We start from the raw sequence: 106,975 nt of genomic DNA on the forward strand, positions 1-106,975 counted from the left end.
ATCACGGTCACCAGCACCAGCCGCAGCGGCACGTTCCTGAGCGGCAGCCCGAAGACCTCCCGCACCGAGACGGCGTTCGCCGACGGCAGCGACGGGATCAGGGTGACGACCGCGACGAGCACCAGCGCGCTCAGCCCCGCCCAGATGAGGAACGTGGTCCGCCAGTCCGTGAGGCTCTCCAGCACCGTCCCCAGCGGGATGCCGACGACCGCGGCGATCGAGATGCCGGACATGACGATCGCCGCCGCCCGGCTCGCCTGCCGCTCCGGGACCAGCCGCATCGCCATGCTCACCCCGATGGCCCAGAACACGCCGCTGGCGAAGCCCATGACCAGCCGCGTCACCAGCACCAGCGGGTAGTTCGGCGAGATCGACGTGACCAGGTTGCCCGCCACCAGGATCACCAGCAGCACCGACAGCAGCACCCGCCGGTTGACCCGCCTGGTCCACGCCACGATGAACGGCACGCCCAGCCCGGCCGAGACGCCGTACAACGTGACCATCAGCCCCGCGACGCCCACGGAGATGGCCAGGCTCGCGCTCACCGGGGTGAGCAGCCCGACGGGCATCAGCTCCGTGGTGAGGAAGACGAACAGGCTCGCGGTGATCGCGGCCACCCCCAGCCAGCCTCGCAGGGCCGAAGGGGACGGCGTTTGCGCAAAAGTCATGATTCTTCCTTGTCATCGATCCAACGTCGTGCGGAAAGGCGTTCCAGCGCCCACACCGCGAAGGTCGCGGCCGACAGGGCGCCGCCCAGCAGGCTCACGCCGGTCCAGCCGGCCGCGGTCCAGGCCGCGGAGCCGAGCGCCGACCCGGCCGCGCCGCCGAGGAAGAACGCGGTCATGAAGGCGGAGTTGAGCCGGTTGCGGCTCTCGGGGCGGAGCGCGTAGACGACGTGCTGGCCGGCGTTCAGCACCGCCTGCTGGGCCATCGTCAGCAGGAGCACCCCGGCGACCAGCCACCCCGCCGACACCGGGCCGCGGCCGATCAGCGCCCACGACAGCGCCAGCACCGCCGCGCCGATCCCGCTGACCCGCTGCACCCACCCCCGGTCGGCCAGCCGGCCCGCGATCGGCGTGACGATCACCCCGGCGACCCCGGCCAGCCCGAACAGGCCGATCCCCGCCTCGCTCCAGCCGTACGGCGGGCCGGACAGCAGGAACGTGACCGCCGTCCACAGCGCGCTGAACGCGGCGAACGACAGCGCGCCCATCGCCGCCCGCAGGCGCAGCGCCGGCTCGTCGCGGAACAGCGCGACCGTCGAGCGCAGCAGCGCCGGGTACGACAGCCCGATCGGGGTGTGCAGACGCGGCAGGAAACGCCACAGCAGCACGGCCACGACCGCCACCAGCACGGCGTTCACCCAGTAGATCGTCCGCCAGCCGCCCAGCTCGGACAGCGTGCCGGAGACCGTACGGGCCAGCAGGCCGCCGAGCAGCAGCCCCGCCATCACCGTGCCCACGACCCGGCCCCGCTCGGCCGGCGCCGCCAGCGTGGCCGCGTACGGGACCACGACCTGCGCGGCCACGGACGCGAGCGCCGTCAACGCGGTGCCCGCCAGCAGCACCGGGGCGCTCGTCGCGAGCGCCGACACCACCAGGAACACCGCCGTGGCCGCGAACAGCACCACCGCCAGCCGGCGGCGCTCCACCAGGTCGCCCAGCGGCACCAGCAGGATCAGCCCCAGCGCGTAGCCGCCCTGCGCGGCCGTCACGACCAGCGCCGCCGTCGTGGCGTCCAGCCCCAGCTCCCGCCCGATCACGTCGAGCAGCGGCTGGGCGAAGTAGTTGCCGGCGACCGACAGCCCGGTGGCGACCGACATCAGCAGCAGCAGCCCGCGGCCCAGCCGGGCGGGAGCCTCCCCCGGGGGCGCGTGCCGCGCGGTTTCCGTCATGCCTCAAGGGTGGGGGAGCACCGATCAATGAGTCCAACACATAGTTTTCATGGAGATCGATCGTGATGCATCATGGATCGGTGGAACTGCAGCAGCTGAGATACGTCGTCGCCGTCGCCGAGACGAACAACTTCACCCGCGCCGCCGAGCGCTGCCGCGTCGTGCAGTCGGCGCTCAGCCACCAGATCGCCGCCCTCGAACGCGAGCTCGGCGCCCGGCTGTTCGAGCGGACCAGCCGCCGCGTCCGGCTGACGGCCGCCGGGGAGGCGTTCCTGCCCGAGGCCCGCCAGTGCCTGGAGGCCGCCGACCGCGCGCGGGCCGAGGTCGCCGCCGCCGGCGGCGAGATCCGCGGGCGGCTCGCCGTCGGCGCCATCCCCACCGTCGCCGCCGTCGACCTGCCCGTCGCCCTGCGCGACTACCGCCGCCGCCACCCCCGCGTGCACATCACGCTCATCTCCGCCGGCAGCGAGGACCTCATCGAACGCGTCCGCCGCGGCGGCGTCGACGTCGCCTTCCTCGGCCTGCCGCCCACCACCGAACCCAAGGGCGTGCGCAGCCGCCCGCTCGGCGGCGGCGAGCTCGTCGCCGTCGTCGCCCCCGGCCACCCCCTGGCCGGCGGCGAGGCCGACCTGCGCGCCCTGGCGGGCGAGCCGTTCATCGACTTCCGCGCCGGCCACGCCGGCCGCCAGCAGTCCGACGACGCCTTCGCCGCCGCCGGCGTACGGCGTGAGGTGCCGTTCGAGGTCTCGTCCGGCGACTTCATGGCCGACCTCGTACGGCAGGGCCTCGGCGTCGGCATGCTGCCCGCCGCCTACGCGCCCCGGTTCGCCGATCTGGGCGTCATCCGGCTGCGTGACGCGCCCACGCGGGTCGAGCACCTGATCTGGGACACCCGGCCGTCACCCGCCGCCGCGGCCTTCCTCGACCTCGTCCGCGAGACCCGGCCCGAGCGGGAGGAGACCGGGGCGGGCTGAGATCATCGACCGCATGACCCGGATCCTCACCCGCCGCGACCTGACCGCCCTGCTCGACCCCGCGGCCTGCCTCGAAGCCCTGCGCGACGGCTTCACCCGCGGCGACGCGGCCGTTCCCGGGCAGCGGATCCGCACCGACCTGCCGTTCCCCGGCACCGCCACCGCGCTCGTTCCCGGGCTGCTGCCGGGGATCGACGCCTACACGGTGAAGGTCAACGCCAAGTTCCCCATGCTGGGACTTCGCGACCTGCACATACGTTCGATAGCGTCCGTCTGACCTGCGGAAACGAGGCGTGGTTTAGTGGGGTGTTGAGGGTTGGTGAGTGATGCCGGACGGCCCGCAAACGGCCCAGGACCGGAACCCGCCTCAAGGCAGACCGTATCCAACGCCAACGCGTGAACCCGCCGGCGGCGGGACGCGTCCAACATGCCGGGCAACGAAAGGGCCGGCATGCGCGTGACCGTGATCCTCGCCGTGGCGCTGGCGCTCGCGTCCGGATGCGGCGGCCAGCCGCCCGCGCCGCCGCCCTCCGCCACGCCCGCCCCGATCGACACTGGCCCGCGCACTGTCGTCTACCGGATCGGCGGCACGGCACACGTGGGCGACATCACCGTGCAGACGGCGAGCGGCGTCGAGCAGACCGCCGACGCGCTGCTGCCGGCCGAGGTGAGCTACGAGATGCCGCCCGGCAGTTTCGCGTCGGTGTTCGTGCAGAACGCGGCGGCCGAGGGCAGCGTGTCGTGCGAGATCGTGGTGGACGGGACGACGGTCAGCCGCAACAGCTCAGAGGGCGAGTACGTGATCGCGTCCTGCGACGGCACCGTCCCGTGACTTGCGCCGCCGCGCGGCTACGCGAGGTGGGTGTCGAGGTACTCCTGCACCGGCCCGTAGAACGGCCACGGCACCAGCTCGGCGACCCGGGCGCGCGAGCACCATTCGACGTCGGCGAGCTCGTCGGCGTCGGCCACGTGGGCGGTACCGGACAGCACCTCGCACACGACGTAGATCATGCGGCGGCCGGTCGCGGGGTGGATCCTCTCTCCCAGGTCCTTGACGGCGGCCACTTCGAGGCCGGTCTCTTCGCGCGTCTCCCGCACGGCCGCCTGCTCCCCCGACTCCCCGGGCTCGACCTTGCCTGCTGGGAACTGCCAGGAGAGCCCGCCCTCGCTGACGCGCCGGCGCACGAGCAGGACGCGCTCACGGTCGACGATGATGGCGGCGGCGATCGGTGCCTGCATGCCCTCTCCTCAGGGTGTCGGCCTCGCGCTGCGGGTGATGCCGAGTTCTTCGAGCGGGCCGAACGTCTTGCTGACCCATCCGAGCGATCCTCTGGCGTCGCCGTTCAGCAGCTCCACGACCGGCTCTTTGGACTCCTGGTGGACGTGGCCGGTGTCGAGCCACACCCTGCCCTCTCGGTCTACCCATGCGGAAATCGTGGCGCCCATGCGCTGACCATACGTACTGCACGTCTAACTCGTACAGCCTGTGCTATACGGCCCGCCCGCATTGCCCGTGACGGTCGTCCGTAACGTGTTGGTGTGACTGTTGACCAGTTGGATCCGACGCCGCTGTGGGAGCAGCTCGCCGCCATCCTGCGGGGCCGCATCCAGGCGGGCGACTACGCGCCCCGCCAGGTGCTGCCGTCGGAGGCGCACCTGCAGCAGGAGCACGGCGTGAGCCGGGGCACGGTGCGACGGGCGATGGCAGCGCTCGGCGAGCAGGGCTGGACGGTGACCGTGCAGGGGCGCGGCACTTTCGTCGCGCCGCAGGAGTCGTGGCCGGAGACCACATAGAGCAGGGCCGGCGTTTCCGCCGGCCCTGCTTGACGTCGCCCGGTGCCGCTTCAGTCGGGGATCGGGAACGTGTACGACCAGGCGAAGCGCGACGCCGCGTGGACGCCGCGGGCGTACTCCACCGGCCGCCCGTCGGCTGTGCGAGTGACACGGTGCAGCTCGACGACCGGCTCCCCCGCGGGCATCTCCAGGAGCTCGACCTCGTCGGCGGTGGGCATGCGCGCGTGCAGGTTCTCTGTAATCTCCGCCGGCTCCAGGCCGCGTGAGGCCAGAACAGCGAATCCACCGCCTTGCCCGGCGATGCCTGGCCGCGGGTCCGTGATCGGCGTGCCCTCGACATCCTCTCGCCGGTAGTACGAGGTCATGGTGTGGGTGGGCTGCCCGTCGCGCGTCATCACGCGGGCCCGCTCGTACACGGGAGTGCCAGGCTCAACCCCCAGCGCCGCGGCGGTCCGCTCGTCCGCTTCGACGAGCTCAACCTCTTGCGTCTGGTGTCCCTGCTGCGAAACGGGAGTCCCGTCGGGACGCTCGTCTGGGTACGTCTTCACGGTGACGTTTGCCCAGCGTGAACGGGCGTAGCGGTCCGGGCCGAGACGGCGCACCGGATACTCCTCGCGCACGTATGCACCGGACCCGTAGCGGGTGGTGATCAGGCCCTCGTTGCGGAGCTGGGCGACAGCTTTGCTGGCCGTGTTGCGGCTGACGTTGTAGGTCTCGGCGAGGTCGCGCACCGGGGGGAGCTTCTGCCCCTGCTTGAGCTCGCCCTCTGCAATGGCTCGGCGCAGGTCATCGGCTATGCGAGTGGCCGGCCCGGAGTGTGCTTCAGGAGACATAGCTCAAACGATACCGGAAGTGTCGTAGGCCAATTCGTTGAGCGTCGTACGACGATTCCCTTGACATCCTGCAAGCGTCGTACGATGCTTTGTCGTACGACGCTTTCCGTGGTCTTCCCGGGGGTCGTCGTGTCCTTGCTAGCCCTATGCCCGATTTGGAGGTGTCGTGATTACCGAGCCGGCCGAGCGTCAGCCGAAGCCGCTGATGAAGGTCCCCGAGGTGGCCGCCCTGTTCGAGGTCGACCCCGAGACCGTCAGGGTTTGGGCTCGGACCGGCAAGCTGCGGTCGCGCCGCAACCCTGGCGGGCGCGTCCTGGTCTTCCTCCGCGCCGACGTCGAGGCGCTGCTGGCCGAGGTCGTGGACCCCGAGCCGGTCAGCCTCACGGTCAACGAGGTGGACGTCTGATGGCCGCCACCCGCTGGAGCGCCGACAGCCGCCGCGCGTCTTCCGCACAGAAGATCGGGCTCGCCGGGGTGAGCCAACACCCCGCGCGAGCCCTCGATCAGCCCGTCTACAGCCAGGAGGAGCGATCTGTGTCCCAGGTTACGCCCGTCCTCATCCCCCTGCCTCGCGCCGCGTGCAAGCCGTGGTGTGCCCGCCACGACCACAGCGGCGGCTACTGCTACAGCCGCGACATCCCGACCCCCGGCGGCCAGTGGAACGCACCCGGCCGCATCGCCATGAGCTCCGGGCCGGGCGGCACCCTCATCGAGATCCACCACGACCCCGACGCGGAGCTGACGCCGGCCGAGGCCGAGCAGTTCGCTCACGCCATCCTCGCCCAGGTCCGCCTGGCCTGACCCTCCTACTCACCGTTCGCGAAAGGACCCGATCATGCACGGCTGGAGGAAGCGGCTCGTCTACGTCGCCGCCGCGTTCGCTCTCTTCTACCTGTTCACCCGTCCGGCCAACGCCGCCGACGCCGTCAACGGTGCTCTCGACGGCATCATGCACGGCGCCGACCAGCTCTCGGTGTTCTTCAGCAAGGTCCTCACCTGATGAGGCCCACGCTGTTCAACCTGATCATGTTCGCGCTGGTCTTCCTGCTCGCGAACGTCGGCCTCATCGCCATCGGCTACGCCCTCTTCGCGTAGCCCCCGGAAAGCGGTCAGGCCAGGCGACTCCACCGCCTGGCCCGACCTGAACCTCATCCGCCTGCCTCACAGGAAAGAGAGATCTTCATGGAGTCTACGACCCTGCTCCGTCCGGTCGAGCGGCCCTGCCCGCGCGGCTGCCGCGCCGACCACCACGGCGAGCTGCCCGGCGAGCGGGACCACTGCGTCGAGGTGGCCACGATCCGGCTGGACGACGGCAGCGCGATGCGCATCGACATGCTGGTGCGGGACGGCGAGGCGCCGGTGCTGGTGGTGCGCGACCCGGACGACAACGAGGTGCGGATCCCCGACTACGTGGCGGCGGCGTTCAGCGGCGCGATCGCGGAGGCCGCCATGCTGTCGTGGGCGGTGGCGTCGTGACCACTCAGCAGATCGCATGGCCTGAGGGCGTCATCGCCCGCTACCTCACCGTCGGCGGCGCGACCGTCGATGTGATCGACGACACGACGGAGCACGGCAGGTACTCGAAGTCGGTCACGCACCGGCTGCACGGTGCGTGCACCGGCGAGCGGTGCGGCGAGACGTACTACGGCTACAGCTTCTCGTTCTGGAAGACCGATGACCTGGACAGCAACGAGGACTTCCAGTCGCGCATCGCACAGATCCAGGCGTGGGCTCAGCGGCACGCCGAGAAGTGCCGGGCGATGCCCAGGCCGGAGGTGGCCCGGTGAGCCCCTCCGAGATGAAGGACACGCTCAAGCAGCTCGACAAGACGCTGAAGGCCAACGCCAAGCGCCCCGCCGGAACCCGCCCGCTGATGGACGCCAGCCGGTGCACGCACCCCGGCTGCACCAAGTGCGGCAAGGGCAAGCGGTGAAGCGGGACAAGCTCGCCGAGGACTTGGCCAGGCTCAACCGCTGGCAGTCCGCCCGCCCCACCGCCGCCACCAAGCCCGGCAAGAAGGACACGCCGGAGACGCGAGGCGAGAAGTGACTCGCCCGGAGGTCCGCCGCCGCCTGGCCGACGCGAGAGCCAAGCGCATCCGCATCGACCTCGCCTACCGCAAGAACCACGACGAGCCCGGCGTGTACGAGAACAGCGTCGAGCGCTACCGGGCCGACGGCTACGGCGTGGACGGCTACCCGCTCGACTACCCCGACGACCTGAAGACCCTCGACTGACCAGCACGACAGCCCGACCGGAGCCGTCAGGCAGCCGGCATCCCCCAGGAGCAAGCCGGGGGCGGGCGCCAAGCCTCACCTACTCCACAAACCAGGAGCACAGACCATGACCACCATCCAGCCCGAGCGGGTCAACGGCCGCCACCCGGCCGCCACCCACCCGCCGCCCACGAGAGCCATCGACAGGCAGCCCAACCCGCCCGCCCCTCCGGTCGACGGCGAGACGAAGCGGGTCCGCGCCCTCCGCGCCGAGGTCGCCGAAGCGCACCTCCTCGCCGGGCTCCAAGACGACGGCACCCCGCTCAAGGTCGACACCGGCAAGGTGCGCAAGCACCGCAAGAAGGCCGCCGAAGCCGCCCGGCTGCACGAGCTCGCCCAAGACCCGATGATGCGCGCCTACCGCGCGCTGCGGACCCGCCGCCGCGTCGTCGCTGTCGCGATGGTGTCGCTCGCCCTCGCGCTCGGCTGGTCGACCGCCGGCGTGCAGGCGTTCGCCGCCGAGGGCGCCGACCCGTGGTCGCCGCGGTGGGTGTTCGCGTGGCTGGTCGAGCCGTTCATGTCGCTCGCCCTGATCGTCGTCGTGTACGCCCGCACCTACTTGGCCACGCTCGGCCAGCCGATCGAGTCCAAGACGTTGACCCGGGTGGAGCGTATCTTTCTCGGGTTGACGGTCGGGATGAACGCCTGGCCGTACCTGCCGTGGTCGCTGCCGGACGGGCGGGAGTTCTCGCTGTCGTCGCTGGTGCTGCACCTGCTGGGGCCGATCGTGGCGGTGGCCATCGTGGTCGCGCTGCCGATCATTTTGGCGGCGTTCACGAACCTCGACCTCGGGCTGTCCAGCCGGACGGTGGAGGGCGAAGTCGTCGTCGACCGTACGGAGCCGCGTACGGAAAGGGCGCTCCCGCCGGGCCGGGTCGAGCGTCAGATCGCGTTCGTCCGGAAGCCAGCGGTTCAGGTGGTGCGGCGCGCGTTCGCCTACCGGCCGGCTGCCGCCCGTACGCGGCCGGTTCGTACGGCCTACGTGTTCCGTACGCGGTCCGTAACTCCTGCTCCCGAGGCGATCGACCGGGACGTATTCGTACGGGAAATCACGGCCGAGATTCTGGCTGCGGCGGCCCGTGGCGAGAAGTGGGCGCCGGATTATGACGCCCTGATTGGGCGGTCGCACCGGTCGCGGTCGTGGTGCGAGAAGGCTGTACGGGACGCCCGCACCGCGGTGTTCGGTACGGACTCGCGTACGGGAGAGGCGGCGTCGTGACGCGCCGCATCCTGCTCGCTCTCGCATGGATCGTCCTCGACCTGATCGAGGCTGCCGCGTACTTCCTCGCGGTCGCTCTGCTCACCGCCCTGATCGGGTTGGTGCTGCCACTCGCCGCCGCGTTCGCGGTTGCCCTGCTGGGCGTCAGCGTCTGCTTCGGCTACCGCCAGGCACTGCGCATCGAGCGCGCCCGCGAAAGGGGTGAACACCGATGACCATGCCACTCATAGCCCTGCTCCTCCTGGCCGCGTTCACGATGTGCACCCCGAGCGGCGCGTCGGCGCGGGCCGAGATCCGGGCCACCGCCAGCGCCGCCGGATGGGTCGCGGTGTTCACCGCCAGCCGTCACCTGCTGCGCCACACCCTGCTGCTGCTGGTCGAGGCGCTGCACATGGTGGTGAGCGCGGTCGCGTTCATCGGCGGCGTCCTCGCCATCGCCGCCGGGCGCCTGGAGTCCGTTGGAGCCCCGAAGGAGGCGTCATGACCAGGCCATTCCGCATCGTCCCCAACCCGCCCGACGAGGAGCTTGAGGAGCCTATGCAGGTCATCGAGCACGACGCCGCGCCTGGTCGAGAAGTCGAGCTTCCCCAGGAGAAGGACGCGGAGGTCGCCGGCGAGGAAACCCTCACCGGCCCGCCCGTCGACCAGCCCGCCGAGCCCGAGCCGCCCAAGGTGTTCGCCACCATCACCGGGAACGCCGTCGCTGAACGGCACCCCATCGTCCCCGCGTGGGCGCGCTCCAAGCAGGACCTCAAGACGGCCGCCCGCTACGTTGCAGGCCAGGCCGGGTATCGGGTCGCCTTCCAGGCCAGTCGCACCCCCGTGTATGCGGGGCGTGCGCTGCGCTGGGCGCCCGTCGGCGGCGGGCGGCTGCTGGGCCGCCTGTGGCGGTGGGCGTGGGATCTGGAGGCGTCGCCGGCGCGTCAGAAGGCGCTCCAAGCGGGGGATCTGGCCGCGTACGAGCGGCTGGTGGACCGGCGGAACGCGCACGTGAAGAAGCGGCTGCCGCTCGCCGGATGCTGCCTGCTGGCCGCCCTCGGCGGGAGCGCGCTGGCGTGGCTGACCTTGCCTTGGTACGTGCAGGTGCCGCTGTGGGGCGGCGTCCTCGGCGGGCTGGCCAGGGCCGGTAGGCCCGTCGACAAGCCCATCACCAGCCCCGCCGTGACGGTGACCAGGTATGAGCGGCTGACGGCGGAGAAGGTGCGCGAGGCGTTGTGCTCGATCGGCGTGGCCGGGCTGAAGGACCCGAAGAAGATCACGTTCCCTGCGCAGATCCACCGCGACGGGCCAGGACAGCTCGCCCGCTGCAACCTGCCTATCGGTGTCGAGGCGGTGGACGTGTGCGAGAAGCGCGGCAAGCTGTCCTCCGCGCTGCGACTACCGATCGACCAGGTGTGGCCCACCGCAGGCCCCGACCACGCCGGGCAGCTCGACCTGTGGGTCGGCTACCAGCCGGCCTCGAAGATGAAGCCGCCGCGGTGGAGCATCGCGGAGGACGGCGCCCGCGTCAGCGTGTTCGACCCGGTCGAGTTCGGCGCTGACCAGCGGCAACGCGCCGTCAGTGCGCCACTGTTCGCCCGCAATTGGCTGATCGGAGGCATGCCAGGGTCGGGCAAGTCGTATGCGGCCCGCGCGCTGGCGCTGGCCGCCGCGCTGGACCCGAACACCGAGTTCAAGATTGCCGAGTACAAGGGGACGGGCGACTTCACCGACTTCTACGACGCCGGCCTGTGCTCCACGTACGTGTGTGGCGTCGACGACGAGGCGATCGAGGACGGCGAGCGCATCATCGACTGGGCTCTGAGGGAGGCGGAGAAACGCGGAAAGCTGATCAAAAAGTTCCGCGCCGAGGGCCGCGCTCCGGAGGGAAAGGTGACGCCCGAGCTGGCCGCGGCCGGGGTCGGCCTGCACCCGGTGGTTGTGCTGCTGGACGAGGTTCACGAGTTGTTCGGCGCTTCGCCTGAGGCTTCGGAGAAGGCGGAGCGGGTCATCAAGCGGGGGCGTGCTCTGGGGATCATCGTCATCCTGGCGACACAGATCCCAGACAAGGACAGCTTGCCGCCCGGCATCACGCGGAACGTCAACATGCGCTGGTGTCTGGCGGTGCAGGACCACATCGCGAACGACATGATCCTCGGCACCGGTTCGTACAAGCGCGGCATCACCGGCACCAGCTTCCGCCCGGAGATCGACGCCGGGTGGGGGATGGTGACCGGCCTCGCCTCGCCGACCGCCGTCCGCTCGCAGTACCCGGACGAGAAGACGACGAAGAAGATTCTCGGGCGGGCAATCCAGCTTCGCGGCGGTCGGCCGGCGTGGGCCGATGATAAAGAACTGCCGCGGGTGGACGTCCTGGTTGACGTTCAAAGGGTGTGGCCATCTGGCCCTTATGCACATTGGGGGCCGTTGGCCGAGGCTCTGGCTACGTTCCGGCCTGAGGCGTACAGCGATCTGACGGGCGAGTCCTTGAGCGCGCTGTTGCGCGGGTTGGATGTGCCGAGTGAGAACGTCCGCGTGAATGGCCAGGTTCTGAAGGGCTGCAAGAGAACCTTCGTAGAGGCCGCATTGGAGCGGCGGGAGATCGGTCGCGCGTAGCGGCGAGTTCGCCCCTCAGAGCGCCCCTGAGGGGCGGGAACAGCAGGTTCCGAGAGGTGGCGTAACGCCGCTACAAAAGCCGGAGCCGCAGGTAAACGGCGTTACGGCGGGTGTAGCGGAGCCGTAACAGATGTCGGGGACCGCTACACGCTGAGCGGGTGGTTGCGGCCGGCTCTCCAGACCTTCTGGAGGGCCGCCCGGAGCAGCCGCTCCCACATTCCCCACACACCCCACCGGGACAGGAGACAACCATGTTCGATCGGATGCCGCCCGCGAAGCTGGCCAAGGCCAAGGGGCAGGGCCAGACCACCAACCAGCGCAACCGGAAGGCGGACGTCGCGAACGGGTTCGGCGTCACCCGCGCCGCGAAGCTGGCCGCCGAGCGGGAGCTCATCGCCGAGGTCGGCCCCCGCCAGGCGAAGCGGCTCATGCGCGAGTCCGCGAACCGCGCCGCGAAGCGGGTGTGGTGATGGGCGTCTTCGCGAAGGTCGCCGTCATCGGCGTCGTGGTCTTCGTCGGCTCGCTGGCCACGCTCGGCCTCGCGTTCTCCGGCCGGGTGCCGCTTGCTGTGGCGGCGCTGGTCGCGACCGGCGTGCTGGCGGTCGGCGCGATCGTGATGTTGGCCCGCGGCCCGCAGGAGGCCGACCAGTGAGCGCGCTTGACCGGTATCGCGTGATCGTGCGTGGACACTCCGCCGCCAGCACCGCCACCCGGCGCCGCGCGGAATCGCTCGCCGAGCTCGCGCGCGGAGAGGGCTCGCCGGCGCATGTCGAGCCGACGCAGATCTGCAAGAGGTGCGAACTGCACCGATGCGGCGGCGAACAGGTTTGCCGGGACGCGGGAGAGCGCTGAGGTTGCGGATCCCCGCCCGCACGCCGGGCGGGGTGTCCGGAGCAGAGCGCTCCAGACCGAACCCGAACGAAGGAGAACGAGCATGTGCGACAACCAGCAGCCGCAGGGCCACCTCGTCGACTGCAAGGTCTGCTACGGCAAGGGGACGAAGGGGATTCTCGGCCTCGCGTGCACCAAGTGCAACGGCACCGGCAAGCAGGTCATCAAGTGACAGCCGCCCGCTGCCCGCGCTGCACTGCGGCGCTCGACGGAGGTCCGGTCGTCTACCGGTGCACGCCCTGCCGCCGCACCGTCTACGCGGCCGACCTCGACACCGAGTACCACGCCCCCGTACGCGTGCCCGCCCGGTCGCGCCTCTGACCGGCCGTTCGGGGTGCTCCGCCCGCCGCACCGGGCGGGCGGGGTGCCCGGGGCGACCGGCCCCGACCACGAAGGAGATCACCATGTGCGAGAAGTCAAAGTGCGAAGGCCACGTCGTCAAGTGCGCCACCTGTGGGGGCGATGGGCGGACACAAATCTATCCCGTGACCAAGAGGTGCGAAGTGTGCGGAGGCGTCGGCAGCGTGCTCTTGAAATAGGCGCGGCTGTTGCGGGTGCGCCCATCCGCTGCACGGCGGGTGGGCGGCCCGGAGCGTCCGCTCCACCATCACGAGGGAGACACCATGAACAAGTCCCAGCTCATCGACGCCGTCGCCGCCAGCACCGGCCGCAGCAAGACCGACGTGGCCGCCATCATCTCCGCGACGCTCGACACCGTACAGGAGGCGGTCGCGTCCGGCGACACCGTCCAGATCATCGGGTTCGGGTCGTTCGAGCGCCGGTTCCGCGAGGCGCGCACCGCGCCGAACCCGCGCGGCGGCGCCCCCGTGCCCGTCGCGGCCAAGCACGTGCCGGCGTTCAAGGCGGGCGCGGGCTTCAAGCAGGCCGTCTCCGCCTAACCCCTCTCGTTGGTGGTCCGGTGCTGGCGCGGCCGGGCCACCAACCCTCTCACCACGATCACGACAGCCAGGAGAACCGATGCGCACTACCGAGCCTCACGTCCAGCGGGCCACATGCAAGAAATGCAGGAACGAGGCGACGTACACATGGCCCGCCGGGCTCACGGAGGGTCAGCACACGGAAATCACCGTGTGCCCGTGCGACCAGATCCACCGCTGGACCTGCAACATCCGCTTCCGGTAACCCCGGCCCACGGAGAGGAGCCCCACGATGGGCCTGTTCAGCAGCAAGAAGACCGCGCAGCCCGCGCAGTCCGAAGGCCCGCCGCTGCGGCGGGGCCTGGTGCGCGACGCACTCAACCTCGGCATGAAGTGGTACGGCGGCGACCCCGACGGCGACGACTTCGTGGCGAACCGGAACCGGTACCACCGGGCGCTCGCGAAGTGCACCCCGGCGGAGGCCGACTACGTGGAGGCTGCGCTCTCGCGGAACGACTACAAGCCGTAGGCCACACAGGGCGGCCGAGAACATCACCCAGCACACCGCCACAGGGAGACCCCAACATGCGACCCATGACCGCCTATCCGACCGTCATTCAGCAAGCCGTCGACTACGGCCGCCGGCTGCCCGCCGTCCAGGTGTTGGTCGATGACCTGCGCGGAGTCCCCAACTCCGACACGATCGACCTCGACTTCCTTTTCAACGTCCCCGGCGACTCGATCGAGCTGGGCACCACCTGGGCCCCCTGCCCGGACGACTGGCGGCTCGTCTACGCCGGGTACCGCACCTTCTCCCGGCAGGACGACAGGCACCGGCTAGCGACCTGGGACGACGTACGAGCCTTCCTGGACAGCCACACCACCGCCCTCGATTCCTGAACGGAGACAACGATGTTCGACGACAACCCCCGGTTCCGTGAGTTGCAACGGATCCGCGAGGAGGGCTACGACGGTCCCCTCGACCAGGACCTGCGGAAGGTGGACCCGACCGACCCGCGCACCCAGGTGCTCGACGTGCTGCACAGGACGGGAGCGTGATGACCGACACCTCCGCCGGCGCCGACGAGCCGGCCTACGTTGAGGAATGCTCCCCCGAGTTGATCGACGGCCAGTACTACGGGTGCGGGGCCTGCGAACCGTGCAGAGACCAGGCCGACGGCGAGGAGGAGGACTAAGGCCGTAGGTTAGCTCCAGCCAGCGCGAGAGCCCCGGGATGCTTCCCCATACCCGGGGCTCTCGCACGCCCACTGTAAGACCTAATGTCCGAATTCGCTTATCCTGCGGTCGTGGCAGTGTGGCGCGGCCCCGACGGCATCCTCATCGAGCCGATCGTGCTCGAACAGCGGCCGTGCCTGCGCGTCACCCAGGACGTGAACGGCCGCCGCTACCTGCTCGGCTACTGCACCAGCGTCAAGCAGGTCGCCCGGCACGTGGATCTGGCCGACCTCGTCGAGGTCATCCCGCTACGCGCCCACCGCAGCGCTCTGTAGCGCCATCCACGCGGAGTGCCGGTTGTCCACCGTCGCCCACCAGGAGTGCCGGTGGATCTCCTCCGCCAGTCGGCGCGACTCGTCGAGTGCGGCGGCCCACTCCACCCGCTGCTCGTCGGTCAGCTCCGCCTCGCCGGCGGCGATCGCGGTGGGAGAGGGGTGCGCCTGTCGGAGGTTGGCGAGCTGGGCTTCGGTGGCGACGAACGCCTTGCGGAGGTCGAGCAGGTCGGCGGGCGGCTCGTAGGCGGTCACATTTCCCCCAGGTGGTGCGCGGTCGGCTGATTCTACGCCGGACGGCGGGGGTGACCTGCTGCGACATGCTGCGCGCGGCCGGGCGATCGGGCGACGATGAGTGCATGGACGATCACATGCTGCCGAGCGAAGATCCTGACCTCGCCGACGTCTGGCCGGAGATGACGCCCACAGAGCGTCTGCGCTACCAGATATGCGAGGGCGAGCCGACACCTAACCAGGTGAACGAACATGTGCGGCGCATGTACCGTGAGCGCCATGAATCAGGCTGATGACGATCACGAGGGCGATGACCTTCCTGACTCGACGCGTCCCGAGCAGCCCGACCTCCGCGCACTGGTGCAGAGCGAGGCGTTCCAGAGGCTGGCTCAGCCCCTCAACGACCAGATGAGGAAGAGCGTCCAGCCACACCTCGAAGGCATCAGTCGATCGCTCACGGCGGCATGGGCGGACGTTGCGCGCCAGCTCGCCCCGAGAGCTCAACTGTCGTCCATGTGGTCTCGCAGCATCTCGGAGGCCCTACAGCCGGCTCTCACCAGATGGGTTGGATCACTCCAGCCTGCGCTGGCCAGCTTGCGCGAGTGGGCCAAGGAGCGGCTGCCGCCGAACTGGGACGGGGCGGATGTGAAGTACGACAAGATCGAGGAGATCTTGTTCACCGACGGCATCCCTCTTGTGTGGGTGCCCCGTGCCGACATCTTGTCCAAGCTCATGGCGGGCGCGACTCGCGACGATCGGATCGCGGTTCTGTTCGAGCGTAGGGACGATGTACGCGCGGACTGCCTTGCCTGCTTGTCCCCCATCGACAGCCCCGATCTGGACGAGTGGGTGGCGCTTGCGCGCAAGGCGATCGCGGCATGGGAGGACGGCCACGACGAGGCCGCTCAGACCCTCGCCACCTGCGTGACGGAGGCCGTCATCACCAGCCGGATCGCCCCCTACAAGGCTGCCGTGAAGCAGGCGAAACTCGACTGGGAGCACCTGACGTTCAACCGGCTGAAGTTCGCCGCAGCACAAGCCCCGATCGTCGGCTTCTACACGGAGTGGTATCCCAACAGGGGCGTCGATCCGCTGGCGACGCTGAGCCGACACACGACGGTCCACCATCCGTCTCAGGTGCAGTGCAACCCCGAGAACTGCACGGTTGCGGTGATGCTGCTCTGCTCTCTCCTGCGGGCTGTTCACGAGGCGGAAGCTGAGCAGAATGGCATGGCCTCGTAGGTAGGGCCGAAGGCGCTTCTGCTGTTCAACATGCCGATAGCCCCGCCTGCCCCGTAAGGGCAAGCGGGGCTATCGGTGCCCACGGTTCGCCGGAAGGTTGGCGAGAGCACCCGGCTCCGTGGGGGTCTACAGGCCGGACACGTCCCGGTCGCGGTGCACGCCACGCTCCGGCTTCGGCTTCGACGTCTGCCGGATGAACGCGCCCGTCGCCATCGTCAGGAACATCATCAGCGCGGCCGTCTGCTTGCCGCTGGCGTTCCAGCCGAACACCATCGCCAGCGTGATCAGCGCCTGACCTGCGCCCAGAATCGCGCCCTTGATGCTGCCGCCGTTGTCGTTGGCCCGGGTGCTGAACGCCACCCAGACGCCGAACAGGGCGGCCAGGGCGGCGTTGACGACCGCGACCGTCTCGTCCGGCCAGGGCAGCCAGAACGCCGCGGCGAGCTGCACAGCGCCGGACGCGAGGCCCAGCCAGAGCGCCGGCTCGCCGGTCAGCTCGCTGGTGTCGGGCGCGGATACGTGGTTGGACATGGGGCGCTCCTAGCGGACGTAGTAGCCGTTGTCGAAGTCGAAGGAGAAGCGGGCCACCTGGTTGCCGTCCTCGTCGTCGAGGGCGAGCGTGTCGCCGCCGTTGTTGATGAAGTGGCCGCGATACCCGCGCTTGAAGTCCATGTAGTAGAGCTGCGTCGCGTTCGGGTCGGTCTTGTTCACCCCGGCCGCCGGCGACACCACGATCAGCCCGTTCGGCTTCACCACGGTGCCGGCCGGGAACGTGTAGGCGTTCGTGTGCTCGCCGCTCGCGCTGGTGTAGGAGTCGTGGACGGTCCAGCCGCCGACGTCGAGCGGCTCCGCCAGGTCGGCGCGGGCGCGCAGGTAGATGGCCTCCTGCCAGCGGTTGCCGGTGGTGTCGGCGCCGACGGCGTTGTAGTTGACGCGGGTGATGGCCACGTCTGGGTCGGCGGCGGCCGCCGCGTACACGACGCCGCCCGCGAGGACGACCGCCGCGGCGGCCAGCAGGACGAGGATCTTGCGCATGAGGGTGCTCCTCTTGGATGGGGACATGCGAAGGGCGGCCCGCATCTGGCAGGCCGCCCGGGCGCGGACAGGGGCTCCGCGCAGGGGTTCCGGTCGTCAGGACCGGTGCAGCAGCGCCTTGAAGGCGCTGGCCGTCTCCAGCGTCACCACGCCGGTCGAGGCGTGCCGGATGAACACGCGGGCGCGAGAGTCGCCGGACAGGCCGAACTGGGCGGCCAGGTTCGCCTCCACCCGTCCGTCGGCGTCGGCGCGCAGCAGGGCGGGCCGGTTGATCGGCCAGGCCACGTCCTGCATGGTGCCGTCGTCGTTGTGGCGGGTGAGCGCCACCTGTACCGGCTCGCCCGGCGCGAGGCCGCGCAGCGCCACGAACGCCACGGCGTCGGCCCACACCTTGACGTTGGGGGCGATCGACTGGCCGTCCGTGGGGTGCCAGCCCGCCGAGTCCTTCCACTCGGCGGTCCACCACGGCTGGTAGTCGGTGGACGGCGGGACGACGACCTCGTCCTCCAGGCCCAGGCTCACGATCTCGGGCATGCTCTCCTCCTCCGGTTCAGGCAGGGGCTCAGGGTCGGCGGAAGGCGCCGACGGGGTGGTGCTCGGCAGCGGGGCGCCCGCGCGCACCCACCGGTAGACGGGCTCGCCGGGGCAGCTCGTGGCGTAGCCGTCGCGGTGGCCAGCGATCTGGGCGCCCGCGGCGCCGCGCTCGCGCAGATACCTGCGGGCTCCGTGGAACGCCCGCTTCATGCCGTCGGTCGGCTCCGTCACGCCGGACGTTCCGACCAGCAGCAGGATCGCGTAGTGGCCGCTGTTCAGCCCGGGGCCGTTCGCGGCCGGGAGGACGCGCGGGCCGCGCCCGATCATCGCCCGGTCGTGGGCGCAGGCCACCATGCTGTAGCCGATGTCCGACCAGCCGTTGCCCAGCATGTGGCCGCGCTGGATGCCGCGCACCGCCGCCCGGCACGCCTCATGATCCGTGAGCGTCGCCGGATCCACCCGGCCGCCCGTGTAGTGCGCCTTCACGCCGCGCGCCGACCCCAGATACGAGGTGGATCGCGGACGCACGGCGCCCCACGACGCCCGGGACTCGATGATCGTCATTACGGTGTCTCCTGCTCGCATCGGTAGGTCGCCGCGCCGGGCGGGTCTTGGCGGCACGTCCACGTCGCCCCCAGCCACGTCCACGTCCACGACGTCGGTGGCGGTCCCTGCTCGCCGCGCGGTCCCTGCTCTCCTTGAGGCCCTCGCTCTCCTGCCGGGCCCGGTTCTCCTTGCTTGCCGGGCTCGCCCTGCTTGCCCGGCGGCGGCGGCTGCTCGGCCAGGTAGGCGGCCACGGCCGCCGCGATCTCCGCGTCGGTGGGCGGGCGCCCGCCGGGCGGCGGATTCTTCGCCAGGTGGGCCGACACCGCGGCGGCGACCTGCTGCTCCGACGGGCCCGCGCCGGCCTTCGGCGGGTGCTTCTCCAAGTAGTCGGCGACCGCGCGGCTGATCTCCTCCCACGTGGGCGGGCGCCCCGGCGGGCCAGGCTCGCCCTGCTCGCCGCGCGGACCCGGCGACGGCGACACCAGCGGCACGCCGCCCAGCCGCTCCACCTGGTCGCTGAGCACCTGCCGGTCGTCCTCCGACCTGCGCAACTGCTCGCCGAACGCGTGGATCTGCACCGACACCAGCGCGGCAAGAACCGCCAGTACCACGCCAGCGCCCAGCGACCACCACGGCACCCGCACCTTGCGGGTATGCCAGCCCATCAGGTGCCCCTCGCGGCAAGCCAGATCTGCACGGCGATCCCCAGCAGGATGAACACCGCCGGCAGGATGCCCGCGTACAGCGCCTGCCTCGCGTTCGTCTGCCGCTTCTCGACCGTCTTCTCCATCGCCTTCCGAATCTCGGCGACGTCCTGCTCCAGCTCCGTGAAACGCCGCTCCGACTCGGAGAACCGCCGCTCCGACAGGCGTTGATCGGAGGCGTACTCGCCGCGCTGCACGAGCTGGGCCAGCATCGCCATCACCCCGTCCAGGCGCCGGGACAACTCGCCGATCGTCGGCTCATCAGCCACATCGCCCCCTCGCCGAAGTGAGTGCCGCCCGCGCTCCCAGGGCGGAGCAGACCCGCGCGGACGGCACGATCATGTGCGGGGCACCTCCCCGCCGAGCAGCAGCACCTTCACTAGGAACTCGCCCGCCGCCTCATGCTCCGGCGTCTGCACGATCTCCGCACTGAGCGGCCGACCGTGGGCGCGGGCCGCCGCCAGCGCCTCATCCATCGCCTGCTCGTGCGGGGTGGCCGCCGGGAAGCCGTGCTTGTAGATGTGGCCGATCGTCGCGCCGGCGTCCTTGAGCGCCTCCGCCTCCGCCTCCACGTCCCGGCCCGCGAGAGGCCGGCCTGCGCGGTTCAGCATGCGCGCCCCGCTGCCGGCCCGACCACGCAGCCGGTGCAGGTTGGCGACGACCTCCTCCGGCGTGCCCGGCCGGTAGGTGAACTTCACAGCCCCTCCTAGGTGGTGAGCCGGCGGATGGTCAGCAGCGAGCCGGTCTTGACGATGGTGGGCGTGCCCGACGACGCCAGCTGGGCCCAGCGCAGCTTCAGGAACCCCGAGCTGGAGCCGACCCGCAGCACGCCCTTCGGGACGGCCACCACCAGGACGCCGGCCCCGACGGTGCCCGGCGAGCTGCTGCCCGACCCGACCTGCCGAGTGCGGGAGATGATGCCGGTCGATGCCGTCTCGCCCGTGCCGAGCGCGTCGCTGACCCACGTCCACGCCGCGCCGCTGGGATAGCTCCAGCCGAGCTGCAGGTCGCCGGACGGGTTGGCCGCGCCCTCGTAGATGAGATGGCCCTGCACCCAGTAGTCCGTGTTCGCCGCGACGCTGAGGAACAGGTGGTTGTCGTCCTGCAGTGTGATGCTCGACGTGACCGACTCGTCGGCCGTCTTCAGCCGGAACGCCTGCTGCAGCGGATACCGGTTCAGGTCAGCGGCGGAAGGACGCTCACCCGACGACCACGTCTTGATCGGCATGCCTACTCCGTCAGCCTGCGCAGGATCAGAATCGACTCCGGATACACCGTCGTCGCCGTCGCAGAGGAGGCGAACTGCGCCCACCGGAAACGGAACGTGCCCGCGATGCTGCCGGTGATCAGGATGCCGCGCGGGATGCACGCCAGTAGCACGCCGGTGCCGTTCCCGCCCGGCGACGGGGTCGAGCCGAGCTGCTGGTAGGAGCGGGACACCGCGTCCACACCGCCCGCCGTGCTGCTCGACGCGAAGGCGTCGCTGACCCACTCGAACGTCGTGCCGCCGCCCGGCGCGCTCCAGCCCATCAGCAGGTCACCCGCCGTCGCCGCCGAATAGTGGATGACCGCGGTCACCCAGTAGGTGGTCCCGGCGTCCACCGGCACCGCGAGATGGTCGTCATCCTGCAGCGTGGTGGACGACACCACCGACTCGCTCGCCGTCTTCAACGCGTGCACCTGCTGCATGAAGTGCAGGTTGAAGTCGGTGGCGGTCGGCCGGTCGCCGTCGGCGAAAACCTTGATCGGCATGCCTACTCCGTCAGCCTCTGCGCGATCAGCAACGAGTTCGTCTTGAGGGTTGTCCCCGTGGCCGACGAGGTGACCTGCGCCCACTGCAGCTGCAGGTTCCCCGGCGTGCCGCCCACATCCAGCCAACCCTCGCCCGGCACCACCGCGAGCGTGCCGCCGCCGGCGGCCGGGCCGCCGATCGTGCCGATGTCGCTCTGGCTGCGGAAGAAGCGGGACACCTCGCCCACCGTGCTGGTGGTGCTGGTGCCGAGCCCGCCGTGCGTCCACCGCAGGGTCGCCCCAGCTGGGACCGACCACTGAATCTTGAAATCACCGGCCTGCGCCGCGTCGTAGATGAGGAAGAACTCGATCCAATACTTCGTGCTGGCCAGCAACGGCACGAGCAGGTGGTCGTCGTTCTGCGCCGTGGTGCTCGACGTGACGGTCTCGTCAGCCAGCTTGCGGGCGTGCACCTGCTGCACGAAGTACTGCATGAGGTCGGCCGCGTACAGCACCTCGCCGTCGACGAACTGGCGGAACATCAGTAGGCCAGCCCGTTCTCACCGATCACGCCGAGCATCGGATGCCCCAGCGTCAGGAAGCTGCCCACCTTGGCCGCCGACTGGAGAACCCATCGGGTCTCCCATCGCGGATCGTTCTTCGCCAGCCCGCGGATGGTGTGCTCGATGCCGCGGATGAACACCTCGCGCACCACGTCCTCATCCGCGCCGACCGGCCGCCGCTCCACGATGATCCGGTCGCCGATGTCGCGGCCCAGCACCTGCGGGAACAGCGCCGCCGGATCCTTCTCCGGGCGGATGGTGAGCTCGTCGAAGCGCAACTCAGGCTCCCGCGACAGGTAGAGCAGCCACGACGCCCACGACAGCGCCTCCGCGTCCGTCTGCATCAGCAGCTCGGCGGGCGCCGGGAACGTCCTCCTCCGATATTCGAGGATGCTGGCCGCGTCGCTGGCCGTCTGCTCGATGCCGCCGACCCGGGTGGCGCGCACGATGTTCGCCATCTGCGTCCGGTCATAGGTGATCCCGACGTCGTGGTACGGCAGCCGCCCCTTCGCCGCGCCGCCCTCCCCGAACCGGGCCTGCGGCGTCGTCGACCGGTCGTCGGTGAGCAGCGCCTGCCGGTTGCGGAACACCACCTTGCCCGCCCCGTCCTGATACAGCTCGCCGATCTCCGTGTCGGCCACGAGCTGCAACTCCGCCAAGCCGTTACCTTCCAGCGTGGTCGCCTGCAGCGTGCTGTTGCCGACCGCGATGTCCCGGTCGGCGGCAGGCCAGCCGATAGAGTCCAGGATGCGGTCCACGCGCGCCCCCGAATCCTCGCCCGCCCCCACCGCGGCCACGGCGGAACGGTCGACGTCGGCGAGGCTGGCCAGCCCGTCCGTGCACGGCACCGTCACCTCGGAGTCGTAATCGCCCGTCCAGCTCACCAGCCAGTCGTCGGCGAACCCGTGGAACAGGTCGAATGTGACGCTGGCCGGCCGGGAGCTGGTCGAGTCGTGCGCGGCCCCCGCCCACGAGCAGGCCGGCTGCGAGCCGTCACAGAACGGCGACGCCGTCGCGGCGGCCTCCACCTGGACGGCGTCGACATAGCCGACCACCTGCCCGGTCGCGTGCGAGCCGTCCGTCCAGAACTGGAGCTGGAAGCGGGTCAACGTCTTGCCCGGCGCCACCGTCTGCGTGGTCGAAACGCGATGCCACACGTCCGGCGCCGCATCCGCGGGCAGCACGAACACGTTGGAGATCGCGCCGTCGAACGTCGCGTCCGCGATCGCCACCCCCGTCAACTGCCCGATCACCGCGGCCGGGATGAGCACGTACGCCGAGATGGTCACCTGCGTGCCCGCCGGCACCGACAACGCGTGCGGGGCGACCAGCTCGATGTTGCAGATCGTGGAGCCGGCCGTCTTCGACACCGACCCGGTGTAGCCGCCGAACCGGGACACCGTCGACTCGCGGCCGATCACGGACGTGCCGTTGCTCGACCACCCCGTCGTGCCGGTCTCGAACGACGGGTTCTTGACCAGGTTCGTCGTCGCGGTGAACGGCATCGACGCGCGCACCCGGATCGGTCGCATCGGCTTCACCCGCGTGCCGGTGCCGCCGCCCACGCCCGTGAGCTGCTTGGCCGCCAGGGTCGCCGTCGTGAACGCCTGCGACTGGATGTCGGCCCGCTCCACCCAGCCCTCCACCTGCGGGGGAGCCCACGTCGCGCCGAACGCGCCGCCCCACGAACCGGCCGCGACCCGCAACTCCAAGTCGTTGGAGGCGTGCGGCGTCGTCGCCGGCGTGCCCATGACGGGTGCGCCGCCGTTCGACTGCGACGCCACCACCTCGCTGGAGGAGGTGTCCCAGTTGCGCACCGCGACGAGGATGACCACGCCGTCGCTGCCGCTCGCCTGTGTGAAGCCATAGCTGGCGGGCTCGCTGCCGCCCGCCGTCTTCGCCCACACCTTCGCCTGCAGCGTGTCGTCGCCCTCGCTGCGGGTCGACAGCGGCGTCCCCCACGAGCCGCCGCCGGTCGGCGTGCCCATCGCGCCGAGCGTGCCCACGTCGCAGAAATGGAAGGCGATCAGCCGGTGGCCCGACAGGGTGCCGACCGGCTTGGCCACGGTAAACGAGCCGGTCGTGCCCGACGCCTTCGACGAGACGTTGACGATCTCCGCCTGCTGGCCGGGCGCCGACTTGACGTCGACCGTCCAGCCCTGCCCGAAGTCCTGCGAGATCTCGCACGTGAACTGCAGCACCCCGGACTCGCTGCTGGAGTTCTCCACGTACGGGCCGGAGAGGTTCGTCGGGTCGAAGCGCCGGTCCCGGTTGTCGAGCACGACCGTCGCCTCGCCCGGGTCGTAGCGGGTCAGCGGAGAGTCCGCGCGGCGGCTACCCCGCTGGATGCTGGCCGAGCGCAGCCACGGCGAGATGTCCGTCCACGTCGGATCGGTGAACATGCACTCGACCACGATCGACGGGTAGAGCGGCTCAGCCACGGCTGTCCTTCAGTCTCGCGCCGGACCGGGACTGGTACTCGTACAGCAGCTCGTGGATCTCCCGGGCGACCGCGCCCTTGTGGTAGGCCGTCGGAACCGCGATGTGGAAGTGGTTGTGCACCTCTGTCGGCCGACCGCCGGACTGCATCTGCTTGTGCGTGAAGACGTACTCCGGCTTGCCGGTGCCGTTGTATGCCGGTGTGAAGCCCGGCGGCAGAATGCCGCCCTGGTCGAACTTGGCCAAGCCATACCGCCTGCTGAACAGCCCGTTGTTGGTGCCCCGGGCCGCGCTGCCGACCACGACGCCCCTCGACCCCCGGGACTCGACGTTGACGCCGCCCAGCGTGCCCGCCATGTGGCCCACACCGGCGTCCGTGACACCCACCGTGAAGCCGGACTTGCGACCGCGGACGAATCCGCCCGGCCCGCTACGGGAACCGAAGCTGTGCGTCGTGAACAGGCGGCTGTAGGGACGCCGACCCTTGATGACGTTCGTGATCGCGGACATGAAACCGCTGCAGTCGTAGCCGCGCGGCCCAACGCCGCCCCAGATGTACGGCTTGCCGTGCTGCGACCGCGCCCACTTCAGCGCCTTCTGCACGCCCGGCCCGCCCATCAGCATCTTCGACAGCGCCTTGCTGATGCCGGTGCCGATGTTCTTCGCCCAGATGCCGTACAGCGCGTTGGCGCGGGTCGCCATCTTCTGCACCGACGACAGGCCCGACACCGAGCCCTGCGCGATGATGCCGCCGTCGGCGTAGAACGCGCCCTCGCCGCCCAGCCGCTGCGGGCCGACGCCCGTGGCCAGCATCCGCTTCACCGCGGGCACACCGCCCGCCCGCGCCGCGGCGTTCATCCGGTCGATCGCGGACGCGCCGACCGCCTTCGTCCACTCCGGCCGCATGACCGCCTCGCCGCCGGACAGGCCCAGGGTGCCGCCGGTCGGCGAGTGGAAGAAATGCACGTCCTTGCCCGGCGTGTAGCCGGGCAGGATGCCGCCGGAGGCCCTGAGCAGGGTGCCGCCCTGCACCTTGTAGCCGACCAGCTCGCCGCCCGCGCGCACCTCAATGCGGACCTTACGGTCCTTGATCTTGCCGGTGGCGGCGTTGATCTGGGCCGGCATCGTCACGTACCGGCGCACCAGCGCGTCGATCGCCTGCTTCGACAGGCCCGCCTTCGACAGCACGCCCGACAGCCGGTCGATGTGGCGTTTGAACGCGGCGTTTGCCACGTCGGTGCTCTTGCCCTGCTTGACCAGCTTGTCGGAGTGGTCGGTGGCGGCCCGGATCGCGTCGATCACCAGTCGCGTGTTCTCCCGGCCAGCCTTGCTGTTGATGCTGATCTTCCCGGTGCGCTCGTTCACCCGCAGCGAGTTCTTCTTCACCGCCTCCGACAGTGCGTCGAGCGCGTTGCGGGCGCCGATCGCCGCCATGTCGGCGTCGCCGGTCAACGACTTGAAGCGCACCAGCGAGTTGTTGAGGGCGCCCACCTTGGTGGACGTCTTGTCCGCCGCCGACCCCACCCCGGCGATACCCGAGGCCGCCGCCTTCGATGGGCCGACCGTGCCGGTCCCGGCCGCCGCCAGCAGCCGCGCGTTCCGGGTCGCCTCCGTCATCTCCGAGTTGGAGGTGTTCAGCGCGTCCGACACGAGCTTGGCGCCGCCGGTGAGCTGCTTCTGCGCGATCGCGCCGTGACCGGCACGGCCGCCGTACACCTGCACGTTCGTCGCGGCAGCCTGCAGCTCCGTGTTGACCAGCGCCATAGCGGTCCGGTTGCCGAGAGCCGCGTCCGTCACCAGAGACAGGTTGATGCCGAGCTTCTCGGCGGCGTCGTACACGCCGCGCGTCAGCAGCTCGTTCTTCACGTTCGCGATCGCGGTCTCGTCGAGCGCGCCCTTGTTCCGCACGAGCGCGTCCGTCAGGTCCTTGACCCGCTGCTCCGCCTGATTGTTGCGGGTGGCGAACAGGCCGAGGGCGGCCACGCCGCCCGCCAGCGCGAGCCCCCACGGGCCGGCCAGCACGCCCGCCGCCGCCCCCAGCATCGAGCGTGTCTTCGTGGCGGCGTTGCCGAGCGCCCCCATCGGGCCGCCCGCCGCCGCCACCGAATCCCGCATCCGCCGCACCCCGTCAGCCGCGTGCAGGCCCGCCGACGCGACGGCCCCGATCTTCCCTGCGAGCGGGCCGACGATCAGCGCCAGCGCCAGCCCCTGCGTCACCACGTCCCGGATCGGGCCCGGCAGCGACGTCAAGATGTTGGCGACCAGCCCGAGCGGGCCCGCCACCAGCGGCAGCACATTCCCCAGATCGGCGGCCACGTCGCGCAGCAGCGAGAACATCTCCGCCGTGTCGCGCTGGCCTTCCGCCGACTTCGCCCACGCCTCGAACCGGGCGGTCAGCCGTTCGATCGTGTCGAGCACGCCGTCGCCGGAGTTCTCAATCTTCCCGAACATGCTGATCAGCCCGCCGCCGACGTTCCCGCCGATCCGGCCGAGCTGCGCCAGCGTGTCGCCCGCGTTGTCGACCGCCTTGTCGAGCATGGCCGCGCCGCGCTCGCTGGTCAGGAAGGCGCTCGCCGCCTTCACGCCGTTGACCGCCCACGACGACATGCGCTCAGCCAGCGGCAGGCCCGCCACCGTCAGTGCGGTCACGCCGGCCAACGCAGGTTTCGTGGCGCCGCCGAGCTGATGCATGATGCGGGAACTGCTGGCGAACACCTTGTTGACGGCGCCCTTCGCCATCGGCGTCGAGGCGAACTTCAGCGCCTCCTTCGCGCCCACGTTGAAGCCCGCTGCCACGCCCAGCATGCCCGTCCGGATACCCGGCAGCAGATTGTCCGCGACCGGGCGCATCTCCCTGCCCAGCCCGGCAAACATCTTCTGCTGGACCGCCTGCTGCACCGGATCGAACTGGCCCTTCAGCCCGGAGATCTCGCGGACGAACTTGCGGGCGTTCGGCGACAGCTTCGTCAGCGCCTCATCCAGGGCGGCAGCGTCCCCAGAGGCGACCGCCGACATGGCGTCACCCATGCCGATCAAGCCGACCTTCAGTGTGGCCGTGGCCGTCTTCGCCACCGCCATCGCCGCCGGCAGCGCCAGGATCGCCGGCGCGGCAGGCAGCAGCGCGGCAGTCATCGCCTGCGCGCTCCCGGCGACGGCGGCCAGGCCGGCGCTCATCGCGGCGCGGCGGCCGATCGCGCCGAGCCGCTTGTCGATCTGATGCAGCGCCCTGTCCGCCTTCTTCAAGCCGGACTCGTTGAAATCCACGCCGAGGACAATCCGCAGGTTACGCAGCACGCCCGCCACCTACGCCTCCCCTCCGTCGCCTACCGGCCGCCGATCCCAGCGCGGCATGAAGTCGTCCAACTCGGACGGCTTCGTCTTCGGCCCCCGCAGCGAATCGGCCACCTGCTTCGCGATCACCGCGGCCGTACGGTCCAGCCGCCCCTCAACCCCGATCGGGCCGTACACCCGCTCATACGCCTGCCACTCGGCCAGCTCACGGCCGGACATACGCTGCAGCATCTCCGCGACCGGCATGCCCAAGGCGAGCGCTAGCCGGAAATACCGTCCTCGCTCGGGCCGTCGTCGAAACCCTCGACCAGCTCCTCGACGTCCTCCTCCGAGAGGCCGGACAGGCGCAGCGCCGGCTCGACGAGCTGGGTGAGGATGAAGCCCGGCATCTGGGAGACACGCAGCACCTCGCGTGGCTCGAAGTACGGCGTGCCATCCGGGTTTATCGCCGAGGCGACGATGAGCATCGCCATCGTGTGCTTGGACTGCTTGCGCTTCTTGCCGACCGTCTCCACGACGGCGTCCTGCCACTCGTTCACCTCGGCGCCCGTCAGGCCGCGCACCCGCATCCTGCCGAGCGGTCGCCCGTCCGGGTGGTGCAGCTCCACGTCCTCGACGGGACACTGCACCTGCAGCAGCTCGTCCTTGGAGATCAGGTCCACGGCGTGCTCCTTACGCGGGGATGACGACGTCGGTGGCCGGCTCGTCAGTGATGGCGAACTGGATGACCACCATCGGGGAGCCGTCCATCTCGAAGGTCTTGCTGTGCGATGCGACCGTGGAAGGGAACACGTCCATCAGCCGCCCGGCGACGTCCTGCGCGTCCATGCGCAGCATGAAGCCCTCCTCCAGCTCAGGCAGAAGCTGCCGAGCATCAATGCCCGCCTTGTTCAGGTAGGTGGTGAGGGAGGAGTCGGCCGCCTCGATACCGCCCGGGATCTTGGGGGTGAAGCGCCGGTTCGGGTTGGGGACGTCTACGAAACCGGTCGACACCGTCCAGCCGTCCCACTCGTTGACGATCTCCGTGATGTCGGTCCCCGCGTTGATCTCCGCGCGGGTGACAGCCGCCTTGTTCGCGATGGCCGTGACCCACACCCACTTGATGTTCTCTTTGGTGTAGTACGGGGTGAACGTCGTGATCGGCGTGGCAGCCATTACTCAGCACCCTCTTCCCTGCTGGCACGCCGACGCGGAGTCGGCTTCTCTCCGGACTGGTCTCCCAACGCAGAAGCGCCGGCGGTTGCCGGGGCTTCGCTGGCCTTCTCTCCGCCGGTCGGCGGCGGTTCCTCTCGCGGGTAGGCCGCCTCGGCGACCCGCTCCGCCTCCGCCGGGTCGACGCCCGCCTTGACGAGGATCAGCCGGGTGCGCTCCCTCTCGTCAGGGGTCGCCGCCAGCTCCCAGCCGGCGCGGATGTGATGGTGCTCGAACGCCGCCTTCGGCACGCTGCGCCGGACCCCAGGCAGGTCCGGGTGCGTGATCTCCACTGTCTCCATCTCGACTCCTTACGTCGCCGCGCCGACGATGACGACCTCGTACGTGACCGAACTCCCGGCGCCGCTGTTGACGAGGTCGAGCAGGTCGCCGGTGCCCGCCGTCACCGCCACCCCAGCCGCCGTCGGGTCGTACCACCAGAAGACGCCGCCCGGCTTGACCGGGAACCCGTCGCCCGCCGCCAGCGCCAACGGCAGGCCGTTGCTGGCCGGGCGGACCACGTTCACGTTGTTGGTGTTGGCCGCCGCGGCGCGCACCAGCAGCATCTTGATCCGGGCGAACGTCAGGTTGCCGCCGAACGGCCCGGCCAGCCCGCCCGCCAGGTCGAGCGTCGTGGTCAACGATGCGGCGATCGTGCCGCGGTCGTGCCAGATCATGTCGGCCTGGCCCGCGCCCGCGCCCTGCGCGAAATTCATCTGCTGCCGCACGGCCAGCGACGACGTGGGCGTCGACAGGTCCAGCGGCGACGTGAGCTCTGCGGCGAGCTCGAAGAACGATCTCAAACTGAACGCCATCACGATCCCTTCACTTGAAGCCGTGCTTGCGGGCCGCCGCCTCGACGGCCGCGCCGATGTCCGCGTCGATCTGCTGCATCGCCTGCTCGGCCGCCGGGAACAGGAACGGGCGCGCACGCTGCGACACCCACCGCCGCCGTTCGCCGCTCGCGGCAGCGCGCAGGCCCCGCCGCCGGGTGTTCGGCACCGGGTGCCGGAAGAAGCCCTGCCGGCCCAAATTCTCGAAGGCGCGAATCGGCGGCGCCTTACGCCGGTCACCTATCAGCGTCACGCCCGGCCGGCGTGCGGCGAACGACACCGACAGCCGGATCGCCGGCGGGATCTGCCGCGACCAGGAGGCGTTGGCTCGCGCCTGCACGAGCGCATGCTGGCCGGCCTTCCGCAGCGCGGGCCGCAGCTCGCGCCGCACGTCAGCGGGCAGGCCGCTCAGGTCACGGATCAGGCGGCGCAGCTCGTCGGTGTTCGTCGAAGTCCTGGCCACGTCACACCGCCGACCGGAAGGTGAGCACGTAGTCGAGCACGCTCACCGCGGCGTCGTCCTCGAACCCGCCGTCGAGCTCGCCGGACTCGACGGAGGCGAACATGACGCCGTCCACGCCCGGCATGCTCGGCGCCGCCGACAGCATGGCCTCCAGCACGCCGCCGATCTCGACCGCGCGCTCATCGGTCTCCTCCACCGCCGCGCCCGGATGCCGCACGTACACGTGCAGGTTGACCGACAGCGTCTCCTCGTCGGCGCCGAGCCCCATCCGGCGGCGGCTGAACCGGGACGACCCGAGATACACGCACTCCCGCTCGACATCGCCCGGGAACGCGTAGCTGACCTGCACTTCGGCCGTCTCCGGGATGGCGGCCAGGTCGGCGGCCACCCGGGCGTACACCGCCTGCTTGACGACGGCCGCGCGGGTCGGGCGAGACAGCATCAGCGCACCCCTCCGTGGAACAGCGAGTTCCGCTGCGGGTCGAAGTTGAGCGGCCGGGATGCCGGGGCCGGGCCGGGGCCGGCGCCGCCAGCACCGCCGCCACCTCCGCCCCCGCCGCGCCCGTAGCGGGCGTACGCGGCATCCACGTCCGGGATGCCGGTGGCGGACGCGCCCGCGGTGGCCAGCTCGTACACGCCGCCCTCCGTGGGCGTGAACGACGTGGCCCGGTCAGGCACGCCCGAGCGCGGCTTCGTGGCCAGCCAGCGGAAGCGCAGCAGCGCCGCGCTCCGCAGATCCGCGGGCGGCGCGTCGGAGCCGTACTCGTACTCCAGCACGACGTTGCCGAGCCCCTCCGTCCACGAGCGGCCGTCAGTACGGCGCAGCGTGCCGTCCCGCATCACCGCCAGCGCAGCCAGCTCACCCGCCGACAGGGCGACCGCCGTCTCGCCGGTGCGCGGCGCCACCGACGCCGACCGGATGGCGCGCACCCCGCGCAACCGGATCCCGGCCCGCCACTCGTCGCCGCCGTCCGGCAGCACCAGATCCGCCAGACCCGTCCCGTCCAGCACCACCCGGCGGTAGCGCGGCACCCACGCCCGCTGCGTGATGCTCTCGCACTCCACCTCAACCTCGTAGCGGACGGCGGCCAGCCGCTCCGTCGGATACTTGGCGGTGTCGGCCAGCGAGGCGTCGGAGGCTCGGGCGTCGGCCAGCGTGAAGTAGAAGCCGCCCACCACCTCGACCACGTCGTCTGCCTGCACGTCCGCGCCCGCGATCGTCGCCGACCATCTGGCGGTCAGCACGCCGAGCTGCGGCTGGCCGGGCAGCACGAACGTGTAGCGGCCCGTCCCGGCCCCGGCCGAGGTGGCGGCGCCGGACGCCACCACCGTGCCGGACGAGTCGGTCACCGACACGGTGACCGTGGTGGAGGAGTCGACCGGCTCCTCGTCCAGGTAGAAGGTCCGCTCCAGCGTGGCCGCGGCCGTCCGCAACACTCTGCTCACTGCGCCCCTCTCACCAGTCGCTTCCGGCGCGTACGCCGCCCGATCCGCCGCTCGTGTCCGTCACCCGCATCACGCCGTCTGTCCCGGCGCGGGTGCGCGCCGACGCGCCGAACAGGCCCGGCGGGCGCTCTCCTTCCGGCCCGGCCGCCTGCGCGGTGGCTGTCGCGGCGATCGGCAGCGTCGCCGCCAGCGGCTTCACCACCACCGCCGCACCCGACAGGGCGGCCGACACGGTCAGCCCGGCCGCGCCGTGGCGAGCCACCTGCGCGGCGCCCTCCAGAGCCGCCGTAGCGGCCAGCGCGACAGCAGCCGGGCGGGCGGGCGCGGCAGAGGCGGTCAGTGCCGCCTCGACCGCCACAGACCCCGCCAGGACCTGAACCGTCGCCGCCGACGCGGCCAGCGTGGCGGTGACGCTGGAGACCGCCAGCGCCTCCTGGACGCCGGACACCTCCACCGCCGCCGACAGGGCGGCCGCCACGTGCACGGCGCCGTCGAGCGGCCTCACTGCGGAGGTTGCGGCGGCGAGCAGCGCGGCCACGGTTGAGGTTCCCGCGGTCGGCTTGGCCGCCGCGGCGGTGGCCGACAGTACGGCCGACGTGGTGGACGCCCCGGCCGCCGGCTTGACCGCCGAGACGGTCGCCGAGCGGGAGGCTGTGACCGTCGACTCCGCCCCGGCCGGGCGAATCGCCTGCGCGGCGGCTGCCAGCGCGGCAGTCGCTGTCGTGCTGGCCGACACCGGCTTGGTCACCGTCGCGGCGCTCGTGCGCGCCGCGGTGATCGTGCGGGAGGCGGTGGCCGGCTTGGTCGCCGACGCCTGGCCGGTGAGCGTCGCGGTCGCAGACGCGGACGCCTGCGCCTCGTGCGTGGTGGCGCCCGACGTGGTGGTGCCGATCAGGGCGCCCAGCCAGGCGGTTCGCTTGTCGGAACCGGTGCACGTGCCGACCACCGGGCCGGTGCTGCCCGCCGCCGCGAACGTGGCGTCGGCGGTGGCCAGCACACCGGCGCCGCCGGACGCCCGCAGGGTGAAGCCTGACGGGCTCGCGGGGGCCGTCCACGAGCCGCCGCCCCAGTTCGTGCCCGACCACACCAGCAGCCGGTCAGGGCCCGCCGTCGTCACGTCGACCGGCGGCGTGGTCGTGCTGTTGCCGGTGTCCTGCGCGGTGTCCGTCGGGGTGTCCCACGGCGAGCCGGTGGCGACGACGTCCTGGTAGAGCTCGGCGACAGCCTCGCGGTAGCGGGAGGTCCCCCACGTGAACGTCCACGTCCCGGCCTCGGGGCCGCTGAGACGCTTCCAGAACTTGTGCAGGCTGTGCCCGCCCGGCCCGGACGGAATCGACGACGGCGAGCCCTCCGCCTCAGCGAACCCGGTCGGCGGGGTGACGGTGAGCTGGTCGCCGTCCATGAAGATGGTGACGACAGCCACACGCCCGGCGGCGGTGCCCGCCGGGATCGCGACCGCCGCCGACGTGCCCGAACCGTCCAGGTAGGTGCCGATGGAGACGGGCGACGGCGCGGCCACGGCGGTCTAACCCTCCTGTGGCATGGCCGGAGGTCAGCCCTGCTGGGCTTCGGCGGCGTCGTAGGCGGCGACGATCTGGACCGACTGGTCGCTGTGGATGCCGATCGCCCGCTCAACGACCGGATCCCAGCCGGTGACCAGGACCGGCCCGTAGTAGTCGCCCGCGGGGGCGCCGAGATTGACGAGCGTCTGGCCGCCGAGCGGGTTCACCGAGTGGGTGGGGCTGCCCGCGCTGTTCACCCAGCCGGTGATCGGGCCCAGGCCGCCGTCGAGCGGGGCGAGCGGCACTCGGGTGGGGTTGGTGTCGCCGACGTCTTCCAGCCAGGCATCGGCGCCGCCGCCGGTCACGTGGAGGTCGCCGCCCGCGTCGATGAGGACGAACCGCATTCTGTGCTCCGCTCTGCAGATGGGATGGGCGGGGTGCCCGTCACGCAGCGATCGGCGTGAGCGCGATCGAAAGAGCCGTGAGGTTGAGCGTGTCCCCGGTGTTGACCGTCTTCGACGCCGTGAGCTGCACCGACGTGAGGAAGTTCCCGGCGGTGGCGTTGTCCCAGACCGAGATGTGGGTGATCACCTCGCCGTTCGTGCCCGCCCAGTTCGTCCACGACGGCGTATTGCTGGCCGTCATCGAACCGTTAGCCGGCGCGGCGAACGTCACCTCCGGCCGGGTCGTCACCGAGCTGGCCGCGCTGGTGCCGGCCGCGCCCGGATCTCCGGTGTGCAGCTTGACGTAGACGTTCGTCTTCGCCGTGTAGGCGACGTTGCGCAGCAGGTTGAGCCAGCCGTTGGCGAGGTTGACGGCGTGCAGGCCGACCGCCATTACTCCTCACCCCCGGCCTGCTCGTCGTCTTCCAGCACTTCCGCGTCCGTTTCCGGGCCTGCCGGTGGGACCGCTTTGATGACCTCGGCCTCGGCCGTGATGACCAGGCCCAGCCGTACATCCGTCATGATCTGTCCTTCATCCGATCCGGACGCTGCCCTCGACCGTGCCGGACACGACGTCCACGAACACGCCGTGCAGCGCCCGCAACGAGCTCGGGTACATCACGTCGACCGACCCGTCGGCGGGCAGGGAGACAGCGGCCAGGATGACGCCCGACGCGGCCGACGCGTTGTCGTAGATGCGGACGGCGGCAGCCGCCCCCGCGGTCTCCCTGATCGTGTAGCCGGCCAGGTATGCAGACCCGGTGCGGATCACCTGGTCGGCGCCCGTCAGCGCCACCTGGTCGGACACTAGTTGCCCCGGGCGAAAATCTGGACGGTGCCGTCGGGCATGGCCAGGCCGGTGCCCGTCACCAGCTTCTCGACGGTGAGGACGTCGCCGGCGGCCACGTTGAGGGCCGCTTCCGTGCCGGACAGCGTCATGTCCTCGGCCGCGAAAGCGACGGAGTTGGTGGCGGCGTAGGAGCGCTGCGCGGGCAGCGCCGTCCCCGCGCCGGTCGTCCTGTTGCGCAGTGTGAGCGTGAAGTAGTTGGTGCCGTTCGCGGTCACCGCCGTGGTGGGCACCCATTTCACGCGGGTGATGGTCATGTCGAACGGCGCCACCATCGCCACGAACTCGTCCGCGGTGCTCGCCGTCGCCTGGCCGGCGACCGGGATGGCGAACACGTGGTCGCCGCGCAGGTCCTTGACTTGCATGGATCTTCCCTCTCGTTGTTCCAGGTCGGATGCGTGGAGACGGTCCCGGCCCGCCCGGGGGTCATCGCCAGGCCGGGACCGAGCTGGGCTACGCGACCAGGCCGCCGTACACGGCGCGGTGGTCGAGCACGGTGCCGCTGTAGATGTGCCGGATCTTGTAGACGACCTTGTCGGCGTTGAAGGTCGCGCCCTGGTTCGGGTCCGCCTGCGTGAACAGCTCCGGGTCCTGACGGCCCTGGTAGAAGCCCACCTCCAGAGTGGGCGCCTGGTTCGGGTCGGCGATCACATACCAGTTGTTGTCGTCGGCGGTGAAGTACGGCACCACCACGAGCGACAGGCTGGAGTGCATGTTCGGCGCGGTGCGCGACTGCTCGGCGTCCGTGCCCGCCGCGCCCACCGACACAGCGCTGGTGGTGAGCTTCCACGCCGGGAGCTCCAGCGCCGGAGGCACCACCAGCGTGCGCGGCGTCAGGTCCAGCAGCTCGGTCGAGTTGCCGTACGGGGTCTGCTCGCGCATCGCCTGCCGGGCGGCGGCCAGCGCCGACTCCGACAGCGCCGACGTGGTCGTGTTGCCGTGCGAGGCGTGGAACAGCGGCGTGCCGTCATAGGTGGTGGTCGGGTTGGTGCGGATCATGTCCCACACGAACCGGTACAGCGTCTGCGCCGCCGCGCGGCCCAGCTTGGCCGGGATGCTGGAGATCGCCCGCACGTCGTCATTGGCGATCATCTCCAGGGTGAGGTCCTCCGTGCCGCCCCGCTTGCTCAGCGCGTAGGTGGCCTCCTCGTCGTCCGGCGACGTCAGCGCCGGGTACGGCGAACCCTCTGGCACGACGGGCAGCGTGCCGTAGCCGCCGACCCTGCCGACCCTTTGCGTCCGGAAGTCGTTCACCGGCACCACGCTGGACACGATCTGCCGCCACGTCTGCAGGTTCGGCAGCGCGTACATCGCCATCATCCGGCGGGTGATGCTGTCGCCCAGCACCTGCGCCCACGACGTCGTGTCGAGCGACTCCTCCGAGCGCACAGCCGAGTCGTACAGCCCGCCGATGCTCTCCCGCAGGATGTAGCGGTTCACGTCCGCGTCGAAGCTGCGCGGCGCGTAGCCAGTGAAGTCGACGAACGCCTGCTTGAAGCTGTGGTAGCCCTCCGAGAACTTGCCGTCGAAGAACGCGTCCAGCGCCTGCAGCTTCTTCTCCCGCGACTCCTTCGTCACCGTCACGGTGGCCTTCGGCGCCAGGTCGGCCCGCTCGATCACCGCCATCGCGCTCTTCAGCGAGGCGACCGCACCGTCCACGTCGGACTCGCGGATCCGCTCCGGCAGCGACTCGGCGATCGACTCGACCACGCTGACCGGGAGACCGGCGTCCTCCACCTTGCCGCGGATCATCAGGCGGCCCATGTAGCTGGCCTTCGGCAGCGTGTCCGCCTCCACCGACCGGGCCGGCTCCGTCTTCTCCGGCTCCTTGACCGGCTCCGGCTCCTTGGCCTCCTTGGCGGGTTCGGCCTTGGCCAGGCCCAGCGCGGCCAGCTCTTCCGCTGACGCCTCGCGCAGCGCGCTGAGGATGTCTTCCTTCTTGGGCACGTCGTCCTCCTCCTGCGTTGCGGGCTCCGTGCCCGACGTTGATGAATCCGGGTCGCCGCCCTCATCGCCGGCGGCAACCATGCGCGTGGCCCGGCCGCCCGCCGCCGGGTCGGCGACCAGGTCGGCGCTATTGACGCGGGTGATGGCGGTCGCCTCATGCATGCGCTTCCCGCCGACCGTGATCTGCTTGTACATGGCGTACACGTCGTGGCTCACGCCGATCAGCGGCTCCAGCCCCTGCTCCTGTAGCGACAGCGTGGCGTCAAGCGCCTCGGCCGACCGCGCCGCCGACGGCAGCAGATGCAGGTCCGCGTACAGGCCGTCGCTCTCGGCGGTGACGTCCCGGTAGTAGCCGACCAGGCCGCGCGTGGTGGAGGTCTTCAGCTCCTTCTCGTCGCGGTGACCGTCGTAGCACTTGGCGCCCTCGTACATGGGGGCGGCGACGCGTAGCACGCTCTCCGGGTAGCGGCGGCGGTTCTTGGAGTCGCCGTAGGCGATGACCCGCACCCTGAACTTGCGGACGCCGCCCGAGTCCGTGCCCAGGTTCTCGATGACCCGGCCCACGATCTGGTCCTGCTGCTCGACCTCACCGGCCGACTCCACCGCCGGGGCGGGGTCGACACCGGCGGGCTCGCCGGCAGTCCCCGAGGGCGCCGGGGCGTAGGTGCGCACTACCTTGGCCGGGTCGCCCAGCGTCACCTCGCCGTCCTCGGCCACCGAGTAGGAGCACTGGAACAGCTCGTCGTCGCCGGACGCGTACACCACCTGCGAGCTGGTCAGGTCGGAGATGTACACCCACGCGTACGACATGCCGGAGGCGGCCCTGGCGCGGGCCTGCAGCGCTTTGCGCACCAGCTCTCGGGTGTCGTCGTAGGAGCGCTCGCCGTCGATCATCGCCTCGGAGCTGGGCCCCTCGGCGCCCTCGACGGACTCGGTGGTGCGCACGCCCGGCCCAGACGGGTCGAAGGCGTGCCCGCATGCCGGGCAGGTCACTTCCGGGCGGTTCGCTGGCGCGTCCGGGCCGCCCGCCGCCGCGCGGAACGTGCCCGCGGCGACCTCCTGGTTGCACTCCGGGCACGGGCCGGGCCCGCCGCACTGCATGACGACCGCCGGGCGCGGCTCCCCGTGCTCGGCGGGCCCGTACTGGTGCCCGTGGGACGTGTACGGCATCAGCCCTCCCGCAGTTCGGTGAGGCGGGCGACCAGCGTCGACCTGGGCTTCTCGCGCGCATGCTCGGCGTCGAGCGCCCGCACGGCCCTGGCCTGGTCGTCGCCCACCCAGGCGAGCACCTGCTCGACGGTGCCGTCCGGCACCTCGTCGCCCTGATGCTCGCCCTCGCCCTCGGGCTGGCCCTGGCCTTCGCCTTTGCCCTCGGGCTCGCCCTGCTGCTCGCCCTCGCCCTCGCCGTCGTCTTGACCCTCGCCTTCGCCCTCGCCCAGGCGGGGCTCGTCCGCATCCTCGACCGACTCCGGCTCCGACTCCTCCCAGCGGCGCAGATGCGCGCTCGCCGGATGCTCGTCGCAGGCGAACACGCCGTCGCCCGTGATAAGCCGGACAGCGCCGTTCGTCATCCGCACCCGCGCACCGTCGCCCGTCTCCTCCACGTCGCGCACCTCGGACGGCGCCACGCCGAGCGCCCGCGCAGCCTCAAACCGCGTCATGATCCATCTCCGTTCACCACGGCCAGCCGCGGGTTCGGCCGGGCCTTCGAGTCGTCGATCGCCGTCGCGATGTCGTCAGGGTTCGCGTCCGGCGCGTCCAAGTCGGCGTTGTAGGGGATGCCGACGAAGTCCTCCCACGCCTTCCGCGCAGCCACCGCGGTCGCCTCCGCCGACAAAGCGCCGATCTGTCGCAGCTTCTCCAGGCCGGTCGACAGGTTGAGCAGGGTCTGCGCGGTGATCTGCGCGTCCGCAGCCGCCACCTCCGGGCCCGTCACCAGCACGCTCTGCGCGGCCGGGATCTCATACGCCTGGCCAGTGCGCGGATCTGTCGCCTCCACCGTGCGCGGCAGTCGCGCCGCCGCCACCGCCCGGTCGACCGCGAAGCGCGTGAACTCGGTCTGCAGGGCCAGCCACATCTTCTGCACGCCCTGCACGCGGCGGCGCACCGGCTCCGCCATCGTCAGCGAGGTGGCCCGGTTGGCGTCCTCCGGGTCAGCCAGCCACGTGCGCGCCAGACCCGAACCGCCCGCGATCAAAGTCAGCACCGACTTGGCGGCGTTGGAGTCCTCGTACGCTCCCGTATCCGCCGTCTGCGGCTTCCACGTCACCGACTGGTTGTGCACCTCGATCGTGCCCGAGCGGGGCACGTGCGTGCCGCCCCGGCTGGCGACAAACGCGTCCACATCGTCCTGCTCGCCCTCCACCGTCACGTCCCACACCAGGTAGCGGGCCAGCGCCGTCCGGTCGATCAGGTTGGACAGGATCGTGTCGTAGGAGTCGAGCCAGTCCAGCACCGGCGTCAGAAACGGCATGCTGCGCACGTCCGTCTCCACCGTCTTGAACGGCGTCCAGAACAGCGCCTCGCCGTCCCTCAGGCCGGTCGCGTCGTCGACGCCCGCCACGGACAGCTTCCGCTCGTCCGAGCCCGACCCGAGCACCACGCGCTCCGGCCACAGCACGTTGCCGCGGGCCATCGTCACGTCGGTGATGCTGGCCGGGTCCAGCGGCGCGTACCGCACCACGCCGCTGCCCGAGCCGACCATCAGCTCGCGCAGCGTCTCCCCCATCAGCAGATTCGAGCGCAGGCCCAACTCCTGCCCGGCACCGATCTGGTTGCGCGGGTCGTCCCAGAACTCCTCGACCACCCGCCGCACCGCGGCGTTGGTGGCTTGGAAGGTGACGCCCGAGTCGCCCACGCAGAAGCTGACGTACGTGTCGATGATGGCGCGGGCCATAGGGTTCGATCGGTACCCGGCGATCGAGAACTGACGGGCCCGCTCCTGCGTCCAGTACGGCACCTCGCGGCCACCGCTGCCGGCCCGCCGCCACCCGGCCTCACCGTCGATCGGGTCGTAGCCCGCGCCGGTCGCCGCGAGCTGCTGCGGGGACGCCTCCACCGCCCGGCGGCCACGGCGCGGCGGAGCGAACCAGGACCGCACCGGCTACGCCGCCTTCACCGGTCGCGCAGGTCGCGGCCTGTCCAGGTCGATCCGCTGCTCGGCGCTCTCCGCCCCGATCGCCGCCACGTACGCGAGGCCGACCGCGAACACGCCGCCCACCAGCACCGACCACCACCAGCTCCCGGACAGGCCGCCCACCGCGAGCGCGACAGCGACCAGGCCCAGCACGCCCACCAGGTTGGACAGCGCGCCCGCCGAAAACCGGGGCAGCCTGATACGGATCACCATCGCGTCTCCTTCACAGGTTGAGCCGTTGCGTGGGCCGCCACATCTGCCGGTCATCGCCCACCGCCTGCGCCGGCGCGGTGGCCGGCGGCGGCTTGGCCGCCTCCTGGACGGCCATCGCTTCCTTCAAGGCGTTGAGCAGCGCGCTCACGCCGTCGACCTTGTCGCCCGAGTTGGCCTTGTCCGGCTTGATGTTGCCGCCGCTGTCCGACGTCGTCGCCAGGTTGTCGATCATCCAGCGCATGACCGGGTTACCGCCGTGCCGGATCTGTCTCGACTTCGTCAGCCTGAGCAGCGTCTTCAGCGGATGGTTCAGGCTGGCCGTGCCCTGGTTGATCGGCACGCACGTGAGGCCGCCGTCGCCGAGCACCCTCACCACGTCCGTGGCGCCCCACCGGTCGTAGCCGAGCGTCTGCACCCGGAACTTGGCGGCGTCCTGGCCGATCCGGTTCGTGATCGCCTCGTTGTCGATGACGTTGCCGGGCGTCAGAGTCAGCCAGCCCTCCCGCACCCAGACGTCGGCCGCGCCCGCCGTACGCTTCGCCATGTCCTTCAGCCGATCCTCCGGCAACCAGAAGCGCCACAACGCGTCGTACGAGCCGTCCGGCGCCGGGAACAGCCAGCACACCGCCGTGACGTCCTCGACGTTCGACAGGTCCACACCACCGAAGCAGGCACGGCCGGTCAGCGCGCTCTCGTCGACCAGGCCGGCGGAGGCGTCCCAGTCGGCCAGCGTGATGTACTTCGTGACCTGCTTGGTGCGGATGCCGAGGTGCAACCTCAAGAATGAGGCGAGCGCCGCCGGATCCTGTCGTGCCTCGGTCGCCGCGCCGCGCAGGTATGACGCGGACGGGCTCACCCCGTACCCCGGATTGGCCTTTCGCCATGTCGCCTCGGTGAACGGATCGTCGGCCTCATCCGCGCCCCACACGATCCCGTACGTCTGCGGATCTTTGATGGCCCGCACCGCGAGCTGCTCCACGTACCGCCGCTTCCGGGCGTAGATGGTGTTGGGGCGACCGTCGTCTGCCGTCGTGATGGTGACCACCATCGGTTGCCGTCTCGACCCGGTGCCGGTCTCGACCGTCTCGACGAGCTCGGCGCTCTTGTGCACGTGAAGCTCGTCGATGACCGCCGCCTGCACCGACGCGCCGTGCATCGCCTCTGCGACCGACGACACCACCGTAAAGTACGAGCCAGAGGCGTGATGCACGATCTTGTTGGTGTACGCCTTCACGTGCCCCTTTAGTGCCGGGGCTCGCTCGGCCAACTTCCGGATCGGATCAAACGTGAACCGGGCCTGACGCTCATTCGTCGCCAGGGCATACACCTGGGCTCCCGGCTCGCCATCCGCTGCGGTCATATAGATCGCGATCCCACCAGCGAGCGTCGTCTTGCCGTTACGGCGAGGAACGTCCACGTACAGCTTCCGCACCACGCGCACATAGCCGTCGGCCTCCTTGTCCCAGATCACCCAGCCGAATGCGGGTGCCAGGATGTAGGCCACCTGCCACGGATCCGGACGAAGCGGCATCCCGGCCCATTTCCCCTGCGTATGCCGCAGCAGAGCGAATGCGGCAAGAACGCGATCGACACGCGCGGGATCAAACTTCGCGCCGCGCACCTCGCCGGGCGACGGAGTAAGCACCTTCGGTGGGCAATCCGGGAGGGGAATACCTCGCTGCTCCAGATACCACGCGACCTCGTCCGAAATACCCAGATCAGACGGAGCGACCCTCCGGCGGCGCGACATCGACAACGGCCTCCCCGGACAACAAAAGGTCCTCCTCGGCCGCATAGGTGCTCAACAACTCACGCGCCCAAGCGATCAGATCGACGACACGCTGGCCATAGGGGTGAGTGGACGCCCAGAGTTCGAGGTTCTCGATGCGGTTGTCGTGCCGTATCCCGTTCTTGTGATGCACTGTCTCGCCTGCCCTGAGGGGGCGGGACAGAAATAGCTCCATCACAAGGCGGTGTTCGGGTACGCGCTGCCCCTTCGTCCGGAACGGGTGACCCTCCTGAACGTGAGTCTGGACATATCCGTCCGTGTCGACGTATCGGCCCTCGTTTTTCCGAACCGGAAGGCTCACCTGCGGGTGGCCGACCCGTGCTACACGGGATAGATGCGCAGCGCAGTAGCCGCGCCCCTGGTGCTCTCGATCACAGCCCTCTACCGAACACATCCGTTTGGGCGCGTTCCGGTCCCTGATAGGGACATTGGACTGGAGGTCCGCACCTCGGCGAAGCCTCTCCAGGTGGGCACCACAGAGCCCTCTGGCCCGGATCTTGCGGTCGCACCCCTCGACCTCGCATGGCGTGGTCCCGTACCGCCAGACGCGCAACGGCTTGTCCGCTTGCACGTCTCCCTTGTCGCGCAGGCGCTTCTCGTGGCCAGCACACAGGCCCTTGGCGTAGATCGGGCGATCACATTTGGCCACTGAGCAAGTCACATGTGCAGCTTATCGAACAAGTGAACGCATTTCCTGGCATGCGCTGTATTGGTGTCATCCAGCAAAGGGGTTGTCCTCGCCCGGATCCGGTTCAGGGTTGTTGACCCGATTCTCGGCACTCGGCGTGAACCCGAACTCGGCACACCATGCCCGCAGTTCCTTGGATGCCGCCTCAACGACCGCCACGGCGGGGTGCCGCACCCGGCCCTGCGAGTTTCTGCCCAGCACACTCCCGCCGTCATCCTCGATCTCCTGCTGCGCGCGGACCATGCGATCCCACGTCAGGCAGTACGCCGTCAACGCCGCTCGATCTACCGGCTTGGTCAATTGCAGCCTCGCCAGTTCCGGCACCACGCGTTCCCACTCCGCGCGCGCCTCCCGAGGTAGCCACTCCGGCGGATCCGGCGGCAGACGGACAAAACCGGGTGGCTGCTTGACGGGCCGGCCGCCGGAATCCCGGCCCACGCCACGACCCTCGACCAGCTTCAGGCCGGGCGGCTTCGGCTTGGGTGCAGCCATCTCGCACCTCCAGCACCAGCAAGGGGGGTTAGGAAGTTGAGACGCGAAATGCGCGCCTGTGCGCGGGTCGTGGCCATGTCTTTGACCAGGGAAAACGCGCCGGGGGGTGGATCATGCGCTGACCTGCGGAAACGTGGAGCTGTCTTACTGCTGGTCGGCTTTGGCTCCGTTGCATGCCCTGCACAGCACGCCGAGCGATCCGTCCTCGCGTCCTCCGGCTGCGACTGCGTGGACGTGGTCGGCGGTCAGGTCGCTGCTCGCGTGTGCTGGCCTGCCCCAGCCTGGGCACCAGTCGCCGTGCTGCTCGCGCCACGCCTGCACTGCTGCGGCCCGGCGCTGCTTCTCGGCGTTGGTGTACGGCCTGCGCTGCCGCTTGCCTCGGGTGGTGCAGCGTGCGCACCGCCCGATCCCGTCGTGCAGGGTCGAGCAGCCGGGGCAGCGAGCCTGCGGTTTGACGGGCATGCGCGGGTCAGAGGCTGACCAGCGCCGGGATCAGTGCGGTCAGGATCCACAGGGCGAGGCCGAGGCCCACGAGGTTGATGCGTGCGCTCACGTTGAACGCGGCGAGCGCGAAGCTGACGAACGCGAGGATGAGCAGGATGAGGATTACGGCGTCCAGCATGTCGATCCTCCGGTGGTCCGGATACGACGAAGCCCGGCGCTTGGCCGGGCTGGTGCTCTGGGGGTTTGACGGTCTAGGGCCGTGACCGGCTGAGGTGACACGTCAGGTAGTTATCACGATAATGCTTCGCCGCTGGTCAGCGTGTCAAGCCGTTCGGTCCTCCGTGGCGACGCCAGTAGGAGTCGTCTGCGTCGTCGGGGTGGTAGCGGACGGGGCGCTTGCTGCCTGCTGTTCGCCGCCAGTGGTCTTGGCTCGCCCATCGGTAGATGGTTCCGATGGGGACGTGGTAGATGCGGGCGTAGTATCCGGCTGTTCCGTATGGGGCGCGCGTGCTCACATTGTTCAGGATGCCTGATATGCCCCCCTCTGACAGTTCAGGCTGTTCAGCTCGTATGGCCAGCCAATAGACAGGCGGACTTTCCCGGGAGATTCTCCAGTCTGTGTGGGGTTCCCGGGAGTTCTTTGCGACCACGGCTCAGGTTCTGCCGACGCTGCTGATCGCCCTTGCCGTCGAGGGCGGGCTGATCGTTCAGCAGCAGCCTTCCCGATTGCTGAAGCAGGCTCGCTGGGCGAGGCGGGTTGAGGAGCGCCAGCTCGCACGCACGGGGGCCAGGGGGTTTATCCGACCGCTCTGGCTCGGCATGTTCGTTTGGGAATTGCGATGGCGCGTCATCAATCTGATCGTCACTGCGAGCGAAGTCCCTGCCGTGAGCGCTGTCGTGATCGTCAGCGGCTCGTTCGTCCTGGGCGAGATAGCCGCCCTCGCCATGCTCTTCCTGGACATGCCTGCCCTGCTCTCCTACCTCGCGGCCCCTGTCGTCTGGATCGCTGTGCTCATCCTGACGCTCGCGGTCATCGTCGTCCCTATCAGTCGCTGGCTCGGTACTCTGACACCCGAGATGACGGGCGAGGCAGCCAGCACCTCGGGCGATGATGATGACGACGTGGAGTCGTTCACCCCGTAGCGGCGTGCCGGATCATCCCGCCATCCTCTCTCGCGCGGCCAGGTAGCGCTTCCCGAAGCGGTGCCACTGCGTCGTGTCCAGTACGAGCGGGCACACGTCGCAGAAGATCTCGGACGGTCGAGGGTCGCCATCCCTCCTCACGGTCGCGAACAGCACGCCGTCGCAAGGCGCACCGTCCACCAGCTCGATACACGGGCCGACATGCACGGGCAGCCGGGCCGGGTCGATCACGCTGTACGCGCGGCCGACCAGCTCGGCGAACACGTCCTTGAGCGCGCCCGCCTCCGGGTGGGCGGCCAGCCATTCGGCGTGGTGGGCGAGCCACCTGCACTGCGCGCCCGGATTGGGCGGCGGGCCGGTGAGCCCCCGCTCGATGGCGACGATCTCGGTGATGCGGCGCAGGTCGTGGCGGGCTTGGGACAGCCAGTCGCCGGCGCGCGGGTTGAACGGGAGCGGCGGGGTGCGGCTGCCGGACACGGCTGGGCCGGCGCTGTCGCCGACGGTGGGGAGTTGGGCGAGCACGTCGGCGTGGAGGCCGGGCATGTCGTGGATGTGCCGGTGCAGGCCGGTGCAGCAGCCGTGGCAGAGGTTGAGCCCGTCGGCGGCGTTGCGTGGCCGGTCGGGGTCGTGCCGGTGGGTGGCTTGGCAGAGGGCGGGTTCGGTGCGGCGTCGGGGCATGTGGCCCTCCTGGTGGCGCTGCTCGGGGTGGTGCTATCTGTCGGGTGGGTCGCAGGTCAGGAAGACGTCTTCCTGGCGAAGTATGTGCGGGACGCTTTGCCGCGTGGCAGCCGAGCTTCCGCCTGTCGCGCGGCTTCCTCGGCGGCTTCCACGTGGGCCTCCGCCTGCGGCACGTTGATGCCCGAACGGTAGGCGGCTGCCAGGTCGTAGCGGGTGCGCGCCAAGTCGTACTGCGCTTTGGTCACCGCCGCGAATCGCCACGTCACATAGACGCTGCGTACGGACATGGCTGCACAGAGGACAGCCACGATGACGGCGGCGGGTATCACGATGTCGAGGTAGTTCACGGGCACCTCATCCGTGGTAGTCGGGGCTCTGCTGGTCGATGACCCACGCCTCGTACTCGGGCGGGGTCATCTCGTCCGGGTCAGTCGTCATCGCAGCACTCAGCGATCCAACCGCCCGCGCCGTCCGAGCGGATCAAGTCACCCTCGTCGAAGGTGTCCAGACACTCCGCGCAGCAGCCGGGGAACGCCGCAGGGAACCACGGCCGCCGTCTGGGCCGTTCAGGTGCGGGCTCGTCGGGGATTCGACGGCAGTGCGCACACTGGTCGGTGAACAGCTCGGTGATCTCGCAACGCTGGGTCATGACCTCCTCCTGCGCTGGCCGCGCGGGACAGTCGCCAACTCACGCATGCGGGCCAGGCTCTCCTCCGTCCACCCGAACCCCCGGTACTTGCCGCATCGCGCACACGAGCCGTACCCCTCGCCGTCGGTGATCGGGTCCGCGCACACGCAGGCGCTGTGCGCTCTGGCGATGCCTGAACAGTTCCCGTGGTAGAGGCCGCACTCGCCCTGCCACCAGCGGCTTCGCGGCCCGTCCCACGAATGCGATGTGTCCACCGCGTCGCCCTTTCGGGAGCGCCCGCCGCACCATGTGCAGCGTGTCAGGAGGCGGCGGCGCAGCTCCTGCATCGCGTGGACTTGGATCTTCCAGTGGTTGACGTGCCAACGCCACGTGCGCGGGTACTTCCAGCCGCCGTCGGGCATCTGGACTCGCTTTTGGCAGATGGTGAGGGCGTCGTGGCCGCCGGGTTCGCGGTGCCAGACGGTGACGAGCGACGGCCAGTGGCGCCAGCCTGTGCTGTCGCGCTTGGTAGGCCAGGGGCGGCGGATCTCGAACGCGACAACGAGCGGATCATGCATGGTCAGTCCTCCACTTCGTCGAGGTCGAATGCGTGGCTGTTGGTGCCGGCCAGCTCGTGCGGGATGCCGTGCCTGTTGAGCGCGACCAGCACGTTCTCCAGGACGGCCAGGGTGGGGGCGGGCGTCCGGAACGTGAGCGTGATCGACACGTGCGGGTCAGGCATCGCCGACCGCCCTCGCGAGGTGGGCGGGCTGGATGCAGGACCCGTACGGCGCGTGGGCCTTCATGTGCGACCAACGGGGACCGCTCCAGATCTCATCGCGCGGCGTGGCCGTGAACAGCTCGTACGTCTGGCCGGGCTCGATCGGCCGCTGGCAGCAGGTGCAGGCCATGTGTCGTTTGCGGGCGACGCGGATCTCGGTGAATGTGGCCATGATCGGTCTCCTTCCGGGACGGAGAAGGGCTCTCCGGTTCTCTCCGATACGTTCCTGACGGTGGTGGACGCGAACACGGATGGCCCTAGACGGCCCTGTGCGCGTCGCTGACGGGCGTTGCGGGGGTCTCGGGGGACGGTGTGCCACCCCACCCCCGAAAGGCGGCTCAGAATCGCTCTCAGCGCTTCGCCCCCTCGCGGGCCCGATCACGAGATGCCTCGCGTCGGCGACCACGCCATGTCCACGAACCGGCTGTAGTGGAGCTGATGCGCCACCGTGATCGTCCCTGTGGGACCGTTCCGGTTCTTCGCCACGATCAGGTCCGCCTCGCCCGCGCGGGCCGACTCCCGGTCGTAGGCGTCCTCCCGATGCAGCAGGATGATCACGTCCGCGTCCTGCTCCACCGCGCCCGACTCGCGCAGATCCGACGGCTGCGGGCGCCGGTCCTGGCGCTTCTCCGCCTCACGGTTCAACTGGCTGAGCAGCACGATTGGGACCTCGAACTCGCCCGCCAGCAGCTTCAAGCCGCGCGACAGCGCCGCCACCTCCTGCTCCCGGTTCGGGACCTTCGGCGGGCTCATCAACTGCAGGTAGTCGATCACCACGAGGCCGATCGGACCCCGCCGCGACAGGCTGCGCAGCGTCGACCGCACATGCTCCAAGCCGCAGCCCGAACGGTCGTCGATGATCAGCGGCGCTCCGGAGATGCGGGCCGCCGCATCCACCAGCCGCTCAAGATCCTGCTCGACCACCGCGTTCGCGCGGATCGCGTGCAGCGACACACCCGCCTCCGCCGACGCCATCCGCTGCAACACCTCGCGGCGGCGCATCTCCAGCGTGAACATGACCGCGAGCTGGCCGTCCCGGATCGCCGCCTTGCGCATGAAGTCCACCGCCAGCGTCGACTTGCCGACCGACGGCCGCGCCCCCACCACGATCACCTGACCGGCCTGCATCGACGTCAGCAGGTGCGCCAGGTCCTGGAACGGCGGCACCACGCCGGCGGGCGCGGGCGGCGGGTTCTCCATGTCGTCGAGCAGCGCCGCCATCTCGCCGGACACGTCGAACTCGACCCGGTCGCCGGACCGCACCGCCGCCTCGTCGATCAGCTTCCTGATCTGGTCCGGGTCGGCGTCGTCGTCCCACGCCTCGTTCTCGCTGATCTGCAGGCTGCGGTGCAGCGCCAGGTGGATGCGGCGGCGGCGCGCGTCCTCGGCCACCCGGCGGGCGTGGTAGCCGACCGACCCGTCGGGGGCGGCGTGCTGCATCAGCGTGTGCAAGTACGGGCCGCCGCCCACCCGGGCCAGATCCCCGGAGGCGGCCAGCCGGTCGAGGACGGCGGCCGGGTCGACGGGCAGGCCGTTGTCGGCCAGCGAGCACGCCGCCGCGTACACGGTCCTGGTGGCGCCGAAGAAGTCGTCGGCGGTGACGTGCTCGGCGGCCTCCTCCAGCGCTGCCTTCGACTGGATGGCCGCCCCGGCGACCGCCATCTCGGCGGCGACGACGCCGGGGGTGGGCAGCCATCCGTCGGCCGGCTTCTCGATCTGGTCGGCGCTCATGCGGCCCTCCGGCGGTCGGCGCCGGCCATCTGCACGATGGTGACGCGGTGGGACATGCGGGACGCGGTGCGCTCCCCGATCAGGGCGAGCAGGTCGAGCTGGTTGCTGGTCAGCACGGTGGGCCGGTGCTCCTCCCAGCGCGGGTCGAGCAGTGCCGCCATCCGGTCGGAGTCCCAGTCGCCGATCCGCACCGAGCCGATGTCGTCGATGGCGAGGAACCCGGCGGCGGCGAGCCGGTCGAGCGCGGGCTGGTCGACGGGCGGGGTGACGTAGCGCTGAAGCTGGCGGGCGGGCACCACCTCGATCCGCCCCCGATATCCGGCGGCGACCAGCTTCTCGGCGACCGCCCAGATCGACCAGGATTTGCCGACCCCGGTGTTGCCGACCATGACGAGGGTGCCGTACTCGCCGGCCGTGATCCGGTCGGCCCACGCCGCGACGTCGGGGTGAAGCTCGCCGGCCACGCGGTAGGCGGCCGGGCGCTTGGCGCGCAGTTTGGCGAGACGGTCCTGGACCTGCTCGGCGAGCCACTGCTCGTAGGGGGTGCTCATAGGATGACCTGCCCGTTCGCGATTTCTTCGGCGGTGGGAAGCGGCGCCCGGGAGCCGGAGCCGGGCGCGAACCGCCCGCCGCCGGTGTCCGGGCTGGTGTTCATGCGGAGGAGCTCGCGCCCCAGGTCGGCGAAGCCTTTGCGCCCGGCCGCGGCGGCGGCGTCGATCAGGCGTTGCGGGTCTTTGCCTTCTTCGATGAGTTCGCGGGCCTGCCTGCCGACCTGAGCGATGAGGCGTTTGGCGGGCCGTTCGCCGCTGCCGGCTTTGGCGCCTTCGATCCAGGCGCCAACGATGTCGCCGGCGTTGGCTGGCGTGACGGGCGCCGTCGCGCTGTCCGGCGCGGCTGCGCCCGCCGAAGGCGGTACTTCCCTGTTCCCTGTTCCTTTCCTTTCCTCCCGTGAGTCCTCAGTGAGTGCTCCGTGAGGATTCACTGAGGACTCTCTGGCTCCGTTCAGGCTGGTCACAGGGGGTGCGGAAGGTTCGTCCTGCCCGGAGGGGACGCTGACGAGTCGAGTACGACCCTCGCCTCGAAATTCGGACATTTCGCCCTCGTTTGAGGGCTCACGCACTACCTCCGCAAGTGGCGTTTGAGTCCTCCATGAGTCCTCACTGAGTCCTCCGTGAGGCTCGATGGGGGCGTCGGGCGGCCGCGGGAACTTGCTCCGCGTCGGCCGGTTGACTCGCTGATGCTCCTTCCAAGCCCGAACGGCGAGGTATCGGCGGCCCTCGACCGTGTAGCGGATGATGAGCGCGGCGCGGTGGAGCGCAACCAGATCCGCCTCGATGTCGGCGGCAGTGCGGTCGTCCAGCGGCCACAGCGCCGCCTTGATCAGGCGAGCCTCGTCAACGCACCGCCCTTCGTCGTCGCAGTGGGTCCACAGGCCGATGAAGGTGAGCCGGGCCGCCAGGTCCAAGCTGGTGATAGCCAGCGAGGTGAAGAACTCGGGCTTGATTGTGCGGATGCGGGCCATCCCCGTGCTCCTGGTGATCTAGTGGCTGTTGCTGGCGCGGAGCGGGGCAGGTATTCGGAGGCTCATCGCCGCTTCCTCCTGCCGCTGCGCCGGCCGGGCCGGTGGCCGACGTGGAACCCGCCGCCGCAGTGGTTGCACTCGTAGGCCCGGATGCCGCCGCGGAATGTCCCGGCCTCGACCATCCGTTCGAGCGCCGCCAGCGCCTGCTGGAGGGTGGCGTGGCGGCGCTTCCCGACGCATTTCCGCCCCTTCGTCTCGGTGCCTTTCACGGCGCCTCCGACAGCAGGTCGGTGTCGATCGCGAGCACGATGCCGGGGGCGAGCCGGACGAGCGCCCGCCCCTCCTGGTGGGCGCGGGCCGCCTGCGCCGCCTTCTCGGGCGCGATGCCGGCCCGGGTGAGGCGCCGCATCAGGTCGGCGACGCGGAGCTCATCCTGCGACCAGACGCGGGCGTTGCCGGTGCCGCCGCTGTGGGTGGGCTGGAGCCAGCCGCGCCGCGTCCAGTGGTCGAGCTGGCGGTAGGTGAGGCCCTTCTTCAGGACCTCGTCGAGGGTGATGGGCCGGGCGCTCATGACGCGAACTCGTCCGCGTCGAAGAGGGCGGGGATCGCCATCTCGTGCTCGGCGGTCCTCAGGTTGTCGACGGCCGTCTTCCAGTACGAGCCCTTCAGCTCCACGCCAGCGAACCGGCGGCGCTGCTTGAGGGCGACGTAGCCCTCCGACCCGATCCCGGCGAACGGGCTGAGCACGAGCTCGCCCGGGTTGGACCACAGCCGCACGCAGCGCTCGATCAGGTCGAGTTGGAGCGGGCAGATGTGCCGCTCGTCGGCGTCCTCCTTCGCCACCCTCGTGTTGAGGGTGTTGGTCTCGCGGATGTCGTACCAGCACGGCCGCGGCATGGCGAGCCCCAGCTCCCGCATGGCCTCGATGGCCGCGGCGTCGCCGACGCTGGGCCAGATGGGGCGGGCCCATGCGATCCATTCCTCGTTGGTGACGTCGGTCTTGACCGGCACCTGGTTGTCGCCGGGCGCCCGGAACAGCAGCACGTAGTCGGCGAGCGCCGGACGGAGCGCGGAGGAGTCGCGCTCCTTGGTGACGAACAGCAGGCTCTGGCTCTTGGTGCGGATGGCCTGCGCCTGCGGGTCCTTGTCCACGGTGATCTCTCCGTGGAAGATCCAGCCCGCGTCCTGGAAGGCGGCGATGACCTGGCCGCGGAAGTCGGTCAGCCCGATGACGCCGTGCATCACCTTCTGCAGGGTGATCTGCTGGACGTGGACGCAGGCCAGCCGGCCGGGCGCGGTCACCCGCAACTGCTCGCGCACCACGTAGCTGTAGTGCTCGAAGAACTCGTCGCGGGATCCGGAGTTGGACAGGTCGCGCGGGCTGGGCGAGTAGTTGTAGAGCTGGGCGAACGGCGGGCTGCAGACGGACAGGCCGACGCTGCCGGTCTCGATCTCGGCGAGGCGCTCGCAGGCGTCGCCGAGCATGAGGTGCCAGCCGTCGCCGCGCGCGTCGTCGGTGACGTATCCGAGGTCGATGTCTGCGGTCACGAGGCGCTCCAGGTGGCTGAGGCGCGCATCTCGGCGACGAGGCCGCCGGTGATGGCGGCGGCCTCGCGCTCCTTGCGCGCGACGTTGGTGGCGATCTGGCCTTCGAGCTGGGACAGCACGATGTGGGCGTGGACGGGCCGGGTCTGGCCGTAGCGGTGGCAGCGGCGGATCGACTGGTAGTACTGCTCGTAGGAGTCGGACAGGCCGACGAACGCCATGCGGGCGCAGTGCTGCCAGTTGAGCCCGTAGGCGGCGATGCCGGGCTTGGTGATGAGGTGGCGGATCTGACCGTCGGCGAACGCCAGCAGGCGCTCGGCCTTCTCTTCGGGCTTCATCGACCCGTGCACGTTGACGGCGCCGGGGATGAGCTTGGCCAGGAGGGCGGCCTCGTCGTTGAGGCCGCACCACAGGATCCACGGCTCGTCCGGCTCGGCGGCCACCAGCTCTGCGGCCCGCTCGCAGCGGGCGTTCATGGTGGCTTTGCGGACCTTGGCCCGGCCGCCGACGCCGCCGAGGTCGACGGCGAACAACTGACCTTCGGGGACGACGTCGACGGGCAGCAGGTGCGGCCGGATGTCGAGGCCCGGCAGCACGTACCCGGTGTCGTCGCCGCCGATGTCGGACGGCCGGCGGACGGCGATCGCCCACGACGACATCCACCGGTACATCGGGCCGCGGGCGTGGCCTTTGACCCGCCACCCGTTCTGGTCGTGCACGAAGTAGCTGGAGAGCATCTCGCGGCGGGTGGCGGCGCCCAGGAATTCGGCGTGGTTGGCGAGTTCGGCGACGTCGTTGGGGGCGGGGGTCGCCGAGCATGCGAGCCGGTGGGGCACCCCCGCGAATTCGGCGATCATCCGGTCGCGGGTCTTGGAGGTGACGTCCTTGAGGATGGACGACTCGTCGAGGACGACTGCGCCGAACCCGGACGGGTCGAAGTGCGGGGTCATCTCGTAGTTGGTGACCCACACGCCGGGCCCGGCCGCCTCGCTCTCGGAGCGGACGTAGCGGGCGGTGACGCCGAGTTTGGCGGCCTCGCGGACGGTCTGCTGGCAGACGGCGAGCGGGGCGACGATGAGGGCCCGCTCGGCGGACAGCCGGGCCCACTCGATCTGCATGAACGTTTTGCCGAGTCCGGTGTCGGCCCACACGGCGGCCCGGCCGGTCTGGACGGCCCATGCGACGATGCGGCGCTGCCATTCGTGCAGGGTGGGGTGGACGTCGGCGACGTCGACGGCGGGGCCGACCGGCCTGGCCCGCTGCTGCTTGCGAGCCAGGAAGTCGGCGTAGCTGGCGGTGCTCATGCCTGCCTTAGCGACATGGCGACGTAGCGGTAGGTGGGGTCGTCGTCGCCGGTGACGAGGACCGGCTTGTGCGGCTCCAGCATCGAGATGGTGGCCACGTCGCCGGGAACGCCGGCCAGCCCGTCGAGGATGAACTGCGGCATGAATGAGACGGCGACCTCGTCGGTGCCGTCGAGGGTGCACGGCACCGCCTCGTTGCCGCGTCCGAGGTCGCCGCCGCCTGCCGACACCTCCACCTGCTCACCGGTGAACGCCAGCCGGACGGGGGTGTTCTTGTCGGCGACCAGCGTCACCCGCTTGATCGCCTCGATTAGCGGCGCGGCATCCACCCGGGCGAGGTGGGGCGCGTTGAGGAGGGCGAACGAGTTGCGGTATTTCACGAACTCGGTGTCGAGCAGGCGGGTCACCATCCGGCGCCCGCCGGAGGTGAGCGAGAACAAAGCGTCGTCGGCGCCGACGGCGACGGGGCCGTCGTGCAGGTGTTTGCCGACGTCGCGCAGCGTCTTGGCGGGCACCACCACGCCGACGGCCGGGCTGTCGGTGGTGGGCTGCCAGTCGATGCGGCGGGCGGCGATCCGGTACCGGTCGGTGGCGGCCATCTCCAGGCCGTGCTCGTCGATGTCGATGCGGACGCCGGTCAGCATGATGAGGGTTTCGTCGGGGCTGGCGGCGGGTGTGACTTGGGCGAGCGCGGTGCGCAGCGCGGCGGCGTCGACTTGGCCGAGCGGGGCGGGCGGCTGGGGAAGGGTGGGGTAGTCCTCGACGGGGAGCGTGTTGAGCGCGAACTCGGCGCCGCCGCATCGCAGCTCCAGCTCGGTGCCGGTGAGCGCGACTTCGACGGGCTTGGCGGGCAGGGCGGCGACGACGTGGGCGAGCAACCGCCCGGAGACGAGGGCGCGGCCGGGTTCGGCGACGTCGGCGGACGTGGTGGCGTCGGCGGAGGTGTCGTAGTCGAAGCCGGAGACGGTGACCTTGTCGTTGTCGGCGGTGATGAGGACGCCGGCGAGGATGGGTGTGGTGGGCCGCTGCGGTACGGCGCGGGCCGCCCAGGTGACGGCGGCGGCGAGGTCGTCGCGGTGGATGGTGAGTTTCATGCTGCGGCTCCGTTCTGGCCGTAGAGGGCGGCGTAGAGCTCGGGGTCGTGGGCGTGGAGGCAGGACTCGCAGACGTCGCCGGTGCGCGGGTCGAGCCAGCCGGCGCCCTCGCGCGGGTACGGCTCGACGCGGAGCAGGTCCTCGCATTCGGGGTCGAGGTGGCCGACGATCTGCCCGGTGTGGACGTTGACGCCGGCCGGGTACCAGGGCCGGATCCAGTAGGTGATGTCGCCGTCGACCTGGATCTTCGTGGTGGTGCTCACGCTGTGCTCCGTTCGGTCGGGAGTGCGCGTCCGCGCGCCAGGCGCTTGCGCTGGTGGGGTGTCGTGCCGGCCCAGATGCCGTCGACGCCGGGCATGTCGAGGGCGGCGGTGAGGCAGGCGTCGGCGAGGGGGCACCCCGCGCACACGGCACGCGCCTGCCGGACCTCTCTGTCGTAGGTGCGGCCGTAGGACCGCGGGAAGAACACCTCCGGGTCGGCGTCGCGGCAGGCGGCCCGCTCGTCTTGCGGGACGTTGAGGCCGCCCCGCGCCGGGTGCTGGCCGCTCCGTGAGGGCTGGCGCGTGGTGATGGGCACGACGGGCGCGAGTTCGCGCGGCTTGACGGGCTGTCCGGCGGGTTGGCCGCTGCCGGGGCACCGCGTGTCGTCGTTGATCGGCTGCCTGCTCTCGCGCGGGTGGGAGATGAACGTGCCGTCGGTGCGGAGCTGGATGTACGGCCGCTCGCAGTCGGGGCAGGGGGCGACTTGCCGCCGCCGCTCCCCCTTGTCGGTGTAGGCGGTGACGTATTCGGGCCCGCGCAGCCCGAGCGCGTCGAGCACGTCGGCGAGGTCCTGCACGGTGGCGCCGGCTTCGACGGCCCATCCGGCGAGCACCTGGCGGGCATCGTGCGGCGCGGTCGGCGCGGGGATGCGGGTGATCAGGATCGGGGAGGTGGTCGCTTTGCCGCGCCGGGCCGGAAGTTGGGCTGCTCTGGCTGCTCTGGCCCGCTGCTTGCGGACGGTGATGTCGTTGTTGACCTTCTCGTTCTGCAGCAGCCATTCGGCGTCGTGCCGGACGGCAGCTTTCGCGTAGCGGTTCATGCGGAACGCTCCAGTTCTGCCCGACGGCGGGCGGCTTGCCGCCGCAGCGTCTGCACGTATCCGGCCTGGACTCCGAGCCGCTGAGCTGCAGCCTCGGGGGTGCACCCGAATCGCGTGATCAGCTCTTCGGCGTTCTCGGCCAGCGCCTGCATGCGGGGGGTTTGGGCGCCTAGGTCGGGGCTCGCAGCGGGGTCGTCGATTTCGTCGTCGTCCCAGGCCAGGGGCGGGGCCCAGCCGCGCCGGGCCGCGTAGTGGCGGGCCCGACTGGCGGCGATCTTGTCCCGATGGTGGTCCTCGGGTGGCGCCTGGTTCCAGAGCCGGTCGTACAGGTCACGAACCAGCCGCGCGGAGGCCGCCGTCACCGGGCTGTCCCCGATGAGGCTGCCGAAGTTCCCGGGCGTCCAGCCGATCCTCTCGGCCAGCTTCGCCTGCGACCAGCCGATGGTGACGAGCGCCTGGAGGCGCCGCCGGGTGCCGGTCCCGTCGATGACGGTCTTGCCGGGCAGCAGGTCGAGGCCGGGCTCAATGGCCAGGATGGCGGCCGCGATCCGGGGACGGACCTTTGCCTGCGGTGCAGTGCCGCGTTCGGTGCGACCGTTGACGATCGCCTGGAGCCTCTTGCGATCCACACCTGCCACGGCCGCGATCGTTCGGAGACCGAGCGAACAGGACTGCAGGGCTCGGATGTGTTCGCGTACCGGGGCGGCGTCTACGAAGGGCTGCCAGGTGCCGTAGGCGATGGCACGGTTTCGGCGGGCGTTGTAGATGCTGGCGGCCCCAGCGCAGGGATAGCAGCGGCAGCCGTTGAGTCGGTAGGAGGCGTATGTGCCGTGGGCGCGGTCGGTCATCCGAGATTCACCGCCTTGGCGGACGCTGATTCACCGGTGACGAGGTCGGCGCCTTCGACGGCGACGTGGTGGACGGCCCAGCAGCCGAACGCGGCGATCGCGGCGGCGGACAAGCGCCGGTTGCGCCGGAGCTGGGCGGTGAGGGTGCCGTGGCCGGGGGCGTGTCGGAGGGCGGCCAGTTCGATGACGGCGAAGCTGCCGATGACGCCGAGGGCCCACCACGCCCATGCGCGCGGGTAGAGGGTGTTGGGGGTGGTGCCCGCCGCCGTGCGCGAGGGAAGCGCGGGCGCGGCGGCGGGAGTCTGGTGGTGGTTCATGCCGCGCCTGCCGTGGCGGCGGCGGGGTATTCGTCCCAGGTGCGGCCGTCGAGCTCACGACCGGCCTTGCCCTTCGGGTAGCGACGCATCACGATCGCCTCGGGCAGGTCCAGTCCCCACCCGCCCCACGGCCGCCCGCGCAGCTTGCCGTCGACGTTGACGACCTGGCAGGCGTCGTCGTTGGTGACGTGGCCGAAGATGGACTGGCCGTGGCTGGGGTGTGGCGGGCACCACGCCCCCCACTGCTTGAACAGGAACGGCACGCCCGCATCGACGCACTGGTCGCGGAGGCCGCGCGCCCAGTCGGGGTGCATCGGCCGCGCGCCCGGCCCGGACTCGCCGCCGGCGATGACCCAGTCGATGACGCCGGGCGCGGTCCCGCAGATCGTGCCGTCGGCGGCGGCTGTGATGTCGCCGGTGAGGCAGTCCAGGTGCGAGCCGAACCGCTTGGTCATGCGGCGCAGGTCGATGGGGCCGAGCAGCGGTTCGCAGGACAGGAAGCGGACGGCGGCCGGGGTGGCGAGGAGGCGGGGGATGCGCATGTCGGCGCGCTGCTGGTCCTCGACGGAGACGCCGAGCCAGACGTTGGGCAGGACGCGCGGGGCGCCGAGATGCTCGTTGAGCTGCTCGTCCTGCTGGATGTAGGCGACGGAGCCGCGTACGCCGCGCTGGCGTTCCTCGGTGGTGGGGGTGCGCCAGGCGATGCGGCGGACGATGGACAGCATGCGGTGGTGCCGCTTCGTCAGGATCTGGTAGGTGTGCTGGGGCGTGTTGGCCATGACGGTCCACACCCGGGCGATGAACTCTTCGGGCACGTGCTTGTGGAAGAGGTCGCTCATGGAGTTGACGAAGATGCGGCGGGGCTTTCGCCACTTCAGCGGCTGGTCGAGCCGCTCGGGCCGGAGCTGGACATCGAAGCCGTTCTCGAAGTGGTGACCGGGCGTGCCGCGCCACCGCTCGGCGAACGTCTTGGCGTAGCACTGGCCGGGCTTGTCGCCCTCCCATCGGGGTAGCCCACAGCCAGGTGAGACCTCGGTGCAGCCGGTGACGGGATTCCAGGTGGCGTCGGTCCATTCGATGCTGCTGTGGTCGCTCATGCTGTGCCGCCTCTCTGGCCCTGCGCGGGCTGCAGCTCGGGGTGGATGGCGAGGAAGTGCGCCCACAAGGCGTCGCTGCCGAGCGCCGCGAACTGGCCGTCCACGATCAGGCGGACGTGCTCGAACTCGGCGGCCCACACCTGCCGGGTGAGGGCGTCCTTGACGGCGTGGAGGCGGGCGCGTTCGCGGGCCCGCCGTCGGTCCCGGATCTCGTAGGCGGCGTTGACGGCGAGCAGCGCGGCGGCGGCGGTGACGGCGATGGCCAGGTCGGCGTTCACGAGCTGGCCGCCTCGCGCGCGCGGCGTTCCCGGATGGCGGTGCGGGTGGCCTGCCGGATGCTGTCCTGGATCTGGCTGGGGATGGCGCACAGCTCGGCGATGGTGAACGCGGCCCGCTCGCTGTCGGGGGCGAGCACCATCACCTCGGGCGGGAGGGTGCGCGGCTCCCAGGTGCGGCGGCTGCACCGTTCGGCCGCCTGCTCTTGGGTGAAGCGTCCGGCGGTCAGCCAGTTGGTGGTGTAGCCGCCGCTGGGGCCCCAGTAGGCGTGGTGGTGGTTCGACCAGACGAGGTAGGTGCTCACGACTCGGCCACCGCCTCCCGGGTGGCGGGCGTCCACAGTCGGCCGAGCTTCCCGTGCTTGACCACCAGCCCCTCGTCGGCCAGCTTGTTGAGCATCACGCGGGCGCGGCTCGAGGTGATGGTGCCGTTCAGCAGTTCCACGGCCCGGCGCGTGGTCCAGTCGCCCCCCTCACAGAGGACCGCCTCGCGCAGGATGTCCAGCCGAGTCTGTGCGACGTTTCCGCTCGCAGGCTTCGGCGTGGAGGTTCGTGCGGCGATCGACTGGCGGAGCGCATCACGCTCCCGTTCGGCCCTTTCGGCGCGATCCCGCCACCGGTCCCTGTCCGCTCGGGCATCGTCCCGTTCGATCCGCACGAGCTTCGTGAGGCTGTCCACGATCCGCTTGCCAGCCGCGATCTTGGACGGATTGGCCCCGATGAGGAGTGCTGCGTTCTCCTCGCGGAGCCGCTCCAGTTCCTCGTCTCGTACGGCGATGACCAGGTCGAGCGTGTGCGCAAGGTCAATGTCGTCGAGGGTGTTAGTTGCGGCGAGCGCTTCGGCGTAGCGCTGGCGGAGGTTCTCGCTCATGCTGCGAGCACCTCCAGCGCGGCGTCCGTCAGCCCGGCGATGACAGCGGCGGCGTCCCGCTCGTCCGACCACCGGCCCATCGACTCCGCGTACGCCTCGTCGTGGCACAGGCCCAGCGCGTCGATCAGCAGGTCGGCCGTGTCCAGCACCAGCCGCCACTGGCCGGTCGCGTCCCGGTCGTCCTCCCAGGTGTGCGGGTCGAACCCGCCGGCGATGGCGAGCGCGCCGAGCACGTCGACCGGGGCCTCGCGCGGGTCCTTGCCGCTGGCCTTGTCGTAGTAGTTGCCGTACGCCTTGCCCTGCCGTTCGATGACGTCGGCGGCGGCCAGCGCGACGGCGGCCGGGGTCAGGTTCAGGGTGATGGTCATGATGTCTCCGCAGGAGTGGGTGAGGTGGCGGGCTGGTCGGCTTCGCGCTGCAGCCGGTCGATGACCTGGCTGGCTTCGGCGCGGGTCAGCTCGGCGCGGGAGGTGACCTGGTTGTCGTCGGGACGCTGCAGCACCTCGTTGACGAGGGCGAGCGCGCTGGCTCGATCGGTGATGCCGTGCTCGCGCATGAGCGCCCCCAGCTTCTGCTGCTGCGCTTCGGTGATCGCGGATCCGGTGGGCGGCACCGACTGCTGACGGGCGCGCTGAGCGGTCGGCGCGGGGACGCTGTGGCCGTGGGTCGTCGGCGTCTGCCGGTGGGCACGCTGGGCGGTCCGGCCGTGGGCTGCCTGCCCGTCGTCGTCCTCGTCCTCGGCGGCGATGCCCGTGATGGCCAGCAGCACGTAGCGGCGCGCGTACGTGATCGCGCTGCCCATTTGCATGGGGTTCTCGGACAGCTTGAGCGGGTACTCGCCGGAGTTCTCGGTGCCGGAGGCGACGTGCTTGAGGCTGTACTGGAGCACGAACTTGGGGTCGTCGGCCCGGAGCGTCGGCTTGGTGGTGTACACGCAGCCGAGCTCGTTGAGCCGCGACAGGACGACGGCGTTGACCTGGACGAGGTCGGCGTAGCGGGTCTTCTGGTTGCCGACCTGCCCCTGCTTGTTCTTCTCCAGCACGGGCGGGTCGGCCTGGAGGATGAGCAGGGCCTCGTCCAGCGTCTTCGGTGCGGGAGTATCGGCGGCCATCAGAACAGCGCCTCCGAGTCGTCCTCGGTGGCCCGGGTCAGCACGTACCGCGACGCCGTCGGCGGGAAGATCGGCTCGCCGACCAGGTCGCGCAGGCCGCCCATGATCCGGGCGACCTCCTTGACGTACAGGAAGTCCCGGTAGACGTCCTCGCCGCACTCCAGCGGCACGAAGGAGTAGCTGCCGTCGGGCCGCAGGTGGATGCCGGCGCAGAAGTCCACCGGCGGCATGTCGATGACCTCCCCGTCGGGAAGGATCAGGTACTCGGAATGCCGGTAGGGCGCGAGCTGCAGCGCGTCCTCGCCGAAGATTCCGCTGCGGCTGGTCTTCCAGTCGAGCAGTCCTCGGCAGAACCCGTCGCTGTCGCGCGGGACGTGGTCGTACTCGGGCATGTCGGGCAGGAGCACGTCGGCGATGAGGTCGGTGGTGCCGACGTGCCGGTGCGTCTCGGAGTAGACGACGGCCTCGACGTGGACGGCGCGCACCTGGAAGTCGTCGAGGAAGGCGACGCACGCCTGCACGTATCCGTCGAGTCCGTCGGGGATGGTGACCGTCTCGCCGGCGATGAGGCGTTCGGCGAGCTTGTGGACTTGGGTGCCCCGGTTGGCGGCGGCGTCGCGCTTCTCGTACCGGCCGCCCTTGATCTTCTTGAAGCGCTCGGAGAGCGGCAGTTTGGCGAGGTTGTCCCAGTTGTCGAGGACGTATTCGGCGGTGGCGTCTCCGGCCCAGTTGAGCAGGCCGGGCTTGGGGAGGCCGTCGCCTTTGATGGTGGTGACGCCGGGGACTCGTTCGTTGCCTGCGTCTTCGTCGATGTACCAGTGGTTGCGGCCGTTCCGCTTCTTCACGATCTTCACGACGGGTCGTCCTGTTCCGCCCGATAGCCGTCTTCGGCTTCGGCTCCGATGTCGGGACCACCTCGCACGCTGGGCCGGGAGCCGATGCTCGCGGGAAGGTCCTTCTTGAGGAAGGCGGCCCAGACGGTGACTCTCACGCCGTCGACGTAGCTGGTCACGCTGACGCTTCCGCCGGTCTGGTTCTCGTATCGCTTGCTCACGATCTCGGCGTCGAGGTGGTCGGCCCACATCTGCAGCCTGTCGAGCTTGATGGCTGCCGGGGTGCTCAGCAGGCCCAACTGGCCTTCGAGTCGGGGGGCGCTGTAGTGCTCGCTGATCGTCCACGTGGCTTGCGGCAGGTCCTCGCCGAGCAGGGCGACGAGCACCCGGGCGGCGCGCTGCTGCATTCGGGCGTTCACGACGCGACCGCCTCTCCCGCGAGGGTGGCCAGCCAGTCGGCGACGCGCACGCACTGCACCGTCTCGCCGACGCGCGCCCGCACCGTGCCGACGCTCGGAGCGCTTGGGGTGCGGCAGACCGTCGAGCCGAAGAACAGCAGCTCGCCGGGGCCGGGGCTGTACGTGCGGGTGACCTTGACGATCAGGTCGTCGGAGGCAACCAGGTGGCCGAAGCCGACCTTGTCGGCGTCCACCGGCACGGTGGGCAGCGGGCACGTCGCAGCGATCGGAGCGGCGGGGGCGCTCACGCGGAAACCGCCTGCACGGTCGCGGAGTCGGAGGCCTGAAGGTCGCGGCGGGCCCGCACGATCAGCCGGGCCGCCAGGCGGGGAGCCTCATGCAGCGGCAGGTGCGGCCACGCCGCGCGGACCGCCGACACCAGCGCGAACCGCAGCGCGTCAGCGGTCGCGCCCGCGTCGATCTGCTCGGCGACGTGCGCGGCGATCACGGCCAGCGCCCGCCCGACCGGGCTGTCGTCCCGGGCCTGCGTCTTCTTCCACTCCACCAGCTCGGCCACGGAAGGGCTGGGCAGCAGCGACAGCAGGAGCTGCAGCAGCTCGGCGGCGGCGTCGTCCAGCGGCAGCGGCTGCTGACCGGAGGTGATGAGCGCGATCAGGTCGATGTGGTCCTGGCCGAGGCCCGGCCATGTGGCCAGCCTGACGAGGGCGGTCCTGTCGTGGGCGGTGAGGGTGGTGTAGTCGCGGAGCTGCACGTCCCAGACGGCCCGCCTCATGTCGGCGAGGTCGCCTAGCGTGAAGTCGGCGGGGAGTTCTGCGATGCTGGTCATGGCTTTGCGTCCCTTGCTCGTGAGGGATTGCGGGTCGGGCGGGCCCATCCGGTTGCAGCGGGTGGGTCCGCGGCCGTTCAGGCGGCGTCTGCGTCGGTGGTGCAGCAGGCGTCCATGTAGGGGCGGAGGATTGCGGCGATCCGGTCGCACTGTGCGGGCGTGGGGCGGTCGCCGCGCTGCCTGCACGCGGCCCGGCCCGCCTCGTAGACGTCTTCCGGGGTGCGGATGCGACGGGCAGGCGCGATGTCGGCGGCGCTCACGAGGCACGCTCGCACGCGTCGTCGTAGGCGAGCTGGTCGAGTTCGCTGGCCGACGGGGGGTCGCGGAGCACCGACCGGAGGTTGACGGTGAGGGCGTTGGCGAGGCGGTTGAGCACCTCGACGGAGACGTCCCGGTGCTCGTTCTCGATGTTGGCCAGGGCCGAGTAGCTGATGCCCACCTGCTTGGCGAGGGCGGAGCGCTTCACGCCGGCCTTGCATCGGAAGTCGCGAAGGGCGGAGCCGTTCTGCCGGAGCTTTCGTTCCGGAACGTTCCGATTCTCTCCTGTTCCCATGCGGCGAGAGTAGGAATAGATCTGCATAGGTGTCAAGAGCGAATAGGCGAGAACCGGCGAGCCGTAACCTGCTTGTTACTGATCGCTCTACCAGTGCAGGCCCAGGTGGGGTTACTGGGGGCAAACCCGGGTGTCAGGGTCGCTTGATTGTTCCTACCTATTCCGAGACGATGACAGTCATGGTTGGCGAGGACAGGCAACGGCTGGCGGACTACGTCATCCGGCGCCGAGTAGCTATGGGCTACAAGACCCGCGAGGATTTCGCCGCGGCCGTCAGGCTGAGCGTGCGCACCCTCGGCGACATCGAGCGCGCACGGCGGCCGGTCGCGGCGTCGACCGTCGCCGCCGTCGAGGAGTTCCTGCGCTGGCAGCCCGGATCGTTCACGGCGATCCTGGCCGGCGGCGAGCCGGAGCTGGTCGACGAAGAGAGCGAGCCGTCGTCGGCGGCCACGCCTCCAGCCTCAGCCCCGGAGCGCCCTGCCGCGCCGGAGGAGCTCATCGAGGGCAACCCGGACCTGCGCGCCATCTGGAATGGGCTGGCCGACATCGCGCAGCTCACCCCGGACGAACGCATCCACATGTTCACGCTGGTGAGGGTCCTGCGTCAGGCATCCCTGTCGGGGGGTTCGGCCTCCGCGCCGACTGACCCTCTGCGCCGGAGGCCCGCAGTCTGAGGTCGGACACTAAAGCCCGATAGATCTCAGTCCTATAACGGGGGTTCAAAAGAGCTCTCCGGGTACAGAATGGGACGACGCTGTAAAAAGGGGCGTGTGTGGGGGCTGCCCTTGGAAGATTTATGGCTTCGTCCCGAGGTGCCTCATGTCCGTGCCCGTCCCCCATCCGCAGTCCGGCGACGACATTGCAACGCTCCAGCGGCTCCAAGGCCGCATCAAGGCGATCAACTCGCTGCTGGCGTGGCAGACCCGCATAGCGGCTGAGCATGAGCGGCTCGCCTGCGAGAACGCGTCGCTACGCGTGCAGCTCGACGCCGCCCACCACCTGATCCAGTCGTACCAGTACGCGCTGGCGCTCGACCCGGACGAGGCCCCGCCGGAGCAGCTCGTCATCGCCTGGCACACCGGCAGCGAGGACTGCATCCCGGTGGCGGTCCAGGTGGACGACACGGAGTGGGTGGTCGTGGTGGACGGTAGGCCGCGCGTCCCGAACCCGGTCGCCGAGTGGCACGACTGGCAGCGCATGAAGGCGATCTTCCGGAGGATCAACGCACAGGTAGCACAGCTCAGCACGGAGGGGGAGCAGTGACGTCGGACGCTTTGGTGGTGTACGAGGACCTGCCCGAGGGGGTCGAGGTCATGCTGGGGCAGCGGAATGGCCGCGACGTCATCGTCATCGACGAGAAGCTGTCGCGGGTGGAGCGCCATCGCGCCCACGCGGCGGGGAAGGCGAAGCTGAAGGCGCTGCGCGGCCAGAAGATTCTGATGCCGCTGGCGCTGCTCACGGAGTGGGGGACGAAGGTGAAGGAGTTAGCCCCGTCCGTCCGCGGCCCGGCTACGACGCTCGCAGGCGGTGCGATGGCGATGTCTCTGGCGGTCGCGAGTCCCTCGTGGCCGGGCGAGGATCCGCGTCGGCCGGATCTGCGTCTGGCGCTGCCGACGCCGACCAGCGAGACGCGCACGCCCACCGCGGAGGTGACGGTGTCGCCGGTCCGCCACGATCCGGCGCCGTCGGCCAAGTCGTCCACCCGCCCGCCCCGGATCGTGGCGCCGGTGGTGGACGACGCGGAGCCGGTGCAGCCGTCCCCCGCCCCGACGCCGACGAGCGACGAGCGGCCGGAGCCACAGGAGCCTGAGACGGAGTCGGAGCCGTCGGCGGTCGAGGCGGAGACGCCGACCAGGAAGGCTCGCCCCCGCCCGCGGAAGGACACCTCCGCGGCGCCGGCCGGAGAGCAGGACGCCCCGGCCAAGTCAGCGTCCGACCTGCCGAAGGCGACCGTCCCGCCGGTCGTGGACGTCGACACGCCAGCCCCCGCGCCGGAGGCGCCGAAGGTGAAGAAGCCGCGCCTGGATGTGCCGCTCGTCGACACCGGCAACTGCGACGGGGTTGTGAACGTCGACGTGAAGCTGCTGCCGAAGGTGTGTGTGGGCTAGCTCTGCTGGGCGGCCTGGTCGGCGAGGCGCTGCTCTTCGAGGTAGGCGATCACGTCGGACTTCCAGGCGAACAGCCTCTTGCCTGATCTCCAGAGGTAGCTGGTCCGGCGGTGCTGGCGCATCCATCGCTCGGTCTTCTCGGTGCGCCGGGTGAGGGCGCACACCTCTTCGGGGAAGGTGAGCAGCACGTCGTTCATGCGGTCGGGGCCGGCGGAGCTTTTCCGGCTGGCCGGTCGGGCGCTGGTACGGTTCGCCATAGCGTGCCTTGCCTTTCGTCTGGGCGACGGTCGAGGTCTCGCGCTGCTGGGCCTGGCGGGAAGGTGAGAGCTTCCGCCGGGCCCGCCCCTTTCCTGGCCTCCCGTGCAAGCCAGGAGAGAACAGGAAAGATCTGGCGAGCAACACTCTAGAACACGCACTCGACCGTGCGCTACACGCGCGAAGCGGTTACACGGATCTCCCCCCGAGGCCACGTAGGACTTTTGCCACAAATCCATGTACGGCCCGGCATGGAAGTTGAATAGGGAGCGTCGGCCCAGATCAGGCGATGCGGAGGTAGCCACATGGCGCACGTTGAGGATCGCTGGATGCGGAAGAAGCGCGGCCCAGACGGCAAGGTCGAGTACGACGCCAAGGGCAAGCCTGTCCTCGAACGCCACCCCGAGCGGTACGGCCGGGGCAAGCGCTGGCGCCTGCGCTACTACGTGGACGGCAGCGAGCGGAACGAGTCGTTCGTCAGGAAGGCCGACGCGGACAACCGGAAGGACGAGGTGGCGGCGGATCTGCTGCGCGGCACCTACATCGACCCGAACGCGGGCAAGGTGACCTTCTTCAAGCAGGCCGAGGAGGTCGTCGAGAACCGGACCCTTGACCCGGCATCCCGGGTCAAGATGCGGGAGCGGCTGGCCACGCACGTCTATCCGGTCATCGGTTCGGCCGAGCTCGGCATGCTGTCCCGGCGCCCCTCCCTGATTCAGAAGGTCGTCAAGAGTATGGAGTCGGGGGGCCTGGCTCCGAAAACCATCGAGGTCATCATGGCGCACGTCCGCCTGGTCTTCTCGGTGGCGATCGATGACGAGCTCATCGTGAAGAACCCGGTGAAGTCGAGCACGGTCAAGCTGCCGAAGGTGGTGAGCAAGAAGCTCACGCCGTGGACGGAGGATCAGCTCTTCGGTGTGGCCGACGTGCTGCCGGAGCGCTACCAGGCCACGGTCGACGCTGGCTCGGGGCTCGGGCTGCGCCAGGGCGAGATTTTCGGCTTCGGCCCTGACGACGTGGACTGGCTGCGCGGCGTGGCCCATGTGCGGCGCCAGCTCAAGCTTCTGAAAGGCGGCCCGCTCGTGTTCGCGCCGCCGAAGGGCGGTAAGCCGCGCGACGTCCCGCTGGCGGAGAGCGTCAAGGTGGCGCTGTCGGAGCACATGCGACGGTTCGAGCCGGTCGAGGCGACGTTGCCGTGGGTCAAGGAGGACGGGAAGCCGACGAAGGTTCGGCTGTTCTTCTCCAACACCCTAGGCCGGCAGGTGCACCCGGGGACGTTCCTGAAGGTGTGGCACCGGGCGCTCGTTGATGCGGGGGTCGTGCCGAAGCTGGCTGCCGGTGAGAAGCGCGACCTGGTGCATCGGGAGCACGGCATGCACATGCTGCGCCACTACTTCGCGAGCGTGCTGCTGACGGAGGGCGAGAGCCCGAAGGCGGTCGCCGACTGGTTGGGGCATTCGGATGGCGGCGTGCTGCTGTTGCGGACATACGCGCACCTGATGCCGAAGTCGGAGGAGCGGATGCGGATGGTCATCGACGGCGCCCTGCGCCGTCGCGGATCTCTCTCAGACGGCCCGGATACGGCCCACGGCCTGATTGGATGAACGTTTTCCCTGCTCTAGGCCCGACTGCATGGGGAACGCCAAGTTCCCCGCCGCCACGCCCGCGCTGCGCGGGGTCATCTGCCTGCACAGCGGCCACGACGGCGAGCTGCTGGCGCTGCTGGACTCGGCGACGGTCACCGCCTGGCGCACCGGGCTGGCCGCCGCGCTCGGCACCCACACCCTGGCCGCCGATCCCGGGGGAGAGGCGGTCGTCGGCGTCATCGGCGCGGGCGCCCAGGCCGACCTCATGGTCACCGGCCTGCGCCGGCTCCGCCGCGTGACCAAGCTCCTCGTCCACGACACCGACGAGCCCCGCGCCCACGCCTTCGCCGCCCGCCACGCCGGCGCCCCCGCCCACTCCGCCCCCGACTCCGCCGCCACCCCCAACGCCGGCGGCCCCGCCCGCCCCGGGGCCGGAGCCGCTCACCCCGGCGGGTTGGCGGTCGAGGTGGCCGGGTCGGCGGGGGAGGTGGCCGAGCGGGCGGGGATCGTGCTGCTCGCGACCTGGTCGCGGGCCCCGCTGCTCCGCCTGGCCGACACGCGGCCGGGTCAGCACCTCACCAGCCTGGGCGCCGACGAGCCCGGCAAGTGCGAGCTGGCCGCCGACGTGCTGGAGGCCGCGCTGGTGGCCGTGGACGACCGGGAGCTGGCCGCCGCCATGGGCGCCCTGGCCGCGGCCGGTCTCCCGGCGGAGGCCGCCGACGCCACCCTCGGCGAGATCCTGCGCGGCGAGCACCCCGGCCGCACCGACCCGGAAGCGCGCACCGTCTACGCCCCGGTGGGCCTGCCGTGGCAGGACCTGGCCCTGTCCTGGCTCGCCTACCAGGAGGCCGGACGCCGCGGGATCGGCCTGGAGGTGGACCTTTTGGACACCCCCACCGGCTGACCTTGTGGGATGCTGGTGGGGTGACGCTGGAGGACCTGGTCCGGCTGCGCCGGGCCCGCGACGCGATGGACCGCGACTACGCCGAGCCGCTCGACGTGCAGGCGCTGGCCCGCGTCGCCCTCATGTCGCCCGGCCACTTCTCGCGCAGCTTCCGCGCGGCCTTCGGCGAGACGCCCTACAGCTACCTGATGACGCGCCGGATCGAGCGGGCCAAGGCGCTGCTGCGGCGGGGCGACCTGACGGTGACGGAGGTCTGCTTCGCCGTCGGCTGTACGTCGCTGGGCTCGTTCAGCTCGCGGTTCACCGAGCTGGTCGGCGAGACGCCGAGCGCCTACCGCGCCCGCGCCCACGACGAGGGCGCCGCCATCCCGGCCTGCGTGGCGAAGATCTACACCCGCCCGATCCGAAACGCCGATTCGAAGCGCACCTCCCGCCCGTAGTGTGGCAGGCATGGACATCAGGCTTTCGCAGTGCTTCATCGCCGTCGACGACCACGACAAGGCGCTGGCGTTCTACCGCGACGCCCTCGGCCTGGAGGTCCGCGCCGACGTGGAGTTCGAGGGGATGCGCTGGGTGACCGTGGGCGCGGCGTCGCAGCCGGGCGTCGACATCGTGCTCGAACCGGCCGTCACCGACCCCGGCGCCTCGCCCGCCGACCGGGAGGCCATCGCCGCCCTGCTGGCCAAGGGCCTGCTGCGTGCCGCGATCTTCGAGACCGACGACTGCGACGCCATGTTCGAGCGGGTCCGCGCGGCGGGCGGCGAGGTGCTGCAGGAGCCGGTCGACCAGCCGTACGGGGTCCGCGACTGCGCCTTCCGCGACCCGGCGGGCAACCTGGTGCGCGTCAACCAGCCGCTCGCCCGCTGACCCCGGGCGCCCCGCCGTAGTGCCTGCCGTATTGCCGGTATTTGCGCAGGTCATGGCAATGGTTCCGCCTGCGCCGCGTGGCCCGTCCGAGCGTGGGTAACGTGCCTGCGCAGGAGCGGAGGGGGCACGAGGGTGAACGCGTGGACCTTTGAGGGGCAGCCGGGGGCGCTGGGCGACACGGTGACGCTGGTCGAGGGGCCGTCGTTCTGCGTGTGCTCCCGGGGCGGCGACATCCTGCCGGGCCAGGCGCAGGGCGTCTACCACGCCGACACGCGGCTGCTGTCGTGGCTGGAGCTGCGGGTGGACGACGTGCCCGTCGAGGCGCTCCAGGTGATCCCGTCGGAGCCGTACCACGCCACGTTCCTCGGCAAGGCCGGGCCGCGCCCGGGGCGGGTGGAGAGCACGCTGCTGGTGGTGCGCGACCGCTACGTCGGCGGCGGCCTGCGCGAAGACCTGACGCTGCGCAACCTGTCGGACGAGCCGATCGGCTGCGCAGTCTCCGTCAACCTGGGCTCCGACGTGGCCGACCTGTTCGAGGTGAAGGCCGAACGGGTGCGCCACGCCACCGACGTGGAGATGACGCCGCAGGGGGCGGGGCTGCACATCTTCTCGGCGAGCCGGGCGCGCGGCGCCAGGGTCGTGGTGGAGCCCGCGGATGTGGGGGTGACGGCGGCGCCGGGGCTGCTGGCCTTCCGCGTGGTCGTCCCGGCGCGCGGGGAGTGGCGGGCCACGATCCTCGTCAACCCGATCATCGAAGGGGTGGAGACGTCGGCCTGGTTCCCCGCCAGCCACGCGATCGAGCACGCCGGCCCGGCCAGGCGGCTGGCCGACTGGACCCGCCGAGGCCCGGCCCTGCGCACCGCGAACAAGGGACTCAACGAGGTGCTGCGCCGCTCCCGCCAGGATCTCGGCAGCCTGCGGCTGTTCGACCCGGACCATCCCGAGGACCCGCCGGCGATCGCCGCGGGAGCGCCCTGGTACATGACGCTGTTCGGCCGCGACTCGCTGCTGACCTCGTGGATGTCGCTGCCGCTCGACCAGTCCCTCGCGCTCGGCACGCTGCGCAGGCTCGCCCGCCTCCAGGGCGCCAAGGTCGACCCGCTGACCGAGGAGGAGCCCGGCAAGATCATGCACGAGCTGCGCTTCGGCGTGGGCGGCGGCGTCCCCGCGGACGGCGGCCAGGCGTACTACGGCTCCGTCGACGCCACCCCGCTGTTCGTCATGCTGCTGGGCGAGCTGCGCCGCTGGGGCCTGCACCCCGACGCCGTCGAGGAGCTGCTGCCGCACGCCGACGCCGCGCTCGGCTGGATCGAGCGCTACGGCGGCCCCGACGGCCTGCTCTGGTACCAGCGCAAGACCGACCACGGGCTGATCAACCAGGGCTGGAAGGACTCCTTCGACGGCATCACCTTCGCCGACGGGACCGTCGCCCGCCCGCCGATCGCGCTGGCCGAGGTGCAGGGGTACGTGTACGCCGCGCACGTCGCCCGCGCCCACTTCGCCAACGCCTTCGGTGACGCCGAGACCGAGCGGCGCTGCCTGGAGCGGGCCGACGAGATCCGCGCCCGGTTCAACGAGCGCTTCTGGCTGCCCGGCCGCGGCTACTACGCGATGGGGCTCGACGGCGCCGGGCAGCCCATCGACGGGCTCGGCTCCAACATGGGCCACTGCCTGTGGACCGGCATCGTCGACGAGGACCGGGCCGCGTCGGTGGCCGCGCACCTGATGTCGCCGGAGATGTTCACCGGCTACGGCGTGCGCACGCTGGCCTCCTCGATGGGCGCCTACAACCCGATGAGCTACCACAACGGCTCGGTGTGGCCGCACGACAGCGCGATCGTCGCCGCCGGGCTGATGAGCTACGGCTTCACCGAGGAGGCCCAGCGGCTGGCCGCCGGGCTGCTCGACGCCGCGCAGGAGCTCGGCGGCCGGCTGCCGGAGCTGTTCTGCGGCTTCGACCGGTCGGAGTTCGCCCAGCCGGTGCCGTTCCCCACCTCCTGCTCGCCGCAGGCGTGGGCGGCGGCGGCCCCGATCCACCTGGTGCGCTGCCTGCTGCGGCTGGACCCGTGGATCCCGGCCGGCAAGATCTGGATCGCCCCGGCCTTCCCCGAGGGCCTGGGCGACGTGCGCATCTCCGGGCTGCCCATCGCGGGGGCGCGCCTGGACATCGAGACCGCGGACGGCGGCCGGTCCGCCACCGTCACCGGCCTGCCGGACGGCATCGAGCTGATCGGCGAGCCGCGTCCACCCATCAGCACCGTGTGCAGGCGCTGACCTGGGGTAGCACTCAGCGCAGCCTTGCGGGGAGGGGGCTCGGCATGGGCTCATTGATCGATCTCGCGCCACAGCGGGTGCGGTGGCGCGCGGGTACGGCGGCGGGTCTGCGCATCGTGATGGTCGCGCCGCCGTGGCAGGAGGTGCCCCCGAAGGCGTACGGCGGCATCGAGGCGATGCTGGCCGACCTGATCACCGGCCTGGCCGGGCGCGGCCACGACGTGACGCTGATCGCCGCCGGCCGCGGCGGCGTGCCCGCGCGCTTCCTGCGCACCTACCGGGAGCCGCCGTCGGCGCGGATCGGCACCGTGCTGCCGGAGGTGCTGCACGCGGCCTGCGCCCAGCGGATGCTGTCGGCGCTCGAGGCCGACGTGGTGCACGACCACTCGCTCACCGGGCCGCTGACGGCCGCCGCCCGCGCGATTCCCACCGTGGTCACCTGCCACACCCGCTCCGACGGCGAGTACGGCGAGTACTACCAGGCGCTCGGCAGCCCGCTCGTGGCGATCTCCCACGCCCAGCGGGCGCTCGCGCCCGACCTGAACTGGGCCGGGACCGTGCACAACGCCCTGGACACGGGCTCGTTCCCGTACCGCGAGAGGAAGCAGGAGTGGGTGCTGTGGCTCGGCCGCTTCGGCGACGACAAGGGCGCGCACCTGGCGATCGACGCCGCCCGCGCGGCCGGGCGGCGCATCGTGCTGGCCGGCAAGCTCACCGAGGAGGTCGAGCGGGCCTACTTCGACGAGCACGTGCGCCCCAGGCTCGGCCCGGACGCCGTCTACGTCGGCGAGGCGGACGCCGCGCACAAGCGTGAGCTGCTGGCCGCCGCCCGCTGCCTGGTCTTCCCCATCCAGTGGGAGGAGCCGTTCGGCATGGTGGTGATCGAGGCGATGGCGTGCGGCACGCCGGTGGTGGCGCTGGCCCGGGGCTCGGTACCGGAGCTGGTCGTCGACCGCGTCACCGGTTTCGTGCTCGGCTCGCCGGAGGAGCTGCCCGCCGCCATCGAGGCGGCCGGGTCGCTCGACCCGGGCGACTGCCGCCGGCACGTGGAGCGGGCGTTCGGCGTCGGCGTGATGGTCGACGGGTACGAGCGCGTCTACCGGCGGATCCTGCGCTCGGCCACCGGCGGGCGGCCCGACCCGTACAAGAACCTGACCTCGGGCTAGCGTCACGCCCGATTTGTAGTGGTTTGTCGTTTTCGGTCGACGGGTAGCCGACCCAGGAGGGTGAGGAGGAGCCATGAGACACGACGAGTTCATCGGACAGGTACAGGCCCGCGCCCACCTCGGCGGGCGCGACAAGGCCGAACGCGCCAGCCGGGCGACGCTGGAGACCCTGGGCGAACGCGTCCCGGAGGGCCTGGCGGACAAGCTCGCCGCCCAGCTGCCCCACGAGATCGGCGAGAACCTGCGGCGCACCGAGGTCTACGGCGGCCTCGGCACCGGCGAGCACTTCGGCCGCCACGAATTCGTCCAGCGCGTCGCCGCCAGGGCGGGCGTCGACGAGCCCCGCGCCCTCTACCTCGCGCGGGTGGTGCTGGAGGTGACCGGCCAGGCGACGCAGGGCGGCATCATGAACAAGGTGCGCGACAGCCTCCCCGAGGACCTGCGCGACCTCGTCACCTCGGGCAGCCGGGGCGCCATCCACCACGGCGCCACCCATCACGGCGGCTGACGCGGCGCGGCTCTCAGGCCGTCGCCACCCACGGCAGGTCACCGGCCGGGATGTGCAACCGCGCGGCCTCAGGCCGTGCGGTTTCGGGTGCGGTCTCAGGTGCGGTCCCAGGCGTGGTCCCGGGTTGGGCGCCTTCGGTCTGTACGGGGCCGGTCCGTACGGGGTCCGTCCTCACGGCGCCGGGCCGCAGCGGGTCCGGCTGTTCGGGTGAGGCGACGCAGCGCCAGCACAGGGCCGGGCCGTCGGGCGGCACCGGGTGCCCGCAACTGCGGCACGCGCCGCCGCCGCACCCGCCACAGGCTCCCACCTCGGCGCCCGTCGCGTCCCGGGGCGGGGTGCAGCCGTCGAGGCAGCGGACCAGGCCCATCTCCCGGTCGCTGAGGATGCGCCGCAGGTCCTCGTGATGGATCGGCTGCAGCGCGGCCAGCAGATCGGCGAGCGCGGCGTGGATGTAGGCCACGGCCTGCTGCAGCTCCTCGCGGTCGGTGGCGGGCGCGGGCGCGAACCCGAGCTGCCCGGTCAGCGTGCGCAGCCGGGCGCCGAAGCGCGCGCACTCGCCGATGACGCACGCCGCCATGTCGACCGGCTCCTGCGGCGGGTGATCAGTCATGTACCCACAGTAAGACGGGCGTCCCGGTTTCGCCGCGTATGACGCGCTGGCCCGGGACGCCCGGCTGACACCAGACGTCGGCGTCGTCAGAAGGTGACGTCGCTGCAGATGTAGTACGTCTGGTCCATGTGCGAGGCCTTCCACACCGTGTAGATCACGTGGCGGCCGGTGCGGCCGGAGGCGCTCAGGTTGCTGATCACGTAGTTCTGGCTGGGCGCGTAGCGGGGCGTCTCACGGATGAGCTCCAGGTGGTTCCAGCCGAGGGGCGTGGTCGTGGCGTCGTAGCCCTGGCGGGTGAGGTAGACGCGGATGTAGTCGGCGCCGTGGCTGGCCTGGTCGTACAGGTTGATGGTGAAGGTGCCGCCGAGGCTCGTCGTCTTCCACGGGCCGGGCGTGTCGAGGGAGCGGTAGCGGGCGCCCTCGGTGAGGCCGCCGCTGCACAGCTGGCCGTTGGGGACGGCGGCCTGGTGGTTGCCGCCGACGTTGTTGCGGTAGAGCCCGTTCCAGTTCCACATGGCGTTGGGGTTGTCCTGCCAGGCCTGCCAGCACATCGGGTCCTGCTGCTGCATGGCCGGGTTCTGGAAGTCGGAGCCCCAGCGCTGCCAGCAGCCGTAGTTGCGCGAGGCGGGATCGACGACCGATCCGTGCGCCGAGGCGCCGCCGGCGAGGGGGACGACGTTGAGCAGGGCTACGGACAGCAGCACGACTGCGGCGCGCAGGGCCCAGTGAGTCTTGCCGTGGGGCATGGTGGCGGTCTCCGTGTTCCGGTCAGGGGGTTCCGGGGGAGCGCTCCCGCGTGGGTTGAGGGGGACGCTATCTGACCGCAGTGCTGTCAACAACTGACTGACCCTGTAAGCAACCTGCCGGCCGGCCGTGATCAGCGGGGCGAGCAGCGGAAAGGCGTACGGCGATCCGGTTGAAAGTTTCACCGTCCGCCGGCCCGGAGACGGCGGAGCCCCCGCCCGGGCGGGCGGGGGCTCCGGAGAGGGTCGGATCAGGACTCGGGCGGGACGTAGCAGGACGGGCCGTTCGGGCCGCCGAAGCGGACGCCGTCGAAGAAGTCGCGGTAGTCGATGTAGAAGTTGCCCTTGCCGCCGGCGCTGGTGGTGGCGGTGCAGCCGCCCCAGTTCGCCTCGGAGTAGAGGTGGACCCTGGTGCTCGTCCGGTTCCAGTCGGACTTGGCGCGGTCGGCCATGCCCAGGACGGCCAGGTCGGGCGTGTCGCTGGTGATCTGGATGATGTCACCGGTGCCGTCGAGGCCGGAGAACATGCAGTAGTTCCCCACCTGGCACCGGTCGTACCCTTCGGCAGCCTGGGCGGGAGCGCTCATCAGGGAGGCCATCGCGAAAGCCGCGATCGGCACAGCCAGCAATTGAAGCTTCTTGCCCACCATTCCTCCATGGGTGAAACTTTTCTTCGGAACGGCTCGAACATACCTCGCCCGATCTTGCGCGGGAAGGGGTGATCGTCCGCTAATTCCGCCGCGTGAAAATTTCACCGCGACCGCCCTGGTGGGAGGCCGTGCGGGTGCTCCGGTGATGGCGGCAGCCGGTGGAAACGGCCTACCGTGGGAGCGCTCCCAACGCTGAGGAGGCGGAGGCCGTGCGCATCCACCGGGCCGTCGTGACCCTGCTCGTCGCCGCCGGCATGGCGGTCCCCACCGCCGCCGATCCCCCCTACAAGGACCCCGCGCTGCCCGTCGCCACCCGGGTCGCCGACCTCATGTCCCGCATGTCGCTCGACGAGAAGCTCGGCCAGATGACCCAGGCCGAACGCGGCTCCGTCAGCGCCGCCGACATCACCGCCTACCGGCTCGGCTCCGTCCTGTCCGGCGGCGGCTCCGCGCCCTCGCCCAACACCGCCGCCTCCTGGGCCGACATGTACGACAGGTTCCAGAACGCCGCCCTCGCCACCCCGCTCGGCATCCCCATCCTGTACGGGGTCGACGCCGTGCACGGGCACAACAACGTCCACGGCGCCACGATCTTCCCGCACAACGCCGGACTCGGCGCCACCCGCGACCCCGCCCTCGTCGAACGCATCGGCCGGGCCGTCGCCGAGGAGGTCACCGGCACCGGCGTCGACTGGAACTTCGCCCCCTGCCTCTGCGTCGCCCGCGACGACCGGTGGGGCAGGACGTACGAGTCCTTCGGCGAGACGCCCGAACTGCCCGCCGCGATGGCCACGCTCGTCACCGGCCTGCAGGACGGCCCCGCCTCCGTGCTCGCCACCGCCAAGCACTACCTCGGCGACGGCGGCACCGCGGGCGGCGACGACCAGGGCGACACCCGGCTGAGCGAGAGCGAGCTGCGGGCCGTGCACCTGCCGCCCTTCGAGGCCGCGATCGCCCGCGGCGTCGGCTCCGTCATGATCTCCTTCAGCAGCTGGAACGGCGTCAAGGTGCACGGCCACCAGTACTTGATCACCACCGTGCTCAAGGGCGAGCTCGGCTTCTCCGGGTTCGTCGTGTCCGACTGGAACGGCGTCGACCAGATCGACGGCGCCCCCGGCCTGTCCGCCCAGGACGTGCGCACCGCGATCAACGCCGGGATCGACATGGTGATGGCCCCCACCGACTGGCGGCGCTTCATCGACCTGCTGCGCGCCGAGACCCAGGCCGGACGGGTCCCGCAGACGCGGATCGACGACGCCGTACGCCGCGTCCTCACCAAGAAGTTCGAGCAGGGCCTGTTCGAGAAGCCCCTCACCGACCGGTCCTACACCGCCACCGTCGGCAGCGCCGCCCACCGCGCCCTGGCCCGCGAGGCCGTCGCCAGGTCCCAGGTCGTGCTCAAGAACAGCGGCGGCGTGCTGCCGCTGCCCCGCGACGGCCGGATCTTCGTCGCCGGCAAGAGCGCCGACGACATCGGCTACCAGAGCGGCGGCTGGACCATTTCCTGGCAGGGCTCGCCCGGCGACATCACGCCCGGCACCACGATCCTGGACGGCATCAGGGACACCGGCGCCACCGTCGCCTACAGCCGCGACGGCCGCGGCGTCGACGGCTCCTACGACGTCGCCGTCGCCGTCGTCGGCGAGCCCCCGTACGCCGAGGGTGACGGCGACCGGCCCGGCGGCCTCGGCCTGGACTCCGAGGACCTCAACACGATCGCCACCCTGCGCGCCGCCGGCGTCCCGGTCGTCGTCGTGCTCGTCTCCGGCCGCCCGCTCGACGTCGCCGCGCACCTGTCCGGCTGGGACGGCCTCGTCGCCGCCTGGCTCCCCGGCACCGAGGGGAACGGCGTCGCCGACGTTCTGTTCGGCGCCGTCCAGCCCACCGGCAAACTGCCGTTCACGTGGATGAGCAGCTCCTCCCAGCAGCCCATCAACGCCGGCGACGGCAAGACACCGCTGTTCCCGTACGGGTTCGGCCTCACCTACGAGCCGGCCGGCGAGGACACCGACCCGCCCACCGCCCCCGGCGCTCCCTCCGCCTCCGCCGTCACCTCCTCCTCGGCCACCCTCACCTGGGCCGCCTCCACCGACGACGTGGCGGTGACCGCGTACGACGTGGTGCGCGTCCAGGGCGCCGCCGAGACGACCGTGGCCACCACCGCCGCCGCCACGGCCACCCTCACCGGACTCGCCCCCGCCACCGCCCACACCTTCGCCGTCTACGCCCGCGACGCCGCCGGCAACCGATCACCCCGCTCCGCCACGGTCACCGTCACCACCGCACCCTCGGGAGGCGGCGGCTGCTCGGTCACCCCGGCCGTGCAGAGCCAGTGGGACACCGGCTACGTCGTCCAGGCGAACGTCACCAACACCGGCACCGCCCCGCTCAACGGCTGGAGCGTCACCCTCACCCTGCCGCCCGGCCACCGCCTCACCGGCCACTGGAACGCCGTCCCCACCACCAGCGGGCAGACGGTCACCCTGCGCAACGCCGCGCACAACGCCACGCTCGGCCCGGGCGCGACCACGTCGTTCGGCTTCCAGGCCACCCGCCCCTCCGCCGACCCCGCCCTGCCCTCCGCCTACACCTGCGCCCCCTGACCCGGCTACCCGCCGCAGGGCGGGTCGTAGTCCAGGACCGGTGACACGTACTTCCTCCACAGCTCCGGCGTCATCGCGTGGCGCGTCGACCCACACAGGAGCGCGAACGCGCGCTCCGGGTCGGCCTGCCAGAGCCGTACGGTGCCGTCCTGGCCGCCGCTGACGAGCACGTCGCCGCGCGGGCTGAACAGGACGGCGTTGACCGCGCCGTTGTGGCCCGTGACCGGGAGCCCGTGGGCGGAGGCGGCGGCGGGGGCGGAGGTGTCCCAGAGCCGGATCTGGCCGACCGCGCCGCTGGCGAGCAGCCTGCCGTCCGGGGCGAAGCTCACGCTGGAGACCACGCCGCCGGCGGGCAGCGGCCCCCCGACGGACTTCGGGGAGCCCGGCCGCGACAGGTCCCACAACCGGACCAGGTTGTCCCCGCCGCCGACGGCCAGCAGCGAGCGGGCGCTGACGTCCAGGGAGATGAGCGTCTGGTTCGTGGCCACCTGACCGGCCAGCGCGGGAACGGCTCCGTCGCCCGTCCGCCAGACGTGGACGGTGCCGAACACCTCGCTGCTGTAGACGTACGGCCCCCGGGGCGCGGCCGTCATGCTCTTGATCGGCAGCGGCTGCGCGCGCAGCTCACCCCCGAGCGCGGTGGGGCGGGCCGGGTCGCTCACGTCCCAGGCGCGCAGCGTGCCGGAGTAGCCGCCCTGGAGATCCATCGAGGCGGCGGCCAGGGTGTGCCCGGTGGCGTCGAAGGCCAGCGCGGAGATCATGGTGAGCTGCCTGCCGGGCGCCTCACCGAGATCCACCGGACGGGCCGGCGCGGAGACGTCCCACAGCCGTACGGAGCCGCCGCGGTTGCCCGTGGCCAGGATCGTCTTCCCGGACGTGCCCGGCCCTTGCCTGATCGCCAGGGCCTCCACGACGAACAGGGACTGCGGAAGCGCGCCGACCGGGGTCAGGCGCGCCGGGTCGGAGACGTCCCAGAGCGTGATGTGAAACCCGGAGGCCACCGCGAGCAGGCGGCCGTCGCCCGTGGTCGCCAGCGCGTTGACGCTCAGGCCGCCGCCCGTGACGGCCAGGGCCGGGGGCAGGCGCCAGAGCCGTACGGTGCCGTCGCCGCTGGCGCTGGCCAGCCTGCTTCCCGTGGCGTCGAACGCCAGGCTGCTGACGACGCTGGTGTGCCCGCGCAGCGGCGGGCCGAGCGTCCTGGCATGCGCCGGGGCGCCGGTGTTCCAGAGGTAGATGCTGCCCGAGTTGTCGCCGGAGGCCAGCACGCGCCCGTCAGGGCTGAAGGCGACCGCGCTCACCGTGGTGGACAGGAACAGGGTGTTGCTCACCTTCGGCCGTTTCCGGTCCGCGAGGTCCCAGAGCAGCACGCGGTTGTCGCCTCCGGCGGTGGCCATCACGTGCCCGTCAGGGGCGAACGCGACCTGGTGCACGACGCCTGCGTGCCCGCCCAGCTCGCCGCCCAGCGGCGCGGGCCGGGCCGGGTCGGACACGTCCCACAGCCGGGTCAGCAGCCTGCGCCGATCACCCGGGCCGGTGCCGCCGGTGACGACGAGCGTGGCCCCGTCCGGGCTGAACGCGACGGACGTGACGCCCTCGCGCTCCCGGGACAGCACCGTGCTCAGCCGCCGGGGCCGCCGGGGATCCGCGACGTCCCACAGCTGCACGGTGCTGGCCGTGGTGCCGGGGGTGTCCGCCCTGGTGCCGAGGGCCAGGGTCCGGCCGTCGGGACCGAACCTCAGGCTCACCACCATGCCCTCCGACACGGTCACCGGGTCCGACAGCGCCACCGGGCGGCGGGGATCGGAGACGTCCAGGAGCCGGATGGTGCCGTCGGAGCCGCCGCGCGCCAGCAGGTCGCCTTCCGGGCTGTAGGCGAGCTGCTGCACGAAGACCCGCTCACCGGCGCTGAGCTCCTCGGTCAGCGGGGCCGGGCGGGCCGGGTCGGAGACGTTCCAGAGCCGCAGCCGCCTGGAGCCGGTCGCCAGGGTGCCGTCCCGGCCGAAGGCGACCACGGGGGAATGGGGGTAGTGCCCCGGCAGCGCGGTGGAGAGCACGGACCCCGCCTCCGTCATCAGCCGGGTGCGCAGGGCGGGCGTCGGCCGCATCCGATACGCGGTCAGGTCGAGCTGCGCGGCCAGCTCACCGTTGGTCTCACGCTGACGGTCGGCCTCCGCCGCGACCCGTTCGAAGATCGCGTTGTCGCGTTCGGCGACGGCTGCGCTCTGCTTGTCGAGGGCGAACACGGCCAGCCCCGAGGCGATCAGCGCGAGCACGCACACCGTGGCCACCGCCGCGCGCCGGATCCGGCGGCTGCGCCGCTCGTGCCGTTCGGAGGCGTCGACGAACTGCCTGACGAGGGGCGTGACCTCCGCGCGGCTCGCCGCCGCCGCCCAGCCGCGGGCCAGCTCCAGCCTGCTGCCCCGGTACAGGGCGGTGACGTCCTTGCGCCGGCCGCGTTCCCAGGCGACGGCCGCATCCTCCACCTCCTGGCGGATCAGGGCGTTCGTCCCCTTCTCGCCTCGGCCGATCCAGTCGTCACGCAGCTTCGGCCAGGCCCACAGCAGCGCCTCATGGGTGATCTCGACGGTGACCGAGCCGCCCGCCCGCTCCACTCCCTGGCTGAGCAGCCGGGCGCGGGTGAACCGCTCGGCCGCTTCCTGCGCGCCCGCCGGGTCGGCGGCGGCCAGCATCAGGTCTTCCTGGGTTCGGCGGCGGCTGGTGACCTCGCCGTTCTCGCCGACCCTGACCAGAGCCAGGAACAGCGTCCGCGCCGCCTCCCGGGCGGCCGGTGACAGCTCCCCGAACTCCTCCTCCGCGCTGGCCGCGACCGCGCCGTCGATGCCGCCGGACGCGTGGTAGCCCTCCAGGGTCAGGGCATCGCCCTTACGGTTCAGCCACGTCACCCACAACGCGTGCGCGAGCAGCGGCAACCGCTCCGCCCTGTACGCGCCCTCGTACGGGCCCGCCGCGCCACGCAGGTCGCGCAGGATGACGTCGACCACGCCGGGCGCGAGCGACAGGCCGCTCCGCCTGGCCGGCTCCGTCACGGCCCGGCGCACCTCGTCGCCCGTCATCGCGCCGATGAACACCTGATGGTTCGCCAGCACGTCACGAAGATGGGAGAAACCGGCGCACGAGCCGTAGAAGTCCGCGCGCAGCCCGTAGAGCCCCAGCGCGACAGGCTCCTCGGCGCTGGGTTGCTCGACGTCGGGCTGCTGGGCGGCGGGCTGCTCGGCACCGGGCTGCTCCACGCCGGGCCGCTCGGCGCGGGGCGCCGCCGTTGCGGTCAGGCGGGCAAGGGCGGCCACGAACCGGCGCCGCACCGACTCGTCCGGGCACAGCGTGAACAGCTCCTCCAGCTGGTCGACGACCAGGACGATCCTGCCGCCGGGCGGGAGCTTGAGCCGCTCGCGTATCAGAGCCGCTGGCCCGGCGGAGCCCTCCTCCAGCGCCGTCGCGACCCGCGCCTCCTCGGCCCCCGTCAGTGCCGCGAGCTTCGCCACGAGCTCCCCGAACGGATCGGCCGTGGGAGTGAGCACCAGTCGCGGCCAGTGCCGGGAGCCGGGCAGTTGCCCCCTGGCCAGCGCCGGAAGCACCCCGGCGTGCAGCAGCGACGACTTGCCCGCCCCCGAGGGCGCCACGACGGCCAGCGGGCTGCGGTCGGCAAGACACCGTTCGAGCCGGTCCATGACCCTGCTGACCAGCGCCTCCCTCCCGAAGAACCACTCGGCCTCGTCCCCGGTGAACGCGCGCAGTCCCGGGTACGGGCACGTTTCCCCCGCCGCCGGACGAAGCCCCGGTCGCTCCTGCACGCCGGCGGCGCGGGCCTGCTCCCAGCGCTTCTTCCACAGCTCGTGCTGGCTGCGCCACCAGGCGTGCCTCAGCTCGTAGGCGGGCGGGCTGCCGGCGTGCTCCAGCAGCACACGGACCAGCGTCCACAACGGCACGAAATCCTGGGCGGCGCTGCCCCGGGTGAGCCAGTCGCTGACCGTCTGCGGGGTCAGCCTCGCCGCCGCCCGCTGCGCGGCGAGCAGCTCGTTGGCCCGGTCGATCACGTCCCGGCGCCGCAGCCCCGGGGCACGCTCCCGGGCCGCCTCCTCCAGCGCCTTCAACGCCTCCCGCAACACCGCCCGCGCGGCGGGCAACTCCCCATCACCCGCCATGCACGCAACCCCCCACGACGACCGCCCATTCGGCCCGTCCTGCCGGTCCGGCCCACCCGGTCGGTCCGGCCGATCCTGCCGGTTTAGCCCCTCCGGCCCGTCCGCTCGGTCTGGTCGGTTCTGCCCACCGGGCCCGTCCCGCCCATCCGCTCGGTCTCGTCGGTTCTGCCCATCTGGCACGTCTGGTCGGTCCGGTCGATCCTGCCCACCGGGCCCGTCCGGCCCATCTGGCACGTACGCTCGGTCCGGTTGAACCTGCCCACCGGGCCCGTCCGGCCCATCCTGTCGTTCCGGCCGGCCCTGCCCATGTGGCCCAGCTGTCCCATCCGGCCCATCCGGCGCGTCCGGACCGTCCGGCCGGGCGGGCGCCGGAAGCGGCTCTGACCTGGGCCGGAAGGCTCCTCATCCGGCCCGTCCGGGAACCGTTGGCCGGATGCCGCCCCCACGATGAACTGGCACCCACCGCAGCCGATCCTCCGGCTGCCGAGCGCGGGAGGGACACCTCGATGAACCCTGCGGAATGGGTGCTGGTGCCGATCGTCAGCCTGGCGTGCGTGGCCACGGCCGCCGTCCTCATGGTCTGGGTGGCCACTCGGGGATGCGCCTCGGCCGACCGCGCCCGCATCCTGCGAGCGATCGCCGAGGTGATCCGCGCGGTGTGGGGCAGGCGATGACACGCCAGGGCCGCGCGACAGCGACCCGTGAAGCTGACGTCCAGTGTCAGACCACCCTTCGCCGACGACCCGGGCGACACCGCCGGCACCGAGATCTCCCGCAACCTTGATCACCACAAGGCAGGAAAATCGTAATGCACCGATCACACCCCGTGAGATGGAACGGCCGAACTGGCCTCACCCCCGCAGCTTCGGCCCTACATGTTCGTGGGCACGGCGGCACATCGGTGGGAGCCGGGGGCAGGGGATCAGCCGCCGGGGCCGGTCGGGTTCAGCGGCGCCATGTCACCGTGGCTCGGCAGGTCACCCCGCTCCACCGGGGCCGGCGGCGGTGACGGCGTGCCCTCGGTGACGACCGGACGGGCGCCCTCGGCGGCCTCCCGCAGCACCGCGCGGTCGACCCGCTCCAAATCGCCGATCAGCCGCAGGTGATGACGTTCGCCGACGGCCACGTACTCGTGCCTGCCCTCGTGCACCGCGTACCAGCCGCCGCCGTCCCGCTCGCACGTGCCCACGCACCGGTACGGGCCCCGGTCGACGCGCAACTCCACCTGCCCGCCCTCGGCCGAGGTGTAGAACGCGCCGAACCCCTCCTCGTTCACCACGCCGATCGACTGCTCGGCCAGCTCGTACCCGGGCAGCTCCACCAGGTAGATGAGATCCGGCGCCACCCCCTGCCCGAGCACCCGGTCCATCGTGGGGCCGCTCAACGCCGCCCCCTGCCCGCAAGCCGCCGTCACGAGGAGCAGCAACAGCACGGGAACCCATCGGCGCGACACACCCCGCAGTCTCCCCGCCCGACGACCAGACCGCCATCCTCCGTACGACCTTGTAATCAAACGCACAACCCAGGCGAAACCTCACCCCCCGGAAGGCGTCCCACTCCTGGGAGGGGGTCTGAGCGCGGGAAGGGGCCTCCCCGCAACGGGGTGCTACCTCCGGGCGGAACCTCACCCCGGAAGGAGTGTCACCCCCGGAAGAAGTCTGAGCGCAGGAAGGGGCCTCACCCCCCGACGGGGCCTCACCCCCCGACGGGGCCTCACCCCCCGACGGGGCCTCACCCCCCGACGGGGCCTCACCCCCCGACGGGGCCTCACCCTCCGGGCGGGGCCTCACCCTCGGGGGAGGGGCCTCACCCTCCGGGAGGGGGTCTGAGCGCCGGAAGGTGCCTCATGCGACGGGTCTTACCCCGGACGGGGCCTCGCCCCCGGAGGGGCCAGCGCAGGGAGGGGCGTTACCCCCGACGGGTCCGTACCCCGGAGGAGCCAAACCCCCCGACGGGTCCGTACCCCGGAGGAGCCAAACCTCCCGGCGGGCCCGTACCCCGGAGGAGCCAAAGCCCCGGCGGGGCCTCACCACGGGAAGGTGCGGCCTCAGCCTGGGCGGGTGCGGCGTCGGCGGGGCGGGCGGCGGCGCTCGTACGCGTGAAAAGCCAGCACGCACACCGCCAGTGCCGCCGCGAAGGCCGGCAGCCACGCGACCCGCCACGCCACCCACCCGAACCCGTCCGGCACGGTGTGCAGCCCGGTCACCGCCGTCCCGGACGTCAGCGCGACGGCGGTGACCGCGATCATCGCCGTCTGATGCCACAGGAAGATCGTCATCGCGCCCACGTTCACCAGCGCCACCCCCGCCCAGAGGCGCGGTCTTCGCAGCGCCCGCCGTAACGGCCCGGCCAGCAGCATCGCCGCCCCGCACTGCGCCAGCCCGAACGCGACCGCCGCCAGCGAAGGCGGGGCCAGGTTGGACACCGCCGCCCCCGGCACCCCCACCATCGCCGCCGGATACCCACCCCACGCGACCAGCCCCGCGGCCACCACCGCCCCGCCCGCCAACAGCCCCCACCTGGCCGCCCGCCCGCGTGGCCGCCCCTGTGCCCAGGCCGCTCCCAGGCAGTACGGGACCAGCCACCCGCAGATCACGTTCACCCCTTCGACCCACCCGGGCGCGGGATCGTCCAGCCCCTTGCGGACGAGGTCGCCCAGCGCTACGGCGACGAGCGGCCACCACGGGCTGAGCCGGGCGGCCAGCGGCGTCAGCGCCGTCAGCAGCGCGAGCACCAGCAGGAACCACAGCGGCGACCACACCAGCTTGACCAGCGCCCACACCGTGTCCTGGTCGGCCCCGGCGGCGAGCATCGCGACGGCCGCCACCGCCCACACCGCCGCCACCACGACGACCGGCCGCGACAGCCGGGCCAGCCGCGGCCCCAGCCACTGCGGATACGTGCCGCCCGCAGCGCGCGCCCGCACGTAGCCCTGGGTGCTCACGCGGCCCGCCACCAGGAAGAACACCGCCAGCGTCTGCAGCAGCCAGGTCAGCGGAGTGAGCTCCGGCAGCTGCTTGAGCGGGCTCGTCACCCGCAGCGTCCCGCTGTCGGCCACCACGGCGGTCACCAGCCAGTGCCCGAGCACCACCCCCAGGATCGCCAGCGCCCGCAACGCGTCGACCCCCCGGTCACGATCCGCCGGGGTGGCGTCGGCGATCCGCCGCACGAACCCCCGCGCCGGAGGCACACCGCCGCCCCCGCCACGGCTCTCACGGCGGCTGGCCGAGGCGTTCTCGGCGACCCCTGGGACAAGCCCAAACGCCCGCCGCCGAGCCGCGCCCGCGACTGGCCCGCCACGACGACGGCCGCCGGAGATCGGCGTCCCACCCTGCCGCCCGGACCGTCGGCCGGCAACAGGCGCGCTCTCCGATGGGGGCGGAGACTGCGGGGTGGAGACGGAGAGGCCCGCCGGTGCCGGGGACCGGGTGCTCGCAGGCGGCAGGGCCGGGAGGTCAGGCACGGGGAGCCTCGCCGGTGACGATGCGGGCGATGTTCGCCAGCGACACGGACCCCGCCTTGAGGTAGTCGCTGTGACCTCCGTCGCCCGCCGCGAACACACGGGCGCCGAACCCGGGCGTGACCGGGTCGGGGCCGAAGCCGAACGGGACGGGCAGGTGCGGGACGCGGCCGATCCAGTCGCCGCCGCCCCGGCCGGCCCACACGGTGGCCCGGGTGCGCAGATCCCTGACGTCGTCGGCGCTCGCGCCCGGGCTGCCGTAGAGGACGAGGTGGGCGACCTCCAGCCCGGGCACCGCCCGCCCGCACACCACGGCGCCGTACGAGTGGCACAGCAGCGAGATCGTCGTGCCGGGCTTGACCCCCGCCAGCTTCCGTACGAACGTCCGCAACGCCGGTGCGGCTTCGTCGGCCAGGGCGGTGGTCAGCGTGTCGAGGCTGACGGTCCGGGGCGTCGCGTAGCCGAGCCAGGTGACCACGGCCGCGCCGTCGCCGAGCGCCTCCGCCAGCCGCGTCGCGCCGCCGCGCAGCAGCCCGTACTTGTCGAGGCTGGTGTCGGCGCCGGGCACCACCACGGCGATCCGCCGGGCGGCGGCCAGATCGCCGAACACCTCGACGACCCGGCCGCCGTCGCGCCCGTCGAAGGTCAGGAACCGCCGCCCAGGATCCGCCATGACCCGCAGCGCCGCGGCCCGGCGCCGGTCGCCGTGGGCGGCGGCGGTGCGTTCGGCCGCCAGCACCTCCCGCCGCCCGGCGGCGTAGCGGGCCGCCAGACCCGCCGCGGTCGCGGTGAGCGGCGGCAGCGCGGCCGGGACGGGCGCGGGCACCGCGGACGGCCGGGCGGCGCCCGGCACCGGCACGGCTATGGCGGCGCCGACCAGCGCGGTGAGCAGAGGGCGGCGGATCCTGTTGACGTCGATCACGCCCACGACGTTGCCGCAGACCGGCCTCCCTCCACATCGGACCGTGGGTCCATTCCGGGGAGCCCCCGGCAGACCCAGGTAGTAAGACCGTGGTCCGATACACCGGCCCCGGCCAGGGGATTCGACCCTGACAGGGTCCCTGCCGGTGGAGGCCGCGCCGCCTCTGGGACTCGGGCCGGGCGACCGCTGAGCGGTCCCCGGGGTGCGGCGCCCGCCCCCGGGCGGGATTGTCGGGGGGCTCCGGTAACGTCCGTGGTCCTGGCAAAGGGAGGAAGCCGATCATGAGTGAGTTGCAGGAGCAGGTCCAGGCGGCCGTCGACGACCTCGTCGAGTCGGGCGCCGAGCAGGGCGTCCAGGTCGCCGTCTACCGCGACGGCGAGCTGGTCGCCGACGCCGTCGCCGGGCTGGCCGACCCGGCCACCGGCAGGGCGGTCACCTCCGCCACGCCGTTCTACAACTTCTCCATCGGCAAGGGCGCCACCGCCGCCGTGGCCCACGTGCTCGCCGAGCGGGGACTGTTCACGTACGACACGCCCGTCGTGGAGCTGTGGCCCGAGTTCGGCGCCCACGGCAAGGAGGGCGTGACCGTGCGCCACGTGCTGACGCACTCGGCGGGGCTGCCCGGCGTGCCGCTCGACAGCACGCCCGAGGACATGTGCGACTGGGACAAGATGGTCGCCGCGCTGGAGGACGCCGAGTTGTGGTGGGAGCCCGGTACCCAGGTCGGCTACCACGCCTACACGTTCGGCTACCTCGTGGGCGAGATCGTCCGCCGGGCCACCGGCAAGCCGATCTCCCAGGTGCTGCTGGAGAAGGTCGCGGGGCCGCTCGGCGTGGGCGACGAGCTCTACTTCGGCATGCCGCCCGCCGAGCAGGGCAGGCTGGCCGTGCTGGAGGACGCGCCCATGGACATGTCGGTCTTCGGTGACATGCCTGACGATCTGCCGATGTTCAAGGCGGGGCCGATGTCGCTGTTCCCGACCGCCGCGCTCGGCAGCCGGGAGGACTACCTCACCGCCGACATCCCGGCCGGAGGCAAGACGACCGCCCGCGCGATCGCCCGCCTCTACGCCGCGCTGCTCGGCGACGTCGACGGCGTCCGGCTGATCAGCCCCGAACGGCTGCGCGAGGTCACCACGGTGACGGCCAGTGGCCCCGACACGGTGTTCGGCAACCCGTCGGCTTGGGGGCTCGGCTACGCCATCGGCCACCCGGCGTCCACCGCCGAGCAGACGCCGACCTGGTTCGGCATGGCCGGAGCGGGCGGCAGCGCCGCCTACGCCGACACCGCCACCGGCACGGTCATCGCCCTGACCAAGAACCGCCTGACCGCCGACTTCGCCGCCTACGAGCGCATCAGCGAGATCGTCACCAAGACGACCTCCTGACCCTGCGACGTGTGCGGCCCGCGCGGTGAGCCACCCCGGCGGTGCGCGTACGTCGCCCGGGTACGCGACTCCCCGGGCTGTGTGGCCCGTGGGCGTGTGACTCCGTGATGGGCGACCCAGCGGAGCGTCCGCGCGTCGCCCGGGGGTACGCGACCCCTGGGCGGCCTGACTTGGGGCCGCGCGTGACCACGTGGTGCGTGACCTCGTGGTGCGTGACCTCGTGGTGCGTGACCGACGGCGTGCGGGGCGAAACCCGCGCGGGGCGGAACGTGTACGGGCGGAACCTGCGCCGGGTGGAACGCGTGCGGGAGGAGAACCTGCACGTGGGCGCCCCCGCGGTGGGCGGGGTGGGGTGGGGCGCGGTACGGTCCCTGTTGACCTCGCGCGCATCCGGGCGAGACGGGTGCGCGCGCGTGAAGCACGAGCCGGCACCGCCCGAGGAGTTCGCGTGTATTTGCTGACCAACCCCGTCAAGGACTATCCCTGGGGGTCCCGTACGGACCTGGCCGGGCTCACCGGCAGGCCCGTGCCCTCTCCCGGTCCCGAGGCGGAGATGTGGCTCGGCGCCCATCCATCGGGCTCGTCGGTGCTGGCCGAGGAGGGGCGCAGCCTGGCCGACGCGGTCGCCGCCGACCCCGCCGGGATGCTCGGAGAGGCGGCGCTCGGCCGGTTCGGGGAGCGGCTGCCGTACCTGATGAAGCTCATCGCCGTCGAGGCGCCGCTGTCGCTGCAGGTGCACCCGTCGGCGGAGCAGGCGGCCGACGGGCACGGCCGCGGCGTCTACGGCGACCCGTGGCCCAAGCCGGAGCTGATCCGGGCGCTGACGCCGTTCACCGCGCTGGCCGGGTTCCGCGACAGTGAGCAGTCGGCCATGCTCATCGACCGGCTGGGCGTGCGCGGGCTGAAGGACGTGGTGGCGCTGCTGTCGGCGGGGTCGCCGCTGGAGGCGCTGGCCGCGCTGCTGGCCGCGGGTGACGTGGCCGAGCAGGCCGGGTGGTCCGCCTCGGCGGTGCACCAGCCGGACTACGCGCTGGTGGCGCGGCTCGCGCGGCAGTACCCGGGCGACCCGGCCTGCCTGGCGCCGCTGCTGCTCCAGCGGCACGAGCTGGAGCCCGGGCAGGCGCTCTTCCTGGAGGCGGGCGTGCTGCACTGCTACCTCAGGGGCTTCGGGGTGGAGATCATGGGCAGCTCCGACAACGTCATGCGCGCCGGGCTGACGTCCAAGCCGCTCAACGTGCCGGAGCTGCTGCACATCACCGATCCGGCGCGGGTGCCGCACCCTCTGGAGGCGGGCGCGGACGGCGTCTACGCCACGTCGGCGGAGGAGTTCCGGCTGCGGCAGCTCACCGGCGGCGAGTGGCGGCTCGCGGGCGGTTCGCCGCGCATCGTGCTGTGCACGGACGGGTCCGTGACGGTCGGCGGGCGGCGGCTGGTCGCGGGCGAGTCGGTGTTCCTCCCGGCCGCCGACGGCGACGTGGTGGCGCACGCCAACGGCCTCGCCTTCTGCGCCGAGCCCGCCCTCTGACCGCTCCAGCAGCTCCGGCAGCTCCAGCCGGACAGCGCCGCGGGGCGAGACGAGAACGAGCTCGTCCCGCCCCGCGCGTCCACGAGCGGAGGCGAGCGGGCGCGGTCAGCAAGGGCGGTCGATGACGAACGCCGGCGGGTTCGACCCGGGCGGCTCGGGTGAGCTTCGCACGCAGCGGGAGCCCGTCGGCGACGCCTGGATCGTCTGGGAGGCGGAGGAGTCCTCCGTGAGCCTGGACTGATCCGCCTGCTGGTCACCGGCGAGCGCTTCGACCGGAACCCCGTCTACGGCGGCCCGCGTGACGACGTCACCCCCCAAGGGGGTGGGCGGTCAGGTGGGTTCGGTGAGGACGCGCTGGGCGACGGCGAAGGCGGCGTTGGCCGCCGGGACGCCGCAGTAGATCGCTGTCTGCAGCAGCACCTCGCCGATCTCGTCCGGCGTCAGCCCGTTGCGCAGCGCCGCCCGCACGTGCATGGCCAGCTCCTCCAGGTGGCCGTGGGCGACGAGCGCGGTGAGGGTGATGCAGCTGCGGGTGCGGCGGTCGAGGCCGGGGCGCGTCCAGATCTCGCCCCACGCGTAGCGGGTGATCAGGTCCTGGAAGTCCCGGGTGAAGCCGGTGGTGCGGGCGATCGCCCGGTCGACGTGCGCGTCGCCGAGCACTTCGCGCCGCACCCGCATACCGGGCCCGGTGGACCCAGTGGACCCGGCGGGCACGGCAGGCAGGTGGGTGAGCAGTGCGGCGGTGACGGCCTCGGGCCGGTCGGCGGTGGCCAGGTGGGCCGCGCCGGGAACCTCCACGAGCGTCGCGTCCGCGATGCCGTCGGCGAGCAGCCGGGCGTGCTCCGGCGGCGTCGCCGGGTCCTGCCGCCCGGCCAGCACCAGCGTGGGGACGGCGATCCGCCCGAGCTCGCCGCGTACGTCGTAGCCGGCCAGCGCGTCGCAGCAGGCGGCGTACGCCTCCGGGTCGGCCCCGGCCAGGTCGTCCAGCAGCCCCTGGTCGGGCGGCCCGGCGAACCAGCGCCGGGCGGTGGCCTCCAGCAGCGGCCCGGTGCCCTGCTCCCGCACCAGGGCCGCCCGGTCGCGCCACCCCTGCGGCTCGCCGAAGCGGGCCGACGAGCACACCAGGGCCAGCGACCGCACCCTGCCGGGATGACCGATCGCCAGGGTGGCGCCGATCGCCCCGCCGATGGACACGCCCGCGTAGTGGAAGCTCTCCCACCCCTGGCCGGCGGCCGTGCGGACGACGAGCGCGGCCAGGTCGTCCATCGTGCGGGCGTCCTGGCGGGGCGAGCCGCCGTGGCCGGGCAGCTCGTACCTGAGCACGCGGAACGTGCGCGCCAGCGCGGCCACCTGCGGCTGCCACACCTTCGCCGAGGTGCCCAGCGAGGGGCCGAGCACCAGCGGCTCGCCGCCCTCGGGGCCGTCGAGCGTGTACTGCAGCAAGATCACTCCTCTTCCAGCGCCCTGTCGACCAGCGCGCCCGCCGACCCGGGCGCGCGGTCCAGGGGGTGTACGTCGGGCACGCGCAGGTTGGCGCGCATGCGCTCGGGGTGCACGCGCAGGTCGGCGACCAGCTCGGCGGCGTCGCGGGAGGCTCCGGCCACCAGGCGGATCGTCTCGCGCAGCGGCTGCCATTCGGCGTGCCAGGCCCCGGCGGGGCGTTCGTCCTCGGCGGCGAGGGAGCCGTACAGGATCGACGCCAGCGCGGGCGCCTGACGCGCGGCGGCGGCGATCATGGTGGCGCGTACCGGGTTGTGCTTGTGCGGCATGGACGACGAGCCGCCGCCGACGCCTTCCGACAGCTCGCCGATCTCGGTGCGTGACAGCACCAGCACGTCCGCCGCGACCTTGCCGAGCGCGCCCGCCGTGAACGCCAGTGCCCCGGCCAGGTCGGCGACCGGCGTCCGCAGCACGTGCCAGGGGAGCGGCGGCTCGGCCAGCCCCACCTCCCGGGCGAACCGGGCCACCAGCAGCAACCCGACGTCCGGCCGGCCGGCGTCCTGCGGGTGGAAGGCGGCCAGGGTGCCGGCGGCGCCGCCGAGCTGGGCCGGGAGGGCCTCGCGGGCGGCGCGCAGGCGGTGGCGGGCGTCGGCGGCGAGCTTGCGCCAGCCGGCCGCCTTGAGTCCGAACGTGGTGGGCACCGCCTGCTGGGTGAGGGTGCGCGCGGCCATGACCGTGTCGCGGTGGGCCGCCGCGAGCGCGCCCAGCCCGGCGATCACCCGGCCGAGGTCGGCCAGGACGGGGCCGAGCGCGCGGGAGGCCGTCAGCATGAGGGCGGTGTCGAGGATGTCCTGGCTGGTGGCGCCCCGGTGGACGTGTTCGCCGTACGGGTGGGCGGCCCGGCGCAGGTCCTCGACGAGCGGGATGACGGGGTTGCCGCCGGAGCGGGCGCGTACGACGAGCGAGGGCAGGTCGAAGGCGGCGGCGCGGGCGGCGGCGGTGACGGCGTCGGCGGCCGGGGCCGGGACCAGCCCGAGCGCGGCCTGCGCCCGGGTGAGCGCGGCCTCGGCGTCGAGCATGGCTCCCAGCAGCGCCGCGTCACCGGTCGCCGCCACCGCCGCCCGCATCGGCGCCAGCAGCCCGAGATCCGCGCCCGGATCGTCCCCATACCCCGGGGAGCCGTCAGCCGAAGTCCCGTCAGCCGAAGTCAAGGAAGACCGTCTCCTTCTCGCCCTGCAGGTGGATGTCGAACCGGTGGACGCCCTCCCGCTCCCGGACCGCCATCAGCGTGTGGCGCCGCTGCGGGGGCACCGTGTCCAGGAACGGGTCCTGCCCGAAATAGATCCTGGTGAACAGGTGGTGCAGCAGCCCGCGGGCGAACACGCACACGCTGATGTACCCGTTGCCGGGCATGACGGTGCGCAGCGTCCAGCGGCCGTCGGCGTCGGTGGCGACGCGGCCGAAGCCGGTGAAGTCGACGCCGTGCCTGCCGATGACGCTCCCGTCGACGGGGTCGCGCCGCAGCGTGCCGGGCGCGCCGCGCAGCTCGCCGGAGGCGTCGGCCTGCCAGAACTCCAGCAGCGCGTCGGGCACCGGGTCCCCGGCGCCGTCGTGGACGTACCCGTGGACGGTGATCCCGGCCGGGTCGGAGGGCGCGGCGAGGTCGCCGCCGCCGGGGAAGGGCAGCGCGTAGCCGTAGAACGGGCCGACGGTCTGCGAGGGGGTGGGGTTCATCGGCCTTCCTCCATCCAGGTCGCGGCGGGCCCGTCGAGCACGATGTCCCACCGGTAGCCGAGCGACCACTCCGGCTGGGACAGCTCGTGCGCGTAGGCGGCGACGAGCCGCTGCCGGGCGCGCTCGTCGGTCACCGAGTTGAGGATCGGGTCGTACGGGAAGAGCGGGTCGCCGGGGAAGTACATCTGCGTGACGAGCCGCTGCGTGAACGCCGCGCCGAACAGCGAGAAGTGGATGTGTGCCGGACGCCAGGCGTTGACGTGGTTGCGCCACGGGTACGCGCCGGGCTTGATCGTGGTGAAGGCGTAGCGGCCCTCGTCGTCGGTGAGGCAGCGGCCGACGCCGGTGAAGTTCGGGTCGAGCGGCGCGGGGTGGTCGTCGCGCTGGTGCCGGTAGCGGCCGGAGGCGTTGGCCTGCCACACCTCGACGAGCTGGCCGCGCACGGGCCTGCCGTCGCGGTCGAGCACCCGGCCCTGGACGGTGATGCGCTCGCCGAGCGGCTCGCCGGGGTGCTGCCTGGTGAGGTCGGCGTCGAGGGCGGTGACGTCGGTGGCGCCGAACACCGGGCCGCTCAGCTCGGCCGCGTCGGGGTCCTTGACGGAGATCAGCGGCTGCTTGGGGTGGCGCAGCACGCTGCTGCGGTAGGGGGCGAAGTCGCGGTCGGGGTGGCCGCTGGGGGGCCCGGCGGGGGCCTCGCGCAGCTCGCGGTCGATGTCGGCCTGCGTGAGGGGCTGGGTCATGTCGCTCACCTTTCGAGGACGACGGCCAGGCCCTGGCCGACGCCGATGCAGAGGGTGGCCAGGCCGGTGCCCGATCCGGCGGCGGCCAGCCGGTGGGCGACGGCGCCGGTGACGCGGGCGCCGGAGGCGCCGAGGGGGTGGCCGAGGGCGATCGCGCCGCCGGAGGGGTTGACGATCGCCGGGTCGAGGTCCGGCATGAGCGCGAGGCAGCCGAGCGCCTGGGCGGCGAACGCCTCGTTCAGCTCGGCGGTGGCCAGGTCGCCGGCGTCCTTGCCGGCCTTGGCCAGGGCCCGGCGGGTGGCTTCGACGGGGCCGAGGCCGAACAGGCGGGGTTCGAGCGCGCTGGCGGCGGTGGCGGTGATGCGGGCGAGCGGTTCGCGGCCGCGCAGCCCGTCCTCGTCGGTGAGCAGCAGGGCCGCCGCGCCGTCGCTGAGCGGCGAGGAGTTGCCGGCGGTGACGGTGCCGCCCGCGCGGAAGGCGGGCTTGAGCCGGGCCAGGGCCTCGGGCGAGGTGTCGTCGCGGATGCCCTCGTCGCGGTCGAGCCCGGCGATCGGCACGATCTCCCGTTCGAACGACGCCGCGGCGGCCTTGCGGTGGCTGGCCAGCGCGAACGCGTCCTGCTCGGCCCGGCCGATGCCCTGCTGATCGGCGATGAGCTCGGCGCCCTCGCCGAGCGGGACGGTGTGCTCGGCGGGCATCGCGGGGTTGACCAGCCGCCAGCCGAGCGTGGTCGACACGAGCTCCTGCGGCCCGGCGGGGAAGGCCCGCTCGGGCTTGGGCAGCACCCAGGGGGCGCGGGTCATCGACTCGACGCCGCCCGCGATCACGGCGGAGGCGTCGCCGAGGGCGATCATCCGGTACGCCTGGATGACGGCCTCCATGCCGGAGCCGCACAGCCGGTTGACGGTCACGCCGGGCGTGGTCACCGGCAGCCCGGCCAGCAGCGCGGCCATCCGGGCGACGTTGCGGTTCTCCTCGCCGGCGCCGTTGGCGTTGCCGAGCACCACCTCGTCGGCACTCTCCTGCCCGGTCCGCTCGGCCAGTGCCCTGACGGCGTGCGCCGCCAGGTCGTCGGGGCGGACCCCGGACAGCGCGCCGCCGTAGCGCCCGAACGGCGTGCGGACGGCGTCCACCACGTAGACGGTCCTCATACGCTCACCTCCGCGTCCGTACGGTCCAGCAGTTCGGCCACGCTCACGCCCGGCGCGGTCTCCACCAGGGCCAGCCCGTCGCCGGTGACGTCGAGGACGCCCAGGTCGGTGATGATCCGGTGCACGCACCGGCTGCCGGTCAGCGGCAGCGAGCACTCGGTGACGATCTTCGGCGAGCCGTCCTTGGCCGTGTGGTCCATGATGACGACGACCCTGCGGGCGCCGTGCACCAGGTCCATCGCCCCGCCCATGCCCTTGACGAGCCTGCCGGGCACCATCCAGTTGGCCAGGTCGCCGCGGGCCGACACCTGCATGGCGCCGAGGACGGCCACGTCGATGTGGCCGCCGCGGATCATGCCGAACGACAGCGAGGAGTCGAAGAACGACGCGCCGGGCCGCACGGTGACCGTCTCCTTGCCCGCGTTGATCAGGTCGGGGTCGACGGCGTCGGGCGCGGGGTAGGGGCCGACGCCGAGGACGCCGTTCTCCGAGTGCAGGACCACGTCGACGTCCGGCGGCAGGAAGGACGGGATGCGGGTGGGCAGCCCGATGCCGAGGTTGACGTAGTCGCCGTCGCGCAGCTCGGCCGCCGCGCGGGCGACCATCTCGTCCCGGCTCCAGCTCATGAGGTGACCGTCCGCTTCTCGATGCCCTTGTCGGCGGCCTGTTCGGGGGTGAGGGGCACGACCCGCTGGACGAAGACGCCCGGCAGGTGCACCTCGTCGGGGTCGAGCTCGGTGAGCTCCTCGACCTCGGCGATCGTGACGCGGCCGGCCATCGCGGCCAGCGGGTTGAAGTTGCGCGCGGACTTGGCGAACACCAGGTTGCCGTGCCGGTCGCCCCTGGCCGCGCGCACCAGCGCGTAGTCGGTGGTGATCGCGCGTTCGAGCACGTACGGGACGCCGTCGAACTCGCGGACCTCCTTGGGCGGCGAGGCGACGGCCACCGATCCGTCGGGGGCGTGGCGCAGCGGCAGGCCGCCGTCGGCGACGGGGGTGCCGACGCCGGCGGGCGTGTAGAAGGCGGGGATGCCGGCGCCGCCCGCGCGCAGCCGCTCGGCGAGGCTGCCCTGCGGGGTCAGCTCGACCTCCAGCTCGCCGCCCAGGTACTGGCGGGCGAACTCCTTGTTGTCGCCGATGTAGGAGGCGGTGACGCGGGCGATGCGGCGGGCCGCGAGCAGCAGGCCGAGCCCGCCGCCGTCGACGCCGCAGTTGTTGGACACGACGCTGACGCCGCTCACGCCGCGGTCGTAGAGGGCCTGGATCAGCACGCTGGGGATGCCGCTGAGGCCGAAGCCGCCGACGGCGAACGACGCGCCGTCGCGCACGTCGGCTAGCGCCTCCTCGGCCGTGGCGATCACCTTGTCTCTCCGCACGGGACTCCGTTCGGGTGTTCGCTAGATGAACTTAAGTTCACTATCGTGGACGAGTATGCGCATCCGGGGGCGTTCCTGTCAAAGTGCCTCCAGCGATCGAGGAGTGGTGGATGGAACCGGCTGGAACCCTGGAACGCGGGCTCGCCGTGCTGCGCGTGCTGGCCGCCGAGCCGAGGCGGACGCGCGCCACCGACCTGGTGCGCGTCACCGGCCTGGCCCGCTCCACGGTCGACCGCGTGCTGTCCACGCTGGCCCGCCTCGGCTACGTGCGGATGGAGGAGCGCGACGTGCTGCTCGCGCCGCCGCTGATGGAGCTGGGGGAGGCGTACCTGACGGCGAGCGGCCTGCCCGCCGCGCTCGGCCCGCATGCCGAGCGGCTGGCCGGCGAGCTGGAGGAGTCGGTGTCGCTGTCGGTGCGCGACGGCGACGGGGTGCGCTTCGTCGGGCAGCACACCCGGCGGCGCACGATGTCGGTCGCCTTCCGGGTGGGCGACCTGCTGCCCGCCGGGCGCTGCGCCGCCGGGCTGGTCTTCCTCGACCCCCGGGCGCCGTACACGGTGGACGACCAGCTCATCGAGCCGGGGCTGATCGCGGTCGCGATGCCCGTGCGCGGCCCCGGTGGCGAGGTGGCGTGCGCGCTCAGCGTCGTCAGCCACACCAGCAGGCACACCGCCGCCGGGCTGGCCGGGCACGCGCTGCCGAGCATGCGGGCGACGGTGGCGCGGATGGAGGCGGCGCTGGCCGAGCGGACCGGGCCGCCGCCGCCCGCCGGTCCGCCCCCGGGCGCCGCCGATCCGACGCGGGCGGTCAAGGACGAGCTGGGCGCCGGCTACCTGCAGTCGCTGGCGCGCGGGCTGGCCGTGCTGGCAGCGTTCGGGACGGGGCCCGGCGGGCTGAGCCTGGCCGCCGTCGCCAAGATCACCGGCCTGCCGCGCGCCACCGCCCGCCGCGCGCTGCTCACGCTCGAACGGCTCGGCTACGTGGCCGAGCGCGAGGGCCGCTTCACGCCGCTGCCGAAGGTGCTGGAGCTGGGCTACGCGCACCTGTCCGGCCGCACGCTGGGCGAGATCGTCCAGCCGCACCTGGCCGACCTGGTCGCGCGCGTGCGCCAGTCGGCGTCCGTCGCGGTGCTGTCGGGCGACGACGTCCTGTACGTGGCGCGCGTGCCCACGGTGAGCATCATGAGCGTCGACATCACCGTCGGCACCCGCTTCCCCGCCTACGCGACCTCGATGGGCCGGGTGCTGCTGGCCGGGCTGCCGGAGGAGCGCCTGGCCGCGATCGCGCCGCCCCGGCGGCTGACCCGGCACACCGTCGCCTCGCCCGGGGAGCTGGCCGAGGCGGTGCGCCGGGCGGCCAAGGACGGCTACGCCCTCGTCGACCAGGAGCTGGAGGAGGGCGTGCGGTCGATCGCGGTGCCGGTGCGCGGGCGGGACGGCAGGGTCGTCGCGGCCGTCAACGTCGCCACCCACGCCAGCCGCGCCACCCCCGCCGACCTGGTCCGTGACCTGCTGCCCGCGCTCACCGAGGCGGCCGCCAGGATGGAGGCCGACCTGGCCCACGTGCGGGCGCCCTCGTCCTGGCGCTGAACGGGCGGGGTTGTACCGCCGCACCGGTCCCTCTATAGTCTGGCTGACACTATCGGCCAATTGCCGAAACTTTCGTCGGGGGACGGGATCGAGGAGCCCCCATGCGCCGCGTGATCGCCGCCCTCCTGTGCCTGCTGATCGGCCTGCTGCCCCTGCCCGCCCTGGCCGCGGAGACCGCGTACGGCTTCGAGGACGGCACCGCCCAGGGCTGGCAGCCGCGCGGCGACGGCGTCACCGTCACCGCGACCGGCGCCGCCGCGCACACCGGAACCGCCGCCCTGCACGTCGCCGGCCGCACCCAGAACTGGCACGGCGCGTCGCTGCCCGACCCGTTCGAGCCGGGCGTCCTCCACACGGTCACCGCCTACGCCCGGCTGGTGAGCGGCGGCCCCGCCGCCGTGTCGCTGACCGTCCAGCGCACGCCTTCGGGCGGCGAGACCACGTACGAGACCGTGGCGTCGGCCACCGTCACCGGCGACGGCTGGACGCTCCTGTCCGGCGCCTACACCCTCCCCCCGTCCTCCACCGGCGTGCAGCTGTACGCCGAGAGCGCCGACGCGGGCGCCGCCTTCTACCTCGACGACATCACGCTCACCGCGCTGACCGACCCGGCCCGCACGCCGATCAGCACCGGCTTCGAGGACGGCACCACCCAGGGCTGGGCCTCCCGGGGCGGCGCCACCCTGGCGGCCACCGCCGAGGCCGCCCACGCCGGGACCCGTGGCCTGGCCGTCACCGGCAGGTCCGCCTCCTGGGACGGCCCCGCCATCGACGTGTTCGGCAGGATGGCCAAGGGCGACAAGTACGCCCTGTCGGTCTGGGTGCGCGGCACCGGCAAGCTCGGCCTGTCGATCGAGCGGCGCTCCGGCGACGCCGTCAGCTACGAGCGGATCGTCGCGCCCGCCGACGCGGGGGAGTGGACCCGCCTCCAGGGCACCTACACGCTCGCCCACGACGCCGACTTCCTCAGCGTGTACGTCGAGTCCGCCGACGGCGCCGACCCCTTCCACCTGGACGACTTCACGCTGGCCTACGTCGAGCCCAAGCCGATCGAGACCGGCATCCCCGCCCTGAAGGACGCCGTGCCCTTCACCCTGGGCACCGCCTTCGGTCCGGCCGAGACCTACGGCGAGCATGCCAAGCTCCTCACCAGGCACTTCAGCGGCCTCACCCCGGGCAACGACCTCAAATGGGACGCGCTGCAGCCCGCCGAAGGACAGTTCGCCTTCGCCCAGGCCGACGCCCTCGTCGGCTTCGCCGCCGCGCGCGGCATGACCGTCCGGGGCCACACGCTGGCCTGGCACAGCCAGACGCCCGCCTGGGTGTTCGAGGGCGCCGACAAGGCGACGCTGCTGGCCCGGCTGGAGACCCACGTGCGCACCGTGGTCGGCCGCTACAAGGGCAGGATCGCCGCCTGGGACGTCGTCAACGAGGTCGTCGACGAGAACCGGCCCGACGGGCTGCGCCGCTCGCCCTGGTTCGAGATCGCCGGGCTGGACTTCATCAGGACCGCCTTCCGCGTCGCCCGCGAGACCGACCCGGACGCCAAGCTGTTCATCAACGACTACAACACCGAGTTCCCGCGCAAGCGCGAAGCCCTCTACGACCTGGTCAAGCGGCTGCGCGCCGAAGGGGTGCCGATCGACGGCGTCGGCCACCAGCTCCACCTCAACATCGAGCAGCCGCCCGCCTCCCACGTCGAGGACACGATCGAGCGCTTCGCCGGCCTGGGGGTCGACCAGCACGTCACCGAGCTCGACGTGAGCGTCTACACCGACTTCGTCTCCTCCTACGACCCGATCCCGCCCGGGCTGCTGGTCGCGCAGGGCCACCGCTACAAGGAGCTGTTCGACGTGTTCCGGCGCCAGGCCGGCCGGCTCGGCTCGGTGACGGTCTGGGGCAAGTCCGACGACGTGAGCTGGCTGCGCTCGTTCCCCATCACCCGGCCGAACGCGCCGCTGCCCTTCGACGACGACCTGCAGGCCAAGCCCGCCTACTGGGGCATCGCCGACCCGTCGAAGCTGCCCCCGCTGGTCCGGAGCCTGGAGGCGCCCGCCGCCGAGCCTCGGGTGGACGGGATGCGGGAGCTCGCCTGGGACCTGCTGCCCGACACGCCCGTCGCCCGCGTCGGCGACGTCTCGGCCGGCTGGCAGGCCCGCTCGTCGGAGCGCGGCCTGTACGTGCTCGCCGAGGTGGAGGACGCCTCCCGCGACCGTTCCGACCGGGTGACGTTCACGCTGGGCGGCACCCCGTACACCGTCTGGCGGGACGGGCGGCACGGCGGCGGCTTCCGCGCGGCGGCCCGGCCCACCCGCGACGGCTACCGTGTCGAGGCGCTGCTGCCCTCACGCGCCGCCGACATCGAGGTCGAGGCCGGCGAGGCCGTGTGGACGGGCAGGCTGACGTTCACCCCGCCGGTCGGGCACACCACGGCGGCGCGCGGCGAGCCCGTGGTCGACGGCGTCGTGGACGCCGCCTGGGCGCGGGCGCCGCGCGTGCGCACCGCCACCCGGGTCGAGGGCGCGTCCGGCGCGCAGGCGCGGGTGCGCTCGCTGTGGCACGGCGACACGCTGTACGTGCTCGCCGAGGTGAGCGACGCCGAGCTGAGCGAGCAGCCGCCCGACCCGTGGGCGCAGGACTCCGTCGAGATCTTCGTCGACCCGGGCAACAACAAGACCAAGGGCTACGACGATGACGACGGCCAGTATCGGATCAGCTTCACCGGCAGGCAGACGGTCGGCGGCACGTTCGACGCCTTCGCCGTCAAGGACAACCTGACCGGCGCGGCCCGGGCCGTGCCCGGCGGCTACGTCGTCGAGGCGGCGATCAGGCTGCCCACGGTGACGTTGCGCAAGGGCACGCTGCTCGGCTTCGACGTCCAGGTCAACGACGCCACGGGCGCCGTCAGGACCGGTGCCGCCACCTGGAACGACGCCACCGGGCGCGGCTACGTGGACACCAGCCACTGGGGGGTGCTGCGCCTGACCCGGTAACGAATCTACTTTGTAAAGGCACCGGGCCGGTTCAGCCGGGGTGACGCCGGATCAGCAGCATCGCGGCGTCGTCGAGCAGCGGCCCGCCGGTGTGCTCGATCAGGTCGCCGCGCAGCGCGTCGAGCGCGGCCTGCGGGTCGGGCGCGGTCAGCAGCCCGGCGGCCCGCTCGGTCAGCGGGTAGAACGCGCCGCCGTGGTCGCGCGCTTCCACGACCCCGTCGGTGAACAGCAGGATCTGGTCGCCCTCGCCGAACGGCACCCGGTACGGCTTGGGCCGGTCGGCCGCCAGCGAGCCGAGGCCCAGCGGCAGCCCGTCCTGCGGCGGCTCGGCCACGGTGATGCGGCCGCCGCCCAGCAGCAGCGGCGCCGGGTGGCCGCAGTTGAGCAGCGAGATCTCCGCCTCGTGCACCTCGGCGAGGATCGCGGTGACGAACATCTCGCCGCTCAGGTGGCGGGCCAGGCTCGCCTCCAGCCGTTCGCCGACGCCGGCCAGCTCGGCCTCGTCGTAGGCGGCCTCGCGGAAGGCGCCCAGCACCCAGGCGGCCGTCTCCACCGCGCTGAGCCCTTTGCCCTGCACGTCGCCGATGAGCAGCCGTACGCCGTGCGGGGTCGTCACCACCTCGTACAGGTCGCCGCCGATGCGCGCCTCGGCCGCGGCCGAGGTGTAGGACAGCGCCACCCGCAGGTCGGCGGCGCGGCGCGGCACCGGCCGCAGCAGCACCCGCTGCGCGGCCTCGGCCACCATGCGCACGTTGGCCAGCTCCCGCTCGCGGCGCAGCCGCAGGTGGCTGGCGAGCATGCTGGCCGCGGTGACGCCGACGATGGTGGCGACGGTGATCGGGTTCTGCCGTTTGAACAGCAGGTCGTTGTAGAGCGACAGCAGCACGCAGATGACGAGAGCGACGGCGCCCACCATCGCGGTGCGGCGCACGCTGCCCGACACCGAGGCGAACGTCGGTCCCAGGGTGAGCAGCGGCAGGAAGCCCAGCGACGGGCCGGCCAGCACGTCGATCACGGCGACGGCCAGCATCACCGCGAACGGCAGCCGGCGCAGCACGCGCTGCGAGGTCTCATTCCGAGCAGGCTGCACAACCCTCCCACCCGCCGCGTTGGGTTATCGGCCATAGAAACATCAATAGTTAACAAGATTCAAGCATTTCCGGGCGTGCCGCGTGCCCGGAAATGCCGCGCCGCGCCGCGTACAGGGAGAATCCCGTACGCGACGCGGGGGCCGGCGGGGGTCGGCCGGCGCGTGTCAGCGCGTTTCGCGGGTCTGGCGGCACGGCACGCAGTGCCGGGTGAGCGGCCGGATCTTCAGCCGCTCGAACGGGATCGACGTGCCGCACCCGTCGCACCGGCCGTAGGAGCGGTCGGCGAGGCGGTCCAGCGTGGCGTGGATGCCGGCGATGGTCCGCTCGGTGGCGGCCAGGTCGGCGAGCACGCTCTGGCGGGAGCCGTCGTCGGTGCCGGTGCTCTCCACCAGCTCCCGCAGTTCGTCGAGGCGGGAGGTGCGCCACATCAGCTGCGCGCGCAGGTCCTGGGCGATGGCCTGGACCTGGACGTCACTGAGCGTGCTGTTGTCTGTCATGGGTGTCCCTTGAGTGTGTGGAGGTCGCCGCCGCAGGTCGCGCAGTACGGCTCCTGAGGCGACCGCAGCAGAGCCTCGAACGGGATGAAGGCGCTGCACCGCCGGCAGGTGCCGTACAGGCCGCGATCCATCCGCTCGATCGCGGCCTCGAGGGCGGCGACCGTCCGGGCGCGCGGCCCTTCGACGGCGCGGGCGGTGGCGAGCCGTTGCTCCAGCAGTTCGCGGAGTTCTTCGAGGCGAGCCAGGTGCTGGGTGTAGTCCTGCATGAGTGTCTGCAATGAAGCCATGAGGCGTCGCTCCTAGCCAGAGATATGCCGACGGCTCCCCTGCGCCGCCCGGCTCACGGACCTGGCGAGGGGAGGGAGAGGACCTCTAGGCGGGCGGCGGGCTGCGCGACCCGGCGGCGCGATGGCCGGGCTGCTGGGGACCTCGGATGGCGGCCGACCCCGACTGCGGCCACACCAGGGCCGGCGTCTCGGGCGTCTCGGCGCGGTGACGGTCGGGCCACGGGCGCGGCAGGTGCTCGGCCCTGACGGGCGGCTGCGGCGGCGTGGCCAGCTCCGACACCTCCGCGCCCGCGGGCATGACGCCGGTGACGACGTCGTGCTGCGAGGGCGTGGCGCCGGCCCACGTGGGGGTGGCGGCGACGACCAGGATGGCGAGCAGCACGACGTGCACCGCCGCTTTGAACGCGGCGGAGACACGGGTGGTGCTCCAGGTCGCCATGAGGCCGACCATAGCCCACTTTCCTGGGAAGGGCACCGGCCCGGGCCCGCGCCTTCCCTCTCCTGGTGCCGGTTCAGGCTACGGTGTGAGGGCCACCATCACAGGAGAGGAGAGTGCCGTGCGGTCCAGACTGCCCGCTGCGCTGCTCCTGCTGCTGTCGTGGTTCCTGCCGGCGACCGGCCACGCCCAGCTCACGATCGCCGCCGCGGCCGATCCGGCCGCTGTCTCCGCCGGTCAGGCGGCCGCCGCGGGCGACCCGGGGCAGGCTGAGGGGCAGCACGAGGGCCAGCACGGCGCCCGCCGTTCGCCCTACCAGCCGCCCACCGCCTACTCCTGGACGGCCTCCTACGACGCGACGGGCGGTCAGGGGCCGGTCGTCCTGCCCGCCGACGCGCAGGCGCCGGGGCGGCCGCGGGCGGACGTGGTGCGCCGGGCCGGCGCCGCCGAGCCCGTGGTGCTGCTGACGGCCGCCACACCGGCGCGGGCCCCTCCCTCCACAGGGCTGTAGAAGGCTCTTTTCCCGAAATTTTTCAGCCTGTGGAGGCTTCCCATGTCACGTGCGCCCTTGTGGCGTGCGCTGGCGGCACTGGCCGTCATCGCGACCTCGATGGTCCTGGCCATCACCTCAGCGCCGCGCCTGGGGCTCGACCTGCGCGGCGGCACCCAGCTCGTGTTCGAGACGAAGGACACGGCCACCGTCAAGGCCGACTCCGACGCCACCGACCGCGCGCTGGACGTGCTGCGGCGCCGCGCCGACGCGCTCGGCGTCGTCGATCCCACGCTGGTCCGCTCCGGCGAGAAGCGGATCATCGTCGAGCTGCCCGGCCTGCTCGACCCGCAGCAGGCGGCCGACGTCATCGGCCGCACCGCCCAGCTCGCCTTCCACTCGGTGGAGGGCGTCGCCGAGCAGGGCGACAAGAACGCGCTGCCCGACGAGGGCGGCCAGCTGCTCAAGCTCGGCCCGGTCGCCATCAGCGGCGACGGCGTCACCGACGCGGCCGCGCGCAGCGATCCCCAGCTCGGCCCCGGCTGGTTCGTCACCGTCGACTTCCGTGACGCCGGCGCCTGGCAGAAACTGACCGGGCAGGCGGCCTGCAGCCCGGCGGGCGACCCGAAGCGCCGGGTCGCGATCGTGCTCGACAAGGAGATCATCTCCTCGCCGCAGCTCGACCCGTCGGTGCCGTGCAACATCGGCATCCCCGGCGGATCCACCCAGATCACCGGCTCGTTCACGCACGAGGAGGCCCGTGAGCTGTCGGTGCTGATCAAGGGCGGCGCGCTGCCCGTGCCGCTGGAGCTCGTCGAGCAGCGCACGGTCGGCCCGACGCTCGGCGCCGACGCGATCGAGGCCAGCGCCAAGGCCGCGATCGCGGGTCTCATCATGACGACGCTGTTCATCGTCATCGTCTACCGGCTCGTCGGCCTGCTCGCCGCCATCGCGCTCGCCTGTTACGGGCTGATCTCGTACGCGGCGCTGGTGGCGATGGGCGCCACGTTCACGCTGCCCGGCCTGGCCGGTTTCGTGCTGGCGATCGGCATGGCGGTGGACGCCAACGTGCTCGTGTTCGAGCGCGCCAGGGAGGAGTACGGGCAGGCGCCGCAGCGGGGCCTGAAGTCGGCGCTGGCGCTGGGCTTCAAGAACGCCTGGAGCGCGATCGCCGACTCCAACATCACCACGCTGATCGCCGCCGGGCTGCTGTTCTGGCTGGCGTCGGGCCCGGTCAAGGGGTTCGGCGTGACGCTCGGCATCGGTGTGCTGGCCTCGCTGGTGTCGGCCATGCTCATCACCCGGGTGCTCACCCAGCTCGTCATCGGCCGGGTCAAGCCGCGCGTGTCGGGCCTGGGCTCCATCGGCCGGGTCCGCACCTGGCTCACCGAGCGCAACCCGCAGGTCATGGCCGGCAGGAAGCTGTGGCTGGCGATCGCCGGCGGCCTCGCCGTGGTGGCGCTGGCCGGGCTGTTCGCCCGCGGGCTGAACTTCGGCGTGGAGTTCACCGGCGGCCGGGTCGTGGAGTTCGCCACGACCAAGCCGATCGGCGCCGACGCCGCCCGCGAGGCCGTCGCCAAGGCCGGGTTCCCGCAGGCGGTGGTGCAGTCGTCCGGTGACGGCGTCCTCGTCCGCGCCGGGCAGATGGGCATCGCCGACGTGGCCAAGATCGAGGCCGCGCTGGAGGGCCAGGCGGGCGAGGTGTCCAAGCGGCGCGACGAGTTCATCGGGCCGAGCCTCGGGGAGGAGCTGCGCCGCAACGCGCTCATCGCGCTGGCCGTGGCCGTGGCCGCGCAGCTCGCGTACCTGGCGTTCCGCTTCCGCTGGACGTTCGGCACCGCCGCGGTGCTGGCGCTGCTGGTGGACGTGTCGCTGGTGATCGGCCTGTTCGCGTGGATGGGCAAGCCGATCGACGGCGTGTTCCTGGCCGCGATGCTCACCGTCGTCGGCTACTCGGTCAACGACAAGGTGGTGGTCTTCGACCGGGTCAGGGAGCTGTGGGCGGTCAACCGGAAGGCGCCGCTGGCCGACGCGGTCAACGGCGCGATCCTGCAGACGATGCCGCGTACGGTCAACACCGGTATCGGCGCGCTGTTCATTCTGGTGGCGCTGGCCGTGTTCGGCGGCGACTCGCTGCGCGACTTCGCGATCGCGCTGGTGACGGGCGTCATCGTGGGCACGCTGTCGTCGTCGTTCGTGGCCGGCCCGCTGTCGATCATGCTGGCCCGGTTCGACCGCAAGCCGCCGCCCGAGCCGGCCAAGCCGCGCAAGGCCCGCACGCGCGAGGGAACCGGCGCCGTCCTGTAACGCCGGGGCTGTCAATAAATGTTTTGTACGGCGTTGAGCTGCTGAAATGGCTTGGCCGTCAATAATGACATTTTGTGAACAGCCCTTGCGGGGACATGCTCGCCGGTCTGCTGGAGGCCGGGCAGGAGGCGACGCTGGAGCACCTGCCCGGCCTGGTGGACCGGTACGCCCGCCGGGCCGGCATCCGGCAGTGCCTGATCTACCTGGCCGACCTCCAGCAGAACACGCTGCGGCTGCTCGCCGAGAACGGCGGCGTGGCCGGTCCGGGCCCTGATGACAAGCCCCCCGCCGAGCTGCGCATCGACGCCACCTACGGCGGGCGGGCCTTCCAGGAGGTCCGCATCCTGCGCAAGCCCGGCGAGGGGGGCCTCGACTGCTGGTGGGTGCCGCTGCTGAACGGCGCCGAGCGGCTGGGCGTGCTGCGCGTCCTGCTGGGCGGCGGCCGGCCGGTCGAGGAGGCCGACGTGCGGGCGCTGTCGGCGATGGTCGCGCTGCTCGTGGTCAGCAAACGCTCCTACAGCGACTGCTACCCCAGGCTGGTGCGCTCACGGCCGATGAACGTGGCCGCCGAGATGCTGTGGCACCTGATGCCGCCGCTGACGTTCGCCAACGCCGAAGTGACGGTCGCCGGGGTGCTCGAGCCCGCCTACGAGATCGGCGGCGACGCCTTCGACTACGCCGTGGCCGACGACGTCGTGCACCTGGCCATCTTCGACGCCATGGGCCACGACGTGGCCGCCGGGCTGGCCGCGAACCTGGCACTGGCCACCTGCCGCAACCTGCGCCGCCACGGCGCCGACCTGGCCGGCAACGGCGAGGGCATCGAGAACCTGCTGCTGCGCGAGTTCGGGGAGGCCGCCCGGTTCGTCACCGCGATCATGGCCGACTTCGACCTGCGCACCGGCATGCTCACCTGGGTCAACCGCGGCCACCACCCGCCCGTGCTCATCCGGGGCGGACGCTGGGTGACGGCGCTGGAGTGCCCGCCCACGCCGCCGCTCGGCCTGGGCCTCGGCCTGCCCGTCACCGTCTGCCGCGAACAGCTCGAACCCGGCGACCGGCTGCTCCTGTACACCGACGGCATCGTCGAGGCGGGCAGCAACCAGGGCGAGGAGTTCGGCGTGGCCCGGTTCGTGGACTTCATCCTGCGGCACTGCGCGGCCCGCCTGCCGGTGCCCGAGACGCTGCGCCGCCTCATCAAGGACGTGCTGGACCACCATGACGGCCAGTTGCAGGACGACGCGACCGTGCTGCTCACCGAGTGGCACGGCCGGGTGGGCACCTGCCCGGTCAAGGGCGAGCCGTGAACGGGCCCCGCATGGCCGGGGCGGAGGAGGGCAGCGGGGCGGGAATGAAGACCGATGTGGTGTCGTCCTGGCGGGAGCTCGACGACGCGATCGCCGAGGCCAGCAGGCCGCGTGACACCGGGCACGCGCATTCCTCCATGGTCTTCCGCGGCCTGGCCCGCGCCTCGTACACGCACGTGTCGAGCCTGTCGCGGCTGCGCGGCGACTACGCCGCGCTGGAACCGCACCTGGTGCGCAACTTCCGCAAGTACGCCCACCGGCGGCGGCCCGGCCCGGCCGTGTGGGACTGGCTGGCGCTCGGCCAGCACCACGGGCTGCCCACCCGGCTGCTCGACTGGACGTTCTCGCCGCTGGTCGCGCTGCACTTCGCCACCGCGTCCTGGCCGCGGGACGACGCCGTCCTGCTCGGCGTCGACTGCCACGGCGCGCACCGGCTGCTGCCCGAGCCGCTGCGCGCCGAGCTCGACCGGGAGGGCGCGCTGCTGTTCACCACCGAGATGCTGGCCACCGTCGCGGGCGACCTGCCGAGCTTCGACCGGCTGTCCGGCGAGCCGTTCGTCGCCTTCTTCGAGCCGCCGTCGCTGGACGAACGCGTGGTCAACCAGTCGTCGGTGCTGTCGGTGACGTCCCGGCCCGAGTTCCAGGTGCAGGAGTGGCTGGAGGACCATCCCGAGCTGTGGCGGGCCTGGACGCTCCCGCCCGCGGTCAAGGCGGAGGTCCGCGAACGGCTCGACCAGGCCGGCGTCACCGAACGCGTGCTGCTGCCCGGCCTGGACGGGCTCGCCGCCTGGCTGCGCCGCTACTACACCCCCGGCACCGCCGAGGACGACACGCAGGGCGGCGCCTCCATGTCCGGCGCGGACGCCGACCGGCAGGAAGAGGGCCGGATGGGCGGCTGACGTGCGAAGGCCCGATTTCTGGATAGATGACCCGTCAAACGTTCGAGCGTGGGGGAGTGGTGGCCATGGCGGAGTCGCGGATCGCGGTCGGGGTCGAGGAGGAGTTCCACATCGTCGACACGCGCACGCGGCAACTCGTCTCCCGCTCCGTGCTCCTGCTCGACATGCTGCCCGACGACCGCTTCACCGAGGAGTTGCAACGCTCCACCGTGGAGGCCAACAGCCGGCCCTGCCACGCCCTGGAGGACCTGGCCCGCGACCTCGGCGCGATGCGCCGCACCGCCATCGCCGCCGCCGAGGAGGTCGGCCTCGGCATCGTCGCCGCCGGGAGCGTGCCGCTGGCCGACCTGGACCAGATGAAGATCTCGCCCGAGGCCCGCTACGAGCGCATGCTCGACGACTACCAGGTCCTCACCCGCGAGCAGCTCATCTGCGGCACCCAGGTGCACGCCGAGCTCGCCGACCGCGACCTCGCGATCGCCGTCGCGCACCGGCTCGCGCCCTGGCTGCCGCCGCTGCTCGCGCTCAGCGCCAGCTCCCCGTACTGGCTCGGCGCCGACACCGGCTACGCCAGCTACCGCACGCTCGTGTGGGAACGCTGGCCCACCACCGGGCCGATGGCCCGCTTCGGCTCGGCCGCCGAATACGAGGAGATGCTCGCCGAGCTGATCCGGTCCGGCGTGATCAGCGACGCCGGCATGATCTACTACGACATCCGCCCGTCCGCCCACGTGCCCACCGTCGAGCTGCGCATCTGCGACTCCTGCCCGCGCATCGACGACATCGTGCTGATCGCCGGCCTGTTCCGGGCCCTGGTCGCCAGGGAGCTGGCCGAGATCGGCGACGACCCCGACCGTGAGGTGCCGCTGGACCCGGTACGCGCCGCGCGCTGGCAGGCCGCCCGCTCCGGCCTCGAGGGCGAGCTCGTCGACCCCGTCGAAGGCGTGCCCGCCCCGGCCGCCGACGTGGTCACCCGCCTGGTCGCCGCGCTGCGCCCGCACCTGGAGGCGGCCGGCGACTGGGAACTCGTCTCCGCCCTGGCCGCCGACGCCCTCGGCCGGGGCGGCTCGGCCCAGCGCCAGCGGCGCGCCTTCGCCCGCCGCGGCTCCCACGCCGACGTCGTCGACCTGCTGCTGGAGGAGACCAGACCCGGAGGCTGGACCACCGGCCGCGGCTACCCGTCGGCGGCCTGAGGTGTGCGGGCTGAGCGGCGAGATCCGCTTCGACGGGCACAAGGCCGACCTCGGCGCCGTCGGCCGCATGACCGAGGCCATGCACGAGCGCGGCCCCGACGGCTCCGGCCTGTGGTCACGCGGCCCGATCGCGCTCGGGCACCGCCGCCTGAAGATCATCGACCTGTCCGAGAAGGCCGCCCAGCCCATGGTCGACGCCGAACTCGGCCTGGCGGCGGTCTTCAACGGCTGCCTCTACAACTACCGCGAACTGCGCGACGAACTGCGCCGCGCCGGCTACCGGTTCTTCTCCGGCTCCGACACCGAGGTTCTGGTCAAGGCCTACCACCGGTGGGGGCCCGCGTGCGTGGACCGCTTCGCCGGCATGTTCGCCTTCGCCGTCGCCGAGCGCGCCGGCGGCCGGCTCACGCTGGCCCGCGACCGGCTCGGCGTCAAACCGCTC

The 106,975-nt window shown here is 71.9% G+C and carries 139 protein-coding genes and 1 pseudogene (2 of these 140 running past the window's edge); 51 read left to right on the forward strand and 89 right to left on the reverse strand.

Going from position 1 to position 106,975, the window contains the following annotated elements:
• Together AB0G11_RS28915 and AB0G11_RS28920 are read right to left on the reverse strand one after the other, a co-directional pair.
• Positions 1-668: the 5' portion of an MFS transporter gene (locus tag AB0G11_RS28915; protein ID WP_357589640.1), read on the reverse strand. Its footprint begins 547 nt before the window's first position; 668 of the gene's 1,215 nt are visible here — the first part of the coding sequence; the start codon lies at positions 666-668; the stop codon falls past the left edge of the window.
• The gene (locus AB0G11_RS28920) at positions 665-1,894 is read right to left on the reverse strand and encodes an MFS transporter (protein ID WP_219507317.1); all 1,230 of its coding nucleotides are present in this window, start codon (positions 1,892-1,894) and stop codon (positions 665-667) included. Before AB0G11_RS28920 ends, AB0G11_RS28915 begins: the two co-directional genes overlap by 4 nt.
• A gap of 80 nt (positions 1,895-1,974) precedes the next feature.
• On the opposite strand from AB0G11_RS28920, the gene AB0G11_RS28925 reads away from it, so the two are divergent.
• The 3 genes from AB0G11_RS28925 (at position 1,975) to AB0G11_RS28935 (ending at position 3,700) form a co-directional block, all read left to right on the forward strand.
• Entirely contained in the window at positions 1,975-2,868 is an 894-nt protein-coding gene (locus tag AB0G11_RS28925) for a LysR family transcriptional regulator (RefSeq protein ID WP_219507316.1), read from the forward strand.
• A 13-nt stretch (positions 2,869-2,881) separates the two neighbouring features.
• Positions 2,882-3,145, forward strand: coding sequence for a hypothetical protein (locus tag AB0G11_RS28930; RefSeq protein ID WP_357589642.1), 264 nt, complete (start codon positions 2,882-2,884; stop codon positions 3,143-3,145).
• 174 nt (positions 3,146-3,319) lie between these two features.
• Complete coding sequence (locus AB0G11_RS28935) at positions 3,320-3,700, forward strand: hypothetical protein (protein WP_357589644.1); 381 nt, start codon at positions 3,320-3,322, stop codon at positions 3,698-3,700.
• A 17-nt stretch (positions 3,701-3,717) separates the two neighbouring features.
• Here AB0G11_RS28935 and AB0G11_RS28940 read toward each other — a convergent pair whose 3' ends face one another.
• Together AB0G11_RS28940 and AB0G11_RS28945 are read right to left on the reverse strand one after the other, a co-directional pair.
• On the reverse strand, positions 3,718-4,107 hold the full coding sequence (locus AB0G11_RS28940) for an NUDIX hydrolase (RefSeq protein ID WP_357589646.1): 390 nt from the start codon (positions 4,105-4,107) through the stop codon (positions 3,718-3,720).
• A 9-nt stretch (positions 4,108-4,116) separates the two neighbouring features.
• Positions 4,117-4,314: a hypothetical protein gene (locus tag AB0G11_RS28945; RefSeq protein WP_357589648.1), complete on the reverse strand. Its 198-nt coding sequence runs from the start codon at positions 4,312-4,314 to the stop codon at positions 4,117-4,119.
• Between the two features lie 93 nt (positions 4,315-4,407).
• On the opposite strand from AB0G11_RS28945, the gene AB0G11_RS28950 reads away from it, so the two are divergent.
• Positions 4,408-4,662 (forward strand): GntR family transcriptional regulator, encoded by a 255-nt coding sequence (locus tag AB0G11_RS28950; RefSeq protein ID WP_357589650.1) that lies wholly within the window; start codon positions 4,408-4,410, stop codon positions 4,660-4,662.
• Between the two features lie 50 nt (positions 4,663-4,712).
• Here the strand turns inward: AB0G11_RS28950 and AB0G11_RS28955 are convergent, their stop codons facing one another.
• Positions 4,713-5,495, reverse strand: a complete 783-nt coding sequence (locus AB0G11_RS28955) for a GntR family transcriptional regulator (protein WP_357589652.1) — start codon at positions 5,493-5,495, stop codon at positions 4,713-4,715.
• Between the two features lie 166 nt (positions 5,496-5,661).
• On the opposite strand from AB0G11_RS28955, the gene AB0G11_RS28960 reads away from it, so the two are divergent.
• The 22 genes from AB0G11_RS28960 to AB0G11_RS29065 all read left to right on the forward strand — a co-directional run bounded on the left by AB0G11_RS28960 (position 5,662) and on the right by AB0G11_RS29065 (position 14,865).
• Positions 5,662-5,901, forward strand: a complete 240-nt coding sequence (locus tag AB0G11_RS28960; RefSeq protein WP_357589654.1) for a helix-turn-helix domain-containing protein — start codon at positions 5,662-5,664, stop codon at positions 5,899-5,901.
• Between the two features lie 128 nt (positions 5,902-6,029).
• Entirely contained in the window at positions 6,030-6,296 is a 267-nt protein-coding gene (locus tag AB0G11_RS28965; RefSeq protein WP_357589656.1) for a hypothetical protein, read from the forward strand.
• Positions 6,297-6,330: 34 nt separating this feature from the next.
• The gene (locus tag AB0G11_RS28970) at positions 6,331-6,495 is read left to right on the forward strand and encodes a hypothetical protein (RefSeq protein ID WP_357589658.1); all 165 of its coding nucleotides are present in this window, start codon (positions 6,331-6,333) and stop codon (positions 6,493-6,495) included.
• Positions 6,496-6,677: 182 nt separating this feature from the next.
• Positions 6,678-6,971: a hypothetical protein gene (locus AB0G11_RS28975; RefSeq protein ID WP_357589660.1), complete on the forward strand. Its 294-nt coding sequence runs from the start codon at positions 6,678-6,680 to the stop codon at positions 6,969-6,971.
• Entirely contained in the window at positions 6,968-7,282 is a 315-nt protein-coding gene (locus tag AB0G11_RS28980) for a hypothetical protein (protein ID WP_357589662.1), read from the forward strand. Before AB0G11_RS28975 ends, AB0G11_RS28980 begins: the two co-directional genes overlap by 4 nt.
• On the forward strand, positions 7,279-7,428 hold the full coding sequence (locus AB0G11_RS28985) for a hypothetical protein (protein ID WP_357589664.1): 150 nt from the start codon (positions 7,279-7,281) through the stop codon (positions 7,426-7,428). Before AB0G11_RS28980 ends, AB0G11_RS28985 begins: the two co-directional genes overlap by 4 nt.
• A gap of 112 nt (positions 7,429-7,540) precedes the next feature.
• Entirely contained in the window at positions 7,541-7,732 is a 192-nt protein-coding gene (locus tag AB0G11_RS28990; protein ID WP_357589666.1) for a hypothetical protein, read from the forward strand.
• Positions 7,733-7,838: 106 nt separating this feature from the next.
• Positions 7,839-8,990, forward strand: coding sequence for a hypothetical protein (locus tag AB0G11_RS28995; RefSeq protein WP_357589668.1), 1,152 nt, complete (start codon positions 7,839-7,841; stop codon positions 8,988-8,990).
• Positions 8,987-9,205, forward strand: a complete 219-nt coding sequence (locus AB0G11_RS29000; protein ID WP_357589670.1) for a hypothetical protein — start codon at positions 8,987-8,989, stop codon at positions 9,203-9,205. Before AB0G11_RS28995 ends, AB0G11_RS29000 begins: the two co-directional genes overlap by 4 nt.
• A complete protein-coding gene (locus tag AB0G11_RS29005) occupies positions 9,202-9,474 on the forward strand; it encodes a hypothetical protein (protein ID WP_357589672.1) in 273 nt (90 codons plus the stop codon). The genes AB0G11_RS29000 and AB0G11_RS29005 overlap by 4 nt, the downstream gene beginning before the upstream one ends.
• A complete protein-coding gene (locus AB0G11_RS29010) occupies positions 9,471-11,585 on the forward strand; it encodes a hypothetical protein (protein ID WP_357589674.1) in 2,115 nt (704 codons plus the stop codon). The genes AB0G11_RS29005 and AB0G11_RS29010 overlap by 4 nt, the downstream gene beginning before the upstream one ends.
• Before the next feature lie 251 nt (positions 11,586-11,836).
• The gene (locus tag AB0G11_RS29015) at positions 11,837-12,055 is read left to right on the forward strand and encodes a hypothetical protein (protein ID WP_357589676.1); all 219 of its coding nucleotides are present in this window, start codon (positions 11,837-11,839) and stop codon (positions 12,053-12,055) included.
• Positions 12,055-12,237, forward strand: a complete 183-nt coding sequence (locus tag AB0G11_RS29020) for a hypothetical protein (RefSeq protein WP_357589678.1) — start codon at positions 12,055-12,057, stop codon at positions 12,235-12,237. Before AB0G11_RS29015 ends, AB0G11_RS29020 begins: the two co-directional genes overlap by 1 nt.
• A complete protein-coding gene (locus tag AB0G11_RS29025; protein ID WP_357589680.1) occupies positions 12,234-12,437 on the forward strand; it encodes a hypothetical protein in 204 nt (67 codons plus the stop codon). Before AB0G11_RS29020 ends, AB0G11_RS29025 begins: the two co-directional genes overlap by 4 nt.
• Positions 12,438-12,519: 82 nt before the next feature.
• Positions 12,520-12,648, forward strand: coding sequence for a hypothetical protein (locus tag AB0G11_RS29030; RefSeq protein ID WP_357589682.1), 129 nt, complete (start codon positions 12,520-12,522; stop codon positions 12,646-12,648).
• Positions 12,645-12,797, forward strand: a complete 153-nt coding sequence (locus AB0G11_RS29035; protein WP_357589684.1) for a hypothetical protein — start codon at positions 12,645-12,647, stop codon at positions 12,795-12,797. Before AB0G11_RS29030 ends, AB0G11_RS29035 begins: the two co-directional genes overlap by 4 nt.
• A 257-nt stretch (positions 12,798-13,054) precedes the next feature.
• On the forward strand, positions 13,055-13,375 hold the full coding sequence (locus tag AB0G11_RS29040; RefSeq protein ID WP_357589886.1) for an HU family DNA-binding protein: 321 nt from the start codon (positions 13,055-13,057) through the stop codon (positions 13,373-13,375).
• Positions 13,376-13,646: 271 nt separating this feature from the next.
• Positions 13,647-13,883 carry a hypothetical protein gene (locus AB0G11_RS29045; RefSeq protein ID WP_357589685.1) on the forward strand — a complete coding sequence of 79 codons (237 nt, stop codon included), beginning with the start codon at positions 13,647-13,649 and terminating at the stop codon, positions 13,881-13,883.
• 65 nt (positions 13,884-13,948) lie between these two features.
• Positions 13,949-14,254, forward strand: a complete 306-nt coding sequence (locus AB0G11_RS29050) for a hypothetical protein (protein ID WP_357589687.1) — start codon at positions 13,949-13,951, stop codon at positions 14,252-14,254.
• Positions 14,255-14,266: 12 nt separating this feature from the next.
• Positions 14,267-14,413, forward strand: a complete 147-nt coding sequence (locus tag AB0G11_RS29055; protein ID WP_357589689.1) for a hypothetical protein — start codon at positions 14,267-14,269, stop codon at positions 14,411-14,413.
• On the forward strand, positions 14,413-14,550 hold the full coding sequence (locus tag AB0G11_RS29060; protein ID WP_357589691.1) for a hypothetical protein: 138 nt from the start codon (positions 14,413-14,415) through the stop codon (positions 14,548-14,550). Before AB0G11_RS29055 ends, AB0G11_RS29060 begins: the two co-directional genes overlap by 1 nt.
• A 111-nt stretch (positions 14,551-14,661) precedes the next feature.
• Positions 14,662-14,865 (forward strand): transposase, encoded by a 204-nt coding sequence (locus tag AB0G11_RS29065; protein ID WP_357589693.1) that lies wholly within the window; start codon positions 14,662-14,664, stop codon positions 14,863-14,865.
• On the opposite strand, the gene AB0G11_RS29070 is transcribed toward AB0G11_RS29065, so the two are convergent.
• Positions 14,839-15,117 (reverse strand): hypothetical protein, encoded by a 279-nt coding sequence (locus AB0G11_RS29070; protein ID WP_357589695.1) that lies wholly within the window; start codon positions 15,115-15,117, stop codon positions 14,839-14,841. The two genes, AB0G11_RS29065 and AB0G11_RS29070, sit on opposite strands and share 27 nt — an antisense overlap.
• Positions 15,118-15,221: 104 nt before the next feature.
• Between AB0G11_RS29070 and AB0G11_RS29075 the strand changes: the two genes are divergently transcribed.
• A complete protein-coding gene (locus AB0G11_RS29075) occupies positions 15,222-15,389 on the forward strand; it encodes a hypothetical protein (RefSeq protein WP_357589697.1) in 168 nt (55 codons plus the stop codon).
• On the forward strand, positions 15,376-16,338 hold the full coding sequence (locus tag AB0G11_RS29080; protein WP_357589699.1) for a hypothetical protein: 963 nt from the start codon (positions 15,376-15,378) through the stop codon (positions 16,336-16,338). The genes AB0G11_RS29075 and AB0G11_RS29080 overlap by 14 nt, the downstream gene beginning before the upstream one ends.
• A 126-nt stretch (positions 16,339-16,464) precedes the next feature.
• Here the strand turns inward: AB0G11_RS29080 and AB0G11_RS29085 are convergent, their stop codons facing one another.
• From AB0G11_RS29085 to AB0G11_RS29250, 34 genes and pseudogenes are all read right to left on the reverse strand, one after another.
• Positions 16,465-16,869, reverse strand: a complete 405-nt coding sequence (locus AB0G11_RS29085) for a hypothetical protein (protein ID WP_357589701.1) — start codon at positions 16,867-16,869, stop codon at positions 16,465-16,467.
• Positions 16,870-16,878: 9 nt separating this feature from the next.
• Positions 16,879-17,373 (reverse strand): lamin tail domain-containing protein, encoded by a 495-nt coding sequence (locus AB0G11_RS29090; RefSeq protein ID WP_357589703.1) that lies wholly within the window; start codon positions 17,371-17,373, stop codon positions 16,879-16,881.
• Positions 17,374-17,469: 96 nt separating this feature from the next.
• Positions 17,470-18,471, reverse strand: coding sequence for a peptidoglycan recognition family protein (locus AB0G11_RS29095; protein ID WP_357589705.1), 1,002 nt, complete (start codon positions 18,469-18,471; stop codon positions 17,470-17,472).
• Positions 18,471-19,118 (reverse strand): hypothetical protein, encoded by a 648-nt coding sequence (locus tag AB0G11_RS29100; RefSeq protein WP_357589707.1) that lies wholly within the window; start codon positions 19,116-19,118, stop codon positions 18,471-18,473. Before AB0G11_RS29100 ends, AB0G11_RS29095 begins: the two co-directional genes overlap by 1 nt.
• Positions 19,118-19,426 (reverse strand): hypothetical protein, encoded by a 309-nt coding sequence (locus AB0G11_RS29105; protein WP_357589709.1) that lies wholly within the window; start codon positions 19,424-19,426, stop codon positions 19,118-19,120. The genes AB0G11_RS29100 and AB0G11_RS29105 overlap by 1 nt, the downstream gene beginning before the upstream one ends.
• 69 nt (positions 19,427-19,495) lie before the next feature.
• Positions 19,496-19,855: a hypothetical protein gene (locus AB0G11_RS29110; RefSeq protein WP_357589710.1), complete on the reverse strand. Its 360-nt coding sequence runs from the start codon at positions 19,853-19,855 to the stop codon at positions 19,496-19,498.
• 8 nt (positions 19,856-19,863) lie between these two features.
• Entirely contained in the window at positions 19,864-20,385 is a 522-nt protein-coding gene (locus AB0G11_RS29115) for a hypothetical protein (RefSeq protein WP_357589712.1), read from the reverse strand.
• A 2-nt stretch (positions 20,386-20,387) separates the two neighbouring features.
• Positions 20,388-20,909 (reverse strand): hypothetical protein, encoded by a 522-nt coding sequence (locus tag AB0G11_RS29120; protein WP_357589714.1) that lies wholly within the window; start codon positions 20,907-20,909, stop codon positions 20,388-20,390.
• A 2-nt stretch (positions 20,910-20,911) separates the two neighbouring features.
• Positions 20,912-21,430: a hypothetical protein gene (locus tag AB0G11_RS29125; protein ID WP_357589716.1), complete on the reverse strand. Its 519-nt coding sequence runs from the start codon at positions 21,428-21,430 to the stop codon at positions 20,912-20,914.
• Positions 21,430-23,892, reverse strand: coding sequence for a hypothetical protein (locus AB0G11_RS29130; protein WP_357589718.1), 2,463 nt, complete (start codon positions 23,890-23,892; stop codon positions 21,430-21,432). Before AB0G11_RS29130 ends, AB0G11_RS29125 begins: the two co-directional genes overlap by 1 nt.
• Positions 23,893-24,397: 505 nt before the next feature.
• Positions 24,398-24,493 (reverse strand): annotated as a pseudogene (locus AB0G11_RS29135) (NlpC/P60 family protein); the annotation flags it as partial.
• 2,700 nt (positions 24,494-27,193) lie between these two features.
• On the reverse strand, positions 27,194-27,427 hold the full coding sequence (locus AB0G11_RS29140; RefSeq protein ID WP_357589719.1) for a hypothetical protein: 234 nt from the start codon (positions 27,425-27,427) through the stop codon (positions 27,194-27,196).
• 14 nt (positions 27,428-27,441) lie between these two features.
• Positions 27,442-27,843 (reverse strand): hypothetical protein, encoded by a 402-nt coding sequence (locus AB0G11_RS29145; protein WP_357589721.1) that lies wholly within the window; start codon positions 27,841-27,843, stop codon positions 27,442-27,444.
• Between the two features lie 10 nt (positions 27,844-27,853).
• Entirely contained in the window at positions 27,854-28,336 is a 483-nt protein-coding gene (locus AB0G11_RS29150) for a hypothetical protein (protein WP_357589723.1), read from the reverse strand.
• On the reverse strand, positions 28,336-28,674 hold the full coding sequence (locus tag AB0G11_RS29155; RefSeq protein WP_357589725.1) for a hypothetical protein: 339 nt from the start codon (positions 28,672-28,674) through the stop codon (positions 28,336-28,338). The genes AB0G11_RS29150 and AB0G11_RS29155 overlap by 1 nt, the downstream gene beginning before the upstream one ends.
• A gap of 9 nt (positions 28,675-28,683) precedes the next feature.
• A complete protein-coding gene (locus AB0G11_RS29160; protein WP_357589727.1) occupies positions 28,684-29,187 on the reverse strand; it encodes a hypothetical protein in 504 nt (167 codons plus the stop codon).
• A gap of 10 nt (positions 29,188-29,197) precedes the next feature.
• Positions 29,198-29,668: an HK97 gp10 family phage protein gene (locus AB0G11_RS29165; RefSeq protein WP_357589729.1), complete on the reverse strand. Its 471-nt coding sequence runs from the start codon at positions 29,666-29,668 to the stop codon at positions 29,198-29,200.
• Position 29,669: 1 nt separating this feature from the next.
• Positions 29,670-30,110 carry a hypothetical protein gene (locus AB0G11_RS29170; protein ID WP_357589731.1) on the reverse strand — a complete coding sequence of 147 codons (441 nt, stop codon included), beginning with the start codon at positions 30,108-30,110 and terminating at the stop codon, positions 29,670-29,672.
• Entirely contained in the window at positions 30,110-31,114 is a 1,005-nt protein-coding gene (locus tag AB0G11_RS29175; RefSeq protein ID WP_357589733.1) for a hypothetical protein, read from the reverse strand. The genes AB0G11_RS29170 and AB0G11_RS29175 overlap by 1 nt, the downstream gene beginning before the upstream one ends.
• A 10-nt stretch (positions 31,115-31,124) precedes the next feature.
• Complete coding sequence (locus AB0G11_RS29180; protein WP_357589735.1) at positions 31,125-32,633, reverse strand: hypothetical protein; 1,509 nt, start codon at positions 32,631-32,633, stop codon at positions 31,125-31,127.
• 33 nt (positions 32,634-32,666) lie between these two features.
• Positions 32,667-33,020 (reverse strand): hypothetical protein, encoded by a 354-nt coding sequence (locus AB0G11_RS29185; RefSeq protein ID WP_357589737.1) that lies wholly within the window; start codon positions 33,018-33,020, stop codon positions 32,667-32,669.
• Between the two features lie 40 nt (positions 33,021-33,060).
• A complete protein-coding gene (locus AB0G11_RS29190; RefSeq protein WP_357589739.1) occupies positions 33,061-33,453 on the reverse strand; it encodes a hypothetical protein in 393 nt (130 codons plus the stop codon).
• Complete coding sequence (locus tag AB0G11_RS29195) at positions 33,453-33,581, reverse strand: hypothetical protein (protein ID WP_357589741.1); 129 nt, start codon at positions 33,579-33,581, stop codon at positions 33,453-33,455. Before AB0G11_RS29195 ends, AB0G11_RS29190 begins: the two co-directional genes overlap by 1 nt.
• 10 nt (positions 33,582-33,591) lie before the next feature.
• The gene (locus tag AB0G11_RS29200) at positions 33,592-33,867 is read right to left on the reverse strand and encodes a hypothetical protein (RefSeq protein WP_357589743.1); all 276 of its coding nucleotides are present in this window, start codon (positions 33,865-33,867) and stop codon (positions 33,592-33,594) included.
• Positions 33,867-34,271: a hypothetical protein gene (locus AB0G11_RS29205; protein WP_357589745.1), complete on the reverse strand. Its 405-nt coding sequence runs from the start codon at positions 34,269-34,271 to the stop codon at positions 33,867-33,869. The genes AB0G11_RS29200 and AB0G11_RS29205 overlap by 1 nt, the downstream gene beginning before the upstream one ends.
• 88 nt (positions 34,272-34,359) lie before the next feature.
• The gene (locus tag AB0G11_RS29210) at positions 34,360-37,023 is read right to left on the reverse strand and encodes a hypothetical protein (protein WP_357589747.1); all 2,664 of its coding nucleotides are present in this window, start codon (positions 37,021-37,023) and stop codon (positions 34,360-34,362) included.
• Positions 37,023-37,514, reverse strand: a complete 492-nt coding sequence (locus AB0G11_RS29215; protein ID WP_357589749.1) for a hypothetical protein — start codon at positions 37,512-37,514, stop codon at positions 37,023-37,025. The genes AB0G11_RS29210 and AB0G11_RS29215 overlap by 1 nt, the downstream gene beginning before the upstream one ends.
• Positions 37,511-38,953, reverse strand: coding sequence for a hypothetical protein (locus AB0G11_RS29220; protein ID WP_357589751.1), 1,443 nt, complete (start codon positions 38,951-38,953; stop codon positions 37,511-37,513). Before AB0G11_RS29220 ends, AB0G11_RS29215 begins: the two co-directional genes overlap by 4 nt.
• 3 nt (positions 38,954-38,956) lie before the next feature.
• Complete coding sequence (locus AB0G11_RS29225) at positions 38,957-39,202, reverse strand: hypothetical protein (protein ID WP_357589753.1); 246 nt, start codon at positions 39,200-39,202, stop codon at positions 38,957-38,959.
• Between the two features lie 10 nt (positions 39,203-39,212).
• On the reverse strand, positions 39,213-40,952 hold the full coding sequence (locus tag AB0G11_RS29230) for a terminase TerL endonuclease subunit (RefSeq protein WP_357589755.1): 1,740 nt from the start codon (positions 40,950-40,952) through the stop codon (positions 39,213-39,215).
• Positions 40,921-41,385 (reverse strand): HNH endonuclease, encoded by a 465-nt coding sequence (locus AB0G11_RS29235; RefSeq protein WP_357589887.1) that lies wholly within the window; start codon positions 41,383-41,385, stop codon positions 40,921-40,923. Before AB0G11_RS29235 ends, AB0G11_RS29230 begins: the two co-directional genes overlap by 32 nt.
• A 321-nt stretch (positions 41,386-41,706) precedes the next feature.
• Positions 41,707-42,171 carry a phage terminase small subunit P27 family gene (locus AB0G11_RS29240; protein ID WP_357589757.1) on the reverse strand — a complete coding sequence of 155 codons (465 nt, stop codon included), beginning with the start codon at positions 42,169-42,171 and terminating at the stop codon, positions 41,707-41,709.
• Between the two features lie 144 nt (positions 42,172-42,315).
• Positions 42,316-42,633 (reverse strand): hypothetical protein, encoded by a 318-nt coding sequence (locus AB0G11_RS29245; RefSeq protein ID WP_357589759.1) that lies wholly within the window; start codon positions 42,631-42,633, stop codon positions 42,316-42,318.
• Positions 42,634-42,640: 7 nt separating this feature from the next.
• Positions 42,641-42,793, reverse strand: a complete 153-nt coding sequence (locus tag AB0G11_RS29250; RefSeq protein ID WP_357589761.1) for a hypothetical protein — start codon at positions 42,791-42,793, stop codon at positions 42,641-42,643.
• Positions 42,794-43,233: 440 nt separating this feature from the next.
• On the opposite strand from AB0G11_RS29250, the gene AB0G11_RS29255 reads away from it, so the two are divergent.
• A complete protein-coding gene (locus tag AB0G11_RS29255; protein WP_357589763.1) occupies positions 43,234-43,758 on the forward strand; it encodes a hypothetical protein in 525 nt (174 codons plus the stop codon).
• 12 nt (positions 43,759-43,770) lie between these two features.
• Here the strand turns inward: AB0G11_RS29255 and AB0G11_RS29260 are convergent, their stop codons facing one another.
• The 30 genes from AB0G11_RS29260 to AB0G11_RS29405 form a co-directional block, all read right to left on the reverse strand.
• Positions 43,771-44,436 carry a hypothetical protein gene (locus AB0G11_RS29260; RefSeq protein ID WP_357589765.1) on the reverse strand — a complete coding sequence of 222 codons (666 nt, stop codon included), beginning with the start codon at positions 44,434-44,436 and terminating at the stop codon, positions 43,771-43,773.
• Positions 44,437-44,492: 56 nt separating this feature from the next.
• Positions 44,493-44,783, reverse strand: coding sequence for a hypothetical protein (locus AB0G11_RS29265; RefSeq protein ID WP_357589767.1), 291 nt, complete (start codon positions 44,781-44,783; stop codon positions 44,493-44,495).
• 80 nt (positions 44,784-44,863) lie between these two features.
• Positions 44,864-45,085 carry a hypothetical protein gene (locus tag AB0G11_RS29270; RefSeq protein ID WP_357589769.1) on the reverse strand — a complete coding sequence of 74 codons (222 nt, stop codon included), beginning with the start codon at positions 45,083-45,085 and terminating at the stop codon, positions 44,864-44,866.
• Positions 45,082-45,642 carry a hypothetical protein gene (locus AB0G11_RS29275; protein WP_357589771.1) on the reverse strand — a complete coding sequence of 187 codons (561 nt, stop codon included), beginning with the start codon at positions 45,640-45,642 and terminating at the stop codon, positions 45,082-45,084. The genes AB0G11_RS29270 and AB0G11_RS29275 overlap by 4 nt, the downstream gene beginning before the upstream one ends.
• 2 nt (positions 45,643-45,644) lie before the next feature.
• Positions 45,645-45,806, reverse strand: coding sequence for a hypothetical protein (locus AB0G11_RS29280; RefSeq protein WP_357589773.1), 162 nt, complete (start codon positions 45,804-45,806; stop codon positions 45,645-45,647).
• The gene (locus AB0G11_RS29285) at positions 45,799-46,017 is read right to left on the reverse strand and encodes a hypothetical protein (RefSeq protein WP_357589775.1); all 219 of its coding nucleotides are present in this window, start codon (positions 46,015-46,017) and stop codon (positions 45,799-45,801) included. Before AB0G11_RS29285 ends, AB0G11_RS29280 begins: the two co-directional genes overlap by 8 nt.
• A 206-nt stretch (positions 46,018-46,223) precedes the next feature.
• Positions 46,224-47,576: a replicative DNA helicase gene (locus AB0G11_RS29290; protein ID WP_357589777.1), complete on the reverse strand. Its 1,353-nt coding sequence runs from the start codon at positions 47,574-47,576 to the stop codon at positions 46,224-46,226.
• The gene (locus tag AB0G11_RS29295) at positions 47,573-48,127 is read right to left on the reverse strand and encodes an ATP-binding protein (RefSeq protein ID WP_357589779.1); all 555 of its coding nucleotides are present in this window, start codon (positions 48,125-48,127) and stop codon (positions 47,573-47,575) included. The genes AB0G11_RS29290 and AB0G11_RS29295 overlap by 4 nt, the downstream gene beginning before the upstream one ends.
• Positions 48,124-49,098, reverse strand: coding sequence for a hypothetical protein (locus AB0G11_RS29300; protein ID WP_357589781.1), 975 nt, complete (start codon positions 49,096-49,098; stop codon positions 48,124-48,126). Before AB0G11_RS29300 ends, AB0G11_RS29295 begins: the two co-directional genes overlap by 4 nt.
• Before the next feature lie 62 nt (positions 49,099-49,160).
• Entirely contained in the window at positions 49,161-49,367 is a 207-nt protein-coding gene (locus tag AB0G11_RS29305) for a hypothetical protein (protein WP_357589783.1), read from the reverse strand.
• Positions 49,364-49,669: a MerR family transcriptional regulator gene (locus tag AB0G11_RS29310; protein WP_357589785.1), complete on the reverse strand. Its 306-nt coding sequence runs from the start codon at positions 49,667-49,669 to the stop codon at positions 49,364-49,366. Before AB0G11_RS29310 ends, AB0G11_RS29305 begins: the two co-directional genes overlap by 4 nt.
• The gene (locus AB0G11_RS29315) at positions 49,666-50,646 is read right to left on the reverse strand and encodes a DNA methyltransferase (protein WP_357589787.1); all 981 of its coding nucleotides are present in this window, start codon (positions 50,644-50,646) and stop codon (positions 49,666-49,668) included. Before AB0G11_RS29315 ends, AB0G11_RS29310 begins: the two co-directional genes overlap by 4 nt.
• On the reverse strand, positions 50,643-51,947 hold the full coding sequence (locus AB0G11_RS29320) for a DEAD/DEAH box helicase (protein WP_357589788.1): 1,305 nt from the start codon (positions 51,945-51,947) through the stop codon (positions 50,643-50,645). The genes AB0G11_RS29315 and AB0G11_RS29320 overlap by 4 nt, the downstream gene beginning before the upstream one ends.
• Positions 51,944-53,041 carry a DNA polymerase III subunit beta gene (dnaN, locus tag AB0G11_RS29325; protein ID WP_357589790.1) on the reverse strand — a complete coding sequence of 366 codons (1,098 nt, stop codon included), beginning with the start codon at positions 53,039-53,041 and terminating at the stop codon, positions 51,944-51,946. Before dnaN ends, AB0G11_RS29320 begins: the two co-directional genes overlap by 4 nt.
• The gene (locus tag AB0G11_RS29330) at positions 53,038-53,304 is read right to left on the reverse strand and encodes a hypothetical protein (protein WP_357589792.1); all 267 of its coding nucleotides are present in this window, start codon (positions 53,302-53,304) and stop codon (positions 53,038-53,040) included. The genes dnaN and AB0G11_RS29330 overlap by 4 nt, the downstream gene beginning before the upstream one ends.
• Positions 53,301-54,122, reverse strand: a complete 822-nt coding sequence (locus AB0G11_RS29335; protein WP_357589794.1) for a WhiB family transcriptional regulator — start codon at positions 54,120-54,122, stop codon at positions 53,301-53,303. Before AB0G11_RS29335 ends, AB0G11_RS29330 begins: the two co-directional genes overlap by 4 nt.
• Positions 54,119-54,970: a hypothetical protein gene (locus AB0G11_RS29340; RefSeq protein WP_357589796.1), complete on the reverse strand. Its 852-nt coding sequence runs from the start codon at positions 54,968-54,970 to the stop codon at positions 54,119-54,121. The genes AB0G11_RS29335 and AB0G11_RS29340 overlap by 4 nt, the downstream gene beginning before the upstream one ends.
• Complete coding sequence (locus AB0G11_RS29345; RefSeq protein WP_357589798.1) at positions 54,967-55,287, reverse strand: hypothetical protein; 321 nt, start codon at positions 55,285-55,287, stop codon at positions 54,967-54,969. The genes AB0G11_RS29340 and AB0G11_RS29345 overlap by 4 nt, the downstream gene beginning before the upstream one ends.
• Entirely contained in the window at positions 55,284-56,384 is a 1,101-nt protein-coding gene (locus tag AB0G11_RS29350) for a phage Gp37/Gp68 family protein (protein ID WP_357589800.1), read from the reverse strand. Before AB0G11_RS29350 ends, AB0G11_RS29345 begins: the two co-directional genes overlap by 4 nt.
• Positions 56,381-56,662, reverse strand: a complete 282-nt coding sequence (locus AB0G11_RS29355; RefSeq protein ID WP_357589802.1) for a hypothetical protein — start codon at positions 56,660-56,662, stop codon at positions 56,381-56,383. Before AB0G11_RS29355 ends, AB0G11_RS29350 begins: the two co-directional genes overlap by 4 nt.
• Entirely contained in the window at positions 56,659-56,964 is a 306-nt protein-coding gene (locus tag AB0G11_RS29360) for a hypothetical protein (protein ID WP_357589803.1), read from the reverse strand. The genes AB0G11_RS29355 and AB0G11_RS29360 overlap by 4 nt, the downstream gene beginning before the upstream one ends.
• The gene (locus AB0G11_RS29365; RefSeq protein WP_357589805.1) at positions 56,961-57,530 is read right to left on the reverse strand and encodes a hypothetical protein; all 570 of its coding nucleotides are present in this window, start codon (positions 57,528-57,530) and stop codon (positions 56,961-56,963) included. The genes AB0G11_RS29360 and AB0G11_RS29365 overlap by 4 nt, the downstream gene beginning before the upstream one ends.
• On the reverse strand, positions 57,527-57,898 hold the full coding sequence (locus tag AB0G11_RS29370; RefSeq protein ID WP_357589807.1) for a hypothetical protein: 372 nt from the start codon (positions 57,896-57,898) through the stop codon (positions 57,527-57,529). The genes AB0G11_RS29365 and AB0G11_RS29370 overlap by 4 nt, the downstream gene beginning before the upstream one ends.
• Complete coding sequence (locus AB0G11_RS29375) at positions 57,895-58,641, reverse strand: ERF family protein (RefSeq protein ID WP_357589809.1); 747 nt, start codon at positions 58,639-58,641, stop codon at positions 57,895-57,897. The genes AB0G11_RS29370 and AB0G11_RS29375 overlap by 4 nt, the downstream gene beginning before the upstream one ends.
• The gene (locus AB0G11_RS29380) at positions 58,641-59,495 is read right to left on the reverse strand and encodes a hypothetical protein (protein WP_357589811.1); all 855 of its coding nucleotides are present in this window, start codon (positions 59,493-59,495) and stop codon (positions 58,641-58,643) included. Before AB0G11_RS29380 ends, AB0G11_RS29375 begins: the two co-directional genes overlap by 1 nt.
• Complete coding sequence (locus AB0G11_RS29385) at positions 59,492-59,893, reverse strand: hypothetical protein (protein WP_357589813.1); 402 nt, start codon at positions 59,891-59,893, stop codon at positions 59,492-59,494. The genes AB0G11_RS29380 and AB0G11_RS29385 overlap by 4 nt, the downstream gene beginning before the upstream one ends.
• Positions 59,890-60,180 carry a hypothetical protein gene (locus tag AB0G11_RS29390; protein ID WP_357589815.1) on the reverse strand — a complete coding sequence of 97 codons (291 nt, stop codon included), beginning with the start codon at positions 60,178-60,180 and terminating at the stop codon, positions 59,890-59,892. The genes AB0G11_RS29385 and AB0G11_RS29390 overlap by 4 nt, the downstream gene beginning before the upstream one ends.
• Entirely contained in the window at positions 60,177-60,719 is a 543-nt protein-coding gene (locus AB0G11_RS29395; RefSeq protein WP_357589817.1) for a hypothetical protein, read from the reverse strand. The genes AB0G11_RS29390 and AB0G11_RS29395 overlap by 4 nt, the downstream gene beginning before the upstream one ends.
• 77 nt (positions 60,720-60,796) lie before the next feature.
• Positions 60,797-60,994 (reverse strand): hypothetical protein, encoded by a 198-nt coding sequence (locus tag AB0G11_RS29400; protein ID WP_357589819.1) that lies wholly within the window; start codon positions 60,992-60,994, stop codon positions 60,797-60,799.
• Positions 60,976-61,299 carry a helix-turn-helix transcriptional regulator gene (locus AB0G11_RS29405; RefSeq protein WP_357589821.1) on the reverse strand — a complete coding sequence of 108 codons (324 nt, stop codon included), beginning with the start codon at positions 61,297-61,299 and terminating at the stop codon, positions 60,976-60,978. Before AB0G11_RS29405 ends, AB0G11_RS29400 begins: the two co-directional genes overlap by 19 nt.
• 143 nt (positions 61,300-61,442) lie before the next feature.
• Between AB0G11_RS29405 and AB0G11_RS29410 the strand changes: the two genes are divergently transcribed.
• The 3 genes from AB0G11_RS29410 (at position 61,443) to AB0G11_RS29420 (ending at position 63,380) form a co-directional block, all read left to right on the forward strand.
• Positions 61,443-61,946 carry a helix-turn-helix transcriptional regulator gene (locus AB0G11_RS29410; RefSeq protein WP_357589823.1) on the forward strand — a complete coding sequence of 168 codons (504 nt, stop codon included), beginning with the start codon at positions 61,443-61,445 and terminating at the stop codon, positions 61,944-61,946.
• A 145-nt stretch (positions 61,947-62,091) separates the two neighbouring features.
• Entirely contained in the window at positions 62,092-62,535 is a 444-nt protein-coding gene (locus AB0G11_RS29415; RefSeq protein WP_357589825.1) for a hypothetical protein, read from the forward strand.
• Positions 62,532-63,380, forward strand: coding sequence for a hypothetical protein (locus tag AB0G11_RS29420; protein WP_357589827.1), 849 nt, complete (start codon positions 62,532-62,534; stop codon positions 63,378-63,380). The genes AB0G11_RS29415 and AB0G11_RS29420 overlap by 4 nt, the downstream gene beginning before the upstream one ends.
• On the opposite strand, the gene AB0G11_RS29425 is transcribed toward AB0G11_RS29420, so the two are convergent.
• The gene (locus tag AB0G11_RS29425) at positions 63,377-63,577 is read right to left on the reverse strand and encodes a hypothetical protein (protein WP_357589829.1); all 201 of its coding nucleotides are present in this window, start codon (positions 63,575-63,577) and stop codon (positions 63,377-63,379) included. The genes AB0G11_RS29420 and AB0G11_RS29425 overlap by 4 nt on opposite strands.
• 363 nt (positions 63,578-63,940) lie before the next feature.
• Here AB0G11_RS29425 and AB0G11_RS29430 point away from each other — a divergent pair, with 363 nt between their 5' ends.
• From AB0G11_RS29430 to AB0G11_RS29460, 7 genes are all read left to right on the forward strand, one after another.
• The gene (locus AB0G11_RS29430; protein ID WP_357589831.1) at positions 63,941-65,239 is read left to right on the forward strand and encodes a tyrosine-type recombinase/integrase; all 1,299 of its coding nucleotides are present in this window, start codon (positions 63,941-63,943) and stop codon (positions 65,237-65,239) included.
• A 28-nt stretch (positions 65,240-65,267) separates the two neighbouring features.
• Complete coding sequence (locus AB0G11_RS29435) at positions 65,268-66,125, forward strand: ornithine cyclodeaminase family protein (RefSeq protein ID WP_357589833.1); 858 nt, start codon at positions 65,268-65,270, stop codon at positions 66,123-66,125.
• Positions 66,126-66,190: 65 nt separating this feature from the next.
• Positions 66,191-66,565, forward strand: a complete 375-nt coding sequence (locus tag AB0G11_RS29440) for a helix-turn-helix transcriptional regulator (RefSeq protein WP_246645267.1) — start codon at positions 66,191-66,193, stop codon at positions 66,563-66,565.
• Positions 66,566-66,575: 10 nt separating this feature from the next.
• Complete coding sequence (locus AB0G11_RS29445; RefSeq protein WP_219507313.1) at positions 66,576-66,992, forward strand: VOC family protein; 417 nt, start codon at positions 66,576-66,578, stop codon at positions 66,990-66,992.
• 132 nt (positions 66,993-67,124) lie between these two features.
• Entirely contained in the window at positions 67,125-69,266 is a 2,142-nt protein-coding gene (locus tag AB0G11_RS29450; protein ID WP_219507311.1) for a glycogen debranching N-terminal domain-containing protein, read from the forward strand.
• Between the two features lie 44 nt (positions 69,267-69,310).
• Positions 69,311-70,432 (forward strand): glycosyltransferase family 4 protein, encoded by a 1,122-nt coding sequence (locus tag AB0G11_RS29455; protein ID WP_357589835.1) that lies wholly within the window; start codon positions 69,311-69,313, stop codon positions 70,430-70,432.
• 73 nt (positions 70,433-70,505) lie between these two features.
• Positions 70,506-70,940 (forward strand): DUF2267 domain-containing protein, encoded by a 435-nt coding sequence (locus AB0G11_RS29460; protein ID WP_357589837.1) that lies wholly within the window; start codon positions 70,506-70,508, stop codon positions 70,938-70,940.
• A 13-nt stretch (positions 70,941-70,953) separates the two neighbouring features.
• On the opposite strand, the gene AB0G11_RS29465 is transcribed toward AB0G11_RS29460, so the two are convergent.
• From AB0G11_RS29465 to AB0G11_RS29475, 3 genes are all read right to left on the reverse strand, one after another.
• Positions 70,954-71,550 carry a hypothetical protein gene (locus AB0G11_RS29465; RefSeq protein WP_357589838.1) on the reverse strand — a complete coding sequence of 199 codons (597 nt, stop codon included), beginning with the start codon at positions 71,548-71,550 and terminating at the stop codon, positions 70,954-70,956.
• 86 nt (positions 71,551-71,636) lie between these two features.
• Positions 71,637-72,296 carry a lytic polysaccharide monooxygenase gene (locus AB0G11_RS29470; RefSeq protein WP_219507306.1) on the reverse strand — a complete coding sequence of 220 codons (660 nt, stop codon included), beginning with the start codon at positions 72,294-72,296 and terminating at the stop codon, positions 71,637-71,639.
• A gap of 248 nt (positions 72,297-72,544) precedes the next feature.
• Entirely contained in the window at positions 72,545-72,913 is a 369-nt protein-coding gene (locus AB0G11_RS29475) for a peptidase inhibitor family I36 protein (protein WP_357589840.1), read from the reverse strand.
• Positions 72,914-73,152: 239 nt separating this feature from the next.
• On the opposite strand from AB0G11_RS29475, the gene AB0G11_RS29480 reads away from it, so the two are divergent.
• Positions 73,153-75,546: a glycoside hydrolase family 3 N-terminal domain-containing protein gene (locus AB0G11_RS29480; protein WP_357589842.1), complete on the forward strand. Its 2,394-nt coding sequence runs from the start codon at positions 73,153-73,155 to the stop codon at positions 75,544-75,546.
• A gap of 5 nt (positions 75,547-75,551) precedes the next feature.
• Here AB0G11_RS29480 and AB0G11_RS29485 read toward each other — a convergent pair whose 3' ends face one another.
• Positions 75,552-79,709 carry a hypothetical protein gene (locus AB0G11_RS29485; protein WP_357589844.1) on the reverse strand — a complete coding sequence of 1,386 codons (4,158 nt, stop codon included), beginning with the start codon at positions 79,707-79,709 and terminating at the stop codon, positions 75,552-75,554.
• A 506-nt stretch (positions 79,710-80,215) separates the two neighbouring features.
• On the opposite strand from AB0G11_RS29485, the gene AB0G11_RS29490 reads away from it, so the two are divergent.
• Positions 80,216-80,383: a hypothetical protein gene (locus AB0G11_RS29490; protein WP_219507301.1), complete on the forward strand. Its 168-nt coding sequence runs from the start codon at positions 80,216-80,218 to the stop codon at positions 80,381-80,383.
• A 248-nt stretch (positions 80,384-80,631) separates the two neighbouring features.
• Here AB0G11_RS29490 and AB0G11_RS29495 read toward each other — a convergent pair whose 3' ends face one another.
• From AB0G11_RS29495 to AB0G11_RS29505, 3 genes are all read right to left on the reverse strand, one after another.
• Complete coding sequence (locus AB0G11_RS29495) at positions 80,632-81,141, reverse strand: hypothetical protein (protein ID WP_357589846.1); 510 nt, start codon at positions 81,139-81,141, stop codon at positions 80,632-80,634.
• Positions 81,142-81,756: 615 nt separating this feature from the next.
• Positions 81,757-82,899: an acyltransferase gene (locus AB0G11_RS29500; protein ID WP_357589848.1), complete on the reverse strand. Its 1,143-nt coding sequence runs from the start codon at positions 82,897-82,899 to the stop codon at positions 81,757-81,759.
• Positions 82,900-83,164: 265 nt separating this feature from the next.
• Positions 83,165-84,091, reverse strand: a complete 927-nt coding sequence (locus tag AB0G11_RS29505) for an alpha/beta hydrolase (protein WP_357589850.1) — start codon at positions 84,089-84,091, stop codon at positions 83,165-83,167.
• 281 nt (positions 84,092-84,372) lie between these two features.
• Here AB0G11_RS29505 and AB0G11_RS29510 point away from each other — a divergent pair, with 281 nt between their 5' ends.
• Together AB0G11_RS29510 and manA are read left to right on the forward strand one after the other, a co-directional pair.
• Positions 84,373-85,479 carry a serine hydrolase domain-containing protein gene (locus AB0G11_RS29510; protein WP_357589852.1) on the forward strand — a complete coding sequence of 369 codons (1,107 nt, stop codon included), beginning with the start codon at positions 84,373-84,375 and terminating at the stop codon, positions 85,477-85,479.
• A 448-nt stretch (positions 85,480-85,927) separates the two neighbouring features.
• Positions 85,928-87,004: a mannose-6-phosphate isomerase, class I gene (manA, locus tag AB0G11_RS29515; RefSeq protein WP_357589854.1), complete on the forward strand. Its 1,077-nt coding sequence runs from the start codon at positions 85,928-85,930 to the stop codon at positions 87,002-87,004.
• 330 nt (positions 87,005-87,334) lie between these two features.
• Here the strand turns inward: manA and pcaC are convergent, their stop codons facing one another.
• The 7 genes from pcaC to AB0G11_RS29550 are packed head-to-tail and all read right to left on the reverse strand — an operon-like array spanning position 87,335 to position 93,444.
• Positions 87,335-88,447: a 4-carboxymuconolactone decarboxylase gene (gene pcaC / locus AB0G11_RS29520; protein WP_357589856.1), complete on the reverse strand. Its 1,113-nt coding sequence runs from the start codon at positions 88,445-88,447 to the stop codon at positions 87,335-87,337.
• Positions 88,448-88,449: 2 nt separating this feature from the next.
• Positions 88,450-89,655 (reverse strand): 3-carboxy-cis,cis-muconate cycloisomerase, encoded by a 1,206-nt coding sequence (gene pcaB / locus AB0G11_RS29525; RefSeq protein ID WP_357589858.1) that lies wholly within the window; start codon positions 89,653-89,655, stop codon positions 88,450-88,452.
• Positions 89,642-90,178 carry a protocatechuate 3,4-dioxygenase subunit alpha gene (gene pcaG / locus AB0G11_RS29530; protein ID WP_357589860.1) on the reverse strand — a complete coding sequence of 179 codons (537 nt, stop codon included), beginning with the start codon at positions 90,176-90,178 and terminating at the stop codon, positions 89,642-89,644. The genes pcaB and pcaG overlap by 14 nt, the downstream gene beginning before the upstream one ends.
• Entirely contained in the window at positions 90,175-90,918 is a 744-nt protein-coding gene (pcaH, locus tag AB0G11_RS29535; protein ID WP_357589862.1) for a protocatechuate 3,4-dioxygenase subunit beta, read from the reverse strand. The genes pcaG and pcaH overlap by 4 nt, the downstream gene beginning before the upstream one ends.
• Before the next feature lie 5 nt (positions 90,919-90,923).
• Positions 90,924-92,069, reverse strand: a complete 1,146-nt coding sequence (locus AB0G11_RS29540; protein WP_357589864.1) for a thiolase family protein — start codon at positions 92,067-92,069, stop codon at positions 90,924-90,926.
• Positions 92,066-92,695, reverse strand: a complete 630-nt coding sequence (locus tag AB0G11_RS29545) for a CoA transferase subunit B (RefSeq protein ID WP_357589866.1) — start codon at positions 92,693-92,695, stop codon at positions 92,066-92,068. Before AB0G11_RS29545 ends, AB0G11_RS29540 begins: the two co-directional genes overlap by 4 nt.
• Positions 92,692-93,444: a CoA transferase subunit A gene (locus AB0G11_RS29550; protein WP_357589868.1), complete on the reverse strand. Its 753-nt coding sequence runs from the start codon at positions 93,442-93,444 to the stop codon at positions 92,692-92,694. Before AB0G11_RS29550 ends, AB0G11_RS29545 begins: the two co-directional genes overlap by 4 nt.
• Positions 93,445-93,554: 110 nt before the next feature.
• On the opposite strand from AB0G11_RS29550, the gene AB0G11_RS29555 reads away from it, so the two are divergent.
• Both AB0G11_RS29555 and AB0G11_RS29560 read left to right on the forward strand, forming a co-directional pair.
• Entirely contained in the window at positions 93,555-95,033 is a 1,479-nt protein-coding gene (locus tag AB0G11_RS29555; RefSeq protein ID WP_357589870.1) for an IclR family transcriptional regulator C-terminal domain-containing protein, read from the forward strand.
• 101 nt (positions 95,034-95,134) lie between these two features.
• The gene (locus AB0G11_RS29560) at positions 95,135-98,026 is read left to right on the forward strand and encodes an endo-1,4-beta-xylanase (protein ID WP_357589872.1); all 2,892 of its coding nucleotides are present in this window, start codon (positions 95,135-95,137) and stop codon (positions 98,024-98,026) included.
• A gap of 31 nt (positions 98,027-98,057) precedes the next feature.
• Here the strand turns inward: AB0G11_RS29560 and AB0G11_RS29565 are convergent, their stop codons facing one another.
• From AB0G11_RS29565 to AB0G11_RS29580, 4 genes are all read right to left on the reverse strand, one after another.
• Positions 98,058-99,083, reverse strand: coding sequence for a PP2C family protein-serine/threonine phosphatase (locus AB0G11_RS29565; RefSeq protein ID WP_357589874.1), 1,026 nt, complete (start codon positions 99,081-99,083; stop codon positions 98,058-98,060).
• A 198-nt stretch (positions 99,084-99,281) separates the two neighbouring features.
• Positions 99,282-99,614: a TraR/DksA C4-type zinc finger protein gene (locus AB0G11_RS29570; protein ID WP_219510503.1), complete on the reverse strand. Its 333-nt coding sequence runs from the start codon at positions 99,612-99,614 to the stop codon at positions 99,282-99,284.
• Positions 99,611-99,901, reverse strand: a complete 291-nt coding sequence (locus AB0G11_RS29575) for a hypothetical protein (protein ID WP_219510504.1) — start codon at positions 99,899-99,901, stop codon at positions 99,611-99,613. Before AB0G11_RS29575 ends, AB0G11_RS29570 begins: the two co-directional genes overlap by 4 nt.
• A gap of 85 nt (positions 99,902-99,986) precedes the next feature.
• Positions 99,987-100,340, reverse strand: coding sequence for a hypothetical protein (locus AB0G11_RS29580; RefSeq protein ID WP_219510505.1), 354 nt, complete (start codon positions 100,338-100,340; stop codon positions 99,987-99,989).
• A gap of 118 nt (positions 100,341-100,458) precedes the next feature.
• Here AB0G11_RS29580 and AB0G11_RS29585 point away from each other — a divergent pair, with 118 nt between their 5' ends.
• The 6 genes from AB0G11_RS29585 to AB0G11_RS29610 all read left to right on the forward strand — a co-directional run.
• Positions 100,459-100,848 (forward strand): hypothetical protein, encoded by a 390-nt coding sequence (locus AB0G11_RS29585; protein WP_219510506.1) that lies wholly within the window; start codon positions 100,459-100,461, stop codon positions 100,846-100,848.
• A gap of 42 nt (positions 100,849-100,890) precedes the next feature.
• A complete protein-coding gene (gene secD / locus AB0G11_RS29590) occupies positions 100,891-103,134 on the forward strand; it encodes a protein translocase subunit SecD (protein WP_219510507.1) in 2,244 nt (747 codons plus the stop codon).
• 74 nt (positions 103,135-103,208) lie between these two features.
• A complete protein-coding gene (locus tag AB0G11_RS29595) occupies positions 103,209-104,441 on the forward strand; it encodes a PP2C family protein-serine/threonine phosphatase (protein WP_308126024.1) in 1,233 nt (410 codons plus the stop codon).
• Complete coding sequence (locus AB0G11_RS29600) at positions 104,438-105,340, forward strand: FRG domain-containing protein (protein ID WP_357589876.1); 903 nt, start codon at positions 104,438-104,440, stop codon at positions 105,338-105,340. The genes AB0G11_RS29595 and AB0G11_RS29600 overlap by 4 nt, the downstream gene beginning before the upstream one ends.
• A gap of 26 nt (positions 105,341-105,366) precedes the next feature.
• Complete coding sequence (locus tag AB0G11_RS29605; protein WP_246646183.1) at positions 105,367-106,533, forward strand: glutamate--cysteine ligase; 1,167 nt, start codon at positions 105,367-105,369, stop codon at positions 106,531-106,533.
• Position 106,534: 1 nt separating this feature from the next.
• Positions 106,535-106,975 carry the 5' portion of an N-acetylglutaminylglutamine amidotransferase gene (locus tag AB0G11_RS29610; protein ID WP_357589878.1) on the forward strand. 1,335 nt of this gene lie beyond the right edge of the window, so only the first 441 of its 1,776 coding nucleotides appear in the window; its start codon is at positions 106,535-106,537; its stop codon lies off the right edge, out of view.

The sequence above is a fragment of the Nonomuraea sp. NPDC023979 genome, assembly GCF_040639085.1.
GTDB classification, from domain to species: domain Bacteria; phylum Actinomycetota; class Actinomycetes; order Streptosporangiales; family Streptosporangiaceae; genus Nonomuraea; species Nonomuraea ceibae.

Coding starts and splice junctions, on each gene's coding strand:
- AB0G11_RS28920 (WP_219507317.1), bottom strand. CDS start 1,894: ATGACGGAAACCGCGCGGCACGCGCCCCCGGGGGAGGCTCCCGCCCGG.
- AB0G11_RS28930 (WP_357589642.1), top strand. CDS start 2,882: ATGACCCGGATCCTCACCCGCCGCGACCTGACCGCCCTGCTCGACCCC.
- AB0G11_RS28935 (WP_357589644.1), top strand. CDS start 3,320: ATGCGCGTGACCGTGATCCTCGCCGTGGCGCTGGCGCTCGCGTCCGGA.
- AB0G11_RS28940 (WP_357589646.1), bottom strand. CDS start 4,107: ATGCAGGCACCGATCGCCGCCGCCATCATCGTCGACCGTGAGCGCGTC.
- AB0G11_RS28945 (WP_357589648.1), bottom strand. CDS start 4,314: ATGGGCGCCACGATTTCCGCATGGGTAGACCGAGAGGGCAGGGTGTGG.
- AB0G11_RS28955 (WP_357589652.1), bottom strand. CDS start 5,495: ATGTCTCCTGAAGCACACTCCGGGCCGGCCACTCGCATAGCCGATGAC.
- AB0G11_RS28970 (WP_357589658.1), top strand. CDS start 6,331: ATGCACGGCTGGAGGAAGCGGCTCGTCTACGTCGCCGCCGCGTTCGCT.
- AB0G11_RS28975 (WP_357589660.1), top strand. CDS start 6,678: ATGGAGTCTACGACCCTGCTCCGTCCGGTCGAGCGGCCCTGCCCGCGC.
- AB0G11_RS28995 (WP_357589668.1), top strand. CDS start 7,839: ATGACCACCATCCAGCCCGAGCGGGTCAACGGCCGCCACCCGGCCGCC.
- AB0G11_RS29005 (WP_357589672.1), top strand. CDS start 9,202: ATGACCATGCCACTCATAGCCCTGCTCCTCCTGGCCGCGTTCACGATG.
- AB0G11_RS29010 (WP_357589674.1), top strand. CDS start 9,471: ATGACCAGGCCATTCCGCATCGTCCCCAACCCGCCCGACGAGGAGCTT.
- AB0G11_RS29015 (WP_357589676.1), top strand. CDS start 11,837: ATGTTCGATCGGATGCCGCCCGCGAAGCTGGCCAAGGCCAAGGGGCAG.
- AB0G11_RS29020 (WP_357589678.1), top strand. CDS start 12,055: ATGGGCGTCTTCGCGAAGGTCGCCGTCATCGGCGTCGTGGTCTTCGTC.
- AB0G11_RS29030 (WP_357589682.1), top strand. CDS start 12,520: ATGTGCGACAACCAGCAGCCGCAGGGCCACCTCGTCGACTGCAAGGTC.
- AB0G11_RS29045 (WP_357589685.1), top strand. CDS start 13,647: ATGGGCCTGTTCAGCAGCAAGAAGACCGCGCAGCCCGCGCAGTCCGAA.
- AB0G11_RS29050 (WP_357589687.1), top strand. CDS start 13,949: ATGACCGCCTATCCGACCGTCATTCAGCAAGCCGTCGACTACGGCCGC.
- AB0G11_RS29055 (WP_357589689.1), top strand. CDS start 14,267: ATGTTCGACGACAACCCCCGGTTCCGTGAGTTGCAACGGATCCGCGAG.
- AB0G11_RS29060 (WP_357589691.1), top strand. CDS start 14,413: ATGACCGACACCTCCGCCGGCGCCGACGAGCCGGCCTACGTTGAGGAA.
- AB0G11_RS29075 (WP_357589697.1), top strand. CDS start 15,222: ATGGACGATCACATGCTGCCGAGCGAAGATCCTGACCTCGCCGACGTC.
- AB0G11_RS29080 (WP_357589699.1), top strand. CDS start 15,376: ATGAATCAGGCTGATGACGATCACGAGGGCGATGACCTTCCTGACTCG.
- AB0G11_RS29085 (WP_357589701.1), bottom strand. CDS start 16,869: ATGTCCAACCACGTATCCGCGCCCGACACCAGCGAGCTGACCGGCGAG.
- AB0G11_RS29090 (WP_357589703.1), bottom strand. CDS start 17,373: ATGCGCAAGATCCTCGTCCTGCTGGCCGCCGCGGCGGTCGTCCTCGCG.
- AB0G11_RS29095 (WP_357589705.1), bottom strand. CDS start 18,471: ATGACGATCATCGAGTCCCGGGCGTCGTGGGGCGCCGTGCGTCCGCGA.
- AB0G11_RS29100 (WP_357589707.1), bottom strand. CDS start 19,118: ATGGGCTGGCATACCCGCAAGGTGCGGGTGCCGTGGTGGTCGCTGGGC.
- AB0G11_RS29115 (WP_357589712.1), bottom strand. CDS start 20,385: ATGCCGATCAAGACGTGGTCGTCGGGTGAGCGTCCTTCCGCCGCTGAC.
- AB0G11_RS29120 (WP_357589714.1), bottom strand. CDS start 20,909: ATGCCGATCAAGGTTTTCGCCGACGGCGACCGGCCGACCGCCACCGAC.
- AB0G11_RS29125 (WP_357589716.1), bottom strand. CDS start 21,430: ATGTTCCGCCAGTTCGTCGACGGCGAGGTGCTGTACGCGGCCGACCTC.
- AB0G11_RS29140 (WP_357589719.1), bottom strand. CDS start 27,427: ATGCCGGTCGCGGAGATGCTGCAGCGTATGTCCGGCCGTGAGCTGGCC.
- AB0G11_RS29150 (WP_357589723.1), bottom strand. CDS start 28,336: ATGGCTGCCACGCCGATCACGACGTTCACCCCGTACTACACCAAAGAG.
- AB0G11_RS29155 (WP_357589725.1), bottom strand. CDS start 28,674: ATGGAGACAGTGGAGATCACGCACCCGGACCTGCCTGGGGTCCGGCGC.
- AB0G11_RS29160 (WP_357589727.1), bottom strand. CDS start 29,187: ATGGCGTTCAGTTTGAGATCGTTCTTCGAGCTCGCCGCAGAGCTCACG.
- AB0G11_RS29170 (WP_357589731.1), bottom strand. CDS start 30,110: ATGCTGTCTCGCCCGACCCGCGCGGCCGTCGTCAAGCAGGCGGTGTAC.
- AB0G11_RS29185 (WP_357589737.1), bottom strand. CDS start 33,020: ATGCGGTTCGTCCTCATCGACGCGGGCGGCGACCTCCACGTGACCGGC.
- AB0G11_RS29190 (WP_357589739.1), bottom strand. CDS start 33,453: ATGGCGGTCGGCCTGCACGCCGTCAACCTCGCCAACGGCTGGCTCAAC.
- AB0G11_RS29195 (WP_357589741.1), bottom strand. CDS start 33,581: ATGACGGATGTACGGCTGGGCCTGGTCATCACGGCCGAGGCCGAGGTC.
- AB0G11_RS29205 (WP_357589745.1), bottom strand. CDS start 34,271: ATGCAAGTCAAGGACCTGCGCGGCGACCACGTGTTCGCCATCCCGGTC.
- AB0G11_RS29210 (WP_357589747.1), bottom strand. CDS start 37,023: ATGCCGTACACGTCCCACGGGCACCAGTACGGGCCCGCCGAGCACGGG.
- AB0G11_RS29215 (WP_357589749.1), bottom strand. CDS start 37,514: ATGACGCGGTTTGAGGCTGCGCGGGCGCTCGGCGTGGCGCCGTCCGAG.
- AB0G11_RS29225 (WP_357589753.1), bottom strand. CDS start 39,202: ATGGTGATCCGTATCAGGCTGCCCCGGTTTTCGGCGGGCGCGCTGTCC.
- AB0G11_RS29230 (WP_357589755.1), bottom strand. CDS start 40,952: ATGTCGCGCCGCCGGAGGGTCGCTCCGTCTGATCTGGGTATTTCGGAC.
- AB0G11_RS29235 (WP_357589887.1), bottom strand. CDS start 41,385: ATGTGTTCGGTAGAGGGCTGTGATCGAGAGCACCAGGGGCGCGGCTAC.
- AB0G11_RS29240 (WP_357589757.1), bottom strand. CDS start 42,171: ATGGCTGCACCCAAGCCGAAGCCGCCCGGCCTGAAGCTGGTCGAGGGT.
- AB0G11_RS29245 (WP_357589759.1), bottom strand. CDS start 42,633: ATGCCCGTCAAACCGCAGGCTCGCTGCCCCGGCTGCTCGACCCTGCAC.
- AB0G11_RS29250 (WP_357589761.1), bottom strand. CDS start 42,793: ATGCTGGACGCCGTAATCCTCATCCTGCTCATCCTCGCGTTCGTCAGC.
- AB0G11_RS29260 (WP_357589765.1), bottom strand. CDS start 44,436: ATGCCCCGACGCCGCACCGAACCCGCCCTCTGCCAAGCCACCCACCGG.
- AB0G11_RS29270 (WP_357589769.1), bottom strand. CDS start 45,085: ATGACCCAGCGTTGCGAGATCACCGAGCTGTTCACCGACCAGTGTGCG.
- AB0G11_RS29275 (WP_357589771.1), bottom strand. CDS start 45,642: ATGCATGATCCGCTCGTTGTCGCGTTCGAGATCCGCCGCCCCTGGCCT.
- AB0G11_RS29280 (WP_357589773.1), bottom strand. CDS start 45,806: ATGCCTGACCCGCACGTGTCGATCACGCTCACGTTCCGGACGCCCGCC.
- AB0G11_RS29285 (WP_357589775.1), bottom strand. CDS start 46,017: ATGGCCACATTCACCGAGATCCGCGTCGCCCGCAAACGACACATGGCC.
- AB0G11_RS29290 (WP_357589777.1), bottom strand. CDS start 47,576: ATGAGCGCCGACCAGATCGAGAAGCCGGCCGACGGATGGCTGCCCACC.
- AB0G11_RS29295 (WP_357589779.1), bottom strand. CDS start 48,127: ATGAGCACCCCCTACGAGCAGTGGCTCGCCGAGCAGGTCCAGGACCGT.
- AB0G11_RS29300 (WP_357589781.1), bottom strand. CDS start 49,098: ATGGCCCGCATCCGCACAATCAAGCCCGAGTTCTTCACCTCGCTGGCT.
- AB0G11_RS29310 (WP_357589785.1), bottom strand. CDS start 49,669: ATGAGCGCCCGGCCCATCACCCTCGACGAGGTCCTGAAGAAGGGCCTC.
- AB0G11_RS29320 (WP_357589788.1), bottom strand. CDS start 51,947: ATGAGCACCGCCAGCTACGCCGACTTCCTGGCTCGCAAGCAGCAGCGG.
- dnaN (WP_357589790.1), bottom strand. CDS start 53,041: ATGAAACTCACCATCCACCGCGACGACCTCGCCGCCGCCGTCACCTGG.
- AB0G11_RS29335 (WP_357589794.1), bottom strand. CDS start 54,122: ATGAACCGCTACGCGAAAGCTGCCGTCCGGCACGACGCCGAATGGCTG.
- AB0G11_RS29340 (WP_357589796.1), bottom strand. CDS start 54,970: ATGACCGACCGCGCCCACGGCACATACGCCTCCTACCGACTCAACGGC.
- AB0G11_RS29345 (WP_357589798.1), bottom strand. CDS start 55,287: ATGAACCACCACCAGACTCCCGCCGCCGCGCCCGCGCTTCCCTCGCGC.
- AB0G11_RS29350 (WP_357589800.1), bottom strand. CDS start 56,384: ATGAGCGACCACAGCAGCATCGAATGGACCGACGCCACCTGGAATCCC.
- AB0G11_RS29365 (WP_357589805.1), bottom strand. CDS start 57,530: ATGAGCGAGAACCTCCGCCAGCGCTACGCCGAAGCGCTCGCCGCAACT.
- AB0G11_RS29370 (WP_357589807.1), bottom strand. CDS start 57,898: ATGACCATCACCCTGAACCTGACCCCGGCCGCCGTCGCGCTGGCCGCC.
- AB0G11_RS29375 (WP_357589809.1), bottom strand. CDS start 58,641: ATGGCCGCCGATACTCCCGCACCGAAGACGCTGGACGAGGCCCTGCTC.
- AB0G11_RS29395 (WP_357589817.1), bottom strand. CDS start 60,719: ATGACCAGCATCGCAGAACTCCCCGCCGACTTCACGCTAGGCGACCTC.
- AB0G11_RS29405 (WP_357589821.1), bottom strand. CDS start 61,299: ATGCAGATCTATTCCTACTCTCGCCGCATGGGAACAGGAGAGAATCGG.
- AB0G11_RS29410 (WP_357589823.1), top strand. CDS start 61,443: ATGACAGTCATGGTTGGCGAGGACAGGCAACGGCTGGCGGACTACGTC.
- AB0G11_RS29415 (WP_357589825.1), top strand. CDS start 62,092: ATGTCCGTGCCCGTCCCCCATCCGCAGTCCGGCGACGACATTGCAACG.
- AB0G11_RS29425 (WP_357589829.1), bottom strand. CDS start 63,577: ATGAACGACGTGCTGCTCACCTTCCCCGAAGAGGTGTGCGCCCTCACC.
- AB0G11_RS29430 (WP_357589831.1), top strand. CDS start 63,941: ATGGCGCACGTTGAGGATCGCTGGATGCGGAAGAAGCGCGGCCCAGAC.
- AB0G11_RS29435 (WP_357589833.1), top strand. CDS start 65,268: ATGGGGAACGCCAAGTTCCCCGCCGCCACGCCCGCGCTGCGCGGGGTC.
- AB0G11_RS29440 (WP_246645267.1), top strand. CDS start 66,191: ATGGACCGCGACTACGCCGAGCCGCTCGACGTGCAGGCGCTGGCCCGC.
- AB0G11_RS29445 (WP_219507313.1), top strand. CDS start 66,576: ATGGACATCAGGCTTTCGCAGTGCTTCATCGCCGTCGACGACCACGAC.
- AB0G11_RS29455 (WP_357589835.1), top strand. CDS start 69,311: ATGGGCTCATTGATCGATCTCGCGCCACAGCGGGTGCGGTGGCGCGCG.
- AB0G11_RS29460 (WP_357589837.1), top strand. CDS start 70,506: ATGAGACACGACGAGTTCATCGGACAGGTACAGGCCCGCGCCCACCTC.
- AB0G11_RS29465 (WP_357589838.1), bottom strand. CDS start 71,550: ATGACTGATCACCCGCCGCAGGAGCCGGTCGACATGGCGGCGTGCGTC.
- AB0G11_RS29470 (WP_219507306.1), bottom strand. CDS start 72,296: ATGCCCCACGGCAAGACTCACTGGGCCCTGCGCGCCGCAGTCGTGCTG.
- AB0G11_RS29485 (WP_357589844.1), bottom strand. CDS start 79,709: ATGGCGGGTGATGGGGAGTTGCCCGCCGCGCGGGCGGTGTTGCGGGAG.
- AB0G11_RS29490 (WP_219507301.1), top strand. CDS start 80,216: ATGAACCCTGCGGAATGGGTGCTGGTGCCGATCGTCAGCCTGGCGTGC.
- AB0G11_RS29510 (WP_357589852.1), top strand. CDS start 84,373: ATGAGTGAGTTGCAGGAGCAGGTCCAGGCGGCCGTCGACGACCTCGTC.
- pcaG (WP_357589860.1), bottom strand. CDS start 90,178: ATGAACCCCACCCCCTCGCAGACCGTCGGCCCGTTCTACGGCTACGCG.
- pcaH (WP_357589862.1), bottom strand. CDS start 90,918: ATGACCCAGCCCCTCACGCAGGCCGACATCGACCGCGAGCTGCGCGAG.
- AB0G11_RS29540 (WP_357589864.1), bottom strand. CDS start 92,069: ATGAGGACCGTCTACGTGGTGGACGCCGTCCGCACGCCGTTCGGGCGC.
- AB0G11_RS29545 (WP_357589866.1), bottom strand. CDS start 92,695: ATGAGCTGGAGCCGGGACGAGATGGTCGCCCGCGCGGCGGCCGAGCTG.
- AB0G11_RS29555 (WP_357589870.1), top strand. CDS start 93,555: ATGGAACCGGCTGGAACCCTGGAACGCGGGCTCGCCGTGCTGCGCGTG.
- AB0G11_RS29560 (WP_357589872.1), top strand. CDS start 95,135: ATGCGCCGCGTGATCGCCGCCCTCCTGTGCCTGCTGATCGGCCTGCTG.
- AB0G11_RS29570 (WP_219510503.1), bottom strand. CDS start 99,614: ATGACAGACAACAGCACGCTCAGTGACGTCCAGGTCCAGGCCATCGCC.
- AB0G11_RS29575 (WP_219510504.1), bottom strand. CDS start 99,901: ATGGCTTCATTGCAGACACTCATGCAGGACTACACCCAGCACCTGGCT.
- AB0G11_RS29580 (WP_219510505.1), bottom strand. CDS start 100,340: ATGGCGACCTGGAGCACCACCCGTGTCTCCGCCGCGTTCAAAGCGGCG.
- secD (WP_219510507.1), top strand. CDS start 100,891: ATGTCACGTGCGCCCTTGTGGCGTGCGCTGGCGGCACTGGCCGTCATC.
- AB0G11_RS29605 (WP_246646183.1), top strand. CDS start 105,367: ATGACCCGTCAAACGTTCGAGCGTGGGGGAGTGGTGGCCATGGCGGAG.